General features: G+C 69.7%; 106 protein-coding genes (2 of these 106 cut by a window edge). 71 read left to right on the forward strand and 35 right to left on the reverse strand.

What is annotated here, in order from left to right:
- From hisS to nusB, 16 genes are all read left to right on the forward strand, one after another.
- Positions 1-16, forward strand: the final stretch of a protein-coding gene (gene hisS / locus IE231_RS00250) for a histidine--tRNA ligase (protein WP_189691943.1). Its footprint begins 1,334 nt before the window's first position; the window shows 16 of its 1,350 coding nt (coding positions 1,335-1,350); its start codon lies off the left edge, out of view; the stop codon is at positions 14-16.
- Between the two features lie 75 nt (positions 17-91).
- Positions 92-1,894 carry an aspartate--tRNA ligase gene (gene aspS / locus IE231_RS00255; protein ID WP_189691944.1) on the forward strand — a complete coding sequence of 601 codons (1,803 nt, stop codon included), beginning with the start codon at positions 92-94 and terminating at the stop codon, positions 1,892-1,894.
- Between the two features lie 120 nt (positions 1,895-2,014).
- Positions 2,015-3,481, forward strand: a complete 1,467-nt coding sequence (locus IE231_RS00260; RefSeq protein ID WP_189691945.1) for a replication-associated recombination protein A — start codon at positions 2,015-2,017, stop codon at positions 3,479-3,481.
- A gap of 152 nt (positions 3,482-3,633) precedes the next feature.
- Positions 3,634-4,257 carry a 30S ribosomal protein S4 gene (rpsD, locus tag IE231_RS00265; RefSeq protein WP_189691946.1) on the forward strand — a complete coding sequence of 208 codons (624 nt, stop codon included), beginning with the start codon at positions 3,634-3,636 and terminating at the stop codon, positions 4,255-4,257.
- 122 nt (positions 4,258-4,379) lie between these two features.
- Entirely contained in the window at positions 4,380-4,760 is a 381-nt protein-coding gene (locus tag IE231_RS00270; protein WP_189691947.1) for a DUF948 domain-containing protein, read from the forward strand.
- A gap of 46 nt (positions 4,761-4,806) precedes the next feature.
- Positions 4,807-5,019, forward strand: a complete 213-nt coding sequence (locus IE231_RS00275; RefSeq protein WP_189691948.1) for a hypothetical protein — start codon at positions 4,807-4,809, stop codon at positions 5,017-5,019.
- Between the two features lie 57 nt (positions 5,020-5,076).
- Positions 5,077-7,767: an alanine--tRNA ligase gene (alaS, locus tag IE231_RS00280; protein WP_189691949.1), complete on the forward strand. Its 2,691-nt coding sequence runs from the start codon at positions 5,077-5,079 to the stop codon at positions 7,765-7,767.
- 12 nt (positions 7,768-7,779) lie between these two features.
- Positions 7,780-8,331, forward strand: a complete 552-nt coding sequence (gene ruvX / locus IE231_RS00285; RefSeq protein WP_189691950.1) for a Holliday junction resolvase RuvX — start codon at positions 7,780-7,782, stop codon at positions 8,329-8,331.
- Between the two features lie 5 nt (positions 8,332-8,336).
- Entirely contained in the window at positions 8,337-10,286 is a 1,950-nt protein-coding gene (gene mltG / locus IE231_RS00290) for an endolytic transglycosylase MltG (RefSeq protein ID WP_229866398.1), read from the forward strand.
- A complete protein-coding gene (locus IE231_RS00295; RefSeq protein WP_306341549.1) occupies positions 10,283-11,155 on the forward strand; it encodes a shikimate dehydrogenase in 873 nt (290 codons plus the stop codon). The genes mltG and IE231_RS00295 overlap by 4 nt, the downstream gene beginning before the upstream one ends.
- A 26-nt stretch (positions 11,156-11,181) precedes the next feature.
- Positions 11,182-12,381 carry a chorismate synthase gene (aroC, locus tag IE231_RS00300; protein ID WP_189691952.1) on the forward strand — a complete coding sequence of 400 codons (1,200 nt, stop codon included), beginning with the start codon at positions 11,182-11,184 and terminating at the stop codon, positions 12,379-12,381.
- Positions 12,378-12,941 carry a shikimate kinase gene (locus IE231_RS00305; RefSeq protein WP_189691953.1) on the forward strand — a complete coding sequence of 188 codons (564 nt, stop codon included), beginning with the start codon at positions 12,378-12,380 and terminating at the stop codon, positions 12,939-12,941. The genes aroC and IE231_RS00305 overlap by 4 nt, the downstream gene beginning before the upstream one ends.
- Complete coding sequence (gene aroB / locus IE231_RS00310) at positions 12,938-14,041, forward strand: 3-dehydroquinate synthase (protein WP_189691954.1); 1,104 nt, start codon at positions 12,938-12,940, stop codon at positions 14,039-14,041. The genes IE231_RS00305 and aroB overlap by 4 nt, the downstream gene beginning before the upstream one ends.
- On the forward strand, positions 14,038-14,547 hold the full coding sequence (locus tag IE231_RS00315; protein WP_189691955.1) for a tetratricopeptide repeat protein: 510 nt from the start codon (positions 14,038-14,040) through the stop codon (positions 14,545-14,547). Before aroB ends, IE231_RS00315 begins: the two co-directional genes overlap by 4 nt.
- A 73-nt stretch (positions 14,548-14,620) precedes the next feature.
- A complete protein-coding gene (efp, locus tag IE231_RS00320) occupies positions 14,621-15,184 on the forward strand; it encodes an elongation factor P (RefSeq protein ID WP_189691956.1) in 564 nt (187 codons plus the stop codon).
- Positions 15,184-15,594, forward strand: coding sequence for a transcription antitermination factor NusB (gene nusB, locus IE231_RS00325; RefSeq protein WP_189691957.1), 411 nt, complete (start codon positions 15,184-15,186; stop codon positions 15,592-15,594). Before efp ends, nusB begins: the two co-directional genes overlap by 1 nt.
- 123 nt (positions 15,595-15,717) lie before the next feature.
- Here nusB and IE231_RS00330 read toward each other — a convergent pair whose 3' ends face one another.
- A complete protein-coding gene (locus tag IE231_RS00330) occupies positions 15,718-16,875 on the reverse strand; it encodes a PrsW family intramembrane metalloprotease (protein ID WP_189691958.1) in 1,158 nt (385 codons plus the stop codon).
- Positions 16,876-16,983: 108 nt separating this feature from the next.
- Here IE231_RS00330 and pyrR point away from each other — a divergent pair, with 108 nt between their 5' ends.
- The 13 genes from pyrR to IE231_RS00395 all read left to right on the forward strand — a co-directional run bounded on the left by pyrR (position 16,984) and on the right by IE231_RS00395 (position 31,982).
- On the forward strand, positions 16,984-17,601 hold the full coding sequence (gene pyrR, locus IE231_RS00335; protein WP_189691959.1) for a bifunctional pyr operon transcriptional regulator/uracil phosphoribosyltransferase PyrR: 618 nt from the start codon (positions 16,984-16,986) through the stop codon (positions 17,599-17,601).
- Complete coding sequence (locus IE231_RS00340) at positions 17,598-18,605, forward strand: aspartate carbamoyltransferase catalytic subunit (protein ID WP_189691960.1); 1,008 nt, start codon at positions 17,598-17,600, stop codon at positions 18,603-18,605. Before pyrR ends, IE231_RS00340 begins: the two co-directional genes overlap by 4 nt.
- On the forward strand, positions 18,602-19,930 hold the full coding sequence (locus IE231_RS00345) for a dihydroorotase (RefSeq protein ID WP_189691961.1): 1,329 nt from the start codon (positions 18,602-18,604) through the stop codon (positions 19,928-19,930). Before IE231_RS00340 ends, IE231_RS00345 begins: the two co-directional genes overlap by 4 nt.
- Positions 19,930-20,451, forward strand: coding sequence for a PH-like domain-containing protein (locus IE231_RS00350; RefSeq protein ID WP_189691962.1), 522 nt, complete (start codon positions 19,930-19,932; stop codon positions 20,449-20,451). The genes IE231_RS00345 and IE231_RS00350 overlap by 1 nt, the downstream gene beginning before the upstream one ends.
- Positions 20,452-20,454: 3 nt before the next feature.
- Positions 20,455-21,681, forward strand: a complete 1,227-nt coding sequence (carA, locus tag IE231_RS00355) for a glutamine-hydrolyzing carbamoyl-phosphate synthase small subunit (protein WP_255429803.1) — start codon at positions 20,455-20,457, stop codon at positions 21,679-21,681.
- Positions 21,681-25,037 carry a carbamoyl-phosphate synthase large subunit gene (gene carB / locus IE231_RS00360; RefSeq protein WP_189691963.1) on the forward strand — a complete coding sequence of 1,119 codons (3,357 nt, stop codon included), beginning with the start codon at positions 21,681-21,683 and terminating at the stop codon, positions 25,035-25,037. Before carA ends, carB begins: the two co-directional genes overlap by 1 nt.
- Positions 25,030-25,896 carry an orotidine-5'-phosphate decarboxylase gene (gene pyrF / locus IE231_RS00365; protein WP_189691964.1) on the forward strand — a complete coding sequence of 289 codons (867 nt, stop codon included), beginning with the start codon at positions 25,030-25,032 and terminating at the stop codon, positions 25,894-25,896. Before carB ends, pyrF begins: the two co-directional genes overlap by 8 nt.
- A gap of 76 nt (positions 25,897-25,972) precedes the next feature.
- Positions 25,973-26,287: an integration host factor, actinobacterial type gene (gene mihF, locus IE231_RS00370; protein WP_189691965.1), complete on the forward strand. Its 315-nt coding sequence runs from the start codon at positions 25,973-25,975 to the stop codon at positions 26,285-26,287.
- A gap of 62 nt (positions 26,288-26,349) precedes the next feature.
- Complete coding sequence (gmk, locus tag IE231_RS00375; protein WP_189691966.1) at positions 26,350-26,964, forward strand: guanylate kinase; 615 nt, start codon at positions 26,350-26,352, stop codon at positions 26,962-26,964.
- A gap of 39 nt (positions 26,965-27,003) precedes the next feature.
- Complete coding sequence (gene rpoZ, locus IE231_RS00380) at positions 27,004-27,303, forward strand: DNA-directed RNA polymerase subunit omega (protein WP_189691967.1); 300 nt, start codon at positions 27,004-27,006, stop codon at positions 27,301-27,303.
- Positions 27,281-28,591 (forward strand): bifunctional phosphopantothenoylcysteine decarboxylase/phosphopantothenate--cysteine ligase CoaBC, encoded by a 1,311-nt coding sequence (coaBC, locus tag IE231_RS00385; RefSeq protein WP_236662777.1) that lies wholly within the window; start codon positions 27,281-27,283, stop codon positions 28,589-28,591. The genes rpoZ and coaBC overlap by 23 nt, the downstream gene beginning before the upstream one ends.
- A 39-nt stretch (positions 28,592-28,630) precedes the next feature.
- Entirely contained in the window at positions 28,631-29,839 is a 1,209-nt protein-coding gene (gene metK, locus IE231_RS00390; protein WP_189691969.1) for a methionine adenosyltransferase, read from the forward strand.
- 10 nt (positions 29,840-29,849) lie between these two features.
- Positions 29,850-31,982, forward strand: a complete 2,133-nt coding sequence (locus IE231_RS00395) for a primosomal protein N' (RefSeq protein WP_189691970.1) — start codon at positions 29,850-29,852, stop codon at positions 31,980-31,982.
- Here the strand turns inward: IE231_RS00395 and IE231_RS00400 are convergent.
- Genes IE231_RS00400 through IE231_RS00415 form a run of 4 tightly spaced genes read right to left on the reverse strand, consistent with a single transcriptional unit; the run spans position 31,979 to position 35,875 of the window.
- Entirely contained in the window at positions 31,979-33,082 is a 1,104-nt protein-coding gene (locus tag IE231_RS00400; RefSeq protein WP_229866399.1) for a glycosyltransferase family 4 protein, read from the reverse strand. The two genes, IE231_RS00395 and IE231_RS00400, sit on opposite strands and share 4 nt — an antisense overlap.
- On the reverse strand, positions 33,079-33,993 hold the full coding sequence (locus tag IE231_RS00405) for an alpha/beta fold hydrolase (protein ID WP_189691971.1): 915 nt from the start codon (positions 33,991-33,993) through the stop codon (positions 33,079-33,081). The genes IE231_RS00400 and IE231_RS00405 overlap by 4 nt, the downstream gene beginning before the upstream one ends.
- A 4-nt stretch (positions 33,994-33,997) precedes the next feature.
- Positions 33,998-34,846: an aldo/keto reductase gene (locus IE231_RS00410; RefSeq protein WP_189691972.1), complete on the reverse strand. Its 849-nt coding sequence runs from the start codon at positions 34,844-34,846 to the stop codon at positions 33,998-34,000.
- A 39-nt stretch (positions 34,847-34,885) separates the two neighbouring features.
- Positions 34,886-35,875 carry a sugar-binding transcriptional regulator gene (locus tag IE231_RS00415; RefSeq protein WP_189692273.1) on the reverse strand — a complete coding sequence of 330 codons (990 nt, stop codon included), beginning with the start codon at positions 35,873-35,875 and terminating at the stop codon, positions 34,886-34,888.
- 145 nt (positions 35,876-36,020) lie between these two features.
- Between IE231_RS00415 and IE231_RS00420 the strand changes: the two genes are divergently transcribed.
- From IE231_RS00420 to holA, 8 genes are all read left to right on the forward strand, one after another.
- Positions 36,021-37,805, forward strand: a complete 1,785-nt coding sequence (locus IE231_RS00420) for a glycerol-3-phosphate dehydrogenase/oxidase (RefSeq protein WP_189692274.1) — start codon at positions 36,021-36,023, stop codon at positions 37,803-37,805.
- 69 nt (positions 37,806-37,874) lie between these two features.
- Positions 37,875-38,627 (forward strand): MIP/aquaporin family protein, encoded by a 753-nt coding sequence (locus IE231_RS00425; RefSeq protein WP_189691973.1) that lies wholly within the window; start codon positions 37,875-37,877, stop codon positions 38,625-38,627.
- A 48-nt stretch (positions 38,628-38,675) separates the two neighbouring features.
- Positions 38,676-40,223: a glycerol kinase GlpK gene (glpK, locus tag IE231_RS00430; RefSeq protein ID WP_189691974.1), complete on the forward strand. Its 1,548-nt coding sequence runs from the start codon at positions 38,676-38,678 to the stop codon at positions 40,221-40,223.
- A 233-nt stretch (positions 40,224-40,456) separates the two neighbouring features.
- Positions 40,457-42,979: a leucine--tRNA ligase gene (gene leuS / locus IE231_RS00435; protein WP_189691975.1), complete on the forward strand. Its 2,523-nt coding sequence runs from the start codon at positions 40,457-40,459 to the stop codon at positions 42,977-42,979.
- Between the two features lie 12 nt (positions 42,980-42,991).
- Complete coding sequence (locus IE231_RS00440; RefSeq protein ID WP_229866400.1) at positions 42,992-43,975, forward strand: DegV family protein; 984 nt, start codon at positions 42,992-42,994, stop codon at positions 43,973-43,975.
- Positions 43,976-44,084: 109 nt separating this feature from the next.
- Positions 44,085-44,912: a ComEA family DNA-binding protein gene (locus IE231_RS00445; RefSeq protein ID WP_189691976.1), complete on the forward strand. Its 828-nt coding sequence runs from the start codon at positions 44,085-44,087 to the stop codon at positions 44,910-44,912.
- 73 nt (positions 44,913-44,985) lie between these two features.
- Positions 44,986-46,695: a ComEC/Rec2 family competence protein gene (locus IE231_RS00450; protein ID WP_189691977.1), complete on the forward strand. Its 1,710-nt coding sequence runs from the start codon at positions 44,986-44,988 to the stop codon at positions 46,693-46,695.
- Positions 46,696-46,726: 31 nt separating this feature from the next.
- Positions 46,727-47,779 carry a DNA polymerase III subunit delta gene (gene holA, locus IE231_RS00455; RefSeq protein WP_189691978.1) on the forward strand — a complete coding sequence of 351 codons (1,053 nt, stop codon included), beginning with the start codon at positions 46,727-46,729 and terminating at the stop codon, positions 47,777-47,779.
- 65 nt (positions 47,780-47,844) lie between these two features.
- On the opposite strand, the gene rpsT is transcribed toward holA, so the two are convergent.
- Complete coding sequence (gene rpsT / locus IE231_RS00460) at positions 47,845-48,108, reverse strand: 30S ribosomal protein S20 (RefSeq protein ID WP_189691979.1); 264 nt, start codon at positions 48,106-48,108, stop codon at positions 47,845-47,847.
- Positions 48,109-48,279: 171 nt separating this feature from the next.
- On the reverse strand, positions 48,280-48,735 hold the full coding sequence (locus IE231_RS00465; RefSeq protein ID WP_201896900.1) for a type II toxin-antitoxin system PemK/MazF family toxin: 456 nt from the start codon (positions 48,733-48,735) through the stop codon (positions 48,280-48,282).
- An 85-nt stretch (positions 48,736-48,820) separates the two neighbouring features.
- On the opposite strand from IE231_RS00465, the gene lepA reads away from it, so the two are divergent.
- Both lepA and hemW read left to right on the forward strand, forming a co-directional pair.
- Positions 48,821-50,674: a translation elongation factor 4 gene (gene lepA, locus IE231_RS00470; protein WP_189691981.1), complete on the forward strand. Its 1,854-nt coding sequence runs from the start codon at positions 48,821-48,823 to the stop codon at positions 50,672-50,674.
- Between the two features lie 2 nt (positions 50,675-50,676).
- Positions 50,677-51,939: a radical SAM family heme chaperone HemW gene (hemW, locus tag IE231_RS00475; RefSeq protein ID WP_189691982.1), complete on the forward strand. Its 1,263-nt coding sequence runs from the start codon at positions 50,677-50,679 to the stop codon at positions 51,937-51,939.
- On the opposite strand, the gene IE231_RS00480 is transcribed toward hemW, so the two are convergent.
- Both IE231_RS00480 and IE231_RS00485 read right to left on the reverse strand, forming a co-directional pair.
- Complete coding sequence (locus IE231_RS00480; protein WP_229866401.1) at positions 51,936-52,331, reverse strand: DUF4870 domain-containing protein; 396 nt, start codon at positions 52,329-52,331, stop codon at positions 51,936-51,938. The genes hemW and IE231_RS00480 overlap by 4 nt on opposite strands.
- A 28-nt stretch (positions 52,332-52,359) precedes the next feature.
- Complete coding sequence (locus IE231_RS00485) at positions 52,360-53,202, reverse strand: DUF3097 domain-containing protein (RefSeq protein ID WP_189692277.1); 843 nt, start codon at positions 53,200-53,202, stop codon at positions 52,360-52,362.
- Between the two features lie 182 nt (positions 53,203-53,384).
- On the opposite strand from IE231_RS00485, the gene hrcA reads away from it, so the two are divergent.
- The 3 genes from hrcA to IE231_RS00500 are packed head-to-tail and all read left to right on the forward strand — an operon-like array spanning position 53,385 to position 56,334.
- Entirely contained in the window at positions 53,385-54,401 is a 1,017-nt protein-coding gene (hrcA, locus tag IE231_RS00490) for a heat-inducible transcriptional repressor HrcA (RefSeq protein ID WP_189691983.1), read from the forward strand.
- 18 nt (positions 54,402-54,419) lie between these two features.
- Positions 54,420-55,541 carry a molecular chaperone DnaJ gene (gene dnaJ, locus IE231_RS00495; protein WP_189691984.1) on the forward strand — a complete coding sequence of 374 codons (1,122 nt, stop codon included), beginning with the start codon at positions 54,420-54,422 and terminating at the stop codon, positions 55,539-55,541.
- Between the two features lies 1 nt (position 55,542).
- Positions 55,543-56,334 (forward strand): 16S rRNA (uracil(1498)-N(3))-methyltransferase, encoded by a 792-nt coding sequence (locus IE231_RS00500; RefSeq protein ID WP_189691985.1) that lies wholly within the window; start codon positions 55,543-55,545, stop codon positions 56,332-56,334.
- A gap of 12 nt (positions 56,335-56,346) precedes the next feature.
- On the opposite strand, the gene IE231_RS00505 is transcribed toward IE231_RS00500, so the two are convergent.
- A complete protein-coding gene (locus tag IE231_RS00505; protein WP_189691986.1) occupies positions 56,347-57,141 on the reverse strand; it encodes a GerMN domain-containing protein in 795 nt (264 codons plus the stop codon).
- Positions 57,142-57,522: 381 nt separating this feature from the next.
- Between IE231_RS00505 and IE231_RS00510 the strand changes: the two genes are divergently transcribed.
- The 5 genes from IE231_RS00510 (at position 57,523) to IE231_RS00530 (ending at position 62,903) form a co-directional block, all read left to right on the forward strand.
- A complete protein-coding gene (locus tag IE231_RS00510; protein WP_229866402.1) occupies positions 57,523-58,551 on the forward strand; it encodes a PhoH family protein in 1,029 nt (342 codons plus the stop codon).
- A gap of 9 nt (positions 58,552-58,560) precedes the next feature.
- On the forward strand, positions 58,561-59,034 hold the full coding sequence (ybeY, locus tag IE231_RS00515) for an rRNA maturation RNase YbeY (RefSeq protein WP_189691987.1): 474 nt from the start codon (positions 58,561-58,563) through the stop codon (positions 59,032-59,034).
- The gene (locus IE231_RS00520) at positions 59,031-60,329 is read left to right on the forward strand and encodes a hemolysin family protein (RefSeq protein ID WP_189691988.1); all 1,299 of its coding nucleotides are present in this window, start codon (positions 59,031-59,033) and stop codon (positions 60,327-60,329) included. The genes ybeY and IE231_RS00520 overlap by 4 nt, the downstream gene beginning before the upstream one ends.
- Complete coding sequence (gene era / locus IE231_RS00525; RefSeq protein ID WP_189691989.1) at positions 60,322-61,272, forward strand: GTPase Era; 951 nt, start codon at positions 60,322-60,324, stop codon at positions 61,270-61,272. The genes IE231_RS00520 and era overlap by 8 nt, the downstream gene beginning before the upstream one ends.
- A gap of 242 nt (positions 61,273-61,514) precedes the next feature.
- The gene (locus IE231_RS00530) at positions 61,515-62,903 is read left to right on the forward strand and encodes an LCP family protein (RefSeq protein WP_229866403.1); all 1,389 of its coding nucleotides are present in this window, start codon (positions 61,515-61,517) and stop codon (positions 62,901-62,903) included.
- Positions 62,904-62,920: 17 nt separating this feature from the next.
- Here the strand turns inward: IE231_RS00530 and IE231_RS00535 are convergent, their stop codons facing one another.
- Entirely contained in the window at positions 62,921-64,894 is a 1,974-nt protein-coding gene (locus IE231_RS00535) for a M13 family metallopeptidase (RefSeq protein ID WP_189691990.1), read from the reverse strand.
- 192 nt (positions 64,895-65,086) lie between these two features.
- Between IE231_RS00535 and leuA the strand changes: the two genes are divergently transcribed.
- From leuA to IE231_RS00550, 3 genes are all read left to right on the forward strand, one after another.
- Positions 65,087-66,832, forward strand: a complete 1,746-nt coding sequence (leuA, locus tag IE231_RS00540) for a 2-isopropylmalate synthase (protein ID WP_189691991.1) — start codon at positions 65,087-65,089, stop codon at positions 66,830-66,832.
- Between the two features lie 92 nt (positions 66,833-66,924).
- Positions 66,925-67,689, forward strand: a complete 765-nt coding sequence (gene recO, locus IE231_RS00545) for a DNA repair protein RecO (protein WP_189691992.1) — start codon at positions 66,925-66,927, stop codon at positions 67,687-67,689.
- A 42-nt stretch (positions 67,690-67,731) separates the two neighbouring features.
- On the forward strand, positions 67,732-68,577 hold the full coding sequence (locus IE231_RS00550; protein ID WP_189692280.1) for an isoprenyl transferase: 846 nt from the start codon (positions 67,732-67,734) through the stop codon (positions 68,575-68,577).
- Here the strand turns inward: IE231_RS00550 and IE231_RS00555 are convergent.
- The gene (locus IE231_RS00555; protein WP_189691993.1) at positions 68,541-69,503 is read right to left on the reverse strand and encodes an alpha/beta hydrolase; all 963 of its coding nucleotides are present in this window, start codon (positions 69,501-69,503) and stop codon (positions 68,541-68,543) included. The two genes, IE231_RS00550 and IE231_RS00555, sit on opposite strands and share 37 nt — an antisense overlap.
- A 65-nt stretch (positions 69,504-69,568) precedes the next feature.
- Between IE231_RS00555 and IE231_RS00560 the strand changes: the two genes are divergently transcribed.
- A complete protein-coding gene (locus IE231_RS00560) occupies positions 69,569-70,651 on the forward strand; it encodes a quinone-dependent dihydroorotate dehydrogenase (RefSeq protein WP_189691994.1) in 1,083 nt (360 codons plus the stop codon).
- Between the two features lie 133 nt (positions 70,652-70,784).
- Here the strand turns inward: IE231_RS00560 and IE231_RS00565 are convergent, their stop codons facing one another.
- The gene (locus IE231_RS00565; RefSeq protein ID WP_189691995.1) at positions 70,785-71,369 is read right to left on the reverse strand and encodes a DUF3043 domain-containing protein; all 585 of its coding nucleotides are present in this window, start codon (positions 71,367-71,369) and stop codon (positions 70,785-70,787) included.
- 96 nt (positions 71,370-71,465) lie between these two features.
- Here IE231_RS00565 and IE231_RS00570 point away from each other — a divergent pair, with 96 nt between their 5' ends.
- The 6 genes from IE231_RS00570 to IE231_RS00595 all read left to right on the forward strand — a co-directional run bounded on the left by IE231_RS00570 (position 71,466) and on the right by IE231_RS00595 (position 77,482).
- Positions 71,466-72,881, forward strand: a complete 1,416-nt coding sequence (locus IE231_RS00570; RefSeq protein ID WP_189691996.1) for a dipeptidase — start codon at positions 71,466-71,468, stop codon at positions 72,879-72,881.
- A 107-nt stretch (positions 72,882-72,988) separates the two neighbouring features.
- The gene (erpA, locus tag IE231_RS00575) at positions 72,989-73,354 is read left to right on the forward strand and encodes an iron-sulfur cluster insertion protein ErpA (protein ID WP_189691997.1); all 366 of its coding nucleotides are present in this window, start codon (positions 72,989-72,991) and stop codon (positions 73,352-73,354) included.
- Between the two features lie 214 nt (positions 73,355-73,568).
- Complete coding sequence (gene ctaC / locus IE231_RS00580) at positions 73,569-74,426, forward strand: aa3-type cytochrome oxidase subunit II (RefSeq protein ID WP_229866404.1); 858 nt, start codon at positions 73,569-73,571, stop codon at positions 74,424-74,426.
- Between the two features lie 6 nt (positions 74,427-74,432).
- Entirely contained in the window at positions 74,433-76,154 is a 1,722-nt protein-coding gene (gene ctaD / locus IE231_RS00585) for an aa3-type cytochrome oxidase subunit I (RefSeq protein WP_189691998.1), read from the forward strand.
- Positions 76,151-76,552 (forward strand): cytochrome c oxidase subunit 4, encoded by a 402-nt coding sequence (locus IE231_RS00590; RefSeq protein WP_189691999.1) that lies wholly within the window; start codon positions 76,151-76,153, stop codon positions 76,550-76,552. The genes ctaD and IE231_RS00590 overlap by 4 nt, the downstream gene beginning before the upstream one ends.
- Before the next feature lie 192 nt (positions 76,553-76,744).
- Entirely contained in the window at positions 76,745-77,482 is a 738-nt protein-coding gene (locus IE231_RS00595) for a GntR family transcriptional regulator (protein WP_189692282.1), read from the forward strand.
- A gap of 98 nt (positions 77,483-77,580) precedes the next feature.
- Here IE231_RS00595 and qcrB read toward each other — a convergent pair whose 3' ends face one another.
- From qcrB to ctaE, 4 genes are all read right to left on the reverse strand, one after another.
- Positions 77,581-79,275 carry a cytochrome bc1 complex cytochrome b subunit gene (qcrB, locus tag IE231_RS00600; RefSeq protein WP_189692000.1) on the reverse strand — a complete coding sequence of 565 codons (1,695 nt, stop codon included), beginning with the start codon at positions 79,273-79,275 and terminating at the stop codon, positions 77,581-77,583.
- Entirely contained in the window at positions 79,272-80,318 is a 1,047-nt protein-coding gene (gene qcrA / locus IE231_RS00605) for a cytochrome bc1 complex Rieske iron-sulfur subunit (RefSeq protein WP_189692001.1), read from the reverse strand. Before qcrA ends, qcrB begins: the two co-directional genes overlap by 4 nt.
- Before the next feature lie 95 nt (positions 80,319-80,413).
- On the reverse strand, positions 80,414-81,196 hold the full coding sequence (gene qcrC / locus IE231_RS00610; protein ID WP_189692002.1) for a cytochrome bc1 complex diheme cytochrome c subunit: 783 nt from the start codon (positions 81,194-81,196) through the stop codon (positions 80,414-80,416).
- A 69-nt stretch (positions 81,197-81,265) separates the two neighbouring features.
- Entirely contained in the window at positions 81,266-81,904 is a 639-nt protein-coding gene (gene ctaE, locus IE231_RS00615) for an aa3-type cytochrome oxidase subunit III (RefSeq protein ID WP_229866405.1), read from the reverse strand.
- Positions 81,905-82,081: 177 nt separating this feature from the next.
- Here ctaE and trpD point away from each other — a divergent pair, with 177 nt between their 5' ends.
- Positions 82,082-83,146, forward strand: a complete 1,065-nt coding sequence (trpD, locus tag IE231_RS00620) for an anthranilate phosphoribosyltransferase (protein WP_189692283.1) — start codon at positions 82,082-82,084, stop codon at positions 83,144-83,146.
- Between the two features lie 65 nt (positions 83,147-83,211).
- On the opposite strand, the gene IE231_RS00625 is transcribed toward trpD, so the two are convergent.
- The gene (locus IE231_RS00625; protein WP_189692004.1) at positions 83,212-83,490 is read right to left on the reverse strand and encodes an Lrp/AsnC family transcriptional regulator; all 279 of its coding nucleotides are present in this window, start codon (positions 83,488-83,490) and stop codon (positions 83,212-83,214) included.
- Between the two features lie 40 nt (positions 83,491-83,530).
- On the reverse strand, positions 83,531-83,929 hold the full coding sequence (locus tag IE231_RS00630; protein ID WP_189692005.1) for a DUF3054 domain-containing protein: 399 nt from the start codon (positions 83,927-83,929) through the stop codon (positions 83,531-83,533).
- Positions 83,930-84,092: 163 nt separating this feature from the next.
- Here IE231_RS00630 and IE231_RS00635 point away from each other — a divergent pair, with 163 nt between their 5' ends.
- The 5 genes from IE231_RS00635 (at position 84,093) to IE231_RS00655 (ending at position 89,109) form a co-directional block, all read left to right on the forward strand.
- Entirely contained in the window at positions 84,093-84,458 is a 366-nt protein-coding gene (locus tag IE231_RS00635) for a YciI family protein (RefSeq protein WP_189692006.1), read from the forward strand.
- A 4-nt stretch (positions 84,459-84,462) separates the two neighbouring features.
- Positions 84,463-85,680: an RNA polymerase sigma factor gene (locus tag IE231_RS00640; protein ID WP_189692284.1), complete on the forward strand. Its 1,218-nt coding sequence runs from the start codon at positions 84,463-84,465 to the stop codon at positions 85,678-85,680.
- A 477-nt stretch (positions 85,681-86,157) separates the two neighbouring features.
- Positions 86,158-87,282, forward strand: a complete 1,125-nt coding sequence (locus IE231_RS00645; protein WP_189692007.1) for a tyrosine-type recombinase/integrase — start codon at positions 86,158-86,160, stop codon at positions 87,280-87,282.
- 2 nt (positions 87,283-87,284) lie between these two features.
- Complete coding sequence (locus IE231_RS00650; protein WP_189692008.1) at positions 87,285-87,638, forward strand: helix-turn-helix domain-containing protein; 354 nt, start codon at positions 87,285-87,287, stop codon at positions 87,636-87,638.
- Entirely contained in the window at positions 87,631-89,109 is a 1,479-nt protein-coding gene (locus IE231_RS00655; RefSeq protein ID WP_189692009.1) for a site-specific integrase, read from the forward strand. Before IE231_RS00650 ends, IE231_RS00655 begins: the two co-directional genes overlap by 8 nt.
- On the opposite strand, the gene IE231_RS00660 is transcribed toward IE231_RS00655, so the two are convergent.
- The 8 genes from IE231_RS00660 to IE231_RS00695 all read right to left on the reverse strand — a co-directional run bounded on the left by IE231_RS00660 (position 89,097) and on the right by IE231_RS00695 (position 98,315).
- A complete protein-coding gene (locus tag IE231_RS00660; RefSeq protein ID WP_189692010.1) occupies positions 89,097-89,699 on the reverse strand; it encodes a hypothetical protein in 603 nt (200 codons plus the stop codon). The genes IE231_RS00655 and IE231_RS00660 overlap by 13 nt on opposite strands.
- Before the next feature lie 116 nt (positions 89,700-89,815).
- On the reverse strand, positions 89,816-90,514 hold the full coding sequence (locus IE231_RS00665; RefSeq protein WP_189692011.1) for a maleylpyruvate isomerase family mycothiol-dependent enzyme: 699 nt from the start codon (positions 90,512-90,514) through the stop codon (positions 89,816-89,818).
- Between the two features lie 53 nt (positions 90,515-90,567).
- Entirely contained in the window at positions 90,568-92,910 is a 2,343-nt protein-coding gene (locus tag IE231_RS00670) for an ATP-binding cassette domain-containing protein (RefSeq protein ID WP_189692012.1), read from the reverse strand.
- Between the two features lie 36 nt (positions 92,911-92,946).
- Positions 92,947-93,996 (reverse strand): LCP family protein, encoded by a 1,050-nt coding sequence (locus IE231_RS00675; protein WP_189692013.1) that lies wholly within the window; start codon positions 93,994-93,996, stop codon positions 92,947-92,949.
- Between the two features lie 129 nt (positions 93,997-94,125).
- Complete coding sequence (locus tag IE231_RS00680; RefSeq protein ID WP_189692014.1) at positions 94,126-94,302, reverse strand: hypothetical protein; 177 nt, start codon at positions 94,300-94,302, stop codon at positions 94,126-94,128.
- A 148-nt stretch (positions 94,303-94,450) separates the two neighbouring features.
- Positions 94,451-95,479: a PHP domain-containing protein gene (locus IE231_RS00685; RefSeq protein WP_189692015.1), complete on the reverse strand. Its 1,029-nt coding sequence runs from the start codon at positions 95,477-95,479 to the stop codon at positions 94,451-94,453.
- Positions 95,480-95,688: 209 nt separating this feature from the next.
- Complete coding sequence (locus tag IE231_RS00690) at positions 95,689-97,200, reverse strand: arylsulfotransferase family protein (RefSeq protein WP_189692016.1); 1,512 nt, start codon at positions 97,198-97,200, stop codon at positions 95,689-95,691.
- Positions 97,201-97,280: 80 nt separating this feature from the next.
- Positions 97,281-98,315, reverse strand: a complete 1,035-nt coding sequence (locus IE231_RS00695; RefSeq protein WP_229866406.1) for a YeiH family protein — start codon at positions 98,313-98,315, stop codon at positions 97,281-97,283.
- A 71-nt stretch (positions 98,316-98,386) separates the two neighbouring features.
- On the opposite strand from IE231_RS00695, the gene IE231_RS00700 reads away from it, so the two are divergent.
- Genes IE231_RS00700 through IE231_RS00710 form a run of 3 tightly spaced genes read left to right on the forward strand, consistent with a single transcriptional unit; the run spans position 98,387 to position 100,951 of the window.
- On the forward strand, positions 98,387-99,274 hold the full coding sequence (locus IE231_RS00700; RefSeq protein WP_189692017.1) for a LysR family transcriptional regulator: 888 nt from the start codon (positions 98,387-98,389) through the stop codon (positions 99,272-99,274).
- Positions 99,275-99,278: 4 nt separating this feature from the next.
- A complete protein-coding gene (locus IE231_RS00705; RefSeq protein WP_189692018.1) occupies positions 99,279-100,217 on the forward strand; it encodes a hypothetical protein in 939 nt (312 codons plus the stop codon).
- A 56-nt stretch (positions 100,218-100,273) separates the two neighbouring features.
- Entirely contained in the window at positions 100,274-100,951 is a 678-nt protein-coding gene (locus IE231_RS00710; RefSeq protein WP_189692019.1) for a peptide deformylase, read from the forward strand.
- Positions 100,952-100,958: 7 nt separating this feature from the next.
- Here the strand turns inward: IE231_RS00710 and IE231_RS00715 are convergent, their stop codons facing one another.
- Complete coding sequence (locus tag IE231_RS00715) at positions 100,959-102,971, reverse strand: S9 family peptidase (protein ID WP_189692020.1); 2,013 nt, start codon at positions 102,969-102,971, stop codon at positions 100,959-100,961.
- 61 nt (positions 102,972-103,032) lie between these two features.
- On the opposite strand from IE231_RS00715, the gene IE231_RS00720 reads away from it, so the two are divergent.
- Positions 103,033-103,917, forward strand: coding sequence for a class I SAM-dependent methyltransferase (locus IE231_RS00720; protein WP_189692021.1), 885 nt, complete (start codon positions 103,033-103,035; stop codon positions 103,915-103,917).
- Here IE231_RS00720 and yczE read toward each other — a convergent pair.
- Entirely contained in the window at positions 103,895-104,590 is a 696-nt protein-coding gene (gene yczE / locus IE231_RS00725) for a membrane protein YczE (protein WP_189692022.1), read from the reverse strand. The genes IE231_RS00720 and yczE overlap by 23 nt on opposite strands.
- Positions 104,591-104,651: 61 nt before the next feature.
- Here yczE and yczR point away from each other — a divergent pair, with 61 nt between their 5' ends.
- From yczR to IE231_RS00745, 4 genes are all read left to right on the forward strand, one after another.
- On the forward strand, positions 104,652-106,049 hold the full coding sequence (gene yczR / locus IE231_RS00730; protein ID WP_189692023.1) for a MocR-like transcription factor YczR: 1,398 nt from the start codon (positions 104,652-104,654) through the stop codon (positions 106,047-106,049).
- A gap of 117 nt (positions 106,050-106,166) precedes the next feature.
- Positions 106,167-106,631, forward strand: a complete 465-nt coding sequence (locus tag IE231_RS00735) for an NfeD family protein (protein WP_189692024.1) — start codon at positions 106,167-106,169, stop codon at positions 106,629-106,631.
- A 35-nt stretch (positions 106,632-106,666) separates the two neighbouring features.
- Positions 106,667-107,806, forward strand: a complete 1,140-nt coding sequence (locus IE231_RS00740; protein WP_229866407.1) for an SPFH domain-containing protein — start codon at positions 106,667-106,669, stop codon at positions 107,804-107,806.
- Between the two features lie 136 nt (positions 107,807-107,942).
- Entirely contained in the window at positions 107,943-108,287 is a 345-nt protein-coding gene (locus IE231_RS00745; protein ID WP_189692025.1) for an RNA polymerase-binding protein RbpA, read from the forward strand.
- Positions 108,288-108,431: 144 nt separating this feature from the next.
- Here IE231_RS00745 and IE231_RS00750 read toward each other — a convergent pair whose 3' ends face one another.
- The 6 genes from IE231_RS00750 to IE231_RS00775 all read right to left on the reverse strand — a co-directional run.
- On the reverse strand, positions 108,432-109,175 hold the full coding sequence (locus IE231_RS00750; RefSeq protein WP_189692026.1) for a polyprenol monophosphomannose synthase: 744 nt from the start codon (positions 109,173-109,175) through the stop codon (positions 108,432-108,434).
- A 296-nt stretch (positions 109,176-109,471) separates the two neighbouring features.
- Entirely contained in the window at positions 109,472-111,109 is a 1,638-nt protein-coding gene (locus IE231_RS00755) for an amidohydrolase (RefSeq protein ID WP_189692027.1), read from the reverse strand.
- Between the two features lie 38 nt (positions 111,110-111,147).
- Entirely contained in the window at positions 111,148-114,090 is a 2,943-nt protein-coding gene (locus IE231_RS00760) for a DEAD/DEAH box helicase (protein WP_189692028.1), read from the reverse strand.
- Positions 114,091-114,117: 27 nt separating this feature from the next.
- Positions 114,118-114,912, reverse strand: a complete 795-nt coding sequence (gene tatC, locus IE231_RS00765) for a twin-arginine translocase subunit TatC (protein ID WP_189692286.1) — start codon at positions 114,910-114,912, stop codon at positions 114,118-114,120.
- Positions 114,913-114,955: 43 nt separating this feature from the next.
- A complete protein-coding gene (gene tatA / locus IE231_RS00770) occupies positions 114,956-115,234 on the reverse strand; it encodes a Sec-independent protein translocase subunit TatA (protein ID WP_189692029.1) in 279 nt (92 codons plus the stop codon).
- 25 nt (positions 115,235-115,259) lie between these two features.
- Positions 115,260-115,343, reverse strand: the final stretch of a protein-coding gene (locus IE231_RS00775) for a hypothetical protein (protein ID WP_189692030.1). The gene runs 297 nt beyond the window's last position; only the last 84 of its 381 coding nucleotides appear in the window; its start codon lies off the right edge, out of view; its stop codon occupies positions 115,260-115,262.

Genomic DNA, 115,343 nt, shown 5'->3' on the forward strand with positions numbered 1-115,343 from the left:
CCCCGCCGGCGAGTAGACGCAGGCCGCCGCGACCGCCGTCGCGGGTAAACTCGATCCGAACCCTTTGACGAGCCGACTTTAAGGAAGACCTGTGCTGCGCACACACGGCCTCGGGACACTGCGTCCCGAGCACATCGGACAGACTGTCACCCTTGCGGGCTGGGTGGCCCGCCGCCGAGACCACGGCGGGGTGGCCTTCGTGGACCTGCGGGACGCGACCGGAGTGGCGCAGGTCGTGGTCCGCGAGGAGGAGGTCTTCCACGGGCTGCGCAACGAGTACGTGCTCCAGGTGGTCGGCACGGTCGAGCGCCGCCCCGAGGGCAACGAGAACCCGCAGCTCGCCACCGGCGAGATCGAGGTCATCGCCGAGAAGGTCGTGGTCCTGAACACGGCCGACCCGCTGCCCTTCCAGGTCGACGAGCACGTCGAGGTCGGCGAGGAGGCGCGGCTCAAGCATCGCTACCTCGACCTCCGCCGCCCCGGGCCGGCACGGGCGATGCGCCTGCGGTCCGAGGCGAACCGCGTGGCGCGCGAACTGCTCCACGGCGAGGACTTCGTCGAGGTCGAGACTCCCACACTCACCCGTTCGACCCCCGAGGGCGCCCGCGACTTCCTCGTGCCGGCGCGTCTCGCGCCCGGCTCCTGGTACGCGCTCCCGCAGTCGCCGCAGCTGTTCAAGCAGCTCCTGCAGGTGGGCGGGATCGAGAAGTACTTCCAGATCGCCCGCTGCTACCGTGACGAGGACTTCCGCGCCGACCGCCAGCCGGAGTTCACCCAGCTGGACATCGAGGCCAGCTTCGTGGAGCAGGACGACATCATCGCGCTCGGGGAGCGCATCGTCGCCGCGCTGTGGAAGCTCATCGACGTCGAGATCCCGACCCCGATCCGCCGCATGACCTACGCCGAGGCAATGGCCAAGTACGGCTCGGACAAGCCGGACCTCCGCTTCGGGCTCGAGCTGACGGACCTCACCGAGTACTTCAAGGACACGACCTTCGGCGTGTTCAAGGCCGGCTACGCCGCGGGCTACGTCGGCGCCGTCGTCATGCCCGGCGGTGCCTCCCAGCCCCGCCGCACGCTCGACGCGTGGCAGGAGTGGGCCAAGCAGCGCGGTGCGAAGGGCCTCGCCTACGTCCTGTACAAGGAGGACGGCGAGCTGGCCGGCCCGGTCGCCAAGAACCTCACCGACGCCGAGCGCGCGGGCCTCGCAGACGCCGTGGGTGCCAAGCCCGGCGACTGCATCTTCTTCGCCGCCGGAGAGCCGGGCCCCTCGCGCGCCCTGCTGGGGGCGGCGCGCGTGGAGATCGGTCACCGCACTGGCCTCATCGATCCCCACGACTGGGCCTTCGTGTGGGTCGTGGACGCCCCGCTGTTCGAGCCCTCGGCGGATGCGAAGGCCTCCGGCGACGTCGCGCTCGGCTACTCCGCCTGGACCGCCGTGCACCACGCCTTCACGTCGCCCAAACCCGAGTTCATGGACACCTTCGACACGGATCCGGGCGAGGCCCTCGCCTACGCCTACGACATTGTCTGCAACGGCAACGAGATCGGCGGCGGCTCGATCCGTATCCACCGGCGTGACATCCAGGAGCGGGTCTTCAAGGTCATGGGCATCGGGCCCGAGGAGGCGCAGGAGAAGTTCGGCTTCCTGCTCGAGGGCTTCAAGTACGGCGCCCCGCCGCACGGCGGCATCGCTCTCGGCTGGGACCGCGTGGTCGCCCTTCTGGCCGGCGTCGACTCGATCCGCGAGGTGATCGCGTTCCCGAAGACCGGCGGCGGCTATGACCCGCTCACTGCCGCGCCCGCTCCCATCACCCCGGAGCAGCGCAAGGAGGCTGGCGTGGACGCCAAGCCGGAGCCGAAGAAGGCGGACAAGGCAGAGAAGGCCGACTAGGACAGCTGCGTCGGCTGAGCTCCGGCGCACGACGGCGAAGGCGCGGCTCCCGCTGGGGTCCGCGCCTTCGTGGTCGGTGACCGTCCTGGGGTGTCGGTGTGCCGGGGTAGCGTAGAGGCAATGGAAGATCTGTTCGGTTCCCTCGGCAGCGTCAGCGGCGAGTCGGACGACGTCGGCGAGTACTCGCCGTCGTCCGCCGCGGGCGATCGCGCAGCGAAGGCCGCCCGCGATGCCCAGCGCAGCCCTCTCGCCGTGCGGATGCGGCCGCGCGGCCTCAATGAGGTCGTGGGGCAGCAGCACCTCTTGGGGGAGGGGTCCCCGCTGCGCCAGCTCGCGGCCGGGGTCGGCGCCGGGGGCACAGCGTCGCTCACCGGGCCCAGCTCCGTGATCCTGTGGGGGCCGCCCGGAACCGGCAAGACGACGCTCGCCCACGTGATCGCGCGCGGCCCTGGACGGAGGTTCGTGGAGCTCTCGGCGATCACGGCCGGGGTCAAGGACGTGCGCCGCGTCATGGACGAGGCCCTCACGGCCCGGGACCTTCACCGCACCACCACTGTCCTCTTCCTCGATGAGATCCACCGGTTCACCAAGGCCCAGCAGGACGCCCTCCTGCCCGGCGTCGAGAACCGCTGGGTGGTGCTTGTCGCCGCGACGACGGAGAACCCCTCCTTCAGCGTCGTCTCCCCGCTGCTCTCGCGCTCGCTCCTGCTCACGCTCAGGCCGCTCACGGACGGGGACATCCGCGGCCTCCTCGATCGGGCGGTGACGGACCCGCGCGGGCTCGGCGGCGCCGTCGTGCTCGCGGATGACGCCGCGGAGCACCTCGTGCGGCTCGCCGGCGGAGACGCGCGGCGCGCCCTGACGGCTCTCGAGGCGGCCGCCGCGGTCGCGCTCGGACAGGCTGGTGCCGCTCGAGAGGCCGACGCCGGGGGAGGTGGCGACGCCGGCCCCGTCACCGTGGAGGTCGCGCACACCGAGAAGGCCGTGGACGCGCATGCGGTGCGGTACGACCGCGCAGGGGACATGCACTACGACGTGGTGAGCGCGTTCATCAAGTCCATCCGCGGCTCCGACGTGGATGCGGCGCTGCACTACCTGGCGCGGATGGTCGAGGCGGGGGAGGACCCGCGCTTCATCGCCCGGCGGATCATCATCTCGGCCGCGGAGGACGTCGGCATGGCGGACCCGACGGCCCTGCAGACCGCGGTGGCCGCAGCTCAGGCGGTACAGCTCATCGGCATGCCGGAGGGCCGCATCGTCCTGGCCGAGGCGGTCGTGCACCTCGCGACCGCACCGAAGTCGAACGCGGCGTACAACGGCATCAATGCCGCGATCGCGGACGTGCGTGCGGGGTTGGGCACCGGCATCCCGGCCCATCTCCGGGACGCCCACTACGCAGGCGCGCAGCGGCTCGGGCACGGAAAGGGCTACCAGTACTCGCACGACGCGCCGCACGCCGTCGCGCGGCAGCAGTACCCGCCGGACGACCTCGTCGGCAGGGACTACTACACGCCCACTGCCAACGGCGCTGAAAGGGAGCTGCAGGCGAGGGTCGAGCGGCTGCGCGGGATCATCCGCGGCACGTGATAGGCTGGTTCACCGTCTGGCACGTCCGGGCGCTCCTCCCTGGCCAGTCGGCGGATGAGGCGCGCCCTCGGTAGCAGAAGGCAGTCGCGGGCCAATGCTCTCCACCTCCGGAGGCCAGGATTCCAGTGCCGCGGCATGATGAAAGGACACACGTGTCGAGCACTCGTGCCCGCCGTCAGACGCGCCTCTCGCGCTCTCTCGGCCTCGCCCTCACTCCCAAGGCCGCCAAGTACATGGAGCGCCGCCCATACGGCCCCGGTGAGCACGGCCGCGCCCGCAAGAAGCAGGACTCGGACTACGCAGTCCGCCTCCGCGAGAAGCAGCGCCTCCGCGCCCAGTACGGCATCCGCGAGGCGCAGATGACCCGCGCCTTCGAGGAGGCCAAGCGCACCAAGGGCCTCACCGGTGAGAACCTCATCGAGCTCCTCGAGATGCGCCTCGACGCCCTCGTGCTCCGTGCCGGGTTCGCCCGCACCATCGCCCAGGCCCGCCAGCTCGTCGTGCACCGCCACATCACCGTGGATGGCAAGCGGGTCGACCGTCCGTCGTTCCGCGTGGCCGAGGGCCAGCTCATCGGCGTCCACGAGCGCTCCGAGACGATGACGCCGTTCCAGGTTGCCGCCGCCGGCGCCCACCGCGACGTCCTCCCGACTGTTCCCGGCTACCTCGACGTCAAGCTCGAGTCGCTCCAGGCGCGCCTTGTGCGCCGCCCGAAGCGCTCCGAGATCCCCGTGACCTGCGAAGAGCAGCTCGTCGTCGAGTACTACGCCCGCTGATCCTCTCCGCCCACGGGCGGCAGGTCCAGCATGAGGAGCCCGCGGCGCCCGCCGCGGGCTCCTCGCGTGTGTAAGGTAGCCAGAGGGTTCGCGGGCATGCCGCGTGCTCGGGAGGAGGAACCGTGTCCGGAGGGGACATTGCAGGGCTCATCGCCGCGGGCGTCTTCGCGGTCCTCGTGGCACTTCTGGCCGTGCCGATCCTCAAGCTCGGCAAGGTCTTGGACGAGCTGCGCGGCTCGATCCGCACGCTTGCTGACGGTGCCACCCCGCTCATGGACGAAGTGACCATGACCGTCTCGACCACGCACGAGCAGCTCAAGAAGGTGGACGGCATCGCCGCCAACGTCTCCGACACCACCGCCAACGTCTCGGCCCTCTCCTCCCTCGTAGCGGCCACGGTCGGCTCTCCGCTCGTGAAGGTCGCGGCGTTCTCCTACGGGGTGCGCTCGGCCTTCGCCCAGCAGCGCAAGGCGACGCGCCCGTCCGGCCGGCGCAGCCGCTGAGACGGCCCGTCGACAGCCACCCCACCAGAAGGGAAACCCCGAGATCGTGAAGCGCATCGTGTGGCTCGGCGTGGGCATCGCCGTTGGCGTCCTCGCCTACCAGCAGATCACCAAGGCCCGCTCCGCTCCGGCACCCGGGGGCATCAACCGCGCGGTCGCGTCGCTGGCGGACACCGCAGCGCACTTCGCCCACGGAGTCCGCGAGGGCATGTCCGAGCGTGAGGCCGAGCTGCGCAAGGGGCTTGGTCTCACCGATTAGCGCCGGCGCCTAGAATTGATGGAGCCCGCACACACAAGAAGGTTGAAGCACACGCACATGAAGTCCCACGAGATCACCCGGCGCTGGATCGACTACTTCGTCAGCAAGGGGCACACCGCCGTGCCCTCGGCGTCGCTCGTCTCGCCGGATCCGTCGATCCTGTTCACGATCGCCGGCATGGTGCCGTTCATCCCCTACCTCACGGCGCGGGAGGAGCCGCCCTTCCCGCGGGCCACGAGCGTGCAGAAGTGCATCCGGACGGCGGACATCGAGGAGGTCGGCAAGACGGCGCGCCACGGCACCTTCTTCCAGATGTGCGGCAACTTCTCCTTCGGCGACTACTTCAAGGAAGACGCGATCCGCTTCGCGTTCGAGCTCCTCACCATGAGTGTGGACGACGGCGGCTACGGCCTGCCCGCGGAGAAGCTGTGGGTGACGGTCTACGAGGACGACGACGAGGCCGCGAACCTGTGGCTCAAGCACACGTCCATCCCCGCCGAGCGCATCCAGCGCATGGGCAAGAGCGACAACTACTGGTCCACCGGCCAGCCAGGCCCCGCGGGCCCCTGCTCGGAGATCTACTACGACCGCGGCCCGGCCTACGGCCCCGAGGGTGGGCCGGCCGTGGACGATACGCGCTACATCGAGATCTGGAACCTCGTGTTCATGCAGTACCAGATCGAGAACGTGCGCTCGAAGGTCGATTTCGACATCGTCGGCGAGCTACCGAAGAAGAACATCGACACGGGCCTCGGCATGGAGCGCCTCGCGATGATCCTCCAAGGCGTGGAGAACATGTACGAGACGGACCAGGTCCGCCCCGTGATCGACAAGGCCGCCGAGCTCTCCGGCAAGGAGTACACCTCCGCGGAGACGCCGGAGGACCCGCACCACACCGACGACGTGCGCATGCGCGTCGTGGCCGACCACGTCCGCAGCGCCCTCATGCTCATCACCGACGGCGTGACGCCCTCCAACGAGGGCCGCGGCTACGTGCTGCGCCGCCTCATCCGCCGCGCGGTGCGCGCCATGCGCCTGCTGGGCGTCGAGAAGCCGGTCCTCCCGGCGCTCTTGCCCGCCTCCCGCGACGCCATGAAGGGCGTCTATCCGCAGGTCGAGAAGGACTTCGACAGGATCAGCCGCATCGCCTACGGCGAGGAGAAGGCATTCCTGCGCACGATCGCCGCCGGCACCGCGCGCCTCGACGAGGCCGTCAGCCACTCCAAGGCCGAAGGCCATCCGCTCTCCGGCGAGGAGGCCTTTACCCTACACGACACCTACGGCTTCCCGATCGACCTGACGCTGGAGATGGCCGAGGAGGCGGGGGTCACCGTCGACGAGGCGGGCTTCCGCGCCCTCATGGAGGACCAGCGCCAGCGCGCCCGCAAGGACGCGAAGTCGAAGAAGTCCGGCCATGCGGACCTCACGCTCTTCCAGGAGCTCCACGCCGCCGGCGACACTGTGTTCACCGGCTACACCGAGCTCGAGGGGGAGTCCCGGATCCGCGGTCTCGTCTCTGCCGGAAGCCGTGTGGACCGTGCCTCCGCCGGCGAGGAGGTCGAGATCGTCCTCGAGGAGACCCCGTTCTACGCCGAGGCAGGCGGCCAGGCGGCCGACCGCGGCCTCATCTCCGGCGACGGCTTCCTCGTCGAGGTCCTGGACGTCCAGCGCCCCATCAAGGGCCTGTCCGTCCACAAGGCCGTGGTGCGCGAGGGTGAGCTGACGGCCGAGGCCCTCGTACGCACCGCCGTCGACCGGGAGCGGCGCCACGGCGGCGAGCAGGCCCACAGCGCGACGCACCTCGTGCACGCTGCCCTGCGCCAGATCCTCGGCCCGGAGGCCGTCCAGCGCGGCTCGTTCAACAAGGCCGGGTACCTCCGCTTCGACTTCGCCTGGGGCGAGCAGCTCTCGGGTGCGGCGAAGAGCGAGATCGAGGAGGTCGCGAACCTCGCGATCCGCGACAACTTCACCGTCAACACCTCCGAAATGCCGCTCGCCGAGGCCAAGGCCGCCGGTGCCATGGCCCTCTTCGGAGAGAACTACGGCTCCCGCGTGCGCGTCGTGGAGATCAACGGCCCCTGGTCGATGGAGCTCTGCGGCGGTACGCACGTGGACTCCACCGCCCTCATCGGCTCCCTCACCATGCTCGGCGAGCAGTCGGTCGGCTCCGGCAACCGCCGCGTCGAGGCGTACGTGGGCCTTGACGCGTTCCGCCACCAGGCCGCCGAGCGCGCCCTCGTGTCCGAGCTGAGCGAGATGTTCAAGGTTCCCTCGACCCAGCTGACCGAACGGATCTCGAGCACCCTGGAGAAGCTCAAGACGGCTGAGAAGGAGCTCGAGCGCCTCCGCAAGGAGAAGCTCGCGGCCTCCGCCGCCGCTCTCGTGGGCACCGCGAAGGACGTCGCGGGCGTCCGCCTCATCACGCACGACGCCGGGCAGCTCGGCTCCGCGGACGAGCTCCGCGCCCTCGCGCTCGACCTCCGTGGGCGGCTGGGCGATGGAGACGGGGCGCCTGCTGCGACGGTCGCGGTTGCCGGCGTGGCCAAGGGCCGTCCCGCAGTCCTCGTGGCGACGAACTCCGCAGCCCGCCAGGCCGGGGTCAAGGCGGGTGCGCTCGTGCGCACCGCTGCCGGCATCCTCGGCGGTGGAGGCGGTGGCAAGGACGACGTCGCGCAGGGCGGCGGCACGGATCCGGCGAAGATCGTCGAAGCCCTGGGGGCGATCGCGACCGCTGTCGCGCAGCGCTGACCGGAGCCGCCTATGACTTCCCACGATCTGTCAGGACGTCCCTTCCCCCGGGGCGTCAGGCTTGCTGTTGACGTCGGTTCGGTCCGCGTCGGCGTCGCAGTGTGCGACGCCGACGGGATCCTCCCCACTCCCGTGAAGACGCTGGCACGCGACCCCAAGCGGAACAGTGACATCAAAGTGCTCGTCCGCGAGGCCGCGGAGCGCGGCGCTGTCGAAATCTACGTTGGCCTGCCGCGGACCCTTGCAGGCCGAGAGGCCGAGTCCGCCGCGATGGCGAGGTCGTTCGCCGAACTGCTCGCCGCCCAGCTGGCCGCGGCGAGCCTCGCCTGCCCGGTCAGGCTCGTGGACGAGCGGTTCACGACCGTCGAGGCGCACCGGCACCTCCGGGCGGCTGGCATGGACTCGCGCGAGCATCGTAGAGTGGTGGACCAAATGGCCGCAGTCGGGATCCTCACCCATGCACTGGACCTCATCCGCGGCCGTGGTGAGGCGGGGGCACTGGTAGAGGCCCCCAACCTGCGGAGTGGGGAAATCCGTAGCGACGACTCGGATGTGAGAGGCTAGCGACGATGGACCCCCAGGACACCACGACCCCGGCCGTGCCTGACCGGCCCCTGACGCGCCGCGAGCTGCGCGAGCGCGAGCGTGCCCAGCAAGAGGCCGCCCAGCGACTGCTCACCCCCCAGCGCCGCGCAGATGCCGCCCCTGCCTCGGGGTTCCCGCGCCCCGCCGTATCCCCGCAGAGCGAGCGCGCGGCCACTCCGACGGCCACAGCCTCGGCCACGGCTCCCGGTCTCACCGGCCCCGATGCCCCGCGTCCTGGCGGCGGGGAGTCCCACACGCACGGGCGGCGGCGCGCACGGACGCCGGAGCCACTCGTCCCGAGCGCCGTCCCAGCGACCTCGGCCGCAATGGGCTGGGGGTCCTACCCGCCGTCCTCGGGGCCCGCCGCCTCCTACGCGACGGCGTACGCGCCGCCGTCCCCGGTGATGGTCCCGGATGCCGGCGCCCCCTCTGTCCTCCCTTCACCGGTTCCCGCCCGGCGTACCTCTCTCGATGTGGCGCCCCCGATGCCGGAGGCTGAGCCGCAGAGCGCCCCCGCGCCGTCGGCCGCTCCTGTGGCAGGGACCGGTTTCTCCGACGCCGCGCCCGCGACCGCCTACCTTCCCGCCGTGACCGAGGACGCCCCGATCCGCCGGAACGTCTTTCCCGCGGCGGCCCACGCGCTCAGCACGGCGGCGCCGACGGAGCAGGCGCAGCCTGCACACCACTGGGGACTCGCCGACGCGCACATCGCGGACGACCTGGTCGACGAGGGCCTGAACCACGCGCACTACGACGACTACCACCACGCCGAGTTCGAGCACGGGACCCACGGCGCACATGCGTTCGTGCCAGAAGCTGACCACCATCCGTTCGACGACGTGCACGGCGTCTTCGGAGAGCCCGTCGTCGCCAAGAAGCGGAAGTCCCGTCGCGCGCGCGTTGTCATCGGCCTGGCCCTCGCGCTCGCGCTGTTCATCGGCGCCTCGCTGATCGGCGTCGAGTTCCTCAAGCCGATCCTCGGCATCGACAAGGTCAAGGACTTCCCCGGTCCCGGGAGCGGCACTGTCACGGTGACCGTGCAGCCGGGGTCCGGGGCAGCGGCGGTCGCGAGCAGCCTTGAGAAGCAGGATGTCGTGGCCGACGCGGGGACGTTCCTGAAGGCCTTCGCTGCCGCCGGCGGCAGTCTCCACCCGGGCGACTACACCTTCAAGAAGGAGATGAAGTCCTCGGACGCGGCACAGATCCTCGTCGGGAGCTCCAACGACAAGGTCATCTACCTGGCCCTCAGTGCGGGCATGCGCGTAGGCGAGTCCCTCGATGCCATCGCCAAGGCTGCCAGCGTGGACCGCAAGGACCTCGACGCGCTCAACTCGAAGCCTGCCGACTTCGGGCTCCCGGCCAAGGCGAAGAACCTCGAGGGCTATCTCGCCCCCGGCGAGTACAGGTTCCCGGTCGGGACCTCGGCGAAGGACATCCTCACGAAGCTCGTCACCACCACTCTGGACAAGCTCAAGGCGGACGGGATCACCGATCCCGCCAAGCAGTACGACGTCCTGACGGTCGCCAGCATCGTCCAGGCCGAGGGCGGACGCGCGGACTACGGCAACGTGGCCGGCGCGATCTACAACCGCCTGAAGCCGAACACGGAGACCAACGGCTATATCCAGTCCGATGCCACCGTGACCTACGGGCTCGGGAAGAAGAGCTACCACATCACCGAGGATGAGAAGGCGGACAAGAGCAACCCGTACAACACGTACGCCAACCCGGGCCTCCCCGCAGGTCCCATCGGATCGCCGGGCGCATCGGCGATCGACGCCGCCGCGAAGCCGACTCCCAACGACTACCTCTACTGGGTGACGGTGAACCTCGACACGGGTGAGACCAAGTTCTCCAAGACCTACGCAGAGCATCAGGTCTACGCCCAGCAGTACAACCAGTGGTGCCAGTCGAACCCCGGGAAGTGCCAGTGACTCGGCCTCGCGCCGCCGTCCTGGGCCATCCGATCAGCCACTCGAAGTCCCCGGCGCTGCACCGCGCGGCCTACGCGCTCCTGGGCGTCGACATGGACTACGGCGCGTTCGACCTCACCGAGGAGCAGCTGCCGGAGTTCGCCGACCGTGTGCGTACTGAGCCGGGCTGGCGCGGCTTCTCGGTCACCATGCCGCTCAAGGCGGCCTTCGTGCCGCTCATGGACCGGGTTGAAGGCCTTGCGGCGCAGCTCGGCGCGCTCAACACGGTAGTCGTGTCTGAAGGGCCGGACGGCGTGGCTCTGAGCGGCCACAACACGGACGTGGCCGGGATCACCGAGGCCTTCCGGCAAGCCGGACTGGATCGTGTTGTCGATCCGGTGGTCATCGGGGCCGGCAATACGGCCCTCGCGGCCGTCGCCGCGCTCCAGCGCCTCGGCGCGGCACGGATCGAGTTCCTCGTCCGCAACGCCTCCCGCGCCGGAGAAGCCGCAGCCCTCGCCGAGCGGTTCGGGCTCGCGGTCACGGTCACCCCACTCGCCGGCGCGGCTCGACGCCTGGCCTCCGCCGACGCCGTCGTGAGCACCCTTCCGCCGCACGCAGCGGATGGCGTCGCCGAGGAGCTCGCGCGCTGTGCTCCCGCGCACGACGGCGCGCGGCAGGTACTGCTCGACGTCGCCTATGATCCGTGGCCCAGCCGGCTGGCGTCGGCGTGGGAGGCCCGCGGTGGGACTGTGCTCCATGGGCTTGAGATGCTCGTGTACCAGGCCGTGGAGCAGATCGTGCTGTTCACCGGGCGCGAGGATGCGCGCTCCCGGGACGTCATAGATGTGATGTGCGACTCAGTGGGCATACCCCGGCGCGCGGCCTGACGGGCCATCGTGGCAGGATGGATGTCATGTTGCGTTGGTTGACTGCCGGTGAGTCCCACGGCCCGGCACTCGTAGGCATCCTCGAAGGGCTTCCCGCAGGCGTGGCGCTCACGAGCGAGGACATCCGGCAGGCCCTGGCCCGGCGGCGTCTCGGGTACGGCCGCGGAGCCCGGATGAAGTTCGAGGAGGACAAGGTCACCATCCTCGGCGGAGTCCGGCACGGCAGGACCCAGGGCGGCCCCGTCGCCATCGAGGTGGGCAACACCGAGTGGCCCAAGTGGGAGCAGATCATGGCCGCCGACCCCGTGGACCCCGAGGTCCTCGAGGGGCAGGCACGCAACGCGCCGCTGACCCGGCCTCGGCCCGGGCACGCAGACTTCACCGGCATGCAGAAGTACGGGTTCGACGAAGCGCGTCCCGTCCTCGAGCGTGCCTCCGCCCGTGAGACCGCCACCCGCGTTGCGCTCGGCACTGCAGCGGCCGCGTTCCTGAAGGAACTCGGCATCGAGCTCGTGAGCCACACGACCCAGATCGCCGGGGTTGCCGTCCCCGAGGATGCGCCGCTGCCCGTCCCAGCGGACGTTGCCGCTCTCGACGCCGACCCCCTCCGCTGCCTCCACGCTGCGACGTCCGAGGCCATGGTGGCCGAGGTCGACGCCGCCCACAAGGAGGGCGAGACGCTCGGTGGCGTCGTGGAGGTCCTCGCCTATGGCCTGCCGCCGGGGCTGGGGAGCTACGTCCACTGGGACCGCCGCCTCGATGCGCGTCTGGCCGCGGCCCTCATGGGCATCCAGGCGATCAAGGGCGTCGAGGTCGGGGACGGCTTCCGCACCGCCGCCCGTCGGGGCTCAGCCGCACACGACGAGATCGTGCGCGACGAGCACGGCAAGATCGTCCGCTCGACCAACCGGGCCGGTGGGATCGAGGGAGGCATGAGCATCGGGGACGTCCTGCGGGTGCGCGCCGCGATGAAGCCCATCGCCACCGTGCCCCGGGCACTGCGCACGATCGATGTGGCCACCGGCGACGCGGCGAAGGCGCACCACCAGCGCTCGGATGTCTGTGCTGTCCCTGCCGCCGGCGTCGTGGCGGAGTCCATGGTGGCCCTCGTGCTGGCCCAGGCCGTGCTCGAGAAGTTCGGCGGAGACTCGGTGGCAGAGACGCGCCGCAACATGGAAGGGTTCGTCGCAGCCATCCCCGCAGCGCTCGACTCGGTGGCCGGATGAGCCCACGTGTGATCCAGCTCGACCGGCCGGTCGTGCTGTTCGGGCCCATGGCCGCCGGCAAGAGTTCGGTCGGTGCGGCTCTCGCCGCGCTCCTCGGCGCGGAGTTCCTCGACACAGATGCCCTTGTGGTCGCCGAGCACGGGCCGATCCCCGAGATCTTCGCCACGCAGGGAGAAGAGGCGTTCAGGCGGGCCGAAGCCGAGGTGATTGCCCGCACCCTCGGTACCGTGCGTCCGCACGGCCTCGTGCTCGCGCTGGGCGGCGGTTCCGTGCTGCGCGAGGACACGCGTTCGCGGCTGGTGCACGTGCACCGCGTGTACCTGCGCGCCGACTGGGACGACGTCGCGCCCCGGCTCGCGGGCAGCGCGGACCGTCCGCTGCTCCACGGCGATGCGGAGAACAGCTGGAAGGCCCTCATGGAGCGACGCCGACCCGTCTTCGAATCGCTCGCGAGCCTCAGCGTGGACACGGGCCACAGCACCGCTGCCGAGGTGGCGGGATACATTGCGAGCGAGATCGCGGCCGGAAAGTGCCGCGTCGACGAGGGAGTCAGTGCATGAGCAGCGACGCTGCTGTCATCAAGGTGACGGGGACCACCCCGGCCGAGAATTACGACGTCGTGGTGGGCCACGGGCTCTTGGACCGTCTGGGTCCCGCGCTCGGCGAACGCGTCCGCCGCGTCCTCGTCATCCACCCGCGGGCTCTGAGAGCCACCGGGGACACGGTCCGCGAGTCGCTCGAGGGCGACGGATTCACCGCACTCACGGCAGAGATCCCCGACGCCGAAGAGGGCAAGCACATCCAGGTCGCCGCATTCTGCTGGCAGGTCCTGGGCCAGAACGACTTCACGCGGTCCGACGCCATCGTCTCGGTGGGAGGCGGAGCGGTGAGTGACGTCGCCGGCTTCGTCGCGGCGACCTGGCTCCGCGGCGTCCGCGTCGTACACCTGCCCACGAGCCTGCTCGGGATGGTGGACGCCGCCGTGGGCGGCAAGACGGGCATCAACACCGCGGAGGGCAAGAACCTCGTCGGCGTCTTCCATCCGCCTGCGGCCGTGCTGGCGGACCTCGACGCCCTCGCCACCCTCCCGCGCAATGAGCTCATCTCCGGCATGGCCGAGGTCGTCAAGTGCGGCTTCATCGCCGACCCCGCCATCCTCGACCTCATTGAGCAGGACCCGGCGGCTGTCGCCGACGCCACCTCACCCGTGGTGCGTGAGCTGATCGAACGTGCCATTGCGGTCAAGGCCCGGGTCGTCTCGGAGGACCTGAAGGAGTCCGGACTGCGGGAAATCCTCAACTACGGCCACACCCTGGGCCACGCCATCGAGCTTGCGGAGCGCTACTCGTGGAGGCACGGGGCAGCGGTGAGCGTGGGCATGATGTTCGCGGCCGAGCTCGCGCGCAGCGTGGGACGGCTCGACGACGCCGTGGCCGACCGCCACCGCACGATCCTCGAGTCCCTCGGCCTGCCCACCTCGTACCGGGGCGACCGCTGGCAGGCACTGCTCGACGGGATGCGGCGCGACAAGAAGTCCCGGGGTGATCTGCTGCGCTTCGTGGTGCTCGAGGACGTTGCCAAGCCGGGCATCCTCGAGGTGCCGGACACCTCCCTTCTCTTCGCGGCCTATCAGGAGATCTCCGAGGGGGCCGCCGCATGATCGCGGACCGCCGGGAATGGCCCCAGTCCGGGTTCCCGGGCATCGCCATCAACCCCGAGACACTCACCACGGAGGTCGTCGACGAGGACCGCTGCGAGCAGGCGATCGCCGCCAGCGGTGATCCAGGCGACCAGGCTCTCGTGGAGCTCGCCCGCGGGCATGTCAGTGCGGCTGCCGAGATCCTGTCCGAGGCCCGCTACCGCGACCCCGAATCGTTCAAGCTCAAAGTCCTCGAGCTTGACGTGCTCCGTGCCGGGAACCGGCATGACCGCGCCGTCGAGCGGGCCCAGCAGCTTCTTGCCGAGGCCAGGGGAACCAAGGACGAGGCCAAGGTCCTGCACTATCTGGGCAAGATCGAATTCTCACGCGGCAGGTATGCCGCGGCGGTGAAGGCCTTTGCGCAGGCACTCGACCTGCGCGTCGCCCAGTCGGCGGATGCCAGCCTCATCTACTCCTCGACTGTGGCCCTCGGCCGGGCCCGGGAGCTGCTCAGCAACGAGGTGTGACGGCCGGGGTCTTCTGCTCCGGTTAGAATGGTCTGCGGATTTCTGAGCAGAAGAAAAGACGAGAGGCGCTTTCGTGGCAACCACCAACGACATCAAGAACGGCACCGTGCTGAACCTGGACGGCCAGCTCTGGAACGTTATCGAGTTCCAGCACGTCAAGCCGGGCAAGGGCGGCGCCTTCGTCCGCACCAAGCTGCGCAACGTCCTCTCGGGCAAGGTGGTCGACCGCACATTCAATGCGGGCACCAAGATCGACACGGCAACGGTCGACCGCCGCGACTTCCAGTACCTGTACAAGGATGGCGCGGACTTCGTCTTCATGGACACCGACACGTACGACCAGATCACCGTGACCAATGAGACGGTCGGGGACGCGGCCAACTTCATGCTCGAGAACCAGACGGTCCTCATCGCCCTCCACGACGGCAGCCCGCTGTACGTCGAGCTCCCGCCGAGCGTTGTCATGGAGATCACCTACACCGAGCCCGGCCTCCAGGGCGACCGTTCCTCGGCCGGGACGAAGCCCGCGACCATCGAGACGGGCTACGAGATCCAGGTCCCGCTCTTCCTCGAGACCGGCACGAAGGTCAAGGTGGACACGCGCGATGGCAGCTACCTGGGTCGAGTCAACGACTAGTGAGCGCCCGCGGCAAGGCCCGTGCAAGGGCCCTCGACATCCTCTTTGAGGCGGAGCAGCGCTCCGTCCCCGCCACAGACGCCATCCAAGGGCGCCGGGACCGGACCGAGCAGGTCATCAACCCGTACACCGTCCAGATTGTGGACGGTGTGACGGCCAAGCAGGCGCAGATCGACGAGATCCTGCGCACCTATGCCCAGGGCTGGACGCTCGAGCGGATGCCCGCCGTCGACCGCATCATCCTGCGCATCGGCACGTGGGAGCTGCTGTACAACGATGAGGTGCCGGATGGTGTAGCGGTCAGCGAGGCGGTTTCGCTGGCCCGGACCATGTCCACAGACGAGTCGCCTTCGTTCGTCAACGGGCTCCTGGGCCGCCTCCAAGAGCTCAAGCCGACCCTGCTCGCCTGACGCGTCATCCCTGTGGTTCCGATGCCGCAGGATGCTGACGCCAGAGCGGCACACTGCGCCCGGAACCGAGGGACCCCGCATTGCGGGGTCCCTCGGTCGTCTCAGAGGGTGCGGCGCGTCGTCTCAGGACTGCAGGCCCAGGTGCGGAATCCCGAGTACCGCCGACCGGTGGCGTCCGGTCCGTTCGAGAAGGTCCCGCTCGGCCTCCGCGTAGCCGCGGACCTCGCGGCCGCTGAGCACCCGCTGCCGCACGGCGGCGAGATCGGTGGCGCTGCGGATGAACGCGCGCATCTCGTGCCGGCGGCCCCGCGCGGCGGCCCACCTCAGGCCGGCGGAGCGTCCCCGCGGGGTGGCGAGCATGTCCACCTCGAGCGGCGTGAACCAGCCCGCCCGGGCATACTCGAGGAGCGTGGTCCGAGTGAGGCGTGCCTCCGCACGTCTCAAGAAGTAAACGCCCAGGACTGCCGCGCCGAACAGGGGAATCTGGACCAGGACGTAGAGCAGGAAGAAGTCCTCGCCGGCGCTGTTCCAGAGCGCGTGAAGGAGCATGGCAGGCACAAGGCCTGCTGCGAACGTGCCCATCACGAGGCCGGGGCTCCAGCGACGCGCCGCGAGCCCCACGATCAGGCCCAGAGTTCCCGTGAACATCGCGTGGGCGAACGGAGAGAGGACCCCGCGCATCGTGAAGATCAGGGCCAGTGAGGCGGCCGACCCGGCGCTGTCCGCATACAGCCGCCCGAAGTACAGGATGTTCTCGGTGAAGGCGAACCCGGCAGCGACCGTCATCCCGTAGACGATCCCGTCCACGGGTCCGTCGACGAATCGGCGCGCGGCCAGCATGAGGATCAGCAGGCCCAGGCCTTTGGAAACCTCCTCAACGACAGGGGCTTCCACCGTCGCGAGGAACTCGAGGGTCTGCGCTTCCGTTGCGTCGCGCGGGCCGAACCGGGCGAGGAAGAGGGGCTGGACGAGCGTCGTCGCCGCGACCGCCACCACCGCTCCCCACCCCAGGGCGAGGGCCAGGAGCCTGCGCGGCTCCGGCTCCCACCGGTCGACCACGTGGACGCCGAGGAGCACCAGGCTGAGGGGAAAGAGGGAGAGCAGGAAGCCGACGAGGAGTCCGGCGCTTCCGGTGGCACGGAGCAGGAGGGGCACGACGACGGCGAGGCCCGCCAGGAGGGCCCCGGCGCCCGCGGCGACGAGCGCGACCAGACTGAACCGCATGCCCGTCCGGCGGGGCGCAGGAACCACGACGGGCATCTGCGGAGGCGGGGCGCTCATAGCTCAAGGCTAGCGGGCGGCCCGGGCGGTCCTGCGGCCGTGTGATAGCGTGGAACGACAGTTTTCCTCATTTAATTCCGTCCTGTGAGGCGGGGAAAGGGGTCTGCTGTGGCACCCGCCTCTGCAGAAGTACGCAGCGCGGACGGGCAGAAGGGCAATTCAGGCCGTGTCGTCCTGACATCAGGCGACATCGACCGGGCGCTCACCCGTATCGCGCACGAGATCCTCGAAGCCAACCGGGGATCGGAGGGCCTCGTCCTCCTCGGCATTCCGCGACGGGGTTACCCCCTCGCCGTCCGTCTGGCCTCCAAGCTCGCCGCGGCCGACTCGTCACTCGACCCGGCCTCTATCGTCGGCCAGCTCGACATCACGATGTTCCGCGATGACCTCGCGCGCCAGCCCACGCGGCCTCCAGCGCCGACCACGCTCCCTGCCGGGGGGATCGATGACAAAGTGGTCGTGCTGGTCGACGATGTCCTCTACTCCGGCCGCACCATCCGGGCTGCCCTCGACGCCCTCGTCGATCTGGGCCGTCCGCGCTCCGTGCGCCTCGCCGTGCTCGTGGACCGCGGTCACCGTGAACTGCCCATCCGCGCGGACCATGTGGGCAAGAACCTGCCGACCTCGCGGTCGGAGAAGGTGAGCGTCCGCCTCTGTGAGGTCGACGCGGGCATCGACGCCGACTTCGTGGCGATCGACTCGCCCGAGGGCGAGGTCGCAGCGTGAAGCACCTGCTGTCCACGCGGGATCTCTCGTCGGCGGACGCGATCCGGATCCTCGACACGGCGGAGGAGATGAGTGCGGTCAACTCGCGGGAGGTCAAGAAGCTCCCTGCGCTCCGTGGCCGCACCGTGGTGAACCTCTTCTTCGAGGACTCCACCCGGACCCGCATCTCCTTCGAGGCCGCGGCGAAGCGTCTTTCCGCGGACGTGATCAACTTCGCGGCGAAGGGCTCGTCGGTCTCCAAGGGCGAATCCCTCAAGGACACGGCGCAGACTCTCGAGGCGATCGGCGCCGACGCGGTCGTGATCCGCCATTACGCCTCGGGCGCGGCGCATCGCCTCGCCGTGACGGACTGGATCAGCGCGGCAGTGGTCAACGCCGGCGACGGCACGCATGAGCACCCGACCCAGGCACTCCTCGACGCGTTCACCCTCCGTCGGCACCTTGCCCGGGTGGCGGGCACGGCGTCGACCGGCCGCGACCTGGCCGGCGCGCGCGTGATCATTGTGGGGGACATCCTCCACTCGCGCGTCGCACGCTCCGACGTGTGGCTCCTGACGACGCTCGGCGCGCACGTGACGCTCGTGGCCCCGCCCACACTCCTGCCCATCGGCGTCGAGGGGTGGCCGTGCGAGGTCTCCTACGACCTCGACGAGGCCATCGCCTCCCGCCCCGACGCCATCATGATGCTGCGGGTCCAGGCCGAGCGGATGAATGCCTCGTTCTTCCCCTCGACCGGCGAGTACTCCCGCCGATGGGGGCTCGGGGACGAGCGGTTCGCGCGGCTCGACGACCTCGGCCTCAAGGACACCGTCATCATGCATCCCGGCCCCATGGTCCGCGGCCTCGAGATATCCTCGTCGGCCGCGGACTCGGACCGTTCCCAGGTGCTCAAGCAGGTCGCCAATGGCGTGTCCGTGAGGATGGCTGTCCTGTACCTGCTCATGTCCAGCGGCCTCGCCGGCAGCGCCACGGCCGCACCCCAGCTGAAGGAGACGGTTTCATGACGTCCTCGCCCCGCTACCTCGTCCGCGGTGCGTCCCTCTACGGAGAGAAGGCGACTGACCTCCTCATCGCCGACGGCGTGATCGCCAGCGTCGGTTCCGGACTGGACGCCGACGGAGCGACCGTGGTGGACGCCGAGGGCCTCGTCGCGCTGCCCGGGCTCGTGGACGTCCACACCCACCTGCGCGAGCCCGGCAGGGAGGACGCCGAGACGGTCGAGACGGGCTCCCGTGCGGCGGCCCTCGGCGGCTACACGGCCGTGCATGCCATGGCCAACTCGAACCCGGTGGCCGATACTGCTGGCGTCGTGGAGCAGGTTGCCCACCTGGGCCGCCGCGCCGGCTGGGTCGACGTGCGGCCCGTCGGCGCCGTGACCGTGGGCCTGGAGGGCGAGCGCCTCGCCGAGCTCGGTGCGATGGCCGAATCCGCCGCCGCCGTGCGGATGTTCTCGGATGACGGCATGTGCGTCCACGATCCACTGCTGATGCGCCGCGCGCTCGAGTATGTCAAGGCGTTCGACGGCGTGGTCGCGCAGCACGCGCAGGAGCCGCGCCTCACCGCGGGTGCCCAGATGAACGAGGGCTCGGTCTCCTCGGTCCTCGGCCTTCCCGGTTGGCCCGCCGTGGCCGAGGAGAGCATCATTGCGCGCGACGTCCTCCTCGCGCAGCATGTCGGCTCGCGGCTCCACGTGTGCCACGTGTCCACCGCCGGGTCCGTCGAGATCATCCGATGGGCCAAGGCCCGGGGGATTGACGTGACCGCCGAGGCAACGCCCCACCACCTGCTGCTCACGGACGAGCTTGTGCGCACCTACGACCCCGTGTACAAGGTGAATCCGCCGCTGCGCACCCATGACGACGTCATGGCGCTCCGCTCGGCCCTGGCGGACGGCACGATCGATGTGGTCGGGACAGACCATGCGCCGCACCCGAGCGAGCACAAGGACTGCGAGTGGGTCCAGGCGGCGATGGGGATGACGGGGCTCGAGACCGCGCTCTCGGTCGTCCAGCAGGCGATGGTCGAGACCGGCCTGATGACGTGGCGGGACGTGGCCCGGGCGATGTCCGAGGTCCCCGCCAGAATCGGCCGCCTGGCGGATCAGGGCCGGCCCCTCGCCGAAGGCGAGCCGGCGCACCTCACGCTCGTGGACCCGGCGGCGCGCTGGACCGTGGACCCGGCGGTGCAGGCCACGAAGGGCCGCAACTCGCCGTTCGCGGGCAGGGAACTGCCCGGCCGGGTGGTTGCGACGTTCTACGCCGGGCATCCCACCGTGCTCGACGGCGCGCTCAACTCGCCGCGCCCGGCCCACGGATCGGTGGTGGCGTGATGGAGCGTCTCGGACCCGGCCTGCTCATGCTGCTCCTGGCCCTCGTGCTCGTGGGCCTCGTATGGGCAGGCTGGCGCGGCCGGCTCAAGCGTCAGGCAGGCGTTGCGGCGCCCGTGCCCGCGCCGGCCGACCTCGGCGCCGAGCGCTTCCGATGCTCGGGGCAGTACGTGGTGACCACCACGGCGGGGGACTGGCTGGACCGGATCGCCGTCCATGGCCTCGGGGTCCGCACACGCGCGGAAGCAGTCGTGACGGATGACGGGATCGCGTTCGACCGAGCCGGCGCCGAGAGGCTGTTCGTCCCGCGCGAGGATCTGGACGGCGTCCGACTCGAGTCGGGCATGGCGGGCAAGTTCGTGGAGAAGGACGGCCTCGTCGTCGTCGGCTGGGATCTCGGCGGCACGGCCGTGGACACCGGCTTCCGGCCCCGCTACGCGCAGGAGAAGAAGGCCCTCGTGGCCGCGATCGAAGAATTGATGGGTTCCGCAGCCCCCGCTGGCGGCGGATCAGGGAAAGAGTGAGCAGTGACTGAGAAGGCCACAACCCAGAACCCGGCCGTGCCCGAGCCGGCCGTCCTCGTCCTCGAGGACGGGAAGATGTTCCGCGGCAGCAGCTACGGCACGGTGGGAACCGCATTCGGCGAGGCTGTCTTCGCGACCGGAATGACCGGCTACCAGGAGACGATCACCGACCCCTCGTATGCGCGCCAGATCGTCGTGCAGACCGCGCCCCACATCGGCAATACCGGTGTGAACAGCGAGGACGCCGAGTCCCGGCGCATCTGGGTCGCGGGCTACGTGGTGCGCGACCCTGCGCGACGGCCCTCGAACTGGCGCAGCGAGCGCAGCCTCGACGACGAACTCGTCGAGCAGGGCATCGTGGGCATCCAGGGAGTCGACACCCGCGCCATCACCCGCCACCTGCGCGAGCACAAGACCATGCGGGCTGCGATCTTCTCCGGCGACGCCGCGCGGCGCCCCGACCGGGAACTCCTTGACGAGGTGCTCGCGAGTGCCCCGATGGAAGGCTCCCGCCTCGCCGAGGAGGTGAGCGTTGATACCGCGTACACGGTGGATCCCGCCGACCACGGGTGGACGGGCGAGCCCCGCTTCACCATCGCGGCCATCGACCTCGGCATCAAGGCCATGACGCCGCACCGGCTCGCCGAGCGCGGCGTGCGCGTGCACGTGCTCCCTGCCACGGCCACCGCGGAGGACGTCCGGGCCGTCAACCCCGACGGGTTCTTCATGTCCAATGGTCCCGGCGATCCCGCGACAGCCGACGCCCAGGTGCGCCTGCTCCGCTCCGTCCTCGACTCCCGGCTGCCCTACTTCGGCATCTGCTTCGGCAACCAGATCCTCGGCCGGGCCCTCGGCTTCGGCACCTACAAGCTCCGCTACGGCCATCGCGGGATCAACCAGCCGGTCATGGACCGCCGCACCGGCAAGGTCGAGATCACGAGCCAGAACCACGGCTTCGCCGTCGACGCCCCGCTCGAGGGCGCCACAGTGGCGCCCGAGGGGCAGTACGGCCGGGTCGAGGTGAGCCACATCAGCCTGAACGACCAGGTGGTCGAGGGCCTCGCGTGCCTCGATATCCCGGCGTTCTCCGTCCAGTACCACCCCGAGGCGGCCGCCGGCCCGCACGACGCCGCGTACCTGTTCGACCGCTTCATCGACATGATGGAAGCGAGCAGCGCCGGGAACGACCAGACCACCGACGAGACCGAGAAGACCGAGGAAGCGAAGTAATGCCGAAGCGCACAGACCTGAAGAGCGTCCTGGTCATCGGCTCCGGCCCGATCGTGATCGGCCAGGCTGCCGAGTTCGACTACTCCGGCACGCAGGCCATCCGGGTGCTCAAGGAGGAGGGCCTCCGTGTCATCCTCGTCAACTCGAACCCGGCCACGATCATGACCGACCCGGAGCTCGCGGACGCGACCTACGTCGAGCCCATCACCCCGGAGGTGGTCGAAAAGATCATCGCCAAGGAACGCCCGGACGCGATCCTGCCGACCCTCGGGGGCCAGACGGCTCTGAACACCGCGATCGCCCTCGACAAGAACGGCGCACTCGAGAAGTACGGCGTCGAGCTCATCGGTGCGAACATCGCCGCGATCGAGCTCGGTGAGGACCGTGAGAAGTTCAAGGGCGTCGTCGAGCGCTGCGGTGCCGAGAGCGCGCGCAGCCACATCGTGCACTCGATGGACGACGCGCTCAAGGCGGTGGAGGACCTCGGCTACCCGGTCGTGGTGCGTCCCTCGTTCACGATGGGCGGCCTGGGCTCGGGCATGGCGTACAACGAGGAGGACCTTCACCGGATCGCCGGCGCGGGCCTGCAGTACAGCCCGACCACTGAGGTGCTCCTCGAGGAGAGCATCCTCGGCTGGAAGGAATACGAGCTGGAGATGATGCGCGACAAGAACGACAACGTCGTCGTCGTGTGCTCCATCGAGAACTTCGACCCGGTCGGCGTCCACACCGGCGACTCGATCACTGTCGCTCCAGCGCTCACGCTCACTGACCGCGAGTACCAGAAGCTGCGGGACGTCGCCATCGCCGTCATCCGCGAGGTCGGCGTGGACACGGGCGGGTGCAACATCCAGTTCGCCGTCGACCCGGCCACGGGACGCGTCGTCGTGATCGAGATGAACCCGCGCGTCTCGCGCTCCTCCGCACTCGCCTCGAAGGCCACCGGGTTCGCGATCGCGAAGATCGCCACGAAGCTCTCCCTCGGCTACACCCTGGACGAGATCCCGAACGACATCACGCAGAAGACGCCGGCCAGCTTCGAGCCGACGCTCGACTATGTCGTCGTGAAGGTGCCCCGCTTCGCCTTCGAGAAGTTCCCGGCCGCGGATCCCACGCTGACCACCACCATGAAGAGCGTCGGCGAGGCCATGGCCCTCGGCCGCAACTTCACCGAGGCCCTGCAGAAGGCCCTCCGCTCCCTCGAGCAGAAGGGCGCCGAGCTCGACTTCTCCCCGGTGCCCGACTACGAGGTCCCCGAGCTGGTCGAGAAGGCCAAGCGCCCGACGACGAACCGCCTCGCCCAGGTGCAGCGCGCCCTGCTGGGCGGGGCGAGCGTAGAGGAGCTCTTCGAGGCCACGAAGATCGACCCGTGGTTCCTGGACCAGATCGCCCTCCTGAATGAGGTGGCGGCCGAGATCAAGGCCGCGCCAGCCCTCACGGAGGACGTGCTGCGCCACGCCAAGCGGTACGGCTTCTCGGACGCGCAGATCGCCGCGCTCACCCATTCCTCCGAAGCGGTCGTGCGGGGAGTGCGCCATGCGCTCGGAGTCCGCCCCGTGTACAAGACCGTGGACACGTGCGCCGCTGAGTTCGCGGCCTACACGCCGTACCACTACTCCTCGTACGACGAGGAGGACGAGGTCGAGCTGCACAAGAAGCCTTCGATCATCATCCTCGGCTCCGGGCCGAACCGGATCGGCCAGGGCATCGAGTTCGACTACTCGTGCGTCCACGCCACGATGGCCCTGCGCAGGGCCGGCTACGAGACCGTCATGGTCAACTGCAACCCCGAGACGGTCTCGACCGACTACGACATCTCGACGCGCCTCTACTTCGAGCCGCTCACGCTCGAGGACGTCCTCGAAGTGATCGCGGCCGAGGAGCGCACCGGCGGCGTCGTGGGCGTGTTCGTCCAGCTGGGCGGCCAGACCCCGCTCAAGCTCGCCCAGCAGCTGGCCGATGCCGGCGTCCCCATCCTCGGCACGTCGCCCGAGGCCATCGACCTCGCCGAGCACCGCGGCGCCTTCTCGAAGGTCCTCGACGACGCTGGCCTCGTATCCCCGAAGAACGGCACCGCCGTCTCCTTCGACGAGGCCAAGCGGATCGCCGACGAGATCGGCTACCCCGTCCTCGTGCGTCCGTCCTACGTCCTCGGCGGACGCGGGATGGAGATCGTCTACGACGAGGCCAACCTCCACCGCTACATCGAGAACGCGACCGAGATCACTCCGGACCACCCTGTCCTGATCGACCGCTTCCTCGAGGATGCGATCGAGATCGACGTCGACGCCCTGTACGACGGCACCGACCTGTATGTCGGCGGCATCATGGAGCACATCGAGGAGGCCGGCATCCATTCCGGCGACTCGGCGTGCGTCCTGCCGCCGCTGACCCTCGGCACGGATGTCGCAGAGCGGGTGCGCGAGGCCACGCGCGCCATCGCGGAGGGCGTGGGCGTCCGCGGCCTGATCAACATTCAGTTCGCCCTCGCCGCCGACGTGCTGTACGTCCTCGAGGCGAATCCGCGGGCCTCCCGCACGGTGCCCTTCGTCTCGAAGGCCACCGGCGTCCAGCTGGCCAAGGCCGCCGCCCTCATCGGCACCGGCGTGACCATCAAGCAGCTGCGCTCGGCGTACCACATGCTCCCCGAGACGGGCGACGGCGCGGTGCTGCCCGCCGGTGCCCCCGTCGCCGTGAAGGAGGCGGTGCTCCCGTTCAGCCGCTTCCGCACGCCCGAGGGCACGGTCGTGGACAGCCTGCTCGGCCCCGAGATGCGCTCCACGGGCGAGGTCATGGGCATCGACAAGCACTTCGACACGGCGTTCGCCAAGAGCCAGGCCGCGGCGAACAGCTCCCTGCCGACCTCAGGGCGCGTGTTCGTCTCGGTGGCCAACCGGGACAAGCGCTCGATCATCATGGGGGTGAAGAAGCTCTCCGACCTCGGGTTCGAGATCCTCTCCACGGGTGGCACCGCCGCGGTGCTGAACCGCAACGGGATCAACGCGACCGTGGTGCGCAAGGTCACTGACGGCTCGGCGCCCACCGACGGCGCGGGGACGATCGTGGACCTCATCAACGACGGCAAGGTGGACATGGTGTTCAACACCCCGTCCGGCGGCACGGCCCGCGGCGACGGCTACGAGATCCGCGCCGCCGCGACGTCCAACGGCAAGCCGTGCATCACCACGGTGGCGGAGTTCAACTTCGCCGTCCTGGCCATCGAGGCCATGCGCAGCTTCGAGTGGAACGTCATGAGCCTCCAGGAGCACGCGGCGTCCCTGCGCGCGAGCGCTCGGGACGGCGCCCACGTGACTGCGGCGGCAACGGCCTCGGCCGAGGAACCGGCGCGTGCCTGAGCCGCAGCAGCCCGGCGGCCGGGCGCCCTTCGGCGCCCGGCTCGCCGCCGCCGTCGGACGCCTCGGACCGCTCTGTGTGGGGATCGATCCGCACCCGGCACTCCTCGCGTCGTGGGGCCTCTCCGACGACGCCGAGGGCCTCCGCCGGTTCTCGGCGACGGTCCTCGCTGCGGTCGCCGGCGTTGCGGCCGCGCTTAAGCCCCAGGTGGCGCTGTATGAGAGGCACGGCTCCGCGGGGATCGCCGCCCTCGAGGATCTCCTCGCCGACGCCCGTGAGGCGGGCCTTCTGACGATCGCGGACGCCAAGCGCGGGGACATCGGCTCGACCATGGCAGCCTACGCCCAGGCCTGGCTGGGGGAGGGCTCGCCCCTCGCGGCCGACGCGGTGACACTGAGCCCTTATCTGGGGTTCGAGTCGCTGCGGCCCGCACTCGACGTCGCGGCCGAGACGGGGCGCGGTGTCTTCGTCCTGGCCCTGACGTCGAACCCGGAGGGAGCGTCCGTCCAGCACGTCGGAGGCGACGCGTCCGTGGCGCGCAGGGTCGTCGAGGCCGCCACCGCCGAGAACCGCAGGTACTCGGGCGCGGACCGGGGCGAGGGTTCGGTCGGGCTGGTGGTCGGTGCGACCGTGGGGGACGCGATCGCACGGCTCGGTCTCGACCTGGCAGCGATGGGCGGCCCCATCCTCGCTCCCGGCCTCGGCGCCCAGGGAGCGACGGCTGCCGCCATGCGGGAGACATTCGCGGCGGCCTATCCCCGGGTCCTCGCGACCTCGAGCCGGGACATCCTCCGCGCGGGTCCCGACGAGAGAGAAGTGCGTGCCAGCGCGGAACGCACCCTCGAGGGCCTCCGGGGCTGACTGCCTCCTTGCCTTCACCGCGTGCGCCGTCTAGGTTTCGAGGCAGTCGGACAAGGCGGAGCAGGAGGCGGCGCGGATGGCACTCGAACCCCTGACACCCCAGGAGAGGCGTGAGGCGCTCGGGAAGGCCATGGAGGCCCGCGGCGTGAGGTCGCGCGCCAAGGCCGCCCTCCGCTCAGGCGAGCTTTCGGTCTCGGAGCTCCTCGCCCGCGCCCACAGCGACGAGGCTCTCGCCCGGCTCAAGGTCACCGAGATGCTCGAGTGCCTCCACGGCGTCGGGCCCGTGAGGGCCCTCGCCATCCTGGAGGACCTCGGGATCGCACCGAGCCGACGGCTCAGGGGCCTCGGCGTCCACCAGCGGCAGGCGCTGGTAGATTTTCTGGCAGGCTGATCAGTTCTGCCAGGGCACTGCCCGGCGCGGATCGTCGCGCCGGGCCTCATCGAAGGGACAGCGTGGAGCAGGAACACCCACGGACACAGGGCGGCGCGGGGCACAGCGGACTCACAGTGCTCGCGGGCCCCACCGCGGTCGGCAAGGGCACCGTCTCGACCTACATCCGCGACACGTACCCAGAGGTCTGGCTGTCGGTGTCGGCAACCACGCGCGAGCCCCGCGCCGGCGAGGCCGACGGCGTCCACTACTTCTTCATCAGCAGCGACGAGTTCGACCGGCTGGTCGGCGAGGACGCCTTCCTCGAGTGGGCGGTCGTCCACGGCAGGAACCGCTACGGCACTCTGCGGCGCACGGTCGAGGAGGCGATCGCGGCCGGGAAGCACGTCCTGCTCGAGATCGACCTGCAGGGCGCCCGCCAGGTCAAGGCCGCCATGCCCGACGCCCGGTTCGTCTTCCTGGCCCCGCCGAGCTGGGACGAAATGGTCCGTCGGCTGGTCGGGCGCGGCACCGAAACTCCCGAGGAACAGCAGCGCCGCCTCGAAACGGCTAAAATGGAACTCGCTGCCGAGCCCGAATTCGATGTCACCGTCGTCAACGACGACGTGAAACGGGCGGCAGACGAGCTTGTGTCACTCATGGGCCTGACGCCGCACGCCCGCCAGGCGTCGCACTAGAGCGCCGTCACCGCAACGAAGAGCATTGGAGATTCCACCGTGTCCTCGAACCCCGAAGGCATCATCAACCCGCCGATCGACGACCTTCTGACCAAGTCGGACTCGAAGTACGGCCTCGTGATCTTCGGGGCCAAGCGGGCCCGACAGATCAACGCCTACTATGCCCAGCTCCACGAGGGCCTGTTCGAGTACGTCGGCCCCCTCGTGGACACGAAGCTGAACGAGAAGCCGCTCTCGATCGCGCTGCGCGAGATCAACGAGGGCCTCCTGGAGGCAACCCCCATCGTCGCCGAGGACGCCCCGTCCGAACTTCCGGCTGACGAGTCCGAGGCCGAGTAGGGGCCGGGGGAGCGTGCGCGTCGTCCTGGGGGTCGGCGGCGGGATCGCCGCATACAAGGCGGCACTCCTGCTGCGGCTGTTCACGGAGGCCGGGCACAGTGTGACCGCCGTGCCGACCGAAGCTGCCCTGCAGTTCGTGGGCAAGGCTACCTGGGAGGCGCTCTCGGGCAAGCCCGTGCGCACCGACGTCTTCGAGGCCGTCGAGTCGGTTAACCATGTCCGGCTCGGGCATGAGGCCGATCTCGTCGTCGTCGCACCGGCCACTGCGGATCTTCTCGCCCGCGCCGCAGGCGGGCACGCGGACGACCTCCTGACCACCACGCTTCTCATGGCCCATTGCCCGGTGCTGCTGGCTCCCGCGATGCACACCGAGATGTGGGGCCACCCTGCCACGCGGGCCAACGTGGCCCTCCTGCGCGAGCGCGGCGTCCACGTCCTCGACCCGGACGTCGGCCGCCTCACCGGACCGGACAGCGGCCCCGGGCGCCTCCCCGAGCCCGAGGCGATCTTCGCGGCAGCATTGGCCCTCGTTGATCAGGCCTCCGACGGCGCATCGGGCGTCGGTGCCCTCGCCGGGAAGCACGTGCTCGTCTCAGCCGGAGGAACGCGCGAGCCCATCGACCCTGTCCGCTTCCTCGGCAACCGCTCCTCCGGCAAGCAGGGCTCAGCGATCGCGCGGGCCGCACTCGAGGCGGGTGCCAGGGTGACCTTCGTCGCAGCCCATCTCGACGTCGCTCCGCCGGCCGGCGCGGAGACGGTCCCCGTGGATTCCGCACTCCAGATGCGCGACGCGATGCTCGCAAACGCGCCCGGCGCGGATGCGGTGGTCATGGCGGCCGCGGTGGCAGACTTCCGCCCCGCGGAGCTGCTCGGCAGCAAGCTGAAGAAGCGCGACGACGCCCAGGACCCCGTCATCGCCCTCGTGCGCAACCCGGACATCCTCGTGGAGCTCGTGGCGCGCCGGAACGCCGAGGAGCCCTCGCAGTTCATCGTCGGGTTCGCGGCGGAGACCGGCGACGAGCAGGGGAGCGTCCTCGAATACGGGCAGGCGAAGCTGGCCCGCAAGGGATGCGACCTCCTCGTGCTCAACGAGGTCGGCGCCGACGCGAGCGGGGCCGAGCGTGTTTTCGGCCGCGACAGCAACTCCGTCCAGCTCCTGTCCCGCGGAGGGGGCGACCCCGAGCACGTGGCGGGCAGCAAGGACGAGGTGGCGCGCGCCGTCGTGCGCCGCATCTCGCAGGAACTGGCCGCGTCCCGCGGGACCGGGCCACGAGCGCAGAGCCAGTAGAGTAGACCAGTGACCCACGCTTCCGCTCCTTCTTCCGGCTTGGCTTCATCCAATCCCACGGCACTGCGCCTCTTCACGTCCGAATCCGTGACGGAGGGCCACCCGGACAAGATCTGCGATCAGATCAGCGACTCGATCCTCGATGCGCTGCTCGCGGCGGACCCCGACTCGAAGGTCGCGGTCGAGACCATGGCGACTACTGGCCTCGTGCACGTCGCGGGCGAGGTCACAACCGACGCCTACGTCGAGATCCCCCAGATCGTGCGCAACACCATCCTCGGGATCGGCTACGACTCGTCGGCCAACGGCTTCGACGGCGCCCGGTGCGGCGTGTCGGTGTCGATCGGCCAGCAGTCCTCCGACATCTTCGAGGGCGTCTTCAACTCGCTCGAAGCCCGTGAAGGCACCATGGAGGACGAATACGACGCCCAGGGCGCGGGGGACCAGGGCATCATGTTCGGCTACGCCTCGGACGAGACGGCCACGTACATGCCCACGCCGATCTGGCTCGCGCACCGCCTGTCGGAGCGCCTCACGGAGGTCCGGAAGAGTGGCGAACTGCCGTACCTCCGCCCGGACGGCAAGACGCAGGCCACCGTCGGCTACGACGGCGATCGCCCCGTGAGCGTCGAGACGATCGTCATCTCGAGCCAGCACGCCGAGGGAACCGACCTCGCCACCCTCCGCGCGGACCTCGCGGACCACGTGGTCAAGCCCGTGCTGGCAATGTCGGAGCTCGAGTCGGACCACGTGCGCAGCATCCTCAACCCTGCGGGCGCCTTCATCATCGGCGGCCCGGTGGGCGACGCGGGCCTCACGGGCCGCAAGATCATCGTGGACACCTACGGCGGCTTTGCCCGTCACGGCGGCGGAGCCTTCTCCGGGAAGGACCCGTCGAAGGTGGACCGCTCGGCCGCGTACGCAATGCGCTGGGTCGCGAAGAATGTGGTGGCGGCCGGCCTCGCGCGCCGCGCCGAGATCCAGGTCGCCTACGCGATCGGGCAGGCGCGCCCCGTGGGCATCTACGTGGAGACCTTCGGCACCGAGAGCGTGGACCCCCTGCGGATCAGCGCCGCGATCAACGAGGTGTTCGACCTCCGCCCGCGCGCCATCATCGAGGCCCTCGACCTGAAGCGCCCGATCTACGCCAAGACCGCTGCCCACGGCCACTTCGGCCGGGAGGAGCCCGACTTCACCTGGGAGCGGCTGGACCGCGTGGCGCAGCTCAAGGACTTCTTCGGCGCCTGAGGCGGAGGCGATGACTGCTGGCCAGCCGCACGCCGCGCCCGTGCAGCCCTCGCTCCTGAGCGGCTTCCCTGCGGCCGAACTGCCGCCTCCGGGGCCCCGCCCCGCAGAGAGCCTTCCGGTGGCCCGGGTGTGCGTCGAATCGCCCCTTCCACAGCTGGACCGGCCCTTCGACTATCTCGTCACTGAAGAGCTCGACGCGGCGGCCCTCCCTGGGGTGCGGGTCAAGGTCCGGGTGGCAGGGCGCGAGCACGTCGGATTCCTCCTCGAGCGGCTTGAATCGTCGGACTCCGGCGTCACGCTCTCACCCCTCAGTGCCGTCCTCTCGCCGCTTCCCGTCCTCGCCCCCGAGATTGCAGAGCTGGCCCGCGCGGTCGCTGAGCGCTGGGCCGGCGCGCTCGGCGACGTCCTGCGGTTCGCAGTGCCCCCGCGTGCGGCGCGCGTGGAGGCGGAGTTCGCTGGCCGGCTGCGCGAGCGGGACGAGCGGGGAGATCCGGACGGTGTCGCGCACGACGCCGCGTGGTCGCCGACCGCCGTGCCCTCGCCTGGCGCTGCACCTCCCCAGGGCCCCGCGAGTCCTCAGGGCCCGGCGGGCTGGGACCGCCTCAGGAACGGTCCCGCGTTTCTACGTCACCTCGCTGCGGGCGGCAGCCCCCGGGCGGTCCTCCAGATCCCCCAGGGCTATGGGCCAGCGGCGTGGCCGCACACGCTGGCGGCTGCGGTCGCGGCGGCACGCTCGTCAGGGCGGGGGGCTCTCGTCGTCGTCCCCGACCGCCGGGACCTCCTGCGCCTCCACGCGGCCCTCGAGGCTGCGCTGCCCGGGGAGCCGATTGTGCGGCTGTCTGCCGAGGATGGGCCGAGCACGCGCTCCCGGGGTTTCCTCGACCTGCTGACCGGCGCCGCCCACGTTGCCGTCGGGACGAGGGGCGCTGCGTTCGCGCCCGTGCAGGATCTCGGTCTCGTGGCGTGCTGGGACGACGGCGATGACCTCCACGTCGAGCCCCGCGCCCCGTACTTCCATGCCAGAGAGGTGCTCCTCCTGCGTGCCGAGCAGACGGGGTGCGCCCTGCTCCTGGCCGGCCATGCCGTCTCCGTCGAGGCGGAGCGCCTCGTGGAATCGGGATGGCTGCACCGGGTCGCTGCAGAGCGCTCCGTACTGCGCGCGGCGCTGCCCCGCATCACGAGCACGGCCGACAGCGTGGAGTCTGCGCGGGATCCCCTCGCCAGGATCGCGCGGCTGCCCCACACGGCGTGGCACGCGGCGCGCGAGGCACTCACGAATGGACCGGTCCTCGTGCAGGTCGCGCGGGCCGGCTACGCGCCGTCGCTCGCGTGCGGCACGTGCAGGGAGCCGGCGCGCTGCCGCCACTGCTCTGGCCCTCTGGCCGAGCAGGCGTCGGGCCGCGATCGGCTCGTGGTGTGCCGCTGGTGCGGGACCCCGGAGCTCGCCTTCTCCTGCCGGGTCTGCGGTGGTACCGCGCTCCGCCGCACGGCCATCGGTGCGCTGAGGACCGCGGAGGAGCTGGGCCGGGCCTTTCCCGGCTCGCTTGTCGTCACCTCCTCGGGGGACGCGGTCAAGTCGGAGATCTCGGGCGAACCTGCCCTCGTGGTCGCGACGGTCGGCGCCGAGCCGGTGGCCCCCGGCGGGTACGCGGCCGCCCTCCTGCTCGACGGCGAGGCGCTGCTGCGGCGGGAGAGCCTCCGGGCCCCCGAGGAGGCCCTTCGCCGCTGGCTCAACGCCGCCGCCCTCGTCCGGCCCGCGTCCGAGGGCGGCCGAGTCATCATCACTGCGGGGGAAGCCGAAGCGGTTGCTGCCCTCGTCCGATGGGATCCGGCCGGATTCGCGGCCCGCGAGCTGGCTTTGCGCCGCGAGCTCGGCCTGCCCCCGGCCGTGCGCATCGCTGCAGTGACCGGAGCGACGCCGGATGTCGAGGCGTTTCTGGCGGCTGCGCAGGACGTTCTGGGCGGACCGGGGATCCGAGTGGCCGGGCCTGTCTCCGGGGATCCGGCCCACGCCCTCATCTTCTTCCCCATCGTCTCGGGTCAGGCAGTCACGCGGGGCCTGCACGGAGTGCGGGGCGCCCTCGCGGCCCGCCGCACTGCAGGTCCCGTGGCCCTCCGGATCGATGCCCCGGATCTGCTCTAGCGGTGGAGGCCCCGCCTGGCCCGGCGTTGTCCGAAGGCCTCGATCGCCTCTCGAGCCGCGGCCAGGAGTGCCTCGGCGGAGGCGTCCCAGCTGAATGCCGCCGCCTGCGCCCGGGCGGCGTCTGATGCGCCCGTCCATGCTCCTGGGGCCTCGAGGGCCCGGACTGCGGCAGCGAACTCGGCGGGTGAATCAGGGTCCACGTACAGGGCGCCGCGACCGCCCACTTCCCGGAAGATCGGGATGTCGCTCGCGATCACTGGGGTGCCGAGGCTCATCGCCTCGACGAGCGGCAGGCCGTAGCCCTCGGACCTCGAGAGGCTCACCAGGGCGGTCGTGCGCCGCAGCAGCTCCTCGTACTCAGCCTCGGACACGCCGCCGTGGAACACCACGCGGGCGCCAGCGGGGATGAATGCCTCGAGCTCCGACCGGCGCGGCGGCGAGATGCGGGAGAGGAGATGGAGCTCGTAGTCGGGCAGCTGGGCCATGCCGGCGATGACGGTCTCGACGTTCTTGTACGGCATGAAGGAACCCATGTAGAGAAGGGTCTTCTCCGCCCGGCCGTCCACCTGGCGCGGCTGACGGCCGCCCTGGGGGGCGTTCCCGATGATCCGCACGGGCCGCCGGGTCAGCCGTTTCTCGGACATGAGCCACCGGGTCGTGTGGCTGACGGTGGCCACTACGTCCGCCCTGTCGAGCAGGATCCGCTGCGGCCAGTAGGCCTTGTGGTACAGCCTCCACAGCAGGCGAACCGGTGCGGGGAGGAAGCCCGGCGGATCCGGATGCTCGTAGTAGATGAGGTCGTGCAGCGTGAGGATGAGCGGATAACGACGACCCCACGACCCCATGGTCTGCATGGGGCAGAACACCACGTCGGGGTTGAGCCCGTTGACCCGAGCGGCGATGAACAGCTCGGCGGGGGAGAGCGGACTGCTGACCTTGACGTGGGGCACGTCCGGCAGCAGGGCCAGCTGGCGGTCGTCGTTGATGAGCACTGCGACCTCTGCACGCCGCGAGACGGCCTCGATGAGGCTGGCGCCGAAACGGCTGATGCCGTCATGCTGGTCCGTCCGGGTGAAGCGGGCGTCGATGAGGATCCTCACGCGGATGTGCCTCCGATGAAGTCGGCGATGGCCGCGGCCGCGGGACCCGGCGTCTCGTAGTGGATCAGGTGTCCTACACCGGGGATCACGGTGAGCCGCGAATCCGCGAGCCGCTCGTGCAGGCGACGGACGTCCGGCAGCGCTGCGACCTCGTCCTGCTCGCCGGCGATGAGCAGCACGGGGAGCGTCAGCGCATCGGCGGCCTCGGCGGCGTCGTGCGAGATCGACGCCCGGAAGGACTCGAGCAACGACCCGCGGGTGGCGAACTCACTGAAGTGGGCGCGGTGCTCACCGTGGACGAAGGCGCGAAGCCTGGGCTCGCGGCTCTTGGCCATCGCCTCGCTCATGAGGCGCACGACGGCGCGGCTGCGCAGCAGCGCGGTGCCGACGCGCGCCGGCAGCTTCGCGGCAGCCCAGTAGTAGAGCTCTGCGACCCTGCTCAGGACGGCCTTGGGCCCCTCGAGCGCCGGCGCCGAAATGGGGTTGACGAGCACGAGGCGCGTGAATCGGCCCGGATGCGCGGCGAGGAAGTGCGAGACGACGATCGAGCCGAACGAATGGCCGAGCAGCACCGTTTCGGGGCCCAGCGACAGCGCATCCGCAAGCTCCTCCAGCCACGCGCCGTAGCCGTCGATGCTGTGCTGGCCCTCCGGAAGCACGCCGGACTCGCCGAAGCCGGGCAGGTCCGGCATCACCACACGGACGTGGGGGAGGGCGTCGACGACCCGCAGGAGCCCGTGGTGGGTGCCGCGGAATCCGTGGATGGCGAGGATCGTGACGGGTCGGGGTTCCGGCCCAAGCGGCTCATAGGTGAACACCGCGGTGCGGGCCCCCGCCACGTCGAGGAGGCTGCGGTGCTCGCGCTGGGCAAGGGTGTCGGAGAGGAACATCTCGTGCTGCAGGGCGGTCATCCTCTCAGTTCACCGCGTCCGGATGGGAGCCGCTGCGGAAGCCCCGGTCAAGCCCGGCGATCCGCTCGAGGTCCTCTGGCGTGAGGTCGAAGCCGAATACCTCGGAGTTCTCCCGGATCCTCGCCGCGCTGCTCGCCTTGGGGATCACGATTGTGCCCTGGGACAGGTGCCACCGGATGACCGTCTGGGCAACGCTCACCCCGTGAGCGGCGGCGATCTCGCGCAGGACCGGGTCGTCGAGGACCTTGCCGCGCGCGAGCGGCGACCATGCCTCCGTGGCGATGCCGAGCTCCGCGTGGAGGTCCCGCAGCTCGCGCTGCTGCAGCCAGGGGTGGAGCTCGATCTGGTTCACCATGGGGACGGACCCGGTCTCGTCAACGAGACGCCGGAGGTGCTCCGGCTGGAAGTTGCTCACGCCGATCGCCCGGACCCTGCCGTCCTCGAGGAGACGGATGAGCGCGCGGTAGGTCTCGACGTAGCGGTCCCGCTGGGGGCACGGCCAGTGGATGAGGTAGAGGTCTACGACGTCGAGGCCGAGCGCGTCCTGGCTGAGGTCGAACGCCCGGAGCGTCGTGTCGTAGCCGTGATCGGTGTTCCACACCTTGGTGGTGATGAACACCTCGGCGCGGTCGAGGCGGCCGGAGGCATCGCCGTCGAGCATCGCCGCGCGGACGGCCCGGCCCACCCCCGCCTCGTTTCCGTACATTGCGGCGGTATCGAGGCTGCGGTACCCGGCCGCGATCGCCTCGGCGGCGAGCCGCTCGGCGTCCTCGGGCGGGACCTTGTAGAGGCCGTAGCCCAGCTGGGGCATGCCGACCCCGTGGGCGAGGCCGACCATGGGAGAGGCGAACATGGCTCCCACCCTACCGGGGCGCCGCGGCTGCGGCGCAGGCTACGCCTGCTCTGCGAGGACGGCCCGGCCCGTCGCCTCGTCCACGATGAGGTCGGTGACGAGGCCCGCGTTGAGGGCGCCCCTGAGCCCCGCAGCCTTGGCGGGCCCCGAGACGATGCACAGCCTCCGCGGGACCGTGCGCAGGGCGTCCAGATCCGGTCCGGTGCCCCGGGCATTGAGCCCGATGCCCTCCGAGGAGCCGTCCGCCCGGAAGAAGACCGTCGCAACATCTCCCACGACCCCCTCGCGGGAAAGGGATTCGAGGTCGGCGTGATCGAGGTAGCCGCCCGAGTAGACGTGGCTGGGAACGTCGGCGTCCACCGCACCCACGCCGAAGACGGCGAGGGACATGCGGGCCTGCACGTCCAGGACGCGGCGCACGCTGCGCTCGCGCCACATCCACTGCTTGGTCTCCGGCCGGTCGAAGAAGGCGGGAACCGGGAACTCCTCCACCTCCGCATCGAAGGCCCTGCCGAACCGGCGCATGATCTCGCTCGCGTACCCGAGGCCCATGGTCTGGGTGTTGGCGGCGCCGTTGAGCTGGACCACCGTCACCCCGTGGGTCGGCTTGCGGTTGAGGTAGCGGCTCATGGCGCTCAGGGTCGAGCCCCACGCGATCCCGATGACGCTCTGCGAGACGACGAGCGGCGTCAGCGTGCGCGCCGCGTACATCGCGACCCGGTCCAGTGTCTCTGCCTCGTTGTTGTTGTCCACGTGGGGCACGACGTGCACGCCCTCTGGAGCCAGGCCGAAGCGGCCGGCAATGGCGGTCTCGAGGGCGACCGCGGAGTCCACGGGGCTGTGGATCTGGATCTGGACGAGCCCCTCGTCCCTTGCGAAGGCCAGCAGGCGGGACACCGTTGACCGGGACGTGCGGAGCTGCCTCGCGATGCCGTCCATCGTGAGGTCCTGGAGGTAGTAGAGCCGGGCAGCGAGGAGGGCGTCCTGGTGACGGCGGGAGAGGGTGCTGTGTGAGCTTTCTCTCACCATTGCGGGGTTGCGGTCCGCATCGGAGGTCCTCATGGGACTCCCTTCTGCACGTTCGTGCACACTGCTTGAACTTCTTTCGCAGGTCTTCCAAGAATAGCTGCAAGTCCACTCACCAGCCCCGTGAAAGGGAGATCCCGTGAAATCCATCCACCGGACCGACTCCTCGCCAACGCCCCCTGTCGCGCCCCACGCGTCGGAGCGCGCCGGCGTCGCGTCGCTCAAGCAGCGCCCCGGCGCCAGCGTCCTCATCATCGGCGGCGGCATCAACGGCGTCGGCACGTTCCGCGACCTCGCCCTCCAGGGCGTCGACGTGGTCCTGGTCGAGCGGGGGGACTTCTGCGAGGGCGCATCCGGCGCCTCCTCCCACATGATCCACGGCGGCATCCGGTACCTCGAAAACGGCGAGTTCAGGCTCGTGAACGAGTCGGTCGTGGAGCGCAACCGGCTGCTCCGCATCGCCCCCCACTACGTGAAGCCGCTGCAGACCACGATTCCTATCTTCTCGACCTTCTCCGGGATCCTCAACGCGCCCCTGCGGTTCCTGACGCACCGGTCCGGCAAGCCCCAGGAGCGGGGAGCGGCGCTGATCAAGGTCGGGCTCAGCCTCTACGACGCCTTCTCGCGAAAGGGCGGCAGCGTTCCGCGCCATCGTTTCCTCGGGCGGAAGAAGGCTCTCGAGGAACTGCCCCGGCTGCGCCCGGACCTGAAGTACACGGCCACCTACTTCGACGCGTCCGTCCACAATCCGGAGCGTCTCACCCTCGACGTCCTCCACGACGGCCTCGCTGCGGGCACACATGCCCGCGCGGCGAACTACGTCTCCGCCGTGGGGGTCACCGCTGCGAGCCCGTCGGCGGAGGGAGCAGGGCACGACGGCGCGTCGGTGCGGCTCCGCGACGAGCTCACCGGGGAGGAATTCGACATCACCGCAGATGTGGTGGTCAACACCACCGGCGCCTGGGTCGACCAGACGAACGGCAGCTTCGGCGCACCGACCCGCTTCATGGGCGGGACGAAGGGGTCCCACATCGTGCTGGACGCCCCGGAACTGCTCGCGGCCTGCGCGGGCCGGGAGATCTTCTTCGAGCACAGCGACGGGCGGATCGTCCTGATCTACCCCATGGGGGACCGCGTCCTCGTGGGCACCACCGACATCGACGCCGGCGAGGATCTCACCCCCGTGTGCACCGACGAGGAGATCCAGTACTTCTTCGACCTGATCCACCATGTCTTCCCGACCGTGGCGGTGGACCAAGGCCACATCGTCTACACGTTCTCCGGAGTCCGTCCGCTGCCGCGGCACGACGACACCGCGCCCGGGTTCGTCTCGAGGGACTACCGGATCGAGCGCGCCGCGCTGCCCGGCGGCCGCGGCCAGACCGTCCTGAGCCTCGTCGGGGGCAAGTGGACCACCTTCCGCGCACTCTCGGAGCACCTGGCCGACGAGGTCCTCACGCTCGTGGGCCAGCAGCGGACGCAGAGCACGGCCGAGCTGGCGATCGGCGGCGGCCGGGGCTTCCCGGCGACGCCCGAGGGCGTGCAGGCCTGGGTCAAGGCCCACGTGGGCGGAAGCATCGACGCAGCGCGCGCCGAAGTGCTCCTCGGGCGATATGGAACAAGAGCTTCGGAAGTCATTGACTTCCTGCGTCAAGCGGACGACAGTCTGCTTCAGAGCACCAAGGAGCTGAGCGTCCGAGAACTGCTCTACATGGCGGAGCACGAGCATGTGGGGCACGCCATCGACATCCTCATCCGCCGCACCTCCCTGGCCTTCCGGGGACTCGTGACGGCTGAGCTTGTCGACGAGGTGGCCGGGCACCTTGCCGGTCCCCTCGGCTGGGACGCCCAGCAGACGCGGCAGGAGGCCCTGCACGCCAAGGCCGTGCTGGCCGAGCGCCACCGCGTGGAGATCGACCAGCTGGTCGATTGAGGCGCATCGCACCACACCCCGGGCCGGCGTGGTCCAGGGTGGCACCCGAACAAACACAAGGAGTCAAGGATGTCTCTAGGACTGGTGTTCCTGTCTGAAGTACTCGGCACCGGCATGCTCACCCTGCTCGGCTGCGGCGTCGTCGCCAACGTCGCACTCAAGGGGACCAAGGGCTACGCCGGTGGGTTCCTCATGGTGACGTGGGGCTGGGGGATCGCGGTCTTCTCCGGCGTCTTCATCGCCGCGAAGTCCGGCGCCCACCTCAACCCGGCCGTCACACTCGGCCTCCTCATGCACGGCAACGCGGAGTACGCCCCGGGGGTCAAGGTCGACGTCGCCTCGACCCTGACCTACTTCAGCGGCGAGATGCTGGGCGCCTTCCTCGGCGCCGTGGTCTGCTGGCTCGCCTACAAGCAGCACTTCGACCACGAGGACGACCCGGCCAACAAGCTCGGCACCTTCTCGACGGGCCCGGCCATCCGCAGCAACGGCTGGAACGTGGTCACCGAGATCATCGGCACCTTCGTCCTCGTGTTCGTGATCCTCTCCTTCGGCGGCACGCCGTCAGGTCTGGGCCCGCTCGCCGTCGCCCTCCTCGTCGTCGGCATCGGCGTCTCCCTCGGCGGCCCGACCGGGTACGCGATCAACCCGGCCCGCGACCTCGGCCCGCGCATTGCCCACGCCCTCCTCCCGATCCGGGGCAAGGGCTCCAGCGACTGGTCCTACGCCTGGATTCCCGTGGTCGGCCCGCTCGTCGGCGGCGCCGCGGCAGGACTCCTCGCGCGCTTCACCCCCGAGATCTTCGCCTCGGTCGTCAAATAGTCCCCAGCTCTTCCGCACCCCCTGAAGACTCATCCAAAGGAGCCATGAATGTCTGAATCAGCGCCCAGCGCGCAGCAGGGCAATGCGCAGTACGTCATCGCCATCGACCAGGGAACCACGAGCACCCGGGCCATCGTCTTCGACCACTCCGGGTCCATCGTCTCCACCGGCCAGCTCGAGCACGAGCAGATCTTCCCGCACGCCGGGTGGGTCGAGCACAACGCGAAGGAGATCTGGGACAACACCCGCGAGGTGGTCGGCCAGGCGCTCTCGAAGGCGAACCTGACGCGGCACGACATTGCCGCCGTCGGCATCACCAACCAGCGCGAGACCGCGGTGGTGTGGGACAAGACCACGGGCGAGCCCGTCTACAACGCCATCGTCTGGCAGGACACGCGTACACAGCCGATCGTCGACGAACTCGCGGCCGAAGGCGGCGTGGAGCGGTTCAAGCAGAAGGTGGGCCTGCCGCTGGCAACCTACTTCTCGGGAACGAAGATCAAGTGGATCCTGGACAACGTCGAAGGAGCCCGGGCCAAGGCCGAGGCGGGCGACCTGCTCTTCGGCAACACCGACTCGTGGGTCCTGTGGAACCTCACGGGCGGCACCGACGGGGGAGTGCACGCCACAGACGTCACCAACGCCTCCCGGACCATGTTCATGGACCTGGAGTCGCTCTCGTGGGACCAGGAGATCCTCGACGCCTTCGGTGTGCCGGCCTCGATGATGCCGGAGATCAGGTCGTCCTCCGAGGTCTACGGCACCGTCCACGGCTCGCAGCTCCTGCGCGAGACCCCCGTGGCGGGCATCCTGGGCGACCAGCAGGCGGCGACGTTCGGCCAGGCGGCGTTCGAGACGGGCGAGGCAAAGAGCACGTACGGCACGGGCAGCTTCCTCATCTTCAACACGGGCGAGGAGATCGTCCACTCGAAGAACGGCCTCCTCACCACCGTCGGGTACAAGCTCGGCGATGCGAAGCCGCATTACGCACTCGAGGGCTCGATTGCGGTCACCGGCTCGCTCATCCAGTGGCTGCGCGACAACCTCGGCATGATCCAGTCCGCGCCCGAGGTGGAGACGCTCGCCAAGACCGTTCAGGACAATGGAGGCGTCTACATCGTCCCCGCGTTCTCGGGCCTCTTCGCGCCCTACTGGCGCGCGGACGCACGCGGCGCCATCGTGGGCCTCACCCGGTACGTCAACAAGGGCCACATCGCCCGCGCCGCCCTCGAGGCGACCGCGTTCCAGACCCGCGAGGTGCTGGACGCTGTCAACGCCGACTCCGGGGTGCCGCTCGCCGAGCTGAAGGTCGACGGCGGCATGGTCGCCAATGACGCGCTGATGCAGTTCCAGGCGGACATCCTCGGCGTCGACGTGGTCCGGCCCAAGGTCATCGAGACCACCGCGCTCGGTGCGGCCTACGCTGCCGGTCTCGCGGTCGGGTTCTGGAAGGACCTCGGCGAGTGCTCGGCCAACTGGGGCGAGGACAAGCGCTGGAGCCCGAGCATGGACGAGGGCGAGCGCGACCGGCAGATGCGCCTCTGGAAGAAGGCCGTCACGAAGTCGATGGACTGGGTCGACGCGGACGTGAAGTAGCCCACAGCCGCGCCACGCGGCTGCCGCACCCCGGGCACGACGGCGAGCACTCGCCGTCGTGCCCGGGCCCTGCGGTACGATGGCAGGTATGCGTGGCATCCTCCTCCTTCGATAGCCGCTTGCGGGCCGATCCCTCCGGGATGACGGCAGCGAGCGGCAGCCCCTCCGTGTGAGGGGCTTTTGTGTGTCAGGGGGCAGGACGCCCAGGAAGCGACTTCAGTGGAGAGAATACGGTGAGCGAAGAGCAGGTCGTTCAGGACGAGGCGCTGGGCGCGCAACAGGGCATCGAGCAGGGTGCGTACAGCTTTCCCTCGATCGAAGCCAGATGGCCGGCCGTGTGGGACGAGCTCGGCGTGTTCACGCCGCGCGACGACGGCACCCGGGAGCGGCGGTACGTGCTCGACATGTTCCCGTATCCTTCCGGCGACCTGCACATGGGCCACGCCGAGGCCTTCGCCATGGGCGATGTCGTGGCGCGGTACTGGCGCCTCAAGGGCTACGACGTCCTCCACCCGATCGGGTGGGACTCGTTCGGGCTGCCCGCGGAGAACGCCGCCATCAAGCGCAACGCCCACCCGGCGGAGTGGACCTATGCCAACATCGAGACCCAGGCCGCCTCGTTCAAGCGGTACGCCCTGAGCCTGGACTGGTCACGGCGTCTGCACACCTCGGACCCCGAGTACTACCGGTGGACCCAGTGGCTGTTCCTGCGCTTCTACGAGCGTGGCCTCGCGTACCGCAAGAACCACCCCGTGAACTGGTGCCCGAAGGACCAGACGGTCCTGGCCAACGAGCAGGTCGTCAACGGCGCGTGCGAGCGCTGCGGCACGCCCGTGACCAAGAAGGCCCTCAACCAGTGGTACTTCAAGATCACCGACTACGCCGAGCGCCTGCTGGACGACATGACCGAGCTCGAGGGCCATTGGCCCGAGCGAGTGCTGGCTATGCAGCGGAACTGGATCGGCCGGTCCGAGGGCGCCCATGTGCGCTTCACGATCGAGGCCGAGGGGCCGCAGCCCGAGCGCGAGGTCACCGTCTTCACCACGCGCCCCGACACGCTGTACGGCGCCACCTTCTTCGTCGTGGCGGCCGACGCCGAGCTGGCCTCAGAGCTCGTTGCCCCCGGCCAGGCGCAGGCCCTCTCCGAGTACCAGGACCGGGTCAAGGCGCTGAGTGAGATCGAGCGGCAGAACACCGACCGGGAGAAGACCGGCGTGTTCCTGGGCCGCTACGCCGTCAATCCGCTCAACGGCGAGAAGCTGCCGGTGTGGGCTGCCGACTACGTCCTGGCAGAGTACGGCACCGGCGCGATCATGGCCGTCCCCGCGCACGACCAGCGAGACCTCGACTTCGCCAAGGCCTTCGGCCTGCCGGTCCGGGCCGTCCTGGACACCGGTGAGGAGGACCCCGCGGTCTCCGGCGTCGCCACGAACGGCGAGGGCACGATCATCAACTCCGGTCCGCTCAACGGGCTCTCAAAGGCCGAGGGAATCGCCAAGGCCATCGAGATCGTCCAAGACGCCGGCACCGGGGAGGGGACGATCAACTACCGCCTGCGTGACTGGCTGCTCTCCCGACAGCGCTTCTGGGGCGCGCCGATCCCGATCATCCACTGCCCGGTGGACGGCGAGGTGCCGGTGCCGGACGACGAGCTCCCCGTGCGCCTGCCGGATGACCTGCGCGGCGAGCAGCTCGCGCCCAAGGGCACGTCCCCCCTCGCGGCCGCCGAGCACTGGGTCAATGTCACCTGCCCCCGCTGTGGGGGCCCCGCCAAGCGGGACACGGACACGATGGACACGTTCGTGGACTCCTCGTGGTACTACCTCCGCTACCTCTCCCCGGACTACACGCAGGGTCCGTTCGACCCGGAGGCCGCCCGGCGCTGGATGCCGGTGGCGCAGTACGTGGGCGGCGTCGAGCACGCGATCCTGCACCTGCTGTACAGCCGGTTCTTCACGAAGGTCCTGAAGGACATGGGCCTCATCGACGCGGACGAGCCCTTCGCCGCACTCATGAACCAGGGCCAGGTGCTCAACGGCGGCAAGGCCATGAGCAAGTCCCTCGGCAACGGCGTCGATCTGGGCGAGCAGCTGGACACCTACGGGGTCGACGCCGTCCGCCTCACGATGGTGTTCGCGTCCCCGCCGGAGGATGACGTGGACTGGGCCGACGTCTCGCCGTCGGGTTCCGCGAAGTTCCTGGCCCGGGCCTGGCGCCTCGGACAGGACGTCACGAGTGCGCCGGGAACCGATCCGTCCGGCGGCGACCGCGCCCTCCGGGCCGTCACGCACCGCACCATCGCAGAGGCCGAGGAACTGCTCGACGCCCACAAGTTCAACGTCGTCGTGGCCAAGACGATGGAGCTCGTCAACGCGACCCGCAAGGCGATCGACAGCGGACCGGGCGGGGCGGACCCCGCCGTGCGCGAGGCCGTCGAGACCGTGGCGGTCATGCTGAGCATGTTCGCGCCCTACACGGCTGAGGACCTATGGGCGGCCCTCGGCCACGAGCCCTCCGTGGCGAATGCCGCCTGGCCGCAGCACGATCCTTCGCTCACCGTCGAGGAGACGGTGACGGCGGTCGTGCAGGTGGCCGGCAAGGTGCGTGACCGCCTCGAGGTGGCCCCGGACATCTCCGAGGACGCGCTGCGCGAACTCGCACTCTCGTCGCAGAACGTGGCGCGGGTGCTGGACGGCCGCGGCATCCGCACGGTGATCGTCCGCGCGCCGAAGCTGGTCAACATCGTGCCCGCCTGAGGCCTCTGACTCGTGGCTGACGACCAGGCCGCGGATGTTCCCGCGATCGCATGGCTGAGACGCCGTTGGGGCCGGCTCCGTCAGGGACCGACCCCTGCCGAACTGCCCCCGCGGCCGCGCATCGCCGTCGTCACCGACTCTTCGGCGGCCCTCCCCGAGGAGTGGTCGGACGAGTTCGAGCGCGCTGGCTGCTTCGCCTCGGTCGTGCTCCCGGTGATGGCGGGGGAGGAGATCTTCACCGACGGTGAGGACGTCGACACGGCGCTGGGCATCGCGCTCGCGACTGGCCGCACCGTGAGGACGTCGCGGCCGGCGCCCGGGCAGTTCGAACGGGTCTACCGCGGCTTCGCGACGGCGGGCTTCGAAGGCATCGTCTCCCTGCACCTGTCCGGCAAGCTCTCCGGGACGGCGGACGCCGCGCGGATCGCGGCCGGGCGCGTGGACGTGCCGGTTGAGGTCGTGGACTCGGGGACCGCTGGCATGGCGCTCGGCTTCGCGGTGCGTTCCGCGGTGGAGACGGCCGCACGCGGCGCCGATGGCGCCGCGGTGCGTGCGGCGGCGCTCGGCCGGCTCACGCACGCGGACGTCTTCTTCTATGTCCCGAGCCTCGAGCAGCTCCGCCGAGGGGGACGGATCGGCGCGGCGGCTTCGCTCGTCGGCACCGTCCTGGCGATCAAGCCGATCCTGTGCCTCCGGGACGGCCTGATCGTCCCCCTCGAGAGGGTCCGTACGGCGGCACGGGCTGTCCCGCGGCTGCGCGAGCTCGCCGTGACGGCCGCCCGCACGCGGCGGGATCCCGCCGTCGCGGTCCACTTCTTCGGCAATCGGGACGAGGCCGCCGCGTTCGCGGCGGACATGGCCCGTGACCTCGGCATGCAGACGGCCGACGTCGCGCTCTCGCCGATGCCGGCTGTCCTCGCCGCCCACACCGGGCTTGGTGTGATTGCCGTGATCGTCGCCGAGGGCGCAGGTGGGGATGAGGCGGCCGAAGGATGACGTCCTCGGACGTGTGACACTCTTCCTCCACAGGAGGCGCTTCGGCGTGTCCTCCACATAGGCGGCCGTACGTTCCCTCCGAGCACATCGCCGATGGGAGCGTGGCCGCATGGTCTTGCGCAGGGAGTCGGCACGGGTGCGGAGGCAGGAAGCCCGTCACCGGTGGGATGCCCTGTTCTCGGACTCCGCGACGGCGCAGCCTGCCGAGCCGCTCCTTGACCTCTCGGGAGGTGCCGAGGAGCACGCAGAGGAGGGCGGGGCCCGGCCGTCCCGCCGCACGGCGGTGCGGTTCAGCCTCTCGTTGCGGCTCGGTGCGGTGGTCGCGGGCGTCCTGGCGCTGTGCCTGACTGGCTGGTGGATGACCGTCGGTTCCGCGCGGCCGGAGGTGCGGTCCGTCGAGGCGGCGTCCGAGCAGCCCGACAGCGCGGCCCCATCGCCGTCAGCCGCTGCCGCCGGGCCCACTGTGCACGTCGCCGGTGCAGTGGCAGCCCCGGGTGTGTACCACCTGCCGCCCGGTGCGCGCGTGTACGAGGCGATCGCCGCGGCCGGCGGGGCCGCGGGCGGTGCCGACGTTGCCCGGTTGAACCTCGCGGCACGGATCGAGGACGGAACGCAGTTGCGCGTCCCGTCGGAGGGCGAGGCCGAGGACCATGGCGCCGCCGCGGAGTCGCCGGCGGCGCGAGGGGGCGGTGGTGCCTCTGGCGGGGGCGGTCCCGCGTCGGGGCGTGGTGGCGGCTCGGCACCTCGCGTGAATATCAACACCGCGGCGGTGGAGGAACTCTCGACCCTGCCGCGCGTTGGGCCTGTCCTCGCCCAGCGGATCGTGGACTACCGCACCGCCCACGGGAGGTTCGCCACGCCCGAGGATCTGGACGCCGTGGGCGGCATCGGAGCGAAGATGCTCGAGTCCCTCGTGCCGCTCGTGACGGTGGGTTGAGCGACTGATGACCGGGGGCCCTGCCGGGAGGCGGAATCGCTGGAATGGCTATCGCGACGCCGCTGTGGCCGGGATGCGGAGCCCGCGGGAGGGGCCCGCCGAGAGCCTCTCGGAGCGGCTCCGGCGGCGAGCGTTCCAACGGTCCATCGACCAGGGTGCCATCCAGATGGCGCCGGGACGGTGGCGCGACCTCCGGCTCGTTCCCCTCGGCGCGGCAGCGTGGGCCGGTGCCGCCGCTGGCGGTGTGGTGGCCCCTGACTCGAGGCACGCTGCTCTGGCCGCGGTGGTCGGTGCGGCGGTGGCGGCCCTGATGGGTGGTGCCGCGTGCATGGTGGGGCTGATGAGGTCGAGCCGTGCCCGGGGCGTGGTGGCGCTCTGCGTCTGCGTCCTCCTTGCCGGAGCCGCGGGCACAGCAGCCGCGCTCGAACATGCCGTCGTCGAGCGTGAGGGACCGGCAGGGGATCTCCTCGAGCAGGGTGGCACTGTGATCGCGACGGTGGTCATCACGGGTGATCCGACCCCGCAGCGTTCCTCGAGACCCTTTGCATCCGCCTCGCGCTACACGGCCGCTGGGACCCTCGTGTGCGGAAAGGCGGAGGGGCGCGTCTTCTCAGCCTCGGCGGCGATCTTAGTCGCTGGAGGTTCGGAGGCCGCATCGCTGCGCGCAGGGACCACCGTAGAGGTCAGCGGCCGGGTCGTGCCGTCGGCACGGGCAGGAGGCTCGGCGCTGCTGAGCATCTCGTCACGCCCGAAGGTCGTGGCCACCGACCCGCCGCGGCAGTTCCTCGCCGGCGTCAGGGAGTCCCTGCGGGCCTCGGCCGGCTGGCTCTCGAGCGATGCTGCAGGCCTGCTGCCCGGGATGACGGTCGGCGACACGGCGGCGCTGCCGGCGGACCTTGAGACGGCAATGCGGGATGTGGGGCTCGGGCACCTGACCGCGGTGAGCGGGGCGAACTTCACCCTGCTGTTCGGAGCGGTGCTGCTCGCGCTGAGACTGGTCCGGGCCAGCAGGCCAGCCTCCGTTCTCGGCTGTGCCGCGGCACTCCTCGCGTTCGCTGCGGTGGTCGGACCGGAGCCGAGCGTCCTGCGGGCCGCCGCCATGGGCGCCGTCGGCCTCCTCGCCCTCCTGAGCGGCCGGGCGGGGCGCAGCTGTTCGGCCGTCTCGGCAGCGGTCCTCGTGCTCGTGCTCCTCGAACCAGCGCTAGCCCTGAGCATGGGCTTCCTGCTCTCTGTCGCTGCGACTCTCGGCATTGCCGTCCTCGGTCCTCCGCTCACCGTCGTCCTCGCTGCACGGTTGCCAGCGTGGCTCGCGGCGGCCGTGGCTGTCCCCCTCTCAGCACAGCTCACCTGCGGACCGCTCATCGTGCTCGTCCAGCCAGCCTTCCTGTCGATGTCCCTGGCCGCAAACCTTCTCTCCGCACCCTTCGTGCCGGTCGTCACCGTGGCGGGTACGATCGCCCTCGCGGTGTGCACATGGTGCCCTCCAGCAGCGTTCCTGGCCACTGCGGTCGGAGGCGCGGCCGCACAGGCGGTCGCCTCCGTCGCCCGGGTCCTCGCACAGGCCCCGGGAGCTACGGTCCCCTGGCCGGAGGGCTTGGCCGGCGCGTTCGCCATGGCGGGGCTTTCAGCCGTGAACGCCGTAGCGCTCTGGGCTGTGCTGCTCCCCACGGGGCGGCGCTGGATGGCATGGCTGTGGGCCGTGCTGTCGCAGTCCGTGCGGAGCCGAGTGGACGGCATCCTCGGATTGGGGCGCGGGTCGCGGCATGGCAGAGTGGAGGGGTGATCGTCGTCCAGCCAGCACTGAAGGCCCGCGTATGAGCCCCGCCGCCCGTGGAGCCCGGGCGTCTGCCCAGCGCGGCGGAGCCGCTTCACGATCAACGGCGAAGAGCGTCGGCACGGTGGACTGGCGCGAGGCGGCCCCGGCCCCCGTGGTCCTGATCGTCGGGCCGGAAGAGTACCTGGCATCGCGCGCGATCGACGGCGTGCGGGCGAAGGCGCGCGCGCAGAGCCCTGACCTCGAGGTGACGCGCCTCGACGCTGCCAACTACTCGGGCGGCGAACTCCTCATGGCCGCCTCGCCCTCGCTCTTCGGTGACAGCAAGCTCGTCGAAGTCCACGGCCTCGAATCGATGACCGAGGAGTTCCTCCGCGATGGACTTGCCTACCTGACGGCTCCCGCGGAGGAGGTCGTCCTCGTGCTCCGGCACGCCGGCGGAACGCGAGGCAAGAAGCTGCTCGACGCGGTGAAGACGTCCGGAGCCCCGGTCATCGACTGTCAGCCCCTCAAGAGGGATGCGGACAAGGCCGCCTTTGTCGCGGCAGAGTTCCGCGGCTCCGGGCGGCGGATCGACCGTGAGGGCATCGAGGCGCTGGTCGCCGCCGTCGGCAGCAGCCTCGCGGAGCTGGCAGCCGCATGCTCGCAGCTTGCGCTCGACGCCAGCTCCACGGTTGACGCCGCCCTCGTGGAGAAGTACTTCGGCGGCAGGGTCGAGGCGACGGCTTTCAAGGTCGCAGACGCTGCGCTGGCGGGCCAGACGGCACAGGCGCTCTCCGCCTTCCGGCACGCCCTCGAGACCGGTGTAGACCCTGTGCCGATGGTCGCGGCGTTGGCCGCGAAGCTTCGGACCCTCGCGAAGGTCGCCGGTGCGCGCGGCTCCGCGCAGAGTATCGCGCGGGAGCTGGGCATGCAGCCGTGGCTGGTCGAACAGGCACAGCGGGATATCCGCGGGTGGACGCCGCAGAGCCTCGCAGCTGCCATCCGCGCGGTCGCCGAAGCCGATGCCGAGGTGAAGGGGCTCGCCCGGGATCCCGGGTATGCGGTGGAGCGTGCGCTCGGAATCGTCAGCTCGGCCGCCCGGGCGCGCTGACAGAAACGGCCGGGGCCGGCATCCCTGGGAGGATGCCGGCCCCGGCCGAAAGGTACCCGAGGGGATCAGGCGATGTTGCCGACCCGCTTCGCGATGCCCGACTTGCGGTTCGCGGCCTGGTTCTTGTGGATGACGCCCTTGCTCACAGCCTTGTCGAGCTTCTTGCTCGCGTGGGCCAGAGCGGCAACGGCGGCGCCCTTATCGGCGGAGACCACAGCGGCGTTGACGGCGCGGATGGCCGTCTTCAGCTCGGACTTCACCGCCATGTTGCGCTGACGCGCCTTCTCGTTCGTGAGAATGCGCTTCTTCTGGGACTTGATGTTTGCCACGTAGGGAACTCTCTTGTTGATGCCAACAGGGTCTAGAGGGCTTCGGACCGACCATCGACTGAGCGGCGTGGGGATGCCTATGGCAGTCGGCCGTCAGTGCCCGCCGACCTGCACGGACACACAGCTGTCAATAGTAGCAGACGGGACGTGCGGGCAGCACCGCCGGCAGTCTCATTGCCAGCCGCGCTCCCGCAGCGCACTCGCCACGATCTCGAACTGACGGCGCCCGAGCACTGCACCCTCCCGGCGCACGGCCGCCGGCTCGATCTGGAGGACGCGGTCGACCCTCACTTCGCTCGGCCGCCGTCTCGGATCCCATGGGCCTGCACCGATGTCGACGTAGTCGCGCTCACGTGTCCCGCCGTCATGGTCCTTGCTCGTGAGCATGAGGCACAGCAGCGCCGTTCTGCGCCTGCCCACAATGAGGACAGGACGGTCTTTGCCCTGGGTGTGGTCTTCCTCGAACGGCACCCACGTCCATACGATCTCGCCCGGATCCGGGGCGCCGTCGGGATTGGGCCTGTAGTCGACCACGGCCGTGCCTGTGAAGTCGCCTCGGTAGGTGCTCGCGCCTTCCGCAGCAGGGCGGAAGGCGGACAGGACCCTGGAGACGAAGCGGCGCAGCATACGGGCCAGCCTATGGGAGACTAGAAAGCCAACACGCTCGCCATTCCAGCAGCAACGACAGCAATGACAGTGAGGACCGTTCACAGTGTCTCCCATGGCCCGCACCGCACCGGTGCCTGCCGCGACGGATCCGTCGATCATCCGCAACTTCTGCATCATCGCGCACATCGATCACGGGAAGTCGACCCTCGCGGACCGGATGCTCCAGTTCACCGGAGTCGTGCAGCCGCGGGACATGAAGGCCCAGTACCTCGACCGCATGGACATCGAGCGTGAACGCGGGATCACCATCAAGTCGCAGGCCGTCCGCATGCCCTGGGAGGCCGACGGCACGGCGTACGCGCTGAACATGATCGACACTCCGGGGCACGTCGACTTCACCTACGAGGTTTCCCGATCGCTGGCAGCGTGCGAGGGGGCGGTCCTCCTTGTCGACGCCGCCCAGGGCATCGAGGCGCAGACCCTCGCGAACCTCTACCTCGCGATGGAGAACGACCTCACGATCATCCCGGTCCTGAACAAGATCGACCTGCCGGCAGCCCAGCCTGAGAAGTACGCCGAGGAGCTCGCCAACCTCATCGGCGGCGACCCCGAGGACGTGCTCAAGGTCTCGGGCAAGACTGGGGTCGGCGTGGAGGGCCTCCTCGACCGCATCGTGCAGGACATCCCCGCTCCGGTCGGGGACGCCTCGGCCCCCGCGCGGGCCATGATCTTCGACTCGGTGTACGACACCTACCGCGGCGTCGTGACGTACGTCCGCGTCGTCGACGGCTCCCTCAGCCCGCGCGAGCGGATCCAGATGATGTCCACGAAGGCGAGCCACGAACTGCTCGAGATCGGCGTCATCTCCCCGGAGCCGATCCCTTCCAAGGGCCTCGGCGTGGGCGAGGTGGGCTACCTCATCACGGGCGTCAAGGACGTGCGCCAGTCCAAGGTGGGCGACACCATCACCAACCTGTCCAAGCCCGCCGCCGAGTCGCTCGGTGGCTATCAGGATCCGAAGCCCATGGTGTTCTCGGGCCTCTACCCGCTCGACGGCTCCGACTACCCGGACCTGCGCGATGCGCTCGACAAGCTCAAGCTCAACGACGCCGCGCTCGTCTACGAGCCCGAGACGTCGGCGGCGCTCGGCTTCGGCTTCCGCGTCGGCTTCCTCGGGCTCCTCCACTTGGAGATCGTCCGGGAGCGCCTCGAGCGCGAGTTCAACCTCGACCTCATCTCCACCGCGCCGAACGTGGTCTACGAGGTGACCCTCGAAGACAAGTCAGTGGTCACGGTGACGAATCCGAGCGAGTTCCCGAGCGGGAAGGTCCTCGAGGTCCGGGAGCCCATGGTCTCGGCGACGATCCTCGCCCCGAATGAGTTTGTCGGCGCGATCATGGAGCTGTGCCAGGGCCGCCGCGGCCAGATGAAGGGCATGGACTACCTCTCCGAAGACCGCGTGGAGCTGCGCTACTGGATCCCGCTGGCGGAGATCGTGTTCGACTTCTTCGACCAGCTCAAGTCGAAGACGCGCGGCTACGCCTCGCTGGACTGGAAGGCCGACGGCGACCAAGTCGCCGACCTCGTCAAGGTCGACATCCTGCTCCAGGGCGAGCAGGTAGACGCGTTCAGTGCGATCACGCACCGGGACAAGGCGTATGCGTACGGCACGATGATGACGGCGAAGCTGCGCGAACTCATCCCGCGCCAGCAGTTCGAGGTGCCCATCCAGGCCGCCATCGGCTCGCGCATCATTGCCCGCGAGAACATCCGGGCCATCCGCAAGGACGTCCTCGCGAAGTGCTATGGCGGTGACATCACCCGCAAGCGCAAGCTCCTCGAGAAGCAGAAGGAAGGCAAGAAGCGCATGAAGATGGTGGGCCGCGTCGAAGTGCCGCAGGAGGCCTTCATCGCTGCGCTCACCACGGACGAGTCGAAGGACAAGGCGAAGAAGTAGCCATGCCGAGCGCACTTCCCCTCGGGGATCCGGCGCCGGCCGACGGCGTCCTCCCGGCTCAGGCCGCGCTCGGCGCCGAGCGCACGCCGTTCTCGCTCTACGCCCACATTCCGTTCTGCGCGGTCCGGTGCGGGTACTGCGACTTCAACACGTACACCGCCACCGAGCTCGGCGGCGGCGCGTCCCAGGCCAACTACGCCGCGACGGCAGTCGCCGAGGTGCGCTTCGCGGCCGCTGCGCTGGACGCCTCCGGCGTGCCGCGCCGTCGTCTGTCGACGGTGTTCTTCGGCGGCGGCACTCCGACCCTTCTGGCCGCCGACGACCTCGCGTCGATCCTGCGTGCAGCCGTCTCCGAATGGGGGATCGAGCCGGGCGCGGAGGTCACGACCGAGGCGAACCCTGACTCGGTGACCCCAGCCTCGCTGCAGACGCTCGCCGACGCGGGGTTCACGCGCGTGTCCTTCGGGATGCAGTCTGCCGTGCCCCACGTGCTCAAGGTCCTCGACCGTACCCACACCCCTTCCCGGGTCCCGGAAGCCGTCCGCTGGGCGCGGGAGGCGGGCCTCGATGTGAGCCTCGACCTCATCTATGGGACGCCGGGGGAGAGCCTTGCGGACTGGCGCACCTCGCTGGACGCGGCCCTTGCGTGCGAGCCCGACCACGTGAGTGCCTACGCGCTGATCGTCGAGGATGGCACGAGACTGGCTGCGCAGATACGGCGGGGCGAGGTGCCCGACGTCGACGACGACGACCACGCCGAGAAGTACGAGGTCGCCGACGCAGTGCTCGGCGACGCGGGCTTCCACTGGTACGAGGTGAGCAACTGGGCACGTGGTGGGGGGAGCGGTACTGCGGCCTCGCGCTTCGAGTGCCGGCACAACCTCGCCTACTGGAACGGCTCAGACTGGTGGGGCGTGGGCCCGGGGGCCCACTCCCACGTCGGTGGGGTCCGCTGGTGGAACGTCAAGCACCCGGCGGCCTACGCCGGGCGCCTCGGGCAGGGCGCCTCGCCCGCAGCGGGCCGGGAGACGCTCGACGACGCCACTCGCCACGTCGAGCGCGTCCTGCTGAAGATCCGGCTCGCTTCAGGTCTGCCGGTATCGGAGCTTGATGCGCCCCCGGGCGGGGGCGGCGGCCGGGAGGCGGTCGCAGGACTGATTGCGGACGGCCTCGTGGAGGGCGCGGCGGCGATCCGCGGAACGCTCGTCCTCACGCTGCAGGGCCGTCTGCTCGCCGACGCGGTGGTGCGGCGGCTCCTGCCCTAGTGGATGAGGCGCAGGTTGTACTGGTAGCGGTACGGCTGGCCCCTGTTGACCTGGATGCCGGCGATCACGGAGAACACAGTGATGGCGATCCAGATGAGCGTCGCAAGCACCGAGAAGACGTTCCCCACGAACGGGACGAAGCCCAGGAGATTGAGCACGATCGCCGCAAGGGTCGGAGGGAACGTGAAATTGAGGGCTTCCTTGGATTCCTGGGCCGTGAAGGGCCCCCGGTCCTTGAAGACGAGGTAGATGAGCAGCGACGGGACGAAGCCCAGAATTCCGCCGAAGTGCGCGAGAGTAGCCCACTGGCGGTCCTCGGACGCGGTCAGCGGCGCGGAGGCAGTGTCGCCGGGGTAGTCACGGTCTCGTCGGTTCTGCGGATACTCGGTCACGCACCCTAGGATATCCAAGCCCCAGCCCCTAGGCCGTCAGGAAGTCGATGACTTCTTCGACACGCCCCAGAAGCGAGGGCTCGAGGTCAGCGTAGGTGCGCACTGCGCCCAGCAGCTTCTGCCAGCCGAGGCCGACGTCCTCGGCCGTCGCGTGCGGCCAGCCGAACGCCGCGAGGATGCCTGTTTTCCAGTCGGTGCCGCGGGGAACTGTGGGCCATGCGGGTATACCGAGCGTGGACGGCTTGATCGCCTGCCACACGTCGACGTACGGGTGGCCGACCACGAGGACGTTGCCTGTTGCTCCCGGTACCGCCATGGCCTCCTCGACGATCCGCGATTCCTTCGAACCTGCGACGAGATGGTCCACGAGGATCCCGAGCTTCCGTTCGGGTCCCGGTGCGAATTCCGCGATCGCCGCCGCGAGATCGTCGACGCCGTGGAGGGGCTCGACGACGATCCCCTCCACCCGGAGGTCGTCGCCCCAGACTTTCTCGACCAGCTCGGCGTCGTGCTTTCCCTCCACCCAGATCCGGCTGGCCTTCGCCACCTGTGCACGCAGGCCCTCGACCCGGACCGAGCCTGAGGCCGTGCGCGTCGGCGCGGCCGGTTGGGGGCGGGCGGCCGGGGGACCAACGCGCACGGGCCGTCCGTCGATGAGGAAACCGAACCCGAGCTGGAAGGAGCGCGACCGCCCGCGGCGGTCCTCAAGGCTCATAACGTGCATGCCGCCCGACTTCTCGACCCGGGTCACGGCGCCCACCCAGCCGGACTCGGCGTCCTCGAGGACGAGCCCGATCTCCACAGGGACGAGGGGGAGTTCGGCGCGGGTGGGCGGAGCCAGCTCGGCTGGCCCCCAGGAGTCATAGGTCAGGCGGTCCACGCCGAGCATCCTACGGTCCGGCCCGGGCGCCCGGGACGTGCCGCGCCGTCGTGCGTGCCGCGAGAGCATACTAGACTTAGCACTTGAGCCGATAGAGTGCTAAGGATCAGGATGCCGCGCCACGGTGCTGGAACCGCTCCGGCGCCAGAGCCACGACCGTCGCAGGAGGTGTGATGAACGAGCCCCGCAAGCTGGATGTCCTGCGGGCCATCGTCGAGGACTACGTGCACTTCCGCGAGCCGGTCGGATCGAAGGCACTCGTCGAGCGCCACCGGCTCGGCGTCTCGAGCGCCACGATCCGCAACGACATGGCAGCGCTCGAGGACGAGGGGCTCATCGTGGCCCCGCACACGAGCGCAGGCCGGGTGCCCACGGACAAGGGCTACCGCGTGTTCGTGGACCACCTCGCCGCAGTGCGGCCCCTCTCCTCGGCGGAGAAGCAGGCCATCCAGAACCTGCTGGACGGCGCCGACGACCTTGACGACGTGCTCGAGCGCACGGTGCGCCTGCTCTCCCAGCTGACCAATCAGGTCGCCGTGGTCCAGTACCCGCAGCTGGGGCGTGCACGCGTGCGGCACGTCGAGGCGGTGGCCATGGCCCCGCGCCAGGTCCTGCTGGTCCTCATCGCTGACACGGGAACGGTCGAGCAGCGCGTGCACACGGTGAGCGAGGACGTCGACCGCGACCGGCTGGCGTATCTGCGCCAGCGGTTCCTCGAGGGGCTCATCGGCACGGCCGTCGGCCGCCTTCCCGCGGGCGCCGCCGAGGTCGTGGCCGCCCTTCCCGCCCACGACCAGAGACTCGCCGCCGAGCTTGCCCAAGGCCTGGGCCTGCTGGCCGAGTCGAGCAGGGAGGACCGGATGGTCATGGCCGGGACCGCCTACCTCGCACGATCCAACAGCGACTTCCTCCAGAGCATCTCCCCGGTGCTCGAGGCCCTCGAGGAGCAGGTGGTGCTGTTGAGGCTCCTGTCCGAGATGGCGAGCGACCCGCGCGGCGTGACCGTGACGATCGGTCGTGAGAACCCCTACGTGGGCCTGGCCGAGACTTCCGTCGTGGCCACCGGATACGGGCAGGACGACGGCGCGAAGGTGGGCGTCCTCGGCCCGACCCGCATGGACTATCCCGCGACGATGGCGGCGGTCCGGGCAGTGGCCCGGTACCTGTCGAAGATCATCGCCGGCAGCTGAAGCAACAGAAAGAGAACCGTGAGCAGCCACTACGAAACCCTCGGCGTTCCGACCGACGCGACCCCCGAGGAGATCAAGAAGGCCTACAAGAAGCTGGCCCGCAAGCTCCACCCGGACATGAACCCGGGAGAGCACGCCGCCGAGCAGTTCAAGGCGGTCACCCACGCCTACGAGGTCCTCTCCGACCCCCAGAAGCGCAGGGTCTACGACGCCACCGGCAACGAGAACGGCACCGACAACGGGTACGGGTACAACGGCGCGGGCTTCGCATTCCAGGACATCTTCGAGACCTTCTTCGGCGGATCGGCGGCCCAGGCCGGCCCGGCCTCCCGGGTGCGGCGCGGGCAGGATGCGCTCATCGCCGTGCGGATCGAGCTCAAGGACGCCGTGTTCGGCGTCAACAAGAAGCTCGAGGTCGACACGGCGGTCACGTGCTCCCGGTGCGAGGGCTCGTGCTGCGAGCCGGGCACGCAGCCCGTGCGCTGCAGCGTGTGCGGCGGCTCTGGCCACATCCAGCGTCCTGTCCGCTCGATCCTGGGCCAGGTCATGACCATGGCCACGTGCCCCACGTGCTCGGGATTCGGCACCGAGATCCCCAGCCCGTGCAACGAGTGCGGCGGTGAGGGCCGCGTGCGCAGCCGCCGTTCGCTGACCGTCAAGATCCCGGCCGGCGTCTCGACGGGCACGCGCATCCAGCTCGCCGGCCAGGGCGAGGCAGGGACGGCTGGAGGGCCGTCCGGGGACCTGTACGTGGAGATCCGGGTCGCGCCGCACTCGATGTTCACCCGGGAAGGGGACGACCTGCACGCGACGCTCAGCGTGCCGATGACCGGGGCGGCGCTCGGTTCCGACCTCACCCTCGACACCTTCGACGGCGAGCAGCAGATCACCCTCCGCCCGGGAAGCCAGTCGGGGGACGTCGTGACTCTCCATGGGCTCGGAGTCGCCCGGCTGAGGGGCATGGGACGCGGCGACCTGCTCGTGCACGTCAAGGTCGAGACCCCCACCAAGCTCGACGCCGAGCAGGAGGAGCTCCTGCGCCAGCTCGCGAAGCTGCGGGGCGAGCAGGTGGGCGAGGGCAAGCTCGTGGGCAGCGGAGGCGTGTTCGCCAAACTGCGCGACAAGCTCGGCAACCTCTGACATGTCGCGGCCGCTCTTCTACGTGCCCTCCGGCGGTCTCGACGGCGTAGAGCCCGGCGGCCTGGTCACCGTCGAGGGGCCGGAGGGCCGCCATGCGGTGGCCGTCCGCCGGCTGGCCCTCGGCGAGGGAGTCGACCTCTCGGACGGCGCCGGGACGCGGGCAGTGGGCACCGTCGCCGCTGCCGAGGGATCACGCCTGGACGTGGAGATCGAGCGCATCGTCCACGAGGCGCCACCGCCCTTCCGGCTCGTGCTTGTCCAGGCGCTCGCCAAGGGAGACCGCGACGAATTGGCCGCGGAGACGGCCACCGAGCTCGGGGTCGACGCGGTCGTCCCGTGGCAGGCGGAGCGGTCGATCGTGCGGTGGAAGGGTGAGCGCGCTGCCAAGGCCCTCGCCAAGTGGCGCTCTGTGGTCTTCGCTGCCGCGAAGCAAGCGCGCAGGGCTCGTGTGCCCGAGGTCGAGGACGTGGTCGACAGCCCGCGTCTGGCGAGCCGGATCGCTGAGGCGCGGCTCGCCGTCGTGCTCCACGAAGAGGCCACGGAAGGCGTCTCCGCCCTCCTCGACGGGCTCGCAGGCAGCAGCCCCGACGAGGCGGTAGGCGAGGTCCTGTTCATCGTCGGCCCGGAGGGCGGCATCAGCCCCGCCGAGCTCGAGCGGTTCACGACGGCGGGCGCGCGGCTCGCGCTGCTCGGCCCGCACGTCCTCCGGTCCTCGACAGCGGGGCCGGCGGCGCTCGCTCTCGCGAGCGACCGGCTCGGCCGCTGGGGGAGCCGCGATGGGCGCGGGGACTGAGCGTCCAGTGCGCTAGCCCTTGACGGTGATCCCCTTCGAGTCCCACGCGCTGGTGCCCGACGTCGGCGCGGCCGACGCGTCCTCGGGCGGCAGGATCCGCACCTCATAGTCACCGGGCGGCAGGTTCACCGTGACGGTGAATTCGCCGAGGTGTCCAGCCTGGTTTCCCGCCGTGACAGTGCCGCTGAGGTAGACCGACCGTGCCCCCTGCCCGTCGTGGCGCAGGATCTGCCAGGCGAAGGCCCTCCCGGGCTCGGTCGCCCGTCCGAACACCTTCAGCGCCCCGTTGGCAACCTCTGTGCCCTCCTGCGGGTCGATGATCCACACCGGCGCAACCATCGCCGGGTCCCGCTGCATGAGCTGGCCGAGCTGGACGCGGTTGAACGCCAGCTGCGACGTGCGCCCGTCGACGAGCAGCATGACGGAGATGGGCTGGCCAGCGTCCACGAGCCCCGCGCTGGCCGCTGCCGCTGTTGCCGTGTAGACGAGCTGCTGCACCGCCAGCTGGGCGGTCGGCTCGTCCACGCCGGTGTTGAAGGCGTCGGAAGAGACGTCGACCGTGATGTAGTTCCGGCCCGAGACGGAGGCAGCGAGCTTCTTCGGAGACTGCCACGGCGTGAAGTACTGCGGATCGAGCGGCTTCTGGGACATCATGATCCGCAGCGCCGTCGCGATCGGGTTGTCCTTGCTGTCCGTATCCCGGAACTCCCGGTAGAGGTAGACGCCATCGCGCGCACGCCCCAACCAGTACACAGGTGCCTTCGCGGAGGTCTGCGAGGTCTCGAGCGGGGCGGACGTCTGGGTCATCCCAGCAGAGGGACCGGCGGTCGCACCGACGGCGATACTGGGCTGGGGGCTACTGGTCGCAGAACAGGCGGAAACGACGGGGCCAGCAGCCAGGACGAGCGCAGCAAGCACCAGCGAGGAAGCGGAAGGCCGCCCCCTCAGCCGACGGCGTGCTGGTCGATCGAGCTCTCGCATGGTCCTCTGCTGAACTGTTCCGGGTCTGGTCCTCCACATCGCCCTCCGACTGCGGGACGGGCGGCGGCCCTGTCCAGCTTGGCACAGCGCTTCCGTACGGTGAGCCGAGCGGATGAACTGTTCCCCAAGTGATGCAGGATTGATACGTTCACGCGGACGTACGATGGATCAAGCCCGCTCGGGCCCGACGAGGAGGAAGACCCGCCTGTGACAGCCGAGTTCCCGCACACGACCCCCGCAGCACGCACAGAGGTGCTGCGGTTCGGATCAAGCGAGGAAATGGTCCGGATCCTGGGGCCGCATGACGAGGCACTGAAGTACGTCGAGGAGCAGTTCCCGGACGTCTCCATCCATGCGCGGGGCAACGAGCTGACAATTGTGGGCCCCTCGGCCGAGGCCCCCCACATCAGGCGCCTGTTCGAGGAGGTCGCTGCCTTGGCCGCGAGCGGAGCTCCGGTCACTCCGGCTTCCCTCGAGCAGCTCGTGGCGATGCTGCGGACACAGACCGTGGCCAGTCCCTCGGATGTGCTCACCCACAACATCCTCTCCAGCCGCGGTCGCACTATCCGTCCCAAGACGGCGAACCAGAAGGACTACGTCGACGCCATCGACGCGAACACCGTGATCTTCGGGATCGGGCCTGCCGGCACGGGCAAGACGTACCTCGCCATGGCGAAGGCGGTGCAGGCCCTCCAGCACAAGGACGTCAGCCGGATCATCCTGACGCGGCCGGCCGTCGAGGCGGGGGAGCGGCTCGGCTTCCTCCCCGGCACGCTCAGCGACAAGATCGATCCCTACCTCCGCCCGCTGTACGACGCGCTCCACGACATGATGGACCCGGAGTCCATTCCCCGGCTCATGGCGGCCGGCACGATCGAGGTTGCGCCGCTTGCCTACATGCGCGGACGGACGCTCAACGACGCGTTCATCATCCTCGACGAGGCGCAGAACACGACGCCTGAGCAGATGAAGATGTTCCTCACCCGGCTCGGGTTCGGCTCGAAGATGGTGGTCACGGGGGATGTGACCCAGGTGGACCTGCCCTCAGGCGCAGCGTCCGGGCTGCGGATCGTGCAGCAGATCCTCCAGGGGCTCGAAGACGTGAGCTTCTCCGTGCTGGATGCCTCCGACGTCGTCCGGCACCGGCTCGTCGGCGACATCGTCGACGCCTACGGCAGGTGGGACGCCGCGGAGCGGGCCAAGCAGGAGCGCCGTCGGCGCGAGCGCGCCGTCTAAGCTGGAACCGTGAGCATCGAAGTCAACAATGAGTCCGGCCTGAGCGTCGACGCCGAAGCCCTCGTCCGCCTCGCCCGATTCGTGTTCGACCGCCTCTGGCTCCATCCGCAGACCGAGCTGTCCATCCTCCTCGTCGACGAGCCGGCGATGGAGCGGCTCCACATCGAGCTCATGGACGAGCCCGGTCCGACCGACGTCCTCTCCGTCCCCATGGACGAGCTGACCCCTGGCACACCTGGGAAAACCACGCCCCAGGGCATGCTCGGGGACATTGCGATCTGCCCGCAGGTCGCCCTCAGCCAGGCCCAGCGGGGCGGCCATTCCGCCGACGACGAGATGCTCCTGCTGGCCACTCACGGGATCCTGCACCTCCTCGGATTCGACCACGCCGAGCCGGAGGAGCGCGAGGAGATGTTCACGCTCCAGCGTGAGCTCCTCACGGAGTTCCTCGGCCGGCCGGCACCGAGCGAGACGGTGGCGTGACCACAGCCCTCCTCCTCGCCCTCGCCCTCGTCTTCGTCGCGCTGGCCGGCTTCCTCGCCGCTGCCGAGGCGGCGTTCTCTTTCCTCCCGCGGCACGAGGCCGAGGAACGCGTCGCCCAGGGCCGGGCGGAATCGCTCGCCCTGATCCTCGAGGACCCGGTCCCGCACGTCCACGCCCTGAGGTTCTGGCGGATCTGGTTCGAGACGGCCGCGGCGGTCGCCGTCGCGGTGCTGGCCCACAGCTGGCTGGCCAACGTGTGGCTCGCCGGACTCGCCGCCACCTTCGTCATGGCGCTCATCGGCTTCCTCCTCGTCGGAGTGTCGCCCCGCCAGCTCGGACGCCAGCACGCCGTCCCGATTGCGGCGGCAGCGGCGCCCCTCGTCCGGGCGCTCCGTGTCATCCTCGGACCCATTCCCGGATGGCTTGTGCAGCTGGGCAGTGCCGCGACCGGAACCGACCCGCACCACGAGGATGCTGCCTACACCTCGACCGAGCTGCGAGAGTTTGTGGAACGCTCGAGCGACACGGAAGACCTCGAGGACGAGCAGGCTGAGCTCCTGCAGTCGGTGTTCGAGCTCGGGGAGACGCTCGTCCGCGCGGTCATGGTTCCGCGAACGGACATTGTCGCGGTGGAGTCCGGGGCAACGCTGCGCCAGGCCATGTCGCTCTTCTTGCGCTCGGGCTGCTCACGCGTTCCCGTCTTCCGGGACAGCCTCGACGACGTCACCGGCGTGCTGTACCTCAAGGACGTCGCTGCGCGGCTGCATGAGGAACCGGAGGCCCACGAGGAGGCAGTCGACGCCGTAGCACGTGAGCCGCGCTTCGTGCCGGAGTCCAAGCCGGTGGACGATCTGCTCAAGGAGCTCCAACGCGAGTCCGTGCACCTCGCCATCGTCGTGGACGAGTACGGCGGCACAGCGGGCCTGGTGACGCTCGAGGACCTCATCGAGGAGCTCGTCGGCGAGATCGTCGATGAGTACGACGACGACGAGGCTGAGACGCTCGATCTCGGCGACGGGCGGTTCCGGATCGCAGCCCGCATGGCGCTGGACGATCTGGGCGAGCTGTTCGACATCGACCTCGAGGACGATGAGGTCGAGACGGCAGGCGGCCTTCTCGCCAAGGGGCTCGGCCGGGTGCCGATCGTGGGCAGCGCCGCGGAGGTGCACGGGATCAGGCTCACGGCCGAGCGCAGGCTCGGACGGCGCAACCGGATCAGCCACCTGATCGCCGAGCGCGTCGAGGACTCCACGACCACCGACCACCACGACCAGGCAGGAAGCACGCATGGCTGATACGACCACTGGGCCGGCGGGGCCCGAGTACCGCGCGGGATTCGCCGTCCTCGTTGGCCGCCCGAACGCAGGCAAGTCCACTCTGACGAACGCGCTCGTGGGGCAGAAGGTCGCCATCACGTCGGCCAAGCCGCAGACCACACGGCACACCATCCGTGGCATCGTGCACCGATCCGATGGCCAGCTCATCCTCGTCGACACCCCAGGGCTGCACCGGCCACGTACGCTTCTCGGGCAGCGCCTCAATGACCTCGTCGCGGAAACCCTCTCCGAGGTCGATGCGATCGGCTTCTGCCTCCCGGCCAACGAGCGGATCGGTCCCGGTGACCGGTTCATTGCGAACCAGCTCGCCGGTGTGCCGCGCAAGCCGATCGTGGCCATCGTCACCAAGGCTGACCTGGTGGACCGCGCCCAGCTCACCGAACAGCTCGTCGCCGTCGACGCGCTCGGCCGCGAGGCACTCGGAGGAGACGGCTTCGCAGATGTGGTGCCGGTGTCCGCGCAGGACGGATTCCAGGTCTCTACGGTCGCCGACATCCTGATCAACCGCATGCCCGCCTCGCCGCCGCTGTACCCGGACGGGGAGCTCACGGACGAGCCCGAGGCCGTGATGGTGGCCGAGCTCATCCGTGAGGCCGCGCTCGAGGGCGTTCGCGATGAGCTGCCGCACTCGCTCGCCGTCGTGGTCGAGGAGATCGTGCCGCGGGAGGGCCGCAGCGAGGACAACCCGTTGCTCGACGTGCGCGTCAACCTCTTCGTCGAACGGCCCTCCCAGAAGGCGATCATCATCGGCAAGGGAGGAAGCCGGCTCCGGGAGGTCGGTTCGACCGCCCGGCGCGGCATCGAGGCGCTCCTGGGCACCCGCATCTACCTCGACCTGCACGTCAAGGTGGCGAAGGACTGGCAGCGCGACCCCAAGCAGCTGGGCCGTCTCGGCTTCTGACGCCTCGCCGAGGGGCAGGAACCACCCCACAGGGTGTTCACAGCCGGTGGCAGGTACCATAGACTGACCCCCGTTGCCTCCAGGAAGGCCCCTCCTTGGCTCGACGTGCCGGTGGCCCCGCCCCGCAGACCAGCGCCGGCCGCTTCGGCGTGCATCATGCGCGCCCCGATGGACAGTCGCCGCAGCGCCATGTGCGCGTCGGGCGCGCACGACATCTCGGCCTGAAGATCACAGGCGGCGTGGTGGCGCTCCTGATGATCGCCGGGCTGGCGTTCGCAGGCTACTGGTTCATCCGGCTCGGCTCGAACCTCCGGCAGGCGCCGCTCTCGGCAGGCAACGCGACCGCCGACGCTGCGAACGACGCGACCGACCGGCTCCAGATACTCATCATGGGCACGGACACACGCGACGGCGCGAACGGCGAGTACGGCAGCCAGGCGGACAGCAGCGGGTACGGCAACTCCGACGTGATGATCCTCATGGACATTTCGGCGGACAACAAGCAGATCTCCATGACGAGCTTCCCCCGCGACCTCATGGTTCCGATCCCGTCGTGCACCGACCCGAAGACCCACAAGACGTTCCCCGCGCAGAACCCGGGCCAGTTGAACTCGGCGATGCAGGAGGCTGGCCCCGGCTGTCTCCTCGACGCCGTGAACAAGATGACGGGCCTCACCGTGGACCACTTCCTGCTGGCGGACTTCAATGCGGTCAAGGAGCTCTCGAACACGATCGGAGGAGTCGACGTGTGCGTCAACGCCGCGATCGACGACCCCTACTCGGGACTGAAGCTCCACGCGGGCACGAACACGGTGATGGGAGAGCAGGCCCTCGCATTCCTGCGCAGCCGCCATGGCGTGGGCGACGGCAGCGACCTCTCGCGCATCAAGAGCCAGCAGGCCTTCCTCGCGTCGCTCGCCCGGAAGGTCCGCTCGGACGGCACGCTCACCAACGTGCCGAAGATGCTCTCCATCGCGGATACGATCACCAAGAACCTGACCGTGGATTCGGGCCTGGCCAATCCCCAGTCCCTCATCACCATCGGCAATCGGCTCAAGGACGTCGACCTCTCCAAGGTTGCCTTCGTCACGGTGCCCTGGGAGCCGTGGACCCAGGACCCGAACCGCATCCAGCTGAAGGAACCCGACGCATCCGGGCTCTTTGACGCCTTGCGCGCCGGCCGTGATCTGACCGCACCGGCGCCTGCGGCCCCCGCTGCTTCGTCGGCACCCGCAGCTTCGGCTCCCGCCGCATCCCCCAGCGCGCCCCCCTACGACAAGGCCATCCAGCCCGTCGCAGTCGCGAATGGTAGCGGCGCCGCGGGTCGCGCACAGGCGCTCGTCGAGCTCCTCAAGACAGCCGGCTTCACCCAGACGGTGGCATTCGCCGCGGCTCCCGTGAGCGGGACTTCGGTGTACTACAGCGCGGGATTCCAGGACGTGGCCACTGACGTCGCCGCTCAGTTCGGCATCCCTGCCTCGCAGGTCCAGCCCTCCACGGCCATCCATGGCGTCCAGCTGTACGTCGGAAGCGACTTCGCGTCGGGGGACAAGTACACGCCGAAGGTGCCGGACAACATCGTCTCGCAGACTGCCGCCCAGCAGACCTGCCAGACGGCCGCCGGCCAGTAGGCCGGCGGCGCGTCGGGCTACCAGATCGTGACCCGCTCCTCGGGGGCGAGCCACATGCCGTCGCCCTCAGACACTCCGAACGCGTCATGGAAGGCGTCGAGGTTCTTCACAATCGCGTTGGTCCGGAATTCGTTGGGGGAGTGGGGATCGATCGAGAGGCGGCGGATCGTTTCCTCGGGCCGACAGACCTGACGCCATACCGCCGCCCACGAGGCGAAGAACCGCTGGGCGCCCGACATGCCGTCGATCACCGGTGCCTCCTCGCCGTCCAGGCTGAGCAGGTACGCCTTGTACGCGATGCCGAGGCCGCCCAGGTCCCCGATGTTCTCGCCCAGCGTGAGCCTGCCGTTGACGGTGTGGCCCGGCGTCCCTGCGGGGGAGAGGACGTCGAACTGGCCGACGAGCCGCGCGGTGAGCGTCTCGAAGGCCTTTCGGTCCTCGTCGGTCCACCAGTTCCGCAGGGCGCCGGTTCCGTCGAACTGGGATCCTTGGTCATCGAAGCCGTGCCCGATCTCGTGGCCGATCACCGCAGCGATGGCCCCGTAGTTCACCGCCGCGTCATTGCCTGGGTCGAAGAACGGCTGCTGGAGGATCGCGGCGGGGAAGACGATCTCGTTCATCAGCGGGTGATAGTAGGCGTTGACAGTCTGGGGAGTCATGAGCCACTTCACCCGGTCCGCGGGTTTGCCGATCTCGTCGAGGAGCCGATCGAGCTCCGCTGCGTTGGCACGGCGGACGTTGCCGAGGAGGTCAGCCTCGTCGACGACCACGGGGGAGAAGTCGATCCACTCATCCGGGTAGCCGATCTTGGCGCGGAAGGCGGAGAGCTTCTCGAGGGCGCGAACGCGCGTCTCCTCACTCATCCAGCCCAGCACGGAGATGCTCTGCCGGTAGGCCTCGATGATGTTCCCGACGAGTTCCTGCATCGCCGCCTTGTGGCCCTCGGGGAAATGCTCGGCCACGTACAGCCGGCCAACGGCCATGCCGAGCCCGGCCTCGACCGCCCCGACACCACGCTTCCAGCGTTCCTTGTTCTGGGGGGTGCCGGAAAGCACGGTGCCGTAGAACGCGAAGTGGCGGTCCACGAACACTGCGGACAGGTAGGGGGCCGCGGAGCCGAGAAGATGGGCCGTGAGCCAGTGCTTCCACGACTGCAGCGGGGCCTCCTCCAGGAGGCGGCCGATCCCTTCGACGTACTCCGGATTGCCCACCACGAGCTCCGCGCGCGCCTCAGGCACGACGCCGGTCGCGTCGGCCCAGGCGGGGAAGTGCCCGAACGCCGCGGTCACCTCGGCCTCGGTGCGCAGGTTGTACGTCTTCTGGGGGTTCCTCAGGGTCACACGGTCCCAGTGCAGGGAAGCGATGCGCTTCTCCAGGTTCAGGACATCCGCCGCGTCCTGTTCTGCGGTGGACGAGCCGAGGAGCGCGAAGGCATCCCGCAGGTACGATTCGTAGGCGCTCAGGACCTCGGCGAACTTCTCATCCCGGTAATAGGACTCGTCGGGAAGGCCGAGGCCGCCCTGACCCGTGTAGAGGATCACCCGGTCGGGGTTGCCGGCGTCCGGTGCGGCGTAGTAGCCGAAGATCCCCTCTGTGCCACCGCGCCCGAGGCGGGCCGAGGCCGTCACGAGCGATGCGACGTCGTGCACCGCGTCCACCTCCTCAAGGAGGGGCTGCAGCGGTGCGGCGCCGAGCCGCTCGATCTGCTCGGTGTCCATGAAGGAACGGTAGAAGGCGCCGATCTTGGCCTCGTCGGTGCCCTCCGCATGCTCCGACCCGGCCAGCCCTTCAATGAGGGCGCGCACGTTCGCCTCCGCCTCGTCGCGGAGCTGGACCATCGTTCCGACGAGCGCCCTGTCGGCCGGTATCTCGGTCGAGCTGAGCCATCCGCCGTTGACGTGGCGGTAGAGGTCGTCCTGAGCGCGGACTCCCTCGTCGAAGTACTGGCGGTCGATTCCGGACGGCGCGTCCCGTCGCGTGGGGCTTGTCATCTTGCCTCCTGAGTAGGTGGGTTCATCTTAGGCAGTGATATCGTGGCTTCCGTGCCCATCGCGCTGCTTCTTCTTAGCTGCCGTGGCGGGGCCTTCTAGCCGCTGATCCGGTGTAGGCCGATCCCCGCCGCGGAGTCTTCACGTGCCCCGGCCGCCACGGATCGTCCGCTAAGAAAGGCCTACAGTAAAACCATGCGCAACGCTCAGAAGCCCTCGGGGATGCCCGTCCACCGCTATATCCCCTTCCACGAGCAGATCACCGTCGAACTGCCGGACCGGACGTGGCCTGACAAGCGGATCGAGAAGGCGCCGCGCTGGTGCGCGGTTGACCTCCGCGACGGGAATCAGGCGCTCATCGACCCCATGAGCCCGGCCCGCAAGCTCAAGATGTTCAAGCTCCTCGTCGAGATGGGCTACAAGGAGATCGAGGTCGGATTCCCATCCGCCTCGCAGACCGACTTCGACTTCGTCCGCCAGCTCATTGACGGCAACCACATCCCCGACGATGTGACCATCCAGGTCCTCACCCAGGCCCGCGAGCACCTCATCGAGCGCACGTATGAGGCTCTGGCCGGGTCGAAGCAGGCGATCGTCCACCTCTACAACTCGACATCCGTGCTCCAGCGCCGCGTCGTGTTCAACTCCGACGAGGACGGCATCCTGGACATCGCTGTCCAGGGGGCCCTCCTGTGCAAGAAGTACCAGGAGATGATCCCGGACACCCACATCACGTACGAATACTCGCCCGAGTCGTTCACGGGCACCGAGCTCGAGTACGCAGCGCGCGTGTGCAACGCCGTCGCCGAGGTCTTCGAGGCGAGCGCCGACAACCAGGTCATCGTGAACCTCCCGGCGACGGTGGAGATGGCCACGCCGAATGTGTACGCGGACTCGATCGAGTGGATGAGCCGGAACCTGCACCCGCGCGAAGGCATCATCCTCTCGCTCCACCCGCACAACGACCGCGGCACGGGCGTGGCCGCCGCCGAGCTCGGCTACATGGCCGGTGCGGACCGCATCGAGGGCTGCCTCTTCGGCAACGGCGAGCGCACTGGGAACGTGGACCTCGTCACGCTCGGCCTGAACATGTTCGTCCAGGGCATCGACCCGATGATCGACTTCTCCAACATCGACGAGATCCGCCGCACCGTCGAGTACTGCAATCAGCTGCCCGTGGGGGAGAGGGTCCCCTACGGCGGCGATCTAGTCTTCACCGCCTTCTCGGGTTCGCACCAGGACGCCATCAAGAAGGGCTTCGAGGCCCTCGAGCGGGATGCCAAGGCTGCTGGGAAGGAGGTCGACGACTTCACGTGGCAGGTGCCGTACCTGCCGGTCGACCCCAAAGACCTCGGCCGAAGCTACGAGGCGGTCATCCGGGTCAACTCGCAGTCGGGCAAGGGCGGTGTGGCGTACCTGCTCAAGAACGAGCACAGCCTCGACCTGCCGCGTCGTGCACAGATCGAGTTCTCCGGCGTGGTCCAGCGGCACACCGACACCGCGGGCGGCGAGGTGAGCGCGGCCGAGCTGTGGAGCATCTTCAGCGACGAATACCTGCCCTCGGGCGACGACGGCAAGGCCTGGGGCAGGTACGCCCTCGGCCGCGTCACCTCTGACACGGCCGAGGACGGCAGCATGACCCTCACGGCGGCCCTCAAGGTCGACGGCGAAGTGGTCGAGCGCATCGGCACCGGCAACGGTCCGATCGCGGCGTTCCTGGACATCCTCGCCGGCGAGGGTGTAGACGTCCGCGTGCTCGACTACAGCGAGCACGCCCTTTCCGAGGGAGGGAACGCGCGAGCGGCCGCCTACGTCGAGTGCGCCGTCGGGGACCGGGTCCTCTGGGGGGTCGGCATCGACCCGAACACGTCGATGTCGGCGCTCAAGGCAGTCATCTCCGCCGTGAACCGCGCGCTGCGCGACGCGGAGGTCACCGCCTGAGGGTGACGCGCCCAGGCCTAGAGTAAGGCAGCGCACGACGGCGGCGGGGCGGCTCCCGCCGCCGTCCTGCGTTGCGTGGGAGAATGGATCCCGTGCCCGAATCGACGTTTGCCTCCCGGAGCTACCGGGATGATGGCGTTGTGCTGCGCACCCACAAGCTCGGGGAGGCCGACCGTATCGTGGTGCTCCTGACCCGGGGGCACGGCCAAGTGCGAGCGGTGGCCCGCGGGGTGCGGCGCACGTGGAGCCGCTTCGGCGCCAGCCTCGAACCGTTCATGGTCGCAGACCTCCAGCTCGTGCACGGCCGGTCGCTGGACATCGTGAGCCAGGCGGCCGCCCGGGCCAGCTACGGTGCGGCCATCGCAGCGGACTACTCGCGGTACACGGTCGCCGCCGCCATGGCGGAGACCGCCGAGCGGCTGACGGCGTCGGAGGCGGAGGCGGCCGCCGCGCAGTACGCGCTGCTCGTGGGCGCCCTCGCGGCCCTCAGCCGAGGAGCGCACGCCCCGGGCATCATCCTGGATTCCTACCTCCTGCGGGCCTTGGCCACGGCCGGCTGGGCACCGAGCTTCACGGACTGCGCGCGCTGCAGCGAGCCCGGTCCGCACTCGGCCTTCAACGCCGCTCTCGGCGGCATCGTCTGCAGCTCGTGCCGACCGCCTGGCTCCCCGGCCCCGGCGCCGGCGACGGTTCGCCTCCTCGCAGCGCTCCTCTCCGGGGACTGGCCCACGGCGGACGCGTCCGAGCCTCCCCACCGGCGGGAGGCGGCCGGCCTCGTGGCGGCCTACACCCAGTGGCACCTCGAGCGAGCGGTAGGCTCCCTCAAGCTCGTGGAGCGGGAGCCCGCAGGACCCTGACCCCCTCTGACCACCCCACAGAACCGAACGGTGACCCAGCACGTGACGACCACCCCCTCCCATCGCGCACGGCCCACCCGGGGCCAACGCCCGGCCCCGATTGCTCCCTTCCCGCACCCCTCCGGTGCCACCGCGCCCGACATTCCACGAGAGTTCATTCCCCGGCACGTGGCAATCGTGATGGACGGCAACGGGCGCTGGGCCAACCAGCGGGGGCTGCCCCGCATCGAGGGGCACAAGGCCGGGGAGCCCGCCCTTCTCGACGTGATGGCCGGTGCTATCGAGCTCGGGATCGAGTACGTGTCGGTGTACGCCTTCTCAACTGAGAACTGGAAGCGGTCGCCGGAGGAGATCCGCTTCCTCATGGGGTTCAACAAGGATGTGCTGCGGCGGCAGCGCAACACCCTCGACTCGTGGGGCGTGCGGATCCGGTGGGCCGGCCGGCGCCCGAAGCTGTGGACTTCTGTGATCAAGGAGCTCGAGGAGGCCGAGGAGTACACGCGCGAGAACACCGTCTGCCACCTGACGATGTGCGTGAACTATGGCGGCCGGGCAGAGATTGCCGACGCTGTGGCCGCCATCGCGCGCGACGTCGAGGCCGGCCGGCTCAGCGCGCGCAGCGTGGGGGAGAAGACGGTCCAGCGTTACCTCGACGAGCCCGATCTGCCGGATGTCGACCTCTTCCTGCGCAGCTCCGGTGAACAGCGGCTGAGCAATTTCCTCCTCTGGCAGTCCGCCTACGCGGAGATGGTCTTCCTCGATACCCTCTGGCCTGATGTCGACCGGCGCACCCTCTGGGAGGCCGTGGAGATCTATGCGCGGCGCGATCGCCGATACGGGGGCGCCGTGGATCAGAGCGCGTCGAGCCACCGCCCCAATCGGCCGTAGGCCTCGTTCCTCACCGGTGCGGGGGAGAGCAGCACGTCGTGCAGGCCACCCTCGACCAGCGCCTCCTCAAGGTGCACGCAGACCCGGGACGCCGCACGGCGCATCGGACCGATGGAGAGCACGGCGTCGGTGGCGCGCATGCTCTCCCGCCAGACGGGCCCGATGTCCGAGGTCGTCGAGGCCAGGAGCAGCACGGGCAGGTCGAGCCGGGGCCCTGCGCGGAGCATCCGCTGCCCCTCGAGCACACCGTGCAGCCAACCGGCCCGCACCGGGAAGGCGTTACGGGGACGCAGATCCTCGCGAAGTTCCCATTCGCCGCCGGCTTCCTTGGCCACGGCCCTCCAGAAGTAGCCGCGCGAGGGCAGGGGGAGCCTCTGCCGGGGCCACCGCACCGAAACCGGCCGGAGGGCCGCTTCCAGGACCCTCCCCGCGACGGCCCCGCCGTGCGCCACCAGCCAGGGGCTGCTGAGGATGACCCCCGCGAGGTCGGCCGGAAAGCGCTGCGCATACAGGGCGGCGGCCAGCCCGCCCGTCGAATGGCCCATGAGGACCGGCGGCACACCGGCGTCAGCCTTCACCGCCGCCACGGCAGCGCCGACGCTCTCGAGGTAGTGCTCGGCCGAGCCCACAAATCCGGGCATCTCGCCGGCTTCCATGCTGCGGCCGTGCTCGGGCAGGTCCAGTGCGTAGAATCCATAGCCGCGGCCGGCCGCGAAGTGTCCCAGCTCGAGGTTGAAGAAGTAGTCACTCCACCCGTGGACGTACAGGAGCGCTCCCGCAGGTCCAGCGCCGGCGGCGACCACGCCGCCGTCGTCCGGATGCGCGCGGTATCGGATGAGGGTGCCGAGCTCGCCGTGCCGACCCCGCCCGAGCGGGGCGGACTCCACGCCGCGCCCCAGGAAGTCCGGGGTCCACGCCAGCGCCATCGATACCCCCTCGCCTCGCTCCGTTGCCTCCCTCCGAGGGTAGAGGGCCATGGGAGACTAGTGCCATGCGCTTCTACCCCTTCTTCTTCCGTGCTGCCTTCTCGTGGATGGACGCCGAGCGCGCCCATCGCATCGGTTTCGAGGCGATCCGCGCGGTGCACGCGTGCGGTCTGGGGAGGGCGCTCGAGCGGTTCACGGCCCCTGGGCCCGCGCTGCGGACCGAGGCCTTCGGCGTGGTCTTCCCCTCTCCGTTCGGCCTCGCCGCCGGCTTCGACAAGGAGGGTCGCGCCATCGAGGCCCTTGCCGAGCTGGGGTTCGGCCACATCGAGGTGGGCACGATCACCGGTCAGGCGCAGCCGGGCAACCCGAAGCCGCGCCTCTTCCGGCTCATCGAGGACCGGGCCGTGGTCAACCGGATGGGATTCAACAATGACGGCGCCCGCGCCGTCGCACCTCGCATCGCCGCGGCGCGCGCGGCACTCGAGGCGCGGTACGGCGCGTCCCGTCCGGTCATCGGGGTCAACATCGGCAAGACCAAGACCGTCCCGCTCGAGGACGCCGTCGAGGACTACCGTTTCAGCGCCCGCGAGCTTGCTCCCGTTGCCGACTACCTCGTGGTCAATGTCAGTTCCCCCAACACGCCGGGGCTGCGCCTCCTGCAGAGCGTGGAGTCACTCCGGCCGCTGCTCACGGCTGTCCGCGAAGAGTCCACGGCCGCCGCGGGCCGCCGTGTGCCGCTGCTGGTCAAGATCGCACCGGACCTCTCGGACGAGGATGTCGACGACGTCGCGGGGCTCGCGCTGGATCTCGGCCTCGACGGGATCATCGCGACGAACACCACCATCGGACGGGAGGGGCTTGTGAGCGCCGCGGAGAAGGTGCAAGCGGCGGGGGCCGGCGGCCTCTCGGGTGCGCCGCTCAAGGGGCGTTCGCTCGAGGTGCTCCGACGGCTCCGCGCCGCGGTCGGCGACCGGCTTGCGCTCGTGGCCGTGGGTGGCGTCGAGACGGCGGACGACGTGCGGGAACGCCTCGAAGCGGGGGCGTCGCTCGTGCAGGGGTACACGGCGTTCCTCTATGAGGGCCCGTTCTGGGCGGCGTCCATCAACCGCAGGCTCGGAGCGCGCACCGCGGTGGGCGCTGAGCGCTGACCATCGCCTCACCCTGGTGATGCCGCGGCACAAAGGCTGCCGGCACAACAAGGGCACCGGGCAGACAACGGCGGCGCGGCACCCCCGGGGGGTGCCGCGCCGCCGCGCATTCGCTTCTGTGTGGCCCGTGGCCTCAGCTCGGGTACTGCCCCCGCTTGACGAGGGCCTTCGGGAGCCGGAGCGGGCGGAACTGCAGCGCCCTCATGCTGCCGTACCAGACCGTTCCGCGCTCTACGTCGCCGAACTTTGCCACAAGCCGCTTCTTGAGCTGGCGCGAGAGCCAGAAGGTGTCAAGGAAGACAAGGATGAAGACGATCCAGAAGGCTCCGAGGATGTAGACCTGCGCCTGGGCGGCCTGGGGGACGATGAACGAGATCACGACGAACGCGAGCGCCGCGAACATGAGGTACTCGCCCAGGTTGAAGCGGGAGTCCACGAAGTCCCTCGCGAACCGCTTCTGGGGGCCTCGGTCCTTGAACGGCATGTGCCGCTCATCGCCGGTCTCGAGCGCGCGGCGCACGCGCTGGCGCTCCTCCGCGGCCGCCTGGCGCTCGGCGACCTTCGAGGCCTTGCGGTCCGTGGGCACAAGCGGGCGCCTGCGGGCCGCCTCCTGATCCTTGCGCCTCGGAGTGGGGGCACCCTTGCCCGAAAGGGGGGCATCGGGTTCGGCGGGCTGCCCGGGGCTCTCGGCGGCGGGCTCGTTCTTACGTCCAAACACGCCTCAAGGATACCGGTACCGCGCCACTGGCCTGCCCCGGGTCCGCCGTTGGGAAAGGGCATTGATGCTCAGGCGACACGCTTGTACCGTGAAGCCATGGCTTCACAACTGACCCACCGCGTGGCCGACGCCGATGTCGCGGCGCTCCGCTCCGCCGTCGCCCGCCGCTTTCCCGAGACTGTCGGCGAACTCTCCTCCCTCGTCGCAGTGCCCGGCATCGCGTGGCCCTCGTTTCCGCAGAGCGAGCTCGACCGGAGCGCGAAGGAAGTCCTGCAGCTCGTGCGCGCGGCCGGGATTGACGACGCCGAGATACTCCGCGCCCCGAGGCCGGACGGCAGCGAGGGCGGCCCCGCCGTCGTCGCTCGCCATCGGGCGGCTCCCGGCCAGCCCACGGTACTGCTCTACGCCCACCACGACGTGCAGCCTCCCGGTGACCTGTCCCTCTGGGAGACCGAGCCGTTCGCCGCAACCGAGCGGAACGGCCGGCTCTACGGCCGGGGGAGCGCCGACGACAAGGCCGGGCTGCTCGTGCATCTCGCCGCGTTCCGTGCGGCAAGAGAGGTCCTCGGGGACCGCTTCGGACTTGGCGTGACGCTGTTCATCGAGGGGGAGGAAGAGTTCGGCTCGCCGTCGTTCCGAGCGTTCCTCGAGTCGTACCGAGAGGAACTCGCCGCCGACATCATCGTTGTTGCGGACTCGGGAAACTGGGCCGTCGGCCAGCCGGCGCTGACCACCAGCCTGCGAGGACTTGCCGACGGCACGTTCGAGGTGGCCGTTCTGGGGCACTCGGTCCACTCCGGTGTGTTCGGCGGCCCGATCCTGGACGCTCCCACCATTCTGGCGCGGCTCATCGCGACCCTCCACGACGACGACGGCAACGTCGCCGTTGCCGGTCTGGTGGCGCAGGACGACGCGGACATCGACTATCCCGAAGACCAGTTCCGGCGGGACGCGGCCGTTCTCGACGGCGTCAGGCTTGCTGGAACCGGCAGCATCGCCGCCCGGCTCTGGCTCAGGCCTGCCCTGTCCATCATCGGCATCGACGTCCCCTCCGTCGATGTTGCATCGAACACGATCCAGGCGCGGGCGCGGGCCAAGTTCAGCCTGCGGCTGGCTCCGGGGCAGGACCCCGACGCAGCGATGGAGGCGCTCCGGGCGCATCTGGAGGCCAACGTCCCCTTCGGTGCGCACCTCACCTTCACACCCAAAGAGAAGGGAAACGCCTACCGCGCCGATATGGACTCCGCGGCGGCGCAGACTGTGCTGTGGGCCTTGGGGGAGTCCTGGGGCGTCCCCGCTGTGCGCACCGGAATGGGCGGGTCCATCCCCTTCATCGCAGACCTCAAGGAGGTCTTCCCGGATGCCGAGGTGCTCATCACGGGCGTCGAGGACCCGGACTCCAGGGCACACAGCGCCAACGAGTCGCTCCACCTCGGCGACTTCGAGAAGTGCATCCTTGCGGAGGCGCTCCTCCTGGCCGCACTGCACGCCGAGACGCCAGCGAGCCTGTGACCTGCCGCTCAAGGGGTTGGCAGGTGCTGACCTCTGGGTCGTAGCATGGATAGAAGCCACACGAGGCCCGGCGGAGGACCTCCACCGGGCGCGAGAGAAGGTATGGAATGAGTACTGCAATCAATGAGCCGGCCGAGGCGCTTGCCTCGCACGAGGTCCAGCTGACCGACGTTGCGGCCGACAAGGTCCGCAGCCTCCTCGAGCAGGAGGGCCGGACGGACCTTCGCCTGCGTGTCTCGGTCCAGCCCGGCGGCTGCTCCGGCCTCATCTACCAGCTGTACTTCGACGAACGGCTCCTCGACGGGGACGCCGTGCGCGACTTCAACGGGGTAGAAGTGGTCGTCGACAAGATGAGCGTGCCATACCTTGCCGGGGCGACCATCGACTTCGAGGACACCATCTCCAAGCAGGGCTTCACGATCGACAACCCCAACGCACAGGGGTCCTGCGCATGCGGTGATTCCTTCCACTGATTCCGGACGCTGCCGGTTGCGGTCGCGCCTCGAATGGGACCTGAAAAGGCCCATACGAGGCGCGGCCGACGCGTCTGCGGAACATGTGGGATATTGGCGCGGGATAGCTGTAAGCTCTACACCGAGTAGTAAAACTATGTCGCCCGGTGCCATGCGCGGGAGCTCGCCTGCCGCGCTGCCACAGGGAACGACGCACCAAGAGGAAGGGCCGTCTGTGAGGTCGCAGAACCGAACCAGCAGCCAGCGAACTCGCATCATCACGGCTTCGGCAGCAGCCGTCGTCGGTGCGCTCGCTCTGTCTGGATGTTCATCCGAGGTACAGCGAGGCTGGCTGCCTGGCGATAGGAACACCACGAGCAACACCCCGATCATCACGGATCTCTGGGTGAACTCGTGGATCGCGGTCGTGATCGTCGGCGTCATCACCTGGGGCCTGATGCTGTGGTGCATCGTTGCCTACCGGCGCCGCAAGGGCACCACGGGCTTCCCCCGCCAGATCAGCTACAACCTGCCGATCGAGATCTTCTACACGGCGATCCCGCTCTTCCTCATCTTCACCTTCTTCTACTTCACCGACCGCGACCAGCGCGCCATCGACAACCCGAACACCAACCCGGACGTCACGGTGAGCGTCGTGGGCAAGCAGTGGTCCTGGGACTTCAACTACAAGAAGGGCGGCCTCGTCAAGGATGACGTGCATGAGGCCGGCGTCCAGGCCCAGCTGACCGGCCAGGCCATCGACCTCAACACGCTCCCAACGCTGTACCTGCCGGTGAACAAGTCCGTAACGGTCGAGCTGACCTCCCGTGACGTTGTCCACTCGTTCTGGGTCCCCGCGTTCATGCAGAAGCGGGACATGTTCCCGGACAAGATCAACTACATGTACTTCACCCCGCAGAAGGAAGGTACTTACGACGGCAAGTGCGCCGAGCTCTGCGGCGAGTACCACTCCGAGATGCTCTTCCGCGTGAAGGTGGTCCCGGAGGCTGAGTTCCAGGCACACCTCGCTGGTCTCGACAAGGGCCTCCTGGACACGAAGTACGACCGCAACCCGAACCAGAACCAGAAGTAGGGGACCATGGCTACCTACACACAGTCGCCCTCAGCGGGCGCCGTGAGCGCACCGGTGGTGCCCACGTCCAAGGGACGCATCGTCGTCAACTGGATCACCTCCACCGACCACAAGACCATCGGGTACATGTACCTGATCGCCTCGTTCGTCTTCTTCTGCATCGGCGGCGTGATGGCGCTGCTCATCCGTGCCGAGCTCTTCGAGCCGGGGATGCAGATCCTCCAGACGAAGGAGCAGTACAACCAGCTCTTCACGATGCACGGCACGATCATGCTGCTCATGTTCGCGACCCCGCTCTTCGCCGGCTTCACGAACGTGATCATGCCGCTTCAGATCGGTGCGCCGGACGTGGCGTTCCCGCGCCTGAACGCGCTGGCCTTCTGGTTCTTCCTCTTCGGGTCCACGATCGCCACCGCCGGCTTCATCACCCCGCAGGGCGCGGCGTCGTTCGGCTGGTTCGCCTACGCCCCGCTGTCGAACACCACCTTCACGCCGGGCGTCGGCGGTGACCTGTGGGTCTTCGGCCTCGCGCTCTCGGGCTTCGGCACCATCCTCGGCGCGGTCAACTTCATCACGACGGTGGTCTGCATGCGTGCCCCCGGCATGACCATGTGGCGCATGCCGATCTTCACCTGGAACACGTTCATCACGTCCATCCTCGTCCTGATGGCGTTCCCCCCGCTCGCTGCGGCACTGTTCGGCCTCGGCGCCGATCGCCGCTTCGGCGCGCACATCTTCGATCCGGAGAACGGCGGCGCCGTGCTGTGGCAGCACCTGTTCTGGTTCTTCGGCCACCCCGAGGTGTACATCATCGCCCTGCCGTTCTTCGGCATCGTCTCCGAGATCTTCCCGGTCTTCAGCCGCAAGCCGATCTTCGGCTACAAGGGCCTGGTCTTCGCGACGATCGCGATCGCGGCCCTCTCCGTCAGCGTGTGGGCACACCACATGTACGTCACCGGTGCGGTGCTGTTGCCGTTCTTCGCCTTCATGACGATGCTCATCGCCGTTCCGACAGGAGTGAAGTTCTTCAACTGGATCGGCACGATGTGGCGTGGCTCGCTGACCTTCGAGACGCCCATGCTCTGGAGCATCGGCTTCCTCATCACGTTCCTCTTCGGTGGCCTGACCGGCATCATCCTCGCCTCACCGCCGCTCGACTTCCACGTCTCCGACACCTACTTCGTGGTGGCCCACTTCCACTACGTGGTCTTCGGCACGGTCGTCTTCGCGATGTTCGCTGGGTTCTACTTCTGGTGGCCGAAGTGGACGGGCAAGATGCTCAACGAGCGACTCGGCAAGATCCACTTCTGGCTGCTGCTCATCGGCTTCCACGGAACCTTCCTCATCCAGCACTGGCTCGGCGTCATGGGCATGCCCCGCCGCTACGCCGACTACCTGCCGCAGGACAACTTCGAGTGGATGAACCAGTTCTCGACGATCTTCTCGTTCGTGCTCGGCGCCTCGATGATCCCGTTCTTCTGGAACGTCTACATCACGGCCCGTCACGGGAAGAGGGTCCTCGTGGACGATCCCTGGGGCTTCGGCGGCTCCCTCGAGTGGGCGACGTCGTGCCCGCCGCCGCGCCACAACTTCACCTCGCTTCCGCGCATTCGCTCGGAGCGTCCGGCGCTCGACCTTCACCACCCCGAGCTCTCGGCCGTCGGGGCCGTGCAGCACGCGGGGGCCGCTGCCGCCCTCTCCGCCGAGCGTAAGGACGCCGCCAAGTGAAAATCGAGACGATGATCTTCGCCATCGTTGGCGTGTTCTTCCTCCCTGTATCGATCGTCTACGGGTTCCTGACCCACTGGACGGAATGGGTGGGCATCCTCGCCCTGCTCCTCTGCTTCGGCTTGGGGATCATGATCAGCTCGTACCTCATGCTCACCGGCCGCCGCGTCGGCCTCCGGCCTGAGGACCGCGAGGACGCCGAGATCCATGAGGGCGCCGGCGAGCAGGGACACTTCAGCCCCTGGAGCTGGTGGCCGCTCATGCTCGGTGCCTCCGCAGCGATCAGCTTCCTCGGAGTAGCCGTTGGCTGGTGGATCCTCTTCATCGGTGCGGGCCTCGCTCTGGTCGCGCTGGTTGGCTGGGTCTTCGAGTACAGCCGCGGAGACCACGCGCACTGACTCACACTGTGGGCGAAAGGCCGGTGGCCGGTGTTTCCTTCGGGAGCACCGGCCACCGGCCTTTCGCGCACCTCATACCGAAGCGCGTGCCTCTGCTCTTTGTGTCAGGATTGAGATCAGAAACGTTCGAGGAGGACTGTGCACAACGCCGAGGGGATCTCGGGCGAGCTCGACCGCACCTCAAGGACGGCGATGTACGTCCAACTGCGCGAGATCCTTCGATCCCACATCACCACCAAGCTCACCCCGGGAGCAGCGCTGCCCTCGGAGCGTGACCTGTCCCTGCGCTTCGGCGTGGCCCGCATGACTGTCCGACAGGCCATCGACGCGCTTGTCGCAGAGGGCGTCCTCGACCGAATCGTAGGGCTCGGCACCTTCGTGAGCCGCCCCAAGCTCGACCTCCAGATGAAGCTGACGTCCTACTCGGAGGAGATGCAGCGCCGCGGAATGGTCCCGGACGCGCGCGTCCTGAGCTTCGAGCTCATCGGCGCCTCGGCGTACCTCGCGCGCGAGATGCAGATCGATGAAGGGACGCCCGTGGTGCGCTTCCGGCGCCTCCTGCTTGCCGACCAGGAGCCGATGAGCGTCGACGAGAACTACATCGTCGCCAGCCGGGTTCCCGGCATCGTGGATGGCCCTCCGCCCGCATCCCTCTACCAAGTCCTGAGCGAGCGCTACGGACTCATCATGGAGTGGGGAGAGGACACCATCGAGGCGACGGCGGCATCGCCGTCGACCGCACGCCTTCTGAATGTCGAGATGGGCTCGCCGCTGCTGAAGATCCAACGTCACGCCTACGTCGCGAAGTCGGTCGTGGACTACTCGGTCTCGTACTACCGTGCCGACCGCTACAAGCTCTGGGTGCCCCTGCAACGGCCGGGAGTCCGGTCGCCCCGTAGATACTCCTCGCAGCGCTTCCAAGCTCCCTAGCGCGTCACTGGCGCCCTCTCCGATGGTGTGCGTAGATGGGTAGGGCCCCGCACCTTGCGGTGCGGGGCCCTACCCATCTGGCTCCGGGATGCTGCGGTTCAGCGGCCCAGAGGCTTGACTTCCTCGCGCGCCTCGACGGCCTCGTGGTGCCCATGGGCGTGGGCTGCCTCGAGCTCGGCCGGAGTCACGGGAGCGACCCGGTCCTCGAAGAACCACTTCGACAGCTTGGCCCGGCGGCGCTCCGTGCGGTTGACGACGCCCTTGGCATTCGGCTGTGCCGGGAGCGGCCTCGGGGACTCGAAGCCCACGAGGCGGTAGCGCTTGTACTCGTCCACAGGTGCGTGAACCTCGATGAACTCTCCATGGGGGAGACGGACAATGCGGCCCGTCTCGCGGCCGTGGAGGGCGATCTCGCGATCCTTGCGCTGGAGCGCGAGCGCGATCCTCTTGGTCACGACGAAGGCGATGATCGGTCCCACGAAGAACAGTGCCCGCAACCAGTACGTGACATCGTTCAGCGCGACGTGGAAGTGGGTCGCGATGAGGTCGGACGACGCCGCGGCCCACATGACGCAGTAGAACGTGAAGCCGGCCATGCCGATCGCGGTGCGGGTCGGGGCATTGCGCGGACGGTCGAGCACGTGGTGCTCACGGTCGTCCTTCGTGATCCACCGCTCGATCCACGGATACGTGAACAGCACGGTGAACACGATGCCCGCCGGCACAAGGGCCGGGAGCAGCACGTTGAGCGTGAGGGTCTGCTGGCCGATCACGAACTCGAAGTGCTGGCGGTAGCCGTCAACGGCGCCCAGGACGCCGGGCATCAGACGCAGGGCCCCGTCGACCCAGCCGATGTACCAGTCCGGCTGGGTGCCGGCGGACACGGGGGAGGGATCGTACGGGCCGTAGTTCCAGATCGGGTTGATCGTGAAGAAGGCTGCCATGAGTGCCACGACGCCGAACACGATGAAGAAGAACCCGCCGGCCTTGGCCGCGTAGACCGGTCCGAGGGGGTAGCCGACAACGTTGCCGTCGTTCCGGCCCGGTCCGGGGTACTGGGTGTGCTTGTGGACCACCACGAACACGAGGTGGAGCGCCACTAGCATCAGGATCATGGCCGGCACGAGCAGGATGTGCAGCACGTACAGGCGGCCGATGATCGCGTTGCCCGGGAACTCGCCGCCGAAGAGGAAGAACGAGATCCATGTGCCGATGACCGGGATCGACTTGATCACGCCGTCGATGATGCGCAGGCCGTTGCCGGAGAGCAGGTCATCGGGGAGCGAATAGCCGGTGAAGCCGGCCGCCATGCCCAGGATGAGCAGGACGCCGCCGATGACCCAGTTCATCTCGCGGGGCTTGCGGAAGGCACCGGTGAAGAAGACCCGGAGCATGTGGACGCTCATGGCGGCCACGAACAGCAGAGCGGCCCAGTGGTGGACCTGGCGCATGAACAGGCCCCCGCGCACCTCGAACGAGATGTGCAGCGAGGACTGGTATGCGACGGACATCTCCATGCCCCGCAGCGGCACGTAGGCCCCGTCGTAGTGGGTCTCCGCCATGGACGGGTCGAAGAAGAACGTCAGGAAGGTGCCCGACAGCAGCAGGATGACGAAGCTGTAGAGGGCGACTTCGCCGAACATGAACGACCAGTGGTCCGGGAAGACCTTGCGGCCGAATTCGCGCACAAGGGCCGACGTGCCGGTGCGCTGGTCGACGAAGTCGGCGATGCGGCCGACCTTGGTCGGTGGCTGGTAGGCCGGTGCCTGATAGGTGGAGGCGGTGCCGCTCACGAGTACTCACGCTCCCAGTAGCTAGGTCCAACAGGTTCGTGGAAGTCCGACGTGGCCACGAGGTAGCCGTCGGCGTCAACCTCGATCGGCAGCTGCGGCAGCGGGCGGCTCGCCGGCCCGAAGATCACCGCGCATTCGTGCGTGAGGTCGAAGGTCGACTGGTGGCACGGGCACAGCAGATGGTGTGTCTGCTGCTCGTACAGGGCCACGGGGCAGCCGACGTGCGTGCAGATCTTCGAGTAGGCAACGATGCCGTTGTAGTTCCAGGACTCGCGGCCGGGGGAGACGTGGAGGTCTGCCGGGTTGAGGCGCATGAGCAGGACGACGGCCTTGGCCTTCTCGTTCAGCTTCCCCTCGGTGAGGTCGTTGAGACCCTCGGGGATCACGTGGAAGGCCGAGCCGATCGTCACATCCGAGGCCTTGATGGGGGTGCCGTCAGGGTCGCGGGTGAGACGGACCTTCTTGCCGTCCTTGGGGGCCCACAGGGTGTGGCGGAGCTTGTCGTTCGCATTGGGGCCCAGATCGCCGAAGACGGCCAGCGCCGGCAGCGGTGCCAGGGCGATCGCTCCGATGAGGGTGTTCCGGATCAGGGGCCGGCGCTTGATGCCGGTCTCCTCGATGATGTCGTCGACGATCTTGACGGCGGCGACCCGGTCTTCCTCAGTGCGGACCGGGTGCCGCGACTCGGAAACCTCGTGGTCCGGCATGAGGGCCTTCGCCCAGTGGACGATGCCCGTGCCGATGCCCAGCATGGCGAACGCGGTTCCGATGCCGAGCAGGATGTTCTGCAGGCGGATGGTCGGGATCGTCGAATCGTGGCCCAGGTCGATGGCGAAGTACGACACGAGGAACACGATGGTTCCGATCACCGAGATGATGAACAGTATCGTGACCTGGCGCTCAGCGCGCTTCGCAGCCCTGGGGTCGGTGTCGGACAGACGGAGACGATGCGGCGGGAGACCCGGGTCCGCGAACTTCTCTGTCTGACCAGCCGTAGCTACGGCGTCCCCGCTCTGGGGATAGCCGTCACTATGGTTGCCCATATTTCCCCTCATCCTTCCTGGCCCCCGGCATTCCGGGGACGGTGTTCAAATCAATGCCGCCACGGGGACGGCCCATACTGCGATGCGCTGATGCGTCAGGACGTGCGAGACGTCAGCCAGATCGTGAAGGCGATGATGACGCCGAGGCCCGCAACCCACACGAACAGGCCCTCGGAGACCGGACCGAGCGAACCGAGGTCGTTGCCTCCGGGGGAGCCCTGGGACTCAATGGTCTGCAGGAACGTGATGATGTCGCGCTTGCCCTCAGGCGAGATGTTCGCGTCCGAGAAGACGGGCATGTTCTGCGGGCCGGTCGCCATAGCCTCGTAGATGTGCTGGGCGCTGACGCCGGCGAGCGACGGTGCGAACTTGCCACGGGTCAGGGCGCCGCCAGCGGCAGCGGCGTTGTGGCACATGGCGCAGTTCACGCGGAAGAGCTCACCGCCGTGCGTTGCGTCGCCCTTTCCGTCAAGCATGGCCTCGTCGGGGAGGGCCGGGCCGGGGCCGAGGGATGCCACGTAGGCGGCGAGCTGCTTGGTCTGGTCCGCGTTGAACTGGACCGGCTTCTTCTGGGCCTGGGGACCGTTCATCTGCATCGGCATGCGGCCGGTGCCTACCTGGAAGTCGACGGCGGCGGCACCGACGCCCACGAGCGAGGGACCTGCGGCCGTGCCGGAGGCGCCCATGCCGTGGCACGTCGCACAGTTGGCGACGAAGAGCTTCTGACCCTCGCTGACATCCGACGCCGAGTAGCTGGTGTCCGCCTTGGCCTGAGAGGCGTTGATGAATGCGTAGAGTCCGCCGGTCATCAGCAGCCCCATGACCAACAGTGCGATGACTGCCAGCGGGTGACGCCGCTTCTGCGAGAGTGCCTTCACGAATCCGTTCCTATCCGTTCCTGCCGCCGCCCTACGGCGCGGTCCCGAAATCTGCTGTAGTGCTGTGGGCTATCTGAGGACGTAGATGACCAGGAAGAGCCCGATCCAGACGACGTCCACGAAGTGCCAGTAGTACGAGGTGACGATCGCCGAGGTGGCCTCGTAGTGGCCGAACCGCTTGGCGGCGAAGGCGCGCCCGATGATGAAGAGGAAGGCCACGAGGCCGCCCATCACGTGAAGGCCGTGGAAGCCCGTGGTGATGTAGAACGCGGAGCCGTAGGCGTTGGCGTCGAGGGTCACATGCTCGGAGACGAGCATGGCGTACTCCGTGGACTGGCCCGCCACGAAGAAGGTGCCCATGAGGAACGTCAGGATGAACCACTCGACCATGCCCCACTTCGCGAAGGCGAAGAGGCCGCCGCTGCGGCGCGGCTGCAGCCGCTCGGCCGCGAAGACACCCATCTGGCAGGTGAAGGAGCTCGCCACGAGGACGATGGTGTTCACCAGGGCGAACGGGAAGTTGAGCTTGGATGTCTCCGCTGCCCAGAGGTCGCTCGAGGCGGCTCGCAGGGAGAAGTACATGGCAAAGAGACCGGCGAAGAACATCAGCTCGCTGGACAGCCACACCACGGTTCCGACGGAGACCATGTTGGGGCGATTCAGCGTGGGATGTGCCGGGGTTGTCGGGGCATGAGTCGCTGTCGTCACAAGGACATTATGTCTACAAACCCCGGGTTCGCCCAACGCGAACCGCACTATCCGGGAACTTTTTCTACAAACCCTCGAAATCATGCGGATCCGCGGCCGTCCGGGGGAGAGGGCGCGTCACGGGGGCCGGCTGTTTGGGCCACATCTGCGCCGGTCGATAGCATCAGAGGCGTGACTATCGACGCTTCCGGCAGTGCACCTGCCGCTCCGACCCAGCCCTCATGGCGTTCTCTCATCGGTTCTCTCGTGACCGGTAAGGACCTGAGCCAGGCGGAGACCGCGTGGGCGATGGACACGATCATGGCGGGTGAGGCGACCGATTCCCAGATCGCCGGGTTCCTCGTGGGCCTCAAGGCGAAGGGCGAGACCGTGGACGAGCTCGCCGGCCTCGTCAAGGGCATGGTCGCCCGCGCCACGCCGATCAGCATCCCGGGCGAGAAGCTCGACATCGTGGGGACCGGCGGTGACCAGCAGAACACCGTGAACATCTCCAGCACTGCGGCCCTCGTGATGGCGGGTGCCGGGGCGCGGGTCGTGAAGCATGGCAACCGCGCGGCGTCGTCCTCGTCCGGCTCGGCCGATGTCCTCGAAGCGCTGGGCGTCCGGCTCGACATGAGCGTGGCCCGCGTGGCCGAGGCTGCGGAGGCCTGCGGGATCACCTTCTGCTTCGCCCAGGTGTTCCACCCGTCCTTCCGCTTCACGGCGGTGCCGCGCAAGGAGCTTGCGGTGCCGACGATCTTCAACATCCTCGGGCCGCTGACCAACCCGGCCAGGGTACAGGCCTCCGCTGTCGGCGCTGCTGATCCGCGCATGGCCCCGCTGATCGCGGGCGTCCTGGCCGAACGCGGCAGCCGCGGCCTGGTCTTCCGGGGCGACGACGGCCTCGATGAGCTGACCATCACGACGACGTCCCGCGTGTGGGAGGTGCGCGGCGGCCAGGTCGTCGAGTCCGTGCTCGACCCCGCGGACCTCGGCATCCCGCGTGCTCCCTTGGAGCACCTCCGTGGCGGCGACGCCGCCCACAATGCTGAGGTGGTCCGGCGCACCCTGGCCGGGGACCGCGGTCCGGTGCGCGACGCCGTCGTGCTCAATGCGGCGGCGGGACTCGTGGCCTACGACCTCGAAGCCGAGGGCCCCCTTCTGGACCGCCTCGCGGTGGCGAAGCGCCGCGCCGAAGAGGCCATCGACTCGGGCGCAGCGGCCCGGGTGCTGCAAGCATGGGTGGATTTCACGCGCGGATGACACGCGCAGAGGGGCTGGACCAGTTCAGAGAACGGTCCAGCCCCTCTGCTGTGTCCGGGCGGGACTCATGTGAGCCCGAGGGAGAAGGCGGCCTCGAGGTCGTGGCGTGAGTAGGCGCGGAACGCGATGTGCGTGGTCGTCTCGAGGACGCCGTCCACCTTCGAGAGCCGGTCAGCGACGACGTCGGCAAGCTCCTCGTGCTGGCGCACGCGGGCAATGGCGATGAGGTCCCATTCGCCGGTGACGGAATAGACCTCGCTGATTCCGGGGATCGCGGAGATCTCCTCGGCAGCCTCCGGGATCTTCTTCGAGTCCGTCTGGATGAAGACGAATGCCGTGATCATGGTCCTCCGTTCGACAAGGGGGTCTTTCCCAGAGATCAGCCTAGCGGTCGGCGGTGGCCCTGCGGCCCGCGCGCACGCCGAGGGCGACGGCGCGCCAGCCGACGAGGAAGAGGCCGAGGGTTCCGAGGGCCACGAGGAGGAATGGGGTGGCCATCCCGCCGCCAGTGGCCCATCGCAGGAGCATGCCGATGGCGTAGGTGCCGATCCACACCAGGATGCCGGAGGGCCAGACGGCCAGGGGGCGGCGCCACAGCCGCAGGACGGCCCACGTCGCCGCGAGGCCGACGACGAACGGCCAGGCCGTTGCCAGCACGCCGAGCACCGGGCTGTCGAGGTTGTGCGTGGCGCGGCCGGTGGCGGCGAAGGCGAGCACGACGACGAGGTCTGCCACGGCGGCGAGTGCTGCGGGGCGGGCGGGGGAGACTGACGAGGACTGCATCCCTCAACCCTACGGTGCTACCGTCGTCCACATGGCGGACGGGCCGCGAGGCCGCGTTCGGACTGCCGCGGATTCCTTCGCGGGGCCCTGTCGAAATCCAGCCGCCCCGTTCGTCCAGTAGGCGAGGGCGCCACAGGGGCGCCCACTGCAGGAGGCGAGAGCCATGCCCCAGTATCTGATCAGCATGTACCAGCCCGACGGCGTCGTGCCGCCGCCCGAATTCCTCGCACCGATCATGGCGAAGCTGGCCGAGCTCACCGAGGACCTCAAGGCGGCAGGAGCCTACGTCTACGGCAACGGGCTTACGGACGCCTCTTCGGCCACGGTCCTGCGCGCCGAGGGGGGAGAGGTGCTCGTGAGCGACGGACCGTACCTCGAGGGCAAGGAGCACATGGGCGGCTTTGACATCGTGGAAGCGCCGGACCTCGACGCGGCCCTCGTCTGGGGGCGGCGCTTCGCGGAGATCACGGGCCTGCCCATCGAGGTGCGGCCGTTCGCCGGCATTCCTGCGCCGACAGCGGGAAGCTGACGTCCTGAACGCCTTCGAGGACGCTGTTGCGGCCGTCTTCCGCGAGGAGTACGGCCGCGCGGTCTCCGTCGTCCGGCGCACCACCGGGGACCTCGGGTTCGCCGAGGACGCCGTCCAGGAGGCCTTCGCGGAGGCAACCAGACGGTGGGCGTCCGACGGCGTGCCGGAGCAGCCGGGCGCGTGGATCATCCTCACCGCGAGGCGTCGTGCCGTGGACCGCTTCCGCAGAGAGGCTGCGCGCGGCGGCAAGGAGGCGGCCGCGGCGCTCCTCGACGCGACGGACGACGGCGGTGCCGGCACCCTCGGGGACGATCGGCTCCGACTGCTCTTCACGTGCTGCCATCCCGCGCTCTCCATGCCGGCCCGCGTGGCGCTCGCGCTGCGGGTGGTCGGGGGACTCACGACGACGCAGATCGCCTCGGCCTTCCTCGTCTCCGAGGCGTCGATGGGCCAGAGGATCTCGCGGGCGAAGGCGAAGATCCGGGACGCGCACATCCCGTACCGGATCCCATCCGTGCAGGATCTGCCGGAAAGGCTCTCGGGGGTTCTCGCTGTGATCTACCTGATCTACAACGAGGGGTATTCGGCGACGCTGGGAGAGCCGCGGGAGCGCGCCGGGCTGTGTGCCGAGGCCCTGCGGCTGGCCCGCGTCGTTGTGCGGCTCATGCCTGAGGAGCCGGAGGCCCAAGGACTCCTCGCGCTCCTGCTCCTGTCCGAGTCCCGCAGCGGCGTGCGTGCCGGGCCTGGGCGAGTCCTCGTGCCGCTTGCCGAGCAGGACCGGTCGCGCTGGAACGCAGCGCTCATTGCCGAGGGCACGGCAATTGTCCAGACCTGCCTCGCCGGGGGGCGCCTTGGGCCCTACCAGCTCCAGGCGGCCATTCAGGCGGTCCATGCGGCGGCGCCCTCGGCCGCGGCGACGGACTGGCACCGCATTGTGCGGCTCTACGACCTGCTCTTCGAGGCGGCACCCGGGCCGGTGGTGCGGCTCAACCGCGCGGTCGCCGTGGCAGAGGCTGAGGGGCCGGCCGCCGCCCTGGAGATCGTCGACGGGCTGCACCTGTCCGGCTACCACGTCTTCCACGCCGTCCGGGCGGAGCTGCTGCGTCGCCTCGGCAGGTGGGACGACGCCGCTCGGGAGCTCGCGGAGGCGGCTCGCCTTGCGCCGGGCGCAGGGGAGAAGGCCTTCCTGCTCGGGAAGCTGCGCGATCTGCAGCGCGGATGAATCCAGACCCCGCGTGCGCACGACGGCGCGGCTCACCGCGGCGGTAATCGAAATCGAACAGGAACTACCACGCATCCCCGGGTGAACAAGTTGACATAATCGACAGCGCGGAATGCCGGGATCCGCTCTCGGAGGGGCCCGAAAATCGCGAAAGGTACCTCTCGCGTTTTTCGGGCCCGAGCGGGGGACGCTTCGATCCACCGCTGTCCCGACTCGGGCGCTCGATAGAGCCTCATGTCGCCAAGGGGAGCCCCTTCTCGCCGTTACTTGACATAATGTAGATTATCGGCGTTCGAGTAGGACGAGTAGAAACAGGTGCGAGGACTCGTCCCACCGCGCCGTCGTGCGTTGTCGCAGGTCAGCCGGTGATTCGCCCTTGTGCCGCAGCTGGCCTCGTCGGCGCCGGCCTGCTGTGTTGGCGCAGGTCAGCAATGGTTTCTCGCATTTAGTGAGAGATTTTCGCGTACAGTTCACGCTGTGGAGCTGCTGCCGGGACGGATTCCAGACTTCCTGACGGACCAGGACGTCGGGCTGCTGCGTGCCGAGGACCGGGTGTTCGAGGCGATGCTGGACCGGTGGCGTGCGCAGATGCTCGCGCGCGGGCTGACGACGGCGTTCATCAGGTCCTCGTGCCGGACCGTGGAGCGCTTCAAGGACCATGCCAACGAGTACCCATGGCGCTGGTCGGCCCATCACGTGGACGATTTCCTGTCCGACCAGCGCGGTGACGCGCGGCCGCTGAGCCTGTCGACGCTGCGCTCCTACGCCGGCGCGATCCGGGCGTTCTGCGCATACCTGACCGACTCCCGCTACGGCTGGGCAGCCCTGTGCGAGCGGGTCTTCGCGGACGTGCCGACACAGGTCGTCTTCGAGTGGAACTCACCCAGGCACACCACCGACGAGGCCGTGCCGCCGCGCCGGCGGGCTTTCACGAAGACGGAGCTCCAGGCGTTCTTCGATGCCGCCGACGACGTCGTGGACACCGAGTTCGCCAAGGGCTCCAAGCGCTGGCTGCCGGCGATGCGGGACTCTGTCGCGTTCAAGGTCGCCTACGCCTACGGGCTGCGCCGCCGCGAGCTGGCGATGCTCGAGGACGTCGACTTCGGCCCAAATCCCCATGTCCCTGCGTTCGGGGCCTTCGGCTCGCTCCAGGTCCGCTGGGCCAAGGGAACCAAGGGCTCCGGGCCGCGGCGCCGCACCGTGCTGACCGTCCCGGAGTTCGAGTGGGTCGTCGACCTGCTCCGGTTCTGGCTCTCCCCCGAGGGCCGAGGCAGGTTTGCCACTGCAGACCGCTCCCAGAGCCTGTGGCCCTCGGAGCGCTCGGCCTCTGCAGCGGTACGGAACTTCGACCGGTCCTTCCAGTCCGTCCGGAAGCTGGCCGGCCTGCCCGAGGAGCTGTCCCTGCACGCGCTGCGCCACTCGTACGTCACGCACCTGATCGAGGCCGGATACGACCCGCTGTTCGTCCAGCAGCAGGTCGGCCACAGCTACTCCTCGACCACTGCGCTCTACACTTCCGTCTCGTCCGACTTCAAGCACAGGACCATCCAGCGCATGATCGCGGCCAGGATCGGCAGCCCGGAGAACGAAGGCAGGAACTGAGCATGAGCGAACAGCGCCGCGTCGGCTACCACTGGAACCTCCGAAAGCTCATGGCCCAGCGGAACCTCTGGAAGACCACCGAGCTCCTCCCCCTGCTCAGGGCCCGGGGGATCAACCTCTCCAACGCCCAGGTCCACCGGCTCGTCACCGGCACCCCCGAGCGGATCCCCGCGCACACCTTCGCCGCCCTCTGCGACATCCTCGAGTGCACCCCCAACGATCTGTTCGAGCCCTACGTCCAGATGCGCGCGGCCGCCACGGCGAACGCCCCGCGCAGGCCCGAGGACATCGGGGTCAAGCCCGGCGATCCCATCGCCCGCAGGATCCGCCTGATCCCACCCGAGGACGATGCCTAGGCCCCGCAAGGCCGAAGATCCGACCCGCTGGCCCGTCCCCTGCTCCCGCTGCGGCCAGCACCACCAGACCGTCGCGAACTGGCCCGACGGCGGGGTCTGCGGCTACTGCTACCAGCAGGCCAAGCGCACCCGCGGCACCTGTGCCTGCGGCCACGAAGGCATCCTGCCCGGGCTGGTCGACGGCGCCCCCGCCTGCCGGCACTGCTCCCGGGTCCGCCTGAACGTCGACTGCACCTCCTGCGGGGCCGAGGACGAGCTCCACAGCGGCGGCCGCTGCTGGAGCTGCACCCTTGCCGACACGGTCGACGGCCTCCTCGCCCGCCCGACATGCGGGACCGTCGCCCCGGAGCTCGTCCCGCTCGCGACAGCGCTGAAGTCGATGAAGCGTGCCAACAGCGGCCTGACCTGGATCCGGCAGGAGCACGTCAGCGCGTTCCTCCGCCGCCTCGCCGTCGCCCCTTCGGTCACCCATGAGGCCTTCGACGGTCTGCCGAACTCGCGCACCCGCGAATACGTCCGGGGCCTGCTCGTAGAATACGGCGTCCTCCCACGCCGCGACGAACTCCGCGCCCGCTACGACGACTGGGCGCAGCAAGCCCTCGAACGGGTCGGCGACCCGGAGAACCGCGAGCTCGTCCGCCGCTACATCCGCTGGCACCACCAACGCCGCATGAACCACGCGGACGGAGTCAGCCACGGCACTTTCCTGCGCAGCAAGCAGAGCGTCACCGTCGCCATCGACTTCCTGAACTGGCTCACCGACAGGGGAACCCGCCTCGCCGAACTCCAGCAGGCCCACCTGGATGCATGGCAGGCAGAAGGCCCCACCACCGGGGAGATCGCGGACCGATTCCTCAACTGGGCCATCAAGACCCACACAGCCCCGGCCGGGCTGAGAATGGTCCCGCACAAGAGGGGAACCAGCCCCAGGCTCAGCGCCTCCCAGCAGGAGGAAGCCGTCCAGCAGGTCCTCCAGGGCGACCTGCTGCCCGCACGGGACCGCGCCGCCGCCATCCTCGTCATCGTCTTCGGCCAGCAGATCGAACACGTCGCCGCCCTCACCTGGGACGACGTCGCCGTCACCGACGAGCTCGTCACCGTCCGCCTCGGCGGCATCGAGATCGCCCTCCCGGCCCCGCTCGACGCGCCCTGGCGCGACCTCGCCTCAGCCCCGGGAAACGGCCTCACCGCGGCACACCCGAACAGCAACTGGGTCTTCCGCGGCCTCTCCCCCGGACGGCACATCAGCTCCGCGCACCTACGGCAGCGCCTCCGAGCCGTCTTCAGCGCCCGCGCCGCCCGACTCGGCACGCTCCACGAGCTGACCAGGCTCGCACCCGTGGCCATCATCGCCGAAACGCTCGGCTACTCACCCGCCACCATCGAACGCCACGCCACCGACTCCGCCGCTGCCTACAGCCAGTACGTCGCGACGAGACCAGGCAAGCACGCCACATTTCAGAACGGCTGAACGCCGTCCAAGGCAGCCACGATTCTGTTCCCGTCCAGAACAATCGACGTCTCGGGCATTCCCGCGTCGTTCCACCTCGCCACCAGACGGAGATCGCCCTGCTCAGGCAGCGGCCACAGCCACAGCCTCGAGGAGCTGACCCACTCGTCGCCGGTTCCCATCCCGCCTCCACCGCCTGCCTGCAGCAGCACCGGTTCAGTGACCGCGGACTCGGTTCCGAACATGCCCGGGCGAGGATGGCCGATCACCGCCTTGCGGCCATCGGCATACTCGATGCCGAAGAGCAGACCCGACTCCGAGGACCAGCGGCCGCCCATCGGCATCCTGAACCCCTTCGAGCCGAGTTCGCCCCACTCATGCTCGGACATGCCGTCCCGCCGAGCGACCCAGGCAATCTCGATGCAGCACCCGGTGGAGTAGACCTCCAGTGATCGAACGCCCATCACCAAAGACGGCGCACGATGCAGGAACTGCCCCACATGGATGACGACCGGCAACTCATTCGCCGGAGGACCCGCCCACACAGGCCGCGCCGGAGCCGGGCGAGAACGATGTTCAGGTGAAGCCGGCAGACCCTCGAAGAACGTCATGGCCCGATACTGCCATCAACCGCCCCCGCCGCCACGCCCTAACTCGTCCCCCTTCAACACGTCTCGCTGCCAGTTCCGTAGGACCCGTCTGCGCAGGAGCCGCGGGCCCTGAGCTGTCACCACGAAGGCAGCGCCGGCAGCGGTCCGTTCGCCTCGATGTGCTCGGTATTGCCGCGTGCGAGCCACATGAGGAGGCCCGGCCGGTCGGACGCAACGCGCAGCGCGCCGTCGCCGATCAGCCATTCGTCGCCCTCGTCGGTTGCGAGGGCCATGCCTGGCGCCTGCTTGGCCCGCATCGTGCGGACCACCGACTCAAGCGCGTCCAGCTGCGAGTCCGGGTCCGCTTCCTCGATCGTCCAGACGGTGTCCAGATCATGGTGGTGCACCACAACCTCGGCGATGCGCAGCGCGACGATCGACGTGGCAGGGATCGTCTTCCCGTGGAGGACGACTTCCTCGACCGCGAGGTCGCCGTTGAGCCGCTCGCACTGCTGCGCAAAGTAGCCGGCCGATTCACGGACGTCCGCGAGGAGCTCATGGCGCGGCCTGGCCGCCAGCGCGGCGATCTCGTCGGCGCGGGCCTGGGCGGACGCGTACAGCGTCTGCTCCTCGCCCGTCGTCGCCCAGTCAACCAGCCTGACGAGGGCCCGTCCGCTCGAGGCCATGTGCGCGAGCACGTCGGCACGGGTCCAGCCCTCACACAGAGACGGCGCGGCAAGCTCCTCCGCGGACAGGGACGACGCCGTCGCGAGGAGCATCTGGGTCTCGCGGTGGAGGCGGGACAGGTCGGAATGAAGGCGCGCTCGGTTGATCATGACTGCCAGCCTAGCCACTGCCGGCATCGTGGCCGCCAGGCCGCCGGTGGCCGTCAGGCCCCGACATACTTGGCGAGGTGCTCCCCCGTCAGCGTCGAGCGGTCCGCGACGAGCTGCACCGGCGTCCCCTCGAAAACGACCAGACCGCCGTCGTGCCCCGCCCCGGGCCCCAGATCGATGATCCAGTCGGCGTGGGCCATGACCGCCTGGTGGTGCTCGATGACGATCACCGACTTCCCTGCGTCGACCAGCCGGTCGAGGAGGCCGAGGAGCTGCTCGACGTCGGCCAGATGGAGTCCCGTGGTGGGCTCGTCGAGGACGTAGATCCCACCCTTCTCCCCCATCTGCGTGGCCAGCTTGAGGCGCTGCCGCTCGCCGCCCGAGAGGGTGGTGAGGGGCTGGCCGAGCGCGAGGTATCCGAGGCCGACGTCGGCCATCCGCTCCAGGATCCGGTGCGCCGCAGGGTTCTTCGCCTCTCCCTCGGAGAAGAACGCCTCGGCCTCCTCCACCGGCATCGCGAGGACCTCGGCAATGTTCCGTCCGTTGAGCAGGTACTCGAGGACGGCCGCCTGGAAGCGCTTGCCGCCGCACTCCTCGCACGGCGTGGACACCGTGTCCATGAAGCCGAGATCGGTGTAGATGACGCCTGCGCCGTTGCAGACGGGACAGGCACCCTCCGAGTTGGCGCTGAACAGCGCGGCCCTGACGCCGTTCGCCTTGGCGAATGCCTTGCGGATCGGCTCGAGCACACCCGTGTAGGTGGCAGGGTTGGACCGCCTCGAGCCCTTGATCGCACTCTGGTCGATCACGACCACGCCGTCACGCCCGGCCACCGAGCCGTGGATGAGCGAGCTCTTCCCGGAACCCGCCACACCGGTGACCACCGTGAGCACGCCGAGCGGAATGTCGACGTCCACGTCCCTGAGGTTGTGCGACGAGGCGCCGCGGACCTCGAGGGCGCCTCTGGGCGCCCGCACGCTCCCCTTGAGCCTGGCCCGGTCGTCGAGATGCTTGCCCGTGAGGGTCGCACTCCCCCGGAGTCCCTCGACCGTGCCCTCGAAGCAGATCTCGCCACCCGCCGTCCCCGCGCCGGGACCGAGGTCCACGACGTGGTCCGCGATCGCTATCGCCTCGGGCTTGTGCTCGACCACGAGCACTGTGTTGCCCTTGTCCCGCAGCTGGAGCAGGAGCTCGTTCATGCGCGCAATGTCGTGCGGGTGCAGGCCGATGGTCGGCTCGTCGAAGACGTAGGTGACGTCGGTCAACGAGGAGCCGAGGTGCCGGATCATCTTGGTGCGCTGCGCCTCGCCACCGGAAAGGGTCCCGGAGGAGCGGTCGAGCGAGAGGTACCCGAGCCCGATCGCCACGAAGGAGTCCAGGAGCTCGCCGAGACCCTTCAGGAGGGGCGCGGCCGTGGGCTCGTGGAGGTCGCGTACCCACTGGGCGAGGTCGCTGATCTGCATCGCGCACAGGTCGGCAATGCTGGCGCCTCTGATCTTCGACGACCGGGCCGGCTCTGCGAGGCGGGTTCCCCCGCACTCCGGGCAGGTCTGGAACGTGATCGCCCGCTCCACGAAGGCCCGGATGTGCGGCTGCATGGCCTCCTTGTCCTTGGACAGCATGGACTTCTGGATCTTCGGGACCAGGCCCTCGTAGGTGAGGTTGATCCCCTCGACCTTGATCTTGGTCGGCTCGCGGTAGAGGAGGTCGTTCAGCTCGGCCTTCGTGAACTTCCCCACCGGCTTGTCCATGTCGAAGTAGCCGGACCCGGCGAAGATGCGGCCGTACCAGCCGTCCATGCTGTAGCCGGGCACGAGGATCGCCCCGCCGGAGAGGGTCTTGCCTGCGTCATAGAGGGCCGTGAGGTCGAAGTCGCTGATCTGGCCGGTGCCCTCGCAGCGCGGGCACATGCCGCCGACCACTGAGAAGGTGCGCTTCTCGGTCTTCCCGTCCGCGGTCTTGATCGCCCCTGCCCCGGTCACGGACGGGACGTTGAAGGAGAACGCCTGGGGAGAGCCGATGTGTGGCTGGCCCAGACGGCTGAACAGCATGCGCAGCATTGCATTGGCGTCCGTGACCGTTCCTACGGTCGAGCGGATGTTCGCCCCCATGCGCTCCTGGTCCACGATGATCGCTGTGGTGAGCCCCTCGAGGAGGTCGACGTCGGGCCGGGCCATCGTGGGCATGAACGTCTGGACGAACGAGGAGTAGGTCTCGTTGATCATGCGCTGCGACTCTGCGGCAATCGTCGCGAAGACGAGCGAGCTCTTGCCCGAGCCCGAGACGCCCGTGAACACGGTCAGCCGCCGCTTGGGCAGGTCGAGGCTGACGTCCTTGAGGTTGTTCTCCCGCGCGCCCTGGACGCGGATCAGGTCATGGCTGTCAGCAGCATGCATGGCGCCAGTCTAGGCGCGAGGGACCGCGTCGGGGCCCTAGGAATGGCCGTGTGCCGACGCGTACTCCCCCACGCGGTCGGATGCGAGTGCCGCCGCCACCTCTGCGATGCCGGGGTAGTCCGGCACGACGATCGACTGGCCGTCCGCCGAGGTGCCGGTGCCCAGGGTCGGCAGCGTGAAGAAGGCACTCGAGGCAAGGTCCACGTCCCGCAGCCCGTAGCCCAGTGCGGCCGCGCCGGTCGCGTCGAGCCCGGAGTCCGCGATGAGGTACGGCATCGCGAGGCCGACGGCGCCGATCGCCTCCGCTGGGCCGCGCACCCGCCCGGTGGTCAGCAGCTGGGCGAGCAGGCTGCGGATGAACGCCTGCTGGTCCCGGACGCGCTGGTAGTCGCCATCGGGGAAAGAGTAGCGTTCGCGCACGAACTCGAGCGCTGCCTGCCCGTCGAGGTGGTTCACCCCTTGGGTGAAGACGTGATGGGTGTCGAAGGAGGCGGTGAAGGCGAGCGGAACGTCCACGTCGACGCCGCCGAGGGCATCGGTGACCGCCTTGAACCCGTCGAAGTCGAGCAGTGCCCAGTGGTTGATGCGCACCGACAGGAGCGAGCTGACGGTCTCGACGACCAGCTGCGGGCCTCCCAGCGCGAGGGATGCGTTGATCTTGGATGGGCCGTGGCCCGGGATGTCGACCCATGTGTCGCGCATGACCGAGATGCCGAAGACCCGGCGATGGGCTGCATCGACGTGGACGAGCATGATCATGTCGGCTCGCTGGTCCGTCGTCCCGCCCCCGGCTTCCTGAGCCGCGATCGCCTCGCGGGCGTTCCCACGGATGTCGCTGCCCATGACGAGGATGTTCAGGGCGCCCGACGGCGCGGCGGGAAGGGAAGCACCGCTGGATGCCGAGGGCGCGGAAGACGCCGAGGGGCTGGGAGCGGCGCCCTCCCCCGGCCCGGGCCCGCGCGGCGTCATGAGCACGAATGTTCCCACCGCGGCTCCGAGGACAACGAGGAACGCGAGAACGGCGACGAGCAGGCGCGAGCGGGCGCGACGCCGTCGCGCGTCCGCGGCACCCCCTGGTTCAGCCATGGCTCAACTCTCGGGACGCGGCCGTCGCATCGGAAGTGCCCTTCGTCCCGGCCCGTCTCTGGTGGCGGGAACGGCAGGGGCGCCGCCCCAGCAATGCTGGAACGGCGCCCCTGTGGACGCGCGGGAGTCTCAGACGAGGTCGCCGACGTGCACGGTGAAGGTGTCCGGGCCGCTGCGGGTGACCTTGACGTGGTCACGGTGGGCGCCGGCGGTGGTCGAAACGTGGGAGATGGCCTCCTCGAGCGTGTTGTCCACGGTCGAGGGATCCCAGATCTTGAGGGTCACGGAGTGGGAATCAAAGGTCATGCGTCACAAGCTTTCTCTTCGGTCAGGAGCGTGGCCCCGGCAGCCTCCTCGTTGAGCCTGCCGTCCAAGCATACCTAGACCGGTACGGACCGTGACCACTCTGTGACGTATTGCACACGCGCTTCCAGCGGTCCGTTGTCAGACCGGTCTAGCGCCGCCGGCCGGTCCACGCGAGCAGTTTCTCCACAGGCCACGTCGTGACGATCCGCTCGGCCGGCACACCGTTCGCCTCGGCCCGCGCGGCGCCGTAGTGCAGGAAGTCCAGTTGCCCCGGGGCGTGGGCGTCTGTGTCGATGCTGAACAGGCAGTCGGCGTCGAGCGCCTTCTGGATGAGCCGGTCGGGAGGGTCCTGCCGCTCGGGACGGGAGTTGATCTCGACGGCGACGCCGTTGGCGGCGCAGGCCGCGAACACGCGATCCGCGTCGAACTGCGACTCGGGTCGGGTCCCGCGCGAGCCCTTCACGAGCCGCCCCGTGCAGTGGCCGAGCACGTCCGTGTGCTCGTCGTCGATCGCCGCGAGCATGCGCCGGGTCATGGGCCCGGATTCGGAGCGCAGCTTCGAGTGCACGCTTGCCACGACCACGTCGAGCCGGCCGAGCATCTCGGGCGTCTGGTCGAGGGAACCGTCCTCGAGGATGTCCACCTCGATCCCGGCCAGCAGGCGGAACCCGTCCTCGAACGACTCGTTGGCCAGCGCAACCTGATCGAGCTGCCGGGCGAGGCGCTCCGCGTCCAGCCCGTGCGCGATCGTCAGGCTGGGAGAATGGTCCGTCACTGCTTGGTACGAGCGGCCGAGCCAGCGCGCGGCCCTGGCCATCTCGTCCAACGGCGAACCGCCGTCGGAGGCGTCCGTGTGCGAGTGGAGGTCCCCGAGGAGGAGTGCGTGCAGTCCCTCCCCGGACTCGGTCTCGGCCAGAGGCTCCGCGGAGCGTTCCCGCAGCTCAGCGAGGTAGGCGGGGACCCCGCCGTCGACCGCCTCCCGCACCACGGCGAACGTCCGGTCGCCGATGCCCTTGACCCGCCTCAGCCTGCCGTCCCGGGCGCGTGCAGCGATCTCATCGGGCTCCATGCCCGCGAGGACGCCTGCGGCAGTGCGGAAGGCGCGCACACGGTAGGTCTCGGCCAGCTCGCGCTCAAGCCAGAACGCGATCTCCTGCAGTGCTTCGACCGGGTCCATCGCCACCCCTCTCCCTCATGCCTCGGCCTCGCCGCCCATCCGGCCTCGCCGTTGCGCCCAGTCTGGCAGCGGTGCCGTGAGCACGGCCAGACGGAGGGGGTCCCAGTGGTGCCCCAGAGGATGGAGGCGCCGAGGACGCTGGCGACGCCGAGGCCGTGGTCGCGCCGAGCGGCGGTCACGAGGCCTCCTCATGAGCGTGTCCGCCCGGACTACGCCGGGATCACCGCCGAGGTGGCCAGCACGTTCCCCTTCGCGTCGAGCGCTTCGACGGCCAGGTGCGCTGCGGCGGGCACGGCGACGTTCGTCTCGAATCCGCGCTTCCTGACCACCGCGGCCTCCGCGAGCGAGTCCGGATCCTGGCCGGTGAGGAAGCGCCAGCTGGCCACCTGGGTGGCGCCGTTCCAGCTCGCGTAGGCCTGCATCGTGGAGCCGTTGCCGGTCACGACGGCGAGATCCGGGACCGTTGCGGGAGTGGCCGTCCACGGATACCGGTAGGCGCGGTAGCACCCTCCGCCGATTCCCGTGGCCTCGGCGATAGCTGTGCCGTCCGGGGCGAACTCAGTCGCGGCCGGGTCCGATCCCCAGCCCACCATGTAGTTGCCGTTGTCGAGGAACTGGACGTTGCCCATCGCGTTGCCGCGGTGGCCGCCATGGGACAGAACGAGCTTGAGCGCGACGGTGCGTGCCTTCTCGTCGACGGCGAGGATCAGTCCGCGCGAGGTGCCCGTGGTCCCGTCCTTGTAGTGGTTGTCGAACATGCTGACTACACCGTCGGGCCGCTGCCGGACGTCGTGCTGCCAGGCGAAGGCCGCCTCGGCCGGGATGGCGAAGTCGCTGAGCATGCCGCCGAGGCGCCAGCGGATGTCTCCCGCGGAATCGACGAGGTAGGCCGTGTGCGTGTGGCGCGCGGAGATGAGATAGCCGTCCGGCCGGCGGTCCGCGGAGTTGACGTGGAACGGGTCGAAGGCCTTGTCGGCCGTGGTGCCGTCCGCTTTGGGGTCGTCGGAGGGTCTGACGAAGGATTCGGTGAGGCCGATGTGCTCCGACGCGGTCCAGTCGAAGACGACCGTGCCGGACGCGATGTCGACCTCCTGCACGTGGCAGTCGTACATGTAGCCGGCTGCAGGGCCGCCAAGGGGCGTCAGGTCTTTCCGCACGGTGGGATAGGACGTGAGGAGGGCAGTGCCTGCCTGCGTGAGCGTGAACTCGTGGAGATCAGCCTTGAGGCCCCCGCCCGCGGAGACCTGGGCAATGGTCGTGTACGTGGTGTCCCTGACGACCCCCACCCCCTCGCCGTGGCCGCCGATCCCCTTCCCGCTCCAGTAGGTCAGGACGGGCCGGCCGCGATAGGTCTGGACCCGGAGGTCGGTGACTCCAGCGCCGGTCGGCTCCATCCAGACGGGGGCACCCGAGTTGTCCATGATGAGGCCGTTGGTGCCGTGGCCCATCGGCCCGGTGAAGAGCAGTCCGGGTGCGGTCGGCCTGTCGTTCCAGATGCTCACGTGGGGCGCGGTGAGCTTGGTGCTCGTGAAGGTCCGGTCGGGCAGGCCCGAGGCGGGAGCCGACGCCGGGGCAGAGGGTGAGGCGGAAGGCGTCGACGCTGCGGCCGCGCCGGGAGGGAGGGGGAAGATGCTCGAGCGGGCCACACCGGCACCGGCAACAGCACCGACGACGGCGAGTCCGGCACCTTGGATGAAATGGCGGCGGCTGACCCTGATCATGTGCCTCAGCGTAGGAACGGTCCCTATGCCCAGCAGTGCGGCCAGCTGTGTCCGAGCTGAGTGAAAGCAGTGGATGTGGCTCAGGCGACGATGAGGGCGCCGACAAGTCCGACCGCCCCCACCACGAGGGTCGAGCACGCGGCCAGTGCGAGCGTGGGTCCTCCGCGTGCGGCGAGCGAACGGATCCGGACGCCCGCGCCCAGGCCGAGCATCGCCGTCGTGAGCAGGAACGTCTGCACCGCAGAGGCGGTTCCGAGGACGGCTGTGGGCAGTGGGGCGAGGCTCCGCAGGGCGACGAAGGCGATGAACCCGAGGACGAACAGCGGAACGAGCGGCGGCCGCCTGCCGTCCACGAGCCCGCGGCGCCGCTGTCGCCACGACAGGAAGGCCGCGACCGGGGCAAGCATGAGGACGCGGGCCAGCTTGAGGGTCACGGCGATTCCGAGCGCGCCGCCTCCGAGGAGGCCGGCCGCGGCCACGACCTGGGCCACCTCGTGGACGCTCGCCCCCGCCCAGACGGCACTGACCCGTGCGTCGAGGCCGAGCAGGCCCGCCAGTGCGGGAACGACCGCAATCATCAGGGTACCGAAGAGGACCACGAGTGCGACGGCGGTGACGGTCTCCTCCTCGTCGGCGTCGACCACAGACTCGACGCCGGCCACCGCCGCGGCACCGCAGATCGAGAAGCCGCATGCGACGAGCAGCGCCTGCCGGGGCGGCACGCGCAGGAGCCGCCCAAGGAGCACGGTGGCGAGGATGCCGACGACCACCACGGCTGCCGCGAGCGCGGGAATCCCCCAGCCGAGGGCGGCGAGGTCCTTGAGGGAGAGCTGGAGGCCGAGCACCACGATGCCGAGCCGGAGCGGGACCCGGCCGGCGAAGGCGAGGCCGGCGGCGAGCCGCTCGGGCAGCAGCCCCAGGTTCCGTGCCGCCATGCCCAGGACGATCCCGACGAGCAGCGGGCTGAGCCCGGGGACCAGCGCAGCCGTTGCGACAGCTGCCAGTGCCCCCGCGAGTGCGACGGTGAGACCGGGCAGGACCCTTCCGATCGCCCTCGCGCGGGAGGGGCGAGCGGCGGAGCGGTCGGTGGCTGTGACGGGAGCTGAGGCTGGCATGGTTCCATCGTTCCGGCACCTGCTCTCCGCCGGTAGCCGCCGATTGGGCATGCAGCCCATATGCTGAGCATATGGGTACGCGCGACTGGGATCTCCGGCACTACCGCCTGCTCGCCGCGCTCGCGGCGGAGGGGAGCATCGGCGCCGCCGCTCGCGCCACGGGCATGGCCCAGCCGAACGCGTCCCGGCTGCTCGAGCAGATGGAGCGCTCCGCGGGCTTCCCTCTCGCCCGGCGCGCGCCACGCGGCACTGCACTCACCGATCGGGGGCGGGTCGTGGCCGGTCTGGCGGCCGAGATCGTCGAGGCCGCGGAGAGCCTCACCCGCGCCGTCGCCGCCCTCGAGGGAGCCCGGGGCTCCCTTCACCTGTGCGCCTCGCTGACCGTGGCCGAGCACCTCATGCCCGGGTGGCTCGCCGCCGCCCAGCAGCGCCTCGCAGGCGTCACCACGACCCTCGATGTCGGCAACTCCGACGAGGTCTTCGACCGGGTTCGGGCCGGCTCAGCCGATCTCGGCTTCGTCGAGGGCCCTACGCTCCGGACGGGCTTCCGGTACCTGGAGGTGGGGCGGGACGAGCTCGTGGTCATTGTGAGCCCCGACCATCCCTGGGCGCACTCCCCCGAGGTCGAACCGCAGGCGGTCGCCTCCGCCGGCCTCGTGGTGCGCGAGCCGGGGTCCGGAACGCGTCAGACGGCGGACCTCGCGCTCGCGGAGTTCGGCACCGGTCCCCGCTTCGAGGTGGGCAGCAATGCGGCCCTCGCGGCGAGCGTCGCCGCCGGGCTGGGACCCGGCGTCGTCAGCCGCCTCGCCGTCCAGGCCGCACTGCGCGGTGGACGCCTCGTGGAGGTGCCGGCGCCCGGCCTGAAGCTGGCGCGCGTCCTGCGCGCGGTGTGGCACTCCGGCACTCCACTCGGGGCCGCAGCAAGGGACTTCCTCGAGATCGTCACCGCCGTACGCTAGGCGTATGCGGTCCGCGGGCAGGGTCCTCGCGCTGCTCGCAGTCCTGACTGCCGTTGCTGCGAGCGGCTGCACGCCGACCACGCAAGGCTCCGCGCGAACGACGCCGGCGGAGGACTCCAGCGCAGTCGTGAAGGCCGCGGTGGACCAGTTCAGGGACGGGTACGCGACCGGAACCATCGTTCTGCAGCTGACCGACGGCGGCGGGTCCGAGTTCACCGTGGTGAGGGCCGAGCTCTCCGACCCCAGGTTCGCCGCCGGCACCGTGTGGACGGGCTCGACCCGCTTCACCCCGGGACAGACCACGAGCCTGCCGGCCGCGGTGACCCAGCCGGTGTGCAGCAGCACGGGCGCGAGCCCAGCGCACGACGCCGAGCCCTCGGTCCGCGTGCAGCTCGCCGACGGAACGGAGCAGCTCGTGCGTGCTGAAGACTCCCACGCCGTGCTCGCCCGGATCCATGCGGACGGGTGCTTCGCAGCGATGGCGGCCTCAGCGGTGACCCTTGCCTTCGACGACACGCTCGAGGCGGGCGCGCAACCCGGGTCTGCTGTCCTGACCCTCCGCGCGAGCGCCCCCGCACGCACCGCTCCGTCGAGCGCCTCCCCATCGGGCTCCTCCCCGTCGGGCTCCTCCGCGGCAGGGGCCTCTCCGAACCCCTCCCCGCCGGTCCTGCAGTCGGTCGGGGGAACCACCCTGCTGGACGAGGACCGCGCGCAGCCGTGGCCGCGCGGCGTCGTCCTCCGCCCCGGGGCAGCGGTGCCGCTCGTGGTGCGGGCTGCCCGCTGTGACGCCCACGCCGTCGCGGAGGACAAGGTGGGGACGCTCATACCGCTCACGCTCTCAGCCGCGGGCCAGACGGGAGTAGTGAAAGTCGCCGCGTCTGCACCGCTGCGCCGCGCAATCTACAGCTTCGTCGCGAGCGCGTGCGGCTGGCCGGCGGGATGAACGCCGGGCGGGATGAACGCCCCCAGTTCGGCCGGGCTGATGGCTAGGCTGGGGTCATGACGACCGGATTCCGCGACCATGCAGCAGGCCCGCAGGCACCCGCCAGCGACTGGTCTGCCGCTCGACTCGCCGAGGCTGCCGCCGAGATCGTGGCCGGCGAGGACCTCCCGCCGATCGTCCAGGCCGGGCACCCCGTCCTGCGCACGGCGGCCCTTCCCTTCGAGGGCCAGCTCGATGCAGAGCTTCTCGGCGCCCTCATCGCCATCATGCGCCAGACGATGCACGCGGCGCCCGGGGTGGGCCTCGCAGCACCCCAGATCGGCCTCCCGCTGCGCCTCGCCGTGCTCGAGGACGGCTGGGCCGGGGACGAGCAGGCGGCGGCCGCCCGCAGCCGCTCTCCCCTGCCCTTCGTCGCCATGCTGAACCCGGTCTACGTGCCGGTGGGTGCAGAGCGCTCAGCATTCTACGAGGGGTGCCTCTCGGTGCGCGGGTACACCGCGGTGGTGCGGCGCGCCGAGCGGGTCGAGGCCCGCTGGACCGCCCCGGACGGCGCAGCCCGGGGCGCCGAGTTCACGGGCTGGCAGGCACGGATCGTGCAGCACGAGACGGACCACCTCGCCGGGACCCTCTACCTGGACAAGGCTGAGCCGCGCTCGCTGTGCTCCAACGAGGAGTACGCCGCCCGTTGGGCCCAGCCCACTCCCGAGCGGGCGGCCCGGGCCCTCGGGTTCTAGAGCGGCCTCACAGGTGCTGGCCGAGCCAGCGAAGGATGTGTTCGAAGCGGGTCCTGCGGTGGTGCGGGGTGCCTGAGCGCGAGAGCTCGTGGTTCTCGCCCGGGAAGATGAGCAGCTCGGTCTCCACTCCGCCGAGCCGCAGTGCCGCGTAGTACCGCTGGGCCTGCTCGATGGGGCAGCGCCAGTCCTCCTCCGAATGGACCACGAGGGTGGGCGTCCGCACCTCGGCAACGCAGGCCATGGGGCTCTGCGCGAGCATCGCCTCGGCGTCCCAGCCGGTGTACTCCCCGGGGAAGTACCAGCCGATGTCGCTTGAGCCGACGAAGCTGAGCGGGTCGAGGAATCCGCGCTCGACGACCGCGGCCTTGAACCGGTGGTCGTGGGCTATCGTCCACGCCGTGAGATAGCCGCCGTAGGAGCCGCCGAGGATGCCGAGCCGGTCCCGGTCCAGCTGCGGATAGGCCGCGAGCGCCGCGTCGAGGAAGCCGATGACATCCTCATAGTCGACTGTTCCCATCCGCCCGACGATGGCACGGCCGTGCTCCTCGCCGTAGCCGGCCGCCCCCCGCGGATTGCACATGACCACGGCGTAGCCGGCGCCTGCGAGCACCTGCGCCTCGTCGAACCACGCGCCGGTGTACTGGGCGAACGGACCGCCGTGGATCATAAGCAGCGCCGGGTGCGGGCCGTCGCCTTCGGGCAGCACGACCCAGCCGTGCACGTCGCTGCCGTCCGGGCTGGTCCCCGCGAGCTCGCGCGGGACGAGCGGGGCCGCTGCCGAGCGGAGGGGAGCGTTGATGTCCGTGAGCGGTTCCAGCAGCACATCGCCTGGGGCAAGCCGGTAGAGCTCCCCTGGACCCTCGGCGTCGGCCGCTGCGAGCACGACGGCGCCGCGGGCCTCGCCCACGCCGGTCACCACGAGCGGTGCGCGGGTCAGCTCCTCGCGGTGCCCGTCGGGAGTGAAGGCGAGCAGCTGGACGGCGCCCCGGCTGCGGGAGAGCACCAGCGCACGCCCGGCGCTGTCCACGTGCAGCGCAGCGGGCGCCTCGCCGAGGTCGTCGGCCTCGGTGCTCAGGCGCACGGTGGTTCCGTCGCCGGAAGTGTGCCAGAACAGATGGGTCGAGCGGCCGATGAAATCCCTTCCTGAGCTGCCGAGGGACGAGGCGACCCCGAACACCCCCGTGCCGTCCGCGTCCTCCGCGACCGCCTGGACGGACGCGGCGTCGGCACCCAGCTCGAGCGGCTCGGAGGGGCCGCCCTCGGCCGGGGTGCGCACGGCGCGGCTGCCGAGTGTGTCGACCGCCGCCGGATCAAAGCGGGAGACGGTGTAGATCCACGTGCCATCCGCGCTGAAGCGGGGCTCGGCATGGTCCACGGCGCCGTCAGTCAGCTCCCGGGACTCGGGCAGGCCCTGGGAGGCCTTGCTGTCCGTGGCAGCGGCTTCCTCGGCCTCGGCCTTCGCTGCACGGCCGCGCGCCGGGATGAACGGCTCGGTGTCGAGCGGCGGGACGTCGAGCACGAACAGGCGCAGGCGCTGGTCGCCCGTGTAGCCCACGCCGTTCATCCGGTAGTTGAGGTCCTTGATGAGGCGGGGGTCTTCGGCGCCCGGCCCCACCCCTTCGATGGAGCCGTAGCGGCCCTCCTCCGGGACCCGGGCCGTGTAGGCGATCCTCGCGCCGTCCGGTGAGATCGTGAACTGGGCCACCCCCAGCGGGGCCGCGGTGAGGATCAGGGGCTCACCGCCCCGGGCGTCGGCCACCGCGACCTGCGGCTTGCCCCCGGCCTCTGCCCGGAGGAACGCGAGGAACCGTCCGTCCGGGGAGTACTGGGGCGCAGTGTCGCGGAAGCCGCGGGTGAGCAGCCGGGGCTCACCGCCCGCGAGTGGCACCTCCCAGATCTGGCCCACGGTCGAATCGGAGCGGAGGTCCGGGCGGGTGACGGCGACGGCGCAGCGGTCGCCGTCCGGGTGCACGCTGGGTGCGGAGAGGGATCGGATGAGGTCCACGTGTTCCGGAATCATGAAACGGATACTACGCATCCGATGCGGCAGCCTACAGGCCCGCGCCGATACGATGGTGGCCGTGCTCACGGACTCCCTCGACCTCATGCTGTGCCCCCACTGCGGTGCGGACTGGGATCCGGCGGCGAGCGGGCCGCGGGTCCTCGTCTGTGCGGAGGGCCACCGGTACGACGCGGCACGGCACGGCTACGTCAACTTCCTCACCGGCCGCAGGAGCAGGTTCACTCCGGACACCCCGGAGATGGTCGCGGCGAGGGACCGCTTCCTGGGCGCCAGGCACTACGCCCCGATTGCCGACGCCGTGGCAGAGGCCTGCTCGGCGCTCCCCCGGGACGCAGCACTCCTCGATGCAGGGGCGGGCACGGGGCACTATCTCGCGGCCGTGCTCGACCGGCTGGGCGACGGTGTGCGTGCGGAGCCGGGCGCGCCGGGCGAGGCTCGCGCACGACGCCGGCCCCGCGCCGTCGCGCTGGACCTCTCGGCGCACGCTCTGCGCAGGGCTGCCCGGCTCCCGGGTGTCACGGCGGCAGTCTGGGACCTCTGGCGTCCACTCCCCCTCGCCGCGGCAAGCGTTCACGCGGTCCTGGACGTCTTCGCCCCGCGGAATCTGCCCGAGTTCGCACGCGTGACGCGGCGCGGCGGGCTCCTCGTCGCCGTGACGCCGCTGCCGGACCATCTGGGCGAGCTGCGCGACCGGCTTCCCCTCCTCGCCGTTCCGGAGGGCAAGGCCGAGGCTCTCGAGCAGGCCGCCTCCGAGAACTACGCCCGGACGGCACGCCGCGAGCTGCGCTTCCCCGTGGTCCTGGCGCCCTCGGCCGCGGCGGACCTCGTCCAGATGGGCCCTGCGGGCCATCACACCGCCCGGGAGGACCTCGAGGAGATGGCGGGCAACGAGCAGCTCACGGCAACCGCCGCCGTCGAGCTCAGCGTCCTGACGCGCCGCTGACCCCAGCCGCGGCCTCGCGGACTCCGAGCTCCTCCGCGTCTCCCTCACATCCGGCAGCCGCGGACGCGGGCCTGTCCTGGACCGTCCTGCGCCCACCGCCCGCGAGGTCCACCCGCAGCGCCCACATCGCCGCCTGGATGAGCGGGCCGATCCCGAATGCGAAGACCGCGGTGCCGATCCCGACGGGGCCGCCGAGCAGCCAGCCGAGCGCCACGACCGAGAGCTCGATCGCGGAGCGCACCACCCACACGCGCCGGCCGGTGCGGGCGACGAGGCCGGTCATGAGGCCGTCGCGCGGCCCTGGGCCAAGACCTGCCCCGATGTACAGGGCGGAGGCCACGGCAAGGAGGATGAGGCCGCAGGCGAGGGCCGCGGCCTGCCACGCGAGGCCCTGTGCGGCGGGTATCAGACCCAGGCCGAGATCTGCGAACGGGCCGATGAGCAGGGTGTTGAACAGGGTGCCCCAGCCCGGCCGCTGCCTCAGCGGGATCCACAGGGCGAGCACCACGATGCTGACGGCCACGGTCGTCGCGCCGAAGCTCAGCCCGGTCACGCGGGCGACGCCCTGCGAGAGGACATCCCACGGCGAGGACCCGAGCCCCGAACGCAGGAGCAGGGCGATCGCGATCCCGTAGAGGAAGAGGCCGAGGACGAGTCTGGGGAATCGGGTCATGGGTTCCATCCTCGTCAGAAGTGGCATCTTTCGATAGGGCCAATTCCGCTAGGGTGGCATCATGGCCCGCGTCACATCCCAGCGCCTCGCCGTGCTCCTCGGTTCGTGGGCCGGCCCCGGTCCCGCCTACTCCGAGCTTGCCGAGCGGATCCGCCTCCTCACACTGGACGGCCGACTGCCGGACGGAACCCGGCTCCCCGCCGAGCGCGACCTCGCCGTCGGGCTCGGGCTGTCGAGGACCACGATTGCCGCCGCCTACGCACGGCTGCGGGAGCTCGGCTGCCTCGAGAGCGTGCGGGGCTCCGGCAGCTACGTCGTGATCCCCGGTCCTCCAGCGGTGCCGGCACCGGATGCCGGGGGTGTCCTCGATCTGACGAAGGCGGCCATGCCCGCAGCGAGCATCGTCGCCGAATGCGCCGTGCGCGCGGTGGAGGCGCTAGGCCCCGAGCTGGCCCGTTCGGGATACGAGCTCGTGGGACTGCCGGTGCTGCGGGTGGCTGTCGCGGAACACTTCGCGCGCCGCGGCCTCCCCACAGATCCGGACCAGATCATGATCACCAACGGCGTCCAGCATGCGATCGCCCTGCTCGCCCGTGCCCTCCTGTCCCCTGGGGACCGTGCAGCCGTGGAGCAGCCCACCTATCCGCACGCGATGGACACCCTGCTCGCGGCGCGGGCGAGGCTTGTCCCGCTTCCCGTCGATCCGTCGGGGTGGGACCTCGACGCCCTCTCGGCGGCCCTGGGCGCAGCCTCGCCCGCGCTGGCCTATGTCATGCCGGACTTCCAGAATCCGACAGGTGCGAGCCTCAGCGTCCCGGAGCGCGAGGCACTTGCGCGCAGCGCGGCGATGAGCGGGACGCTCCTCATCGCGGATGAGACGACCGCCCTCCTTGACATCTCCCGCGGCCCTCTCCCCCCGCTCGCGGCCTTCGCACCGTCGGCCGTGACGCTCGGAGGCCTGTCCAAGCTCGCGTGGGGCGGTCTGCGCGTGGGATGGATCCGCGCACCGCGCGCCCTCGTGGCCCGGCTCGCCCAGGCCCGCACCGGCCTCGACCTCGGGACTCCCGTTCTCGAGCAGCTTGTGGCCAGCGAGCTGCTCGGACGCGAAGACGCCCTCGTCGCCGAGCGGTCGGCACGCCTCCGCGAGGGCCTGGGAGCGCTCACCACCGCGCTCGCGGACCATCTCCCCGAGTGGCGCGTGCCACCGGCCGACGGCGGCATGGCACTCTGGGCGGACTGCTCGCCGCTGTCCTCCTCACGCCTCGTGCTCGCCGTGCGGAGGCACGGGGTGGCCCTCACGGCGGGTCCGCGGTTCGGGGTGAACGGGGCGTTCGAGCACCGGCTGCGCCTGCCCTTCACCGCCAGCCCGGAAGCGCTCAGGGCAGCCGTCACAGCGCTCCGTGACGCGGCGGGCGAAGCGCCCGCAGGATCCGCTGAGCCACCGCTTGTGGCAGTCTGAGGACGCCCTGGTCCGGCTTCGGCGGGAGTTGTTCGAACCGCAACCCGCCGGACCGGTTCGGCGTGCCGCGGCTGGGCTAGTGTGGAAGCAGGAGTCCGCTGCGCCGGGAGGGACGGGATGGACTGGTTCGAACACAACGCGTGGATGGTGTGGCTCGTGCTGGCACTCGTCCTCGGCGGCATCGAGATGCTCAGCCTCAGCCTTGTCTTCGTCATGCTCTCGGGCGGCGCCTTGGCGGCACTCGTGACGGCCCTCCTGGGTGGCCCGGCCTGGCTGCAGGGCCTGGTGTTCGCCGTCGTGTCCGTCGCCATGATCGCCTTCGTGCGCCCCGTTGCCGTGAAGCACATGCGGCCGGGCATCGAGGATGCCCGCACCAACGTCGACAGGCTCATCGGCACCTCGGCGACCGTCGTGGAGCCGGTCGACGCCGCGCGCGGCCTGGTCAAGATCGGCGGCGACGTCTGGACCGCCCGGGCCGAACGGGGCGAGTTCCTCCCCGGCGACCTCGTGAAGGTCGTCGCCATCGACGGCGCCACCGCCGTCGTCGCTCCGAGCGGCTCCACCTCGCCCTACCGAAGCTAGGCACCACCCCCCCCACTCCCGAAGGGAGCAAGTCCATGGACGTCGGAGCCATCCTCCTGCTCGTCGTCGTTATCGCCGTCATCCTGTTCGTCGCCACGGTCCTCATGAAGTCGGTGAGGATCATCCCGCAGGCGCGCGCAGGCGTCGTGGAGCGGCTCGGGAAGTACCAGCGCACGCTCACTCCCGGGCTGACCATCCTCATTCCGTTCGTCGACCGGCTCCTGCCGCTCCTCGACCTGCGGGAGCAGGTCGTGTCGTTCCCGCCCCAGCCCGTCATCACCTCGGACAACCTCGTCGTCTCGATCGACACGGTCGTGTACTTCCAGGTCACGGACGCGCGGGCGGCCACGTACGAGATCGCCAACTACATCCAGGCGGTCGAGCAGCTCACGATCACGACCCTCCGAAACGTCGTCGGCGGCCTGAACCTCGAGGAGGCCCTCACCTCCCGGGACCAGATCAACGGCCAGCTCCGCGGCGTCCTCGACGAGGCGACCGGCCGCTGGGGCCTGCGCGTCTCCCGCGTGGAGCTCAAGGCGATCGAGCCGCCGCACTCGATCCAGGACTCGATGGAGAAGCAGATGCGTGCCGAGCGTGACCGGCGCGCGCTCATCCTGACTGCCGAGGGCACGAAGCAGTCCGCGATCCTCACGGCCGAGGGCGAGAGGCAGGCCCAGATCCTCAAGGCCGAGGGCCAGGCGAAGGCCGCGGTGCTCCGGGCGGACGGTGAGTCTCAGGCGATCCAGAAGGTCTTTGAGGCCATCCATCGCGGCGACCCGGATCCGAAGCTCCTCGCCTACCAGTACCTCCAGACGCTGCCCAAGATCGCCGAGGGCACCTCGAACAAGCTGTGGATCATCCCGAGCGAGGTCGGCGAGGCCCTCAAGGGCATCGGCGGAGCGATCGGCAACGTCGGGCAGGGCCTTCAGGGGCAGACGCCCAGCCGTCCCGCCCCCGGGCCCGAGACGGAGCGTGACAGCCTCGAGACGGACGCCCGCGCTTTCGAGGAGGAGGCCGCGCGGCGCTCCGAGCTCGACGCCGAGGCGGAGCGGATCCTGCAGCACCACCCGGGCGTCGACCTCGGAAACGACCATCGGGGGATCATCGACCTGGACGTGCCGGATCTCGATATACCGGATCCGCAGGATCCTCCGAGGGCCCAGGGCCCCGCCTGACGAGCGCGGCGCACGCCGGGCCGCCTATAATGGGAGGTCGGCCCGGCGGTGCCGGGTGCGCGGGAACAGCCCGCCCCGGATACACGTTGGGATATGCGTCGGAAGTGCACGACCGGCAGAACGTGAGGGAGTAGAGATGAGCGACCGCAGCCTGCGCGGCATGCGTCTGGGCGCACAGTCCATGGAGACCGAGGCCGGAGTCGAGCCGGCGCCCCGTCAGCGGGTCGAGTACCGGTGCGAGGACGGCGAGCAGGTCTTCGTGACGTTCTCCTCCGAGGCGGAGATTCCGCCGGTGTGGACGTCGAAGACCGGCAAGGAAGCCTTCCTCGTCGACGGCGAGCGGCCCACCGACCCGAACGCCAAGGCAGTGCGCACGCACTGGGACATGCTCCTCGAGCGCCGCTCGATCCCCGAGCTCGAGCAGATCCTCTCCGATCGACTCGACCTCCTCCGCAGCAAGCGCGGCGAGCGGACCAGCTGAGCCCACAGCACTCCAGCAGAACGCCGGAGGCGGGAACCTTGCGGTTCCCGCCTCCGGCGTTCTGCTGCACGCGTCTCTCCCGTCGGCTCCAACGCCAACGCTACGTGGCCGCGGGAGCAGCTGCTCCGACGTGCGCCCCAGGGACTAGCCCCGGCGCTCGCCGCCTCGGTGGGCCAGCTGGTTCCAGCGCTCCGCGAGCCCCCACCTGGTGACGTTGAGCATTGCCTCGACCACGATGTTGCCGCTCATCTTGGACGAGCCGAGCTCGCGCTCCACGAACGTCACGGGGACCTCGACGACCTTGAGGCCCATCTTCACCACGCGCCAGGCGAGGTCCACCTGGAAGCCGTATCCGCGCGACTCCACCGCGTCGAAGTCGAGCTTCTCGAGGGTCGTGCGGCGGAAGGCCCGGTAGCCGGCGGTGATGTCCTTGAGCGGCAGCCCCAGCATGAGCCGGGCGTAGGTGCTGCCGGTCCGCGAGATGAGCTGGCGGTAGAAGGGCCAGTTGACCACCGAGCCGCCCTTGACCCAGCGGGAGCCGATCACGAGGTCTGCGCCCTCGTCGACGGCGGCCAGGAGCGCGGGGAGCTGCTCGGGGCGGTGGGAGCCGTCGGCGTCCATCTCCACGATCACGTCGTAGTCGCGCTCGAGCGCCCAGCGGAAACCGGCGATGTAGGCGGCGCCGAGGCCTTCCTTGCCCTTGCGGTGCAGCACGTGCACCTGGGAGTCCTCCGCCGCGATCCGGTCGGCGAGGGCACCGGTGCCGTCGGGGCTGTTGTCATCCGCCACCAGCACGTCCGATGCCGGCACGGCGGACCGCAGGCGGCCGAGGGTCTTGGGCAGCGAATCGAGCTCGTTGTAGGTGGGGATGATCGTGAGGATGCGCACGAAGGGCCTTTCAGGGGCTGGATCAGGCGACGCGCCGGAAGGCGCAAAGGCCCATTATAGCCAGCCGGACTGACAGGCCCGTGCGTCTTCGGGCCAGTCCCACAAGGCCGGCAGCTGGACGGTCCTGTGCACTGTTTTCTACGGACGCACGGGCCTGCCCTGACGCCTAGATCCCCCGAAGGTGCTCGGCGAACCGGACCTGCCCCGGACTCACAAAAGCCCGATTCACCGATACTACGGGCTCAGGCACCGGTGTCAACCGTCCGTTCACCTGCGGTTTCTCGCGTTGTCCCAGATCAGCGCGCGGGCTGACGCCCGAAGGATTCGCTGCGGAAAATCTCACGCCCCTCGTGCACAGTCTGGAGGCACTCCGGGAGGCCCTCCGTGTCGAGGGCAGGCAGCAGGGGGGTTCTCGCGCGGGGGTCCGTGCTCCACGCCTGGACGCGCTCGTCGGCCACCTGCACCATGAGCTCGTCGACGCGCCACACGGCGAAGCTCGCGGGAGCTCCCGGCACGAGCTGCCCCATCAGCGGGTTACGGTGCTTCACCGCGCGCCAGCCCGCCCTTGTGTGCCCGAGGAACGCCGCACGGGCCGAGATGCGCTGATCCGGATCCGAGTGCTGGAGGCAGGCGCGGATGCTCTCCCAAGGCGAGAGGGCGCAGACTGGGGAATCGGACCCGAAGGCCAGCGGTACGCCGGCCGAGTGGAACCGGAGGAACGGGTTCATCCCGGCACGGCGGTGCCCGAGACGCTGCTCATACAGGCCGCCCGTACCTCCCCACACCGCGTCGAAGAGAGGCTGGGCGCTGACGGTCACTCCGTACTGGGCGAGGGCCGCGGCTGCTGCCTCGCTGGCCATCTCGACGTGCTCGAGCCGATGCCCCGCCGCGCGCACAGCGGACGCCCCGACCGCCTCCGACGCGATCCGCAGCCCGTCGAGCGCGAGCTGCAGCCCGGCGTCGCCGATCACGTGGAAGCCGCCCTGGATGCCGACCGCGGAGACCGCCGCGAGGTGCGCGCCGGCCTGCTCCACCGTGAGGAAGGCACGGCCCCGGGTGTCCGGTGCGTCAACGTAGGGCTCGGTCAGCAGGGCGGTCCTGCTGCCGATGGACCCGTCGATGTTCAGGTCGCCGGCGAGCCCACGGACGGGCACTCCGAGGTCGTCCAAGACCTTTTGGGCCTCCTGCGGCGACGACACCGCCTGTCCCCAGTACGCCACCACCTCGGGGCCAGCGGACAGGTCGCGACGCATCAGGAGCCGGAGGTCGTCGGCCCCGGAGATCCCAGGCGCGGCCTGCTCCACCAGTCCCACGTAGCCGCGGGAGGCCGCGTGCTCCATGGCCTGCGACTGGAGCACCTGAGTCTCCCTCTCCGAGGGCCGCGACGCCTCCCGCGCCGCGTAGAGGGCGTCCCCCGCAGCGCGCGCGCCGTCGTGCCCTGCTGAACCGGCCGCACCCGCGGCGTCGGCCAGTGCCGGCGACACGAGCGCCGAGTGGACATCCGCCCGGTTCAGGATCGCCCGCCGGCCGCCCGCCGCCCGGCCAAGCTCCTCAGGACCGGGAAGCGTGGGATCGGCCCAGCTGGACTCGTCCCAGCCGAACCCACGCAGGACCCCGTCCCCGGGGAGGCCGGCTGCGGCGCGGGCGACGGCGTCGAGCAGCTCGGTCGCCGAGCGCACCGACGCGAGGTCGAGGGATGCGAGCCTGAGGCCGGTCTCCGTGATGTGCACGTGCGAGTCGATGAACCCGGGAGCAATGAGCGCGCCGTCGAGGTCCACGACCTCCATGCGGCTGTCGGCGATGGAGGTGGCCGCCTGCTCCGAACCGACCCAGGCAACGGTGCCTGAGTCGACGAGCATCGCCGAGGCGAACGGATCGGCTGCGGAGTACACCGAGCCGTTGCGGTACAGGGTGAGCGGGCGCTCGTGCGGCATGGAGGATCCCTTCGCTTCAGTCTGGTGTTGCCGGCGGCCTAGTCGGAGACGGCCGAGTAGGCCACGACGCCGCGGCGCAGCAGGCCGATGGCCTCGTGGCACAGGCGCCTGAGCCGGGGCTCTGTGCCCGGCACGTCCGCGAGCTGGTCGAGCAGGTCGATGACCTGGCGGACCCAGCGCACGAAGTCCCCGGCAGCGAGCTCGGTGCCGTTCAGGACGTTCTGGAGCTCGCGCCCGCGCGCCCATTTGTACATGGGCCACACGAGCCCGAAATCCGGTTCCGAGGTGCGCGGGAGCCGGTGCTGCTCCTCGGCGTCCTCGAGCTGGGACCACTCCCGCAGCACGATGTCCACCGCGACGTCGAGCGAGATGCTGGGCATCTTCGGGGTGAGGCCACGCTCTTCGCGCTTGGCCTGGTAGACGAGGATGCTCACGAGCGCGGCCAGCTCAGCGGCGTCGACGTCGTCGAAGGCACCCTTGCGGAGCGAGAGGGCCGTGAGCATGTCCTTGTCGCCGTAGATGCGCCGGAGCTGCTGTCCGAACGCCGTGACCGTGGGACCCTCATCGCCCGGCGCAAGGCACCCGTAGGCCTCGAGGACCTCGCAGACGCGGTCGAACGTCTTGGCGATCGTGTTCGTCCGGCCCTGGATCTGCTCGACGAGACGGTCCGTTTCGCGGCGGAGCTTCATCCAGCGCTCGGCCCACCGTGCGTGGTCCTCCCGCTCGGCACAGCCGTGGCAGGGATGGGCACGGAGCCGCCGGCGCAGCTCGGTGATGCGCTTCTCGGTGTCCTCGTAGCCGCCGGCGAACGCGAAGTCCCGGCGGGAGCGGCGCGGCTTCGCGCCGTCGTCGGGCCCCTCGAGGCGGGCGCGTTCGACGGCGTGGCGCAGCGACGCGGCGAGGTCGCGGCGGTCCTTGGGGCGCTTCGCATCGAAGCTCTTGGGGATGCGGATGCGGGCGATGGGCTCGACCGGGCCCGAGATGTCGTGCAGGCCGATCCGGCGCAGGTTCCTGTCGAAGGTCAGGACCTGGGGACGCGGTTCGCGCGCATTCGTGTCGGCGTTGAGGACCACTGCACTTCCCGAGAGGCGTCCCTCGCCGATCTCCACGATGTCCCCCGGGACGAGGCGCGCCAGCGAGTCCACAGTCATGGCGCGTCGCGCGCGCCCGGCGGCCCGTGAGGCGTACTTCTCCGTGTCGCTGAGCTCCTGCCGAATCCGCGAGTACTCAGCGAAGTCCCCCAGATGGCAGGTCATCGCCTTCTCGTAGCCCGCGAGGGACTCCTCACGGCTCCGGACCTGCCGCGCGAGACCCACGACCGACCGGTCCGCCTGGAACTGGGCGAAGGAGCTCTCGAGGATGTCCCGGGCACGTTCGCGGCCGAACTGGGCCACCAGATTGATGCTCATGTTGTAGGTGGGGCGGAAGCTCGAGTTCAGCGGGTACGTGCGGCGTGAGGCGAGCCCGGCGAGGGCCGAGGGATCGAGGCCGGGACGCCACTGGACCACGGCGTGGCCTTCCACGTCGATCCCGCGCCGGCCCGCGCGCCCGGTCAGCTGGGTGTATTCCCCTGCCGTGATGTCGACGTGTGCCTCGCCGTTGAACTTCTCGAGCTTCTCGATGAGCACGCTCTTGGCAGGCATGTTGATGCCGAGCGCGAGCGTCTCGGTGGCGAAGACCACCTTGACCAGGCCGGCGGCGAAGAGCTTCTCGACCGTCTCCTTGAAGGTGGGCAGGAGGCCAGCGTGATGGGCCGCGAGGCCGCGCGCCAGGCCGTCGCGCCAGCTCCAGAAGCCGAGCACGGGAAGGTCTGCAGGCGGGATATCGGCAGCCGCGGCTTCGACGACGGCGGCGATCTCGGCCTTCTCGGCAGGGGTCGTGAGGTCCAGGCCAGCGTCCAGGCACTGCTGCACCGCGGCGTCGCAGCCCGCGCGGGAGAAGATGAAGTCGATTGCCGGCAGGAGGCCGCGGCGCTCGAGCGTCTGCACCATCTGCGGCCGGCTCGCACGGGTTCCCGGCAGCGCGGGGCCGCCTCCGGCCTGGCCCGCGCGCAGGGACTGCTTCTCGCCGCGCTGGCGCTCCTCGCGCCGTCGCGCGCGGCCGCCGTGTCCGAACCGGCCGCGGTACAGCTGCTGGGACTCTCGCCGGGAGAGCTGGACCAGCTCGGGGTTCACGGCCGTGAGCTCGGAGACGCTCGCCTCGCCCTCGGGAGCCCTGCTCGGCTCGGCTTCCGCTCCCGCGCCGTCGTGGTCATGGACGTCGGCCAGCGCCTCGAACTGCTGGCGGGTGGAGAACAGGTCCACGAGCTGCCGCCCGACGAGCACGTGCTGCCACAGGGGCACGGGACGGTGCTCGGAGACGATGATGTCGGTCTCGCCCCGGACCGTGTCGAGCCAGGCCCCGAACTCCTCGGCGTTGGAGACGGTCGCGCTCAGCGAGACGACGCGGACGTCGCGGGGAAGGTGGATGATCACTTCTTCCCACACTGCCCCGCGGAATCGGTCCGCAAGGTAGTGGACCTCGTCCATTACCACATAGCCCAGCCCAGCGAGGGTGTCGGAGTCCGCGTACAGCATGTTCCGCAGGACCTCGGTGGTCATGACGACGATGGGGGCCTCTCCGTTGACCGTCGTGTCCCCGGTGAGGAGGCCCACGTGCTCGGCCCCGTGGACGGCGACGAGCTCGTTGTACTTCTGGTTGGAGAGCGCCTTGATCGGTGTCGTGTAGAAGGCCTTGAGGCCCTGACGGAGGGCCAGGTGGATCGCGAACTCCCCCACGATGGTCTTCCCGGCGCCCGTCGGCGCGGCAACGAGGACTCCCCGGCCGGCCTCGAGCGCGCGGCAGGCCTCGAGCTGAAACTCGTCCAGGGGGAAATCGACCGTGGCGGCGAAGGCGCCGAGTTCGGTCTTGGCCAGGGCCCTGCGCCTCGCATCCGCCGCATAGCGTTCGGCGGGTGACATGCTCTCGGCGGGGCTGGACATGTCCCCAGCCTAGTCCCCGCGTCTGGCTCAGAGGTTCTCGAGGTCCGCCTGCGAGGTCGGGGTGTCAGCCGTCGCATCCGTCTCCGCGGTGAGCTGCGCGGTGCGCCGTGCACGACGGCGGTCGTTGAGGATGCAGATCCCGATGGCCGCGAAGAACAGTGCCAGCAACGGCACCGCGAGCATGAACATGGAGATCGCATCGGCGCCGGGCGCGGCCACAGCTGCCAGCACGAACACGAGGAAGACCGTGATGCGCCACGCCTTGAGGATGGTCTTCCCGGCCAGGAGCCCGGCCATGTTCACCGCGACGAGGATGACCGGCACGAGGAACGCGATGCCGAGGAACAGGAACATGTGCGTGACGAAGTCCACGTACTCGCGCCCGTCGATGATGTTCGAGAAGCCGGAGGGGGTGAACTGCGTCAGTGCCCTCACGACCTGGGGCGTGACGAGCCATCCGACCCAGATGCCTGCGAGGAACAGCGGCACCGCGGCGAGCATGAAGCCCAGCGTGTACCGCTTCTCCTTCGAGGTCAGGCCCGGCATGATGAACGCCCACACCTGGTAGATCCAGACGGGGCTCGAGATGACGAGCCCGATCTGGATCGCGAGCTGGAGCTTGAAGTCGAAGGGCGACGCGATCGTGGAGAAGTTGATCGAGGACGTGCCGCCCGTCATGTTCGAGATGTTCTCGACGGGCCTCTCGAGTTCCTTCAGGAAGGGGTCGTAGAGGAACCATCCGCCGATCGCTCCGAGGGCCACGCCGATCGCGGACTTGATGAGCCGGTTCTTGAGCTCCCTGAGGTGCTCGAGGAGCGGCATCCGCCCCTCGGGGTTGGCCTTCCTCCCCTTGGCGGTGGCCACCTCAGGCGCGCGAGGAAGGACCAGCGCTGCCGTCGGCCCGGTCAGTGCCCTTCGGGGGAATGACCTTGCCCTCGACGGGCTGCTCGCGGTCGGCCTCGGAGGACTGCGACGACGGCGTGTCCTTGCCGTCGTTCTTCATCTCCTTGACCTCGGACTTGAGGATGCGCATGGACTGCCCGAGCGCACGGGCCATCGCAGGCAGCTTGGGCGCGGCGAAGAGGAGCAGCGCAACAATGATGATGATGACGATGGGCCAGGGGCCATCGAAGAGTCGTCCCACGGGGAATCCTTTCGTTGCTACAAGTCTAGTTGAGGCCGAGGTCGCGGAGAGACTGCATCTGGCCCCGCTCGCGCCTTCGCGCGACGCGTCGGTCCCGCCGGGCCAGCCT

The organism is Sinomonas cellulolyticus, assembly GCF_014656475.1.
In the GTDB taxonomy this organism is placed as follows: domain Bacteria; phylum Actinomycetota; class Actinomycetes; order Actinomycetales; family Micrococcaceae; genus Sinomonas; species Sinomonas cellulolyticus.

What these genes read in the sequence shown, in the direction of transcription:
- IE231_RS00595 (WP_189692282.1), top strand. Translation starts at nt 76,745, where the DNA reads ATGTACGTCCAACTGCGCGAGATCCTTCGATCCCACATCACCACCAAG.
- IE231_RS00555 (WP_189691993.1), bottom strand. Translation starts at nt 69,503, where the DNA reads ATGGCGCTGGCGTGGACCCCGGACTTCCTGGGGCGCGGCGTGGAGTCC.
- IE231_RS00350 (WP_189691962.1), top strand. Translation starts at nt 19,930, where the DNA reads ATGGAGCGTCTCGGACCCGGCCTGCTCATGCTGCTCCTGGCCCTCGTG.
- yczE (WP_189692022.1), bottom strand. Translation starts at nt 104,590, where the DNA reads ATGACCCGATTCCCCAGACTCGTCCTCGGCCTCTTCCTCTACGGGATC.
- glpK (WP_189691974.1), top strand. Translation starts at nt 38,676, where the DNA reads ATGTCTGAATCAGCGCCCAGCGCGCAGCAGGGCAATGCGCAGTACGTC.
- IE231_RS00710 (WP_189692019.1), top strand. Translation starts at nt 100,274, where the DNA reads ATGACGACCGGATTCCGCGACCATGCAGCAGGCCCGCAGGCACCCGCC.
- IE231_RS00505 (WP_189691986.1), bottom strand. Translation starts at nt 57,141, where the DNA reads ATGACCCAGACGTCCGCCCCGCTCGAGACCTCGCAGACCTCCGCGAAG.
- aroC (WP_189691952.1), top strand. Translation starts at nt 11,182, where the DNA reads ATGTTGCGTTGGTTGACTGCCGGTGAGTCCCACGGCCCGGCACTCGTA.
- IE231_RS00760 (WP_189692028.1), bottom strand. Translation starts at nt 114,090, where the DNA reads ATGTCCAGCCCCGCCGAGAGCATGTCACCCGCCGAACGCTATGCGGCG.
- leuA (WP_189691991.1), top strand. Translation starts at nt 65,087, where the DNA reads ATGCGCAACGCTCAGAAGCCCTCGGGGATGCCCGTCCACCGCTATATC.
- IE231_RS00445 (WP_189691976.1), top strand. Translation starts at nt 44,085, where the DNA reads ATGGTCTTGCGCAGGGAGTCGGCACGGGTGCGGAGGCAGGAAGCCCGT.
- IE231_RS00305 (WP_189691953.1), top strand. Translation starts at nt 12,378, where the DNA reads ATGAGCCCACGTGTGATCCAGCTCGACCGGCCGGTCGTGCTGTTCGGG.
- ctaD (WP_189691998.1), top strand. Translation starts at nt 74,433, where the DNA reads ATGGCTACCTACACACAGTCGCCCTCAGCGGGCGCCGTGAGCGCACCG.
- IE231_RS00410 (WP_189691972.1), bottom strand. Translation starts at nt 34,846, where the DNA reads ATGTTCGCCTCTCCCATGGTCGGCCTCGCCCACGGGGTCGGCATGCCC.
- IE231_RS00625 (WP_189692004.1), bottom strand. Translation starts at nt 83,490, where the DNA reads ATGATCACGGCATTCGTCTTCATCCAGACGGACTCGAAGAAGATCCCG.
- mihF (WP_189691965.1), top strand. Translation starts at nt 25,973, where the DNA reads ATGGCACTCGAACCCCTGACACCCCAGGAGAGGCGTGAGGCGCTCGGG.
- IE231_RS00330 (WP_189691958.1), bottom strand. Translation starts at nt 16,875, where the DNA reads ATGAGCGCCCCGCCTCCGCAGATGCCCGTCGTGGTTCCTGCGCCCCGC.
- IE231_RS00685 (WP_189692015.1), bottom strand. Translation starts at nt 95,479, where the DNA reads ATGGACCCGGTCGAAGCACTGCAGGAGATCGCGTTCTGGCTTGAGCGC.
- IE231_RS00630 (WP_189692005.1), bottom strand. Translation starts at nt 83,929, where the DNA reads ATGCAGTCCTCGTCAGTCTCCCCCGCCCGCCCCGCAGCACTCGCCGCC.
- IE231_RS00735 (WP_189692024.1), top strand. Translation starts at nt 106,167, where the DNA reads ATGGACTGGTTCGAACACAACGCGTGGATGGTGTGGCTCGTGCTGGCA.
- yczR (WP_189692023.1), top strand. Translation starts at nt 104,652, where the DNA reads ATGGCCCGCGTCACATCCCAGCGCCTCGCCGTGCTCCTCGGTTCGTGG.
- IE231_RS00260 (WP_189691945.1), top strand. Translation starts at nt 2,015, where the DNA reads ATGGAAGATCTGTTCGGTTCCCTCGGCAGCGTCAGCGGCGAGTCGGAC.
- holA (WP_189691978.1), top strand. Translation starts at nt 46,727, where the DNA reads ATGAGCCCCGCCGCCCGTGGAGCCCGGGCGTCTGCCCAGCGCGGCGGA.
- IE231_RS00715 (WP_189692020.1), bottom strand. Translation starts at nt 102,971, where the DNA reads ATGATTCCGGAACACGTGGACCTCATCCGATCCCTCTCCGCACCCAGC.
- IE231_RS00570 (WP_189691996.1), top strand. Translation starts at nt 71,466, where the DNA reads ATGGCTTCACAACTGACCCACCGCGTGGCCGACGCCGATGTCGCGGCG.
- IE231_RS00745 (WP_189692025.1), top strand. Translation starts at nt 107,943, where the DNA reads ATGAGCGACCGCAGCCTGCGCGGCATGCGTCTGGGCGCACAGTCCATG.
- IE231_RS00655 (WP_189692009.1), top strand. Translation starts at nt 87,631, where the DNA reads ATGCCTAGGCCCCGCAAGGCCGAAGATCCGACCCGCTGGCCCGTCCCC.
- erpA (WP_189691997.1), top strand. Translation starts at nt 72,989, where the DNA reads ATGAGTACTGCAATCAATGAGCCGGCCGAGGCGCTTGCCTCGCACGAG.
- qcrA (WP_189692001.1), bottom strand. Translation starts at nt 80,318, where the DNA reads ATGGGCAACCATAGTGACGGCTATCCCCAGAGCGGGGACGCCGTAGCT.
- era (WP_189691989.1), top strand. Translation starts at nt 60,322, where the DNA reads ATGGCTGATACGACCACTGGGCCGGCGGGGCCCGAGTACCGCGCGGGA.
- mltG (WP_229866398.1), top strand. Translation starts at nt 8,337, where the DNA reads ATGGACCCCCAGGACACCACGACCCCGGCCGTGCCTGACCGGCCCCTG.
- IE231_RS00535 (WP_189691990.1), bottom strand. Translation starts at nt 64,894, where the DNA reads ATGACAAGCCCCACGCGACGGGACGCGCCGTCCGGAATCGACCGCCAG.
- IE231_RS00315 (WP_189691955.1), top strand. Translation starts at nt 14,038, where the DNA reads ATGATCGCGGACCGCCGGGAATGGCCCCAGTCCGGGTTCCCGGGCATC.
- alaS (WP_189691949.1), top strand. Translation starts at nt 5,077, where the DNA reads ATGAAGTCCCACGAGATCACCCGGCGCTGGATCGACTACTTCGTCAGC.
- IE231_RS00700 (WP_189692017.1), top strand. Translation starts at nt 98,387, where the DNA reads ATGGGTACGCGCGACTGGGATCTCCGGCACTACCGCCTGCTCGCCGCG.
- IE231_RS00670 (WP_189692012.1), bottom strand. Translation starts at nt 92,910, where the DNA reads ATGCATGCTGCTGACAGCCATGACCTGATCCGCGTCCAGGGCGCGCGG.
- IE231_RS00500 (WP_189691985.1), top strand. Translation starts at nt 55,543, where the DNA reads ATGTCGCGGCCGCTCTTCTACGTGCCCTCCGGCGGTCTCGACGGCGTA.
- hemW (WP_189691982.1), top strand. Translation starts at nt 50,677, where the DNA reads ATGCCGAGCGCACTTCCCCTCGGGGATCCGGCGCCGGCCGACGGCGTC.
- IE231_RS00465 (WP_201896900.1), bottom strand. Translation starts at nt 48,735, where the DNA reads ATGCTGCGCCGCTTCGTCTCCAGGGTCCTGTCCGCCTTCCGCCCTGCT.
- IE231_RS00680 (WP_189692014.1), bottom strand. Translation starts at nt 94,302, where the DNA reads ATGACCTTTGATTCCCACTCCGTGACCCTCAAGATCTGGGATCCCTCG.
- IE231_RS00675 (WP_189692013.1), bottom strand. Translation starts at nt 93,996, where the DNA reads ATGGCTGAACCAGGGGGTGCCGCGGACGCGCGACGGCGTCGCGCCCGC.
- IE231_RS00690 (WP_189692016.1), bottom strand. Translation starts at nt 97,200, where the DNA reads ATGATCAGGGTCAGCCGCCGCCATTTCATCCAAGGTGCCGGACTCGCC.
- IE231_RS00650 (WP_189692008.1), top strand. Translation starts at nt 87,285, where the DNA reads ATGAGCGAACAGCGCCGCGTCGGCTACCACTGGAACCTCCGAAAGCTC.
- IE231_RS00665 (WP_189692011.1), bottom strand. Translation starts at nt 90,514, where the DNA reads ATGATCAACCGAGCGCGCCTTCATTCCGACCTGTCCCGCCTCCACCGC.
- carB (WP_189691963.1), top strand. Translation starts at nt 21,681, where the DNA reads ATGCCGAAGCGCACAGACCTGAAGAGCGTCCTGGTCATCGGCTCCGGC.
- tatC (WP_189692286.1), bottom strand. Translation starts at nt 114,912, where the DNA reads ATGCCGCTCCTCGAGCACCTCAGGGAGCTCAAGAACCGGCTCATCAAG.
- IE231_RS00695 (WP_229866406.1), bottom strand. Translation starts at nt 98,315, where the DNA reads ATGCCAGCCTCAGCTCCCGTCACAGCCACCGACCGCTCCGCCGCTCGC.
- ruvX (WP_189691950.1), top strand. Translation starts at nt 7,780, where the DNA reads ATGACTTCCCACGATCTGTCAGGACGTCCCTTCCCCCGGGGCGTCAGG.
- aroB (WP_189691954.1), top strand. Translation starts at nt 12,938, where the DNA reads ATGAGCAGCGACGCTGCTGTCATCAAGGTGACGGGGACCACCCCGGCC.
- IE231_RS00345 (WP_189691961.1), top strand. Translation starts at nt 18,602, where the DNA reads ATGACGTCCTCGCCCCGCTACCTCGTCCGCGGTGCGTCCCTCTACGGA.
- IE231_RS00425 (WP_189691973.1), top strand. Translation starts at nt 37,875, where the DNA reads ATGTCTCTAGGACTGGTGTTCCTGTCTGAAGTACTCGGCACCGGCATG.
- IE231_RS00560 (WP_189691994.1), top strand. Translation starts at nt 69,569, where the DNA reads ATGCGCTTCTACCCCTTCTTCTTCCGTGCTGCCTTCTCGTGGATGGAC.
- IE231_RS00705 (WP_189692018.1), top strand. Translation starts at nt 99,279, where the DNA reads ATGCGGTCCGCGGGCAGGGTCCTCGCGCTGCTCGCAGTCCTGACTGCC.
- IE231_RS00405 (WP_189691971.1), bottom strand. Translation starts at nt 33,993, where the DNA reads ATGACCGCCCTGCAGCACGAGATGTTCCTCTCCGACACCCTTGCCCAG.
- IE231_RS00740 (WP_229866407.1), top strand. Translation starts at nt 106,667, where the DNA reads ATGGACGTCGGAGCCATCCTCCTGCTCGTCGTCGTTATCGCCGTCATC.
- IE231_RS00415 (WP_189692273.1), bottom strand. Translation starts at nt 35,875, where the DNA reads ATGGTGAGAGAAAGCTCACACAGCACCCTCTCCCGCCGTCACCAGGAC.
- IE231_RS00660 (WP_189692010.1), bottom strand. Translation starts at nt 89,699, where the DNA reads ATGACGTTCTTCGAGGGTCTGCCGGCTTCACCTGAACATCGTTCTCGC.
- IE231_RS00450 (WP_189691977.1), top strand. Translation starts at nt 44,986, where the DNA reads ATGCGGAGCCCGCGGGAGGGGCCCGCCGAGAGCCTCTCGGAGCGGCTC.
- IE231_RS00635 (WP_189692006.1), top strand. Translation starts at nt 84,093, where the DNA reads ATGCCCCAGTATCTGATCAGCATGTACCAGCCCGACGGCGTCGTGCCG.
- IE231_RS00395 (WP_189691970.1), top strand. Translation starts at nt 29,850, where the DNA reads ATGACTGCTGGCCAGCCGCACGCCGCGCCCGTGCAGCCCTCGCTCCTG.
- IE231_RS00755 (WP_189692027.1), bottom strand. Translation starts at nt 111,109, where the DNA reads ATGCCGCACGAGCGCCCGCTCACCCTGTACCGCAACGGCTCGGTGTAC.
- hrcA (WP_189691983.1), top strand. Translation starts at nt 53,385, where the DNA reads ATGAACGAGCCCCGCAAGCTGGATGTCCTGCGGGCCATCGTCGAGGAC.